108 protein-coding genes and 2 tRNA genes (2 of these 110 cut by a window edge) are annotated in these 115,343 nt (G+C 44.2%); 65 read left to right on the forward strand and 45 right to left on the reverse strand.

The window, feature by feature from the left end:
• Both CAG58_RS08090 and rnt read right to left on the reverse strand, forming a co-directional pair.
• On the reverse strand, nt 1–683 hold the 5' portion of the coding sequence (locus CAG58_RS08090) for a Na+/H+ antiporter family protein (RefSeq protein WP_161425715.1). 646 nt of this gene lie to the left of the window's left edge; 683 of the gene's 1,329 nt are visible here — the first part of the coding sequence; the start codon lies at nt 681–683; the stop codon falls past the left edge of the window.
• Nucleotides 684–694: 11 nt separating this feature from the next.
• Nucleotides 695–1,351 (reverse strand): ribonuclease T, encoded by a 657-nt coding sequence (gene rnt / locus CAG58_RS08095; RefSeq protein ID WP_161425716.1) that lies wholly within the window; start codon nt 1,349–1,351, stop codon nt 695–697.
• Nucleotides 1,352–1,556: 205 nt separating this feature from the next.
• Between rnt and motY the strand changes: the two genes are divergently transcribed.
• On the forward strand, nt 1,557–2,441 hold the full coding sequence (gene motY, locus CAG58_RS08100; protein ID WP_154168681.1) for a flagellar protein MotY: 885 nt from the start codon (nt 1,557–1,559) through the stop codon (nt 2,439–2,441).
• A gap of 105 nt (nt 2,442–2,546) precedes the next feature.
• Here the strand turns inward: motY and gloA are convergent, their stop codons facing one another.
• Genes gloA through rsxA form a run of 8 tightly spaced genes read right to left on the reverse strand, consistent with a single transcriptional unit; the run spans nt 2,547 to nt 9,399 of the window.
• The gene (gloA, locus tag CAG58_RS08105) at nt 2,547–2,963 is read right to left on the reverse strand and encodes a lactoylglutathione lyase (protein WP_072668601.1); all 417 of its coding nucleotides are present in this window, start codon (nt 2,961–2,963) and stop codon (nt 2,547–2,549) included.
• Between the two features lie 8 nt (nt 2,964–2,971).
• Nucleotides 2,972–3,613: an endonuclease III gene (nth, locus tag CAG58_RS08110; RefSeq protein WP_004395673.1), complete on the reverse strand. Its 642-nt coding sequence runs from the start codon at nt 3,611–3,613 to the stop codon at nt 2,972–2,974.
• Nucleotides 3,614–3,636: 23 nt separating this feature from the next.
• Nucleotides 3,637–4,329 (reverse strand): electron transport complex subunit E, encoded by a 693-nt coding sequence (locus CAG58_RS08115; protein WP_004395672.1) that lies wholly within the window; start codon nt 4,327–4,329, stop codon nt 3,637–3,639.
• Entirely contained in the window at nt 4,330–4,959 is a 630-nt protein-coding gene (gene rsxG / locus CAG58_RS08120) for an electron transport complex subunit RsxG (protein WP_161425717.1), read from the reverse strand. It lies immediately after the preceding gene.
• A gap of 8 nt (nt 4,960–4,967) precedes the next feature.
• Nucleotides 4,968–6,014, reverse strand: a complete 1,047-nt coding sequence (rsxD, locus tag CAG58_RS08125) for an electron transport complex subunit RsxD (protein WP_158138126.1) — start codon at nt 6,012–6,014, stop codon at nt 4,968–4,970.
• The gene (rsxC, locus tag CAG58_RS08130; protein WP_161439723.1) at nt 6,014–8,224 is read right to left on the reverse strand and encodes an electron transport complex subunit RsxC; all 2,211 of its coding nucleotides are present in this window, start codon (nt 8,222–8,224) and stop codon (nt 6,014–6,016) included. The genes rsxD and rsxC overlap by 1 nt, the downstream gene beginning before the upstream one ends.
• A gap of 8 nt (nt 8,225–8,232) precedes the next feature.
• A complete protein-coding gene (rsxB, locus tag CAG58_RS08135) occupies nt 8,233–8,820 on the reverse strand; it encodes an electron transport complex subunit RsxB (protein WP_004395668.1) in 588 nt (195 codons plus the stop codon).
• The gene (gene rsxA, locus CAG58_RS08140; protein WP_004395667.1) at nt 8,821–9,399 is read right to left on the reverse strand and encodes an electron transport complex subunit RsxA; all 579 of its coding nucleotides are present in this window, start codon (nt 9,397–9,399) and stop codon (nt 8,821–8,823) included.
• 300 nt (nt 9,400–9,699) lie between these two features.
• Between rsxA and CAG58_RS08145 the strand changes: the two genes are divergently transcribed.
• The 5 genes from CAG58_RS08145 (at nt 9,700) to CAG58_RS08165 (ending at nt 14,965) form a co-directional block, all read left to right on the forward strand.
• A complete protein-coding gene (locus CAG58_RS08145) occupies nt 9,700–10,059 on the forward strand; it encodes a hypothetical protein (RefSeq protein WP_161425719.1) in 360 nt (119 codons plus the stop codon).
• A 61-nt stretch (nt 10,060–10,120) separates the two neighbouring features.
• Nucleotides 10,121–12,232 carry a protein-disulfide reductase DsbD family protein gene (locus tag CAG58_RS08150; protein ID WP_161425720.1) on the forward strand — a complete coding sequence of 704 codons (2,112 nt, stop codon included), beginning with the start codon at nt 10,121–10,123 and terminating at the stop codon, nt 12,230–12,232.
• Complete coding sequence (locus CAG58_RS08155; RefSeq protein ID WP_161425721.1) at nt 12,229–12,732, forward strand: protein disulfide oxidoreductase; 504 nt, start codon at nt 12,229–12,231, stop codon at nt 12,730–12,732. The genes CAG58_RS08150 and CAG58_RS08155 overlap by 4 nt, the downstream gene beginning before the upstream one ends.
• 24 nt (nt 12,733–12,756) lie before the next feature.
• Nucleotides 12,757–13,473 (forward strand): DsbA family protein, encoded by a 717-nt coding sequence (locus CAG58_RS08160; protein WP_158144096.1) that lies wholly within the window; start codon nt 12,757–12,759, stop codon nt 13,471–13,473.
• A 253-nt stretch (nt 13,474–13,726) separates the two neighbouring features.
• Nucleotides 13,727–14,965, forward strand: a complete 1,239-nt coding sequence (locus CAG58_RS08165; RefSeq protein ID WP_202598231.1) for a dicarboxylate/amino acid:cation symporter — start codon at nt 13,727–13,729, stop codon at nt 14,963–14,965.
• Between the two features lie 102 nt (nt 14,966–15,067).
• On the opposite strand, the gene CAG58_RS08170 is transcribed toward CAG58_RS08165, so the two are convergent.
• A tRNA-Asn gene (locus CAG58_RS08170) sits at nt 15,068–15,143 on the reverse strand.
• 483 nt (nt 15,144–15,626) lie between these two features.
• Between CAG58_RS08170 and uvrB the strand changes: the two genes are divergently transcribed.
• From uvrB to CAG58_RS08195, 5 genes are all read left to right on the forward strand, one after another.
• A complete protein-coding gene (gene uvrB / locus CAG58_RS08175; protein WP_040904511.1) occupies nt 15,627–17,657 on the forward strand; it encodes an excinuclease ABC subunit UvrB in 2,031 nt (676 codons plus the stop codon).
• Nucleotides 17,658–17,800: 143 nt separating this feature from the next.
• Nucleotides 17,801–19,162, forward strand: a complete 1,362-nt coding sequence (gene luxO, locus CAG58_RS08180) for a quorum-sensing sigma-54 dependent transcriptional regulator LuxO (RefSeq protein ID WP_161426340.1) — start codon at nt 17,801–17,803, stop codon at nt 19,160–19,162.
• Between the two features lie 7 nt (nt 19,163–19,169).
• Nucleotides 19,170–19,517, forward strand: coding sequence for a quorum-sensing phosphorelay protein LuxU (gene luxU, locus CAG58_RS08185; protein WP_154168657.1), 348 nt, complete (start codon nt 19,170–19,172; stop codon nt 19,515–19,517).
• Between the two features lie 51 nt (nt 19,518–19,568).
• Nucleotides 19,569–20,522 carry a LysR substrate-binding domain-containing protein gene (locus CAG58_RS08190; protein WP_161426339.1) on the forward strand — a complete coding sequence of 318 codons (954 nt, stop codon included), beginning with the start codon at nt 19,569–19,571 and terminating at the stop codon, nt 20,520–20,522.
• 301 nt (nt 20,523–20,823) lie between these two features.
• Nucleotides 20,824–22,026 (forward strand): NupC/NupG family nucleoside CNT transporter, encoded by a 1,203-nt coding sequence (locus CAG58_RS08195; protein ID WP_154168655.1) that lies wholly within the window; start codon nt 20,824–20,826, stop codon nt 22,024–22,026.
• A gap of 91 nt (nt 22,027–22,117) precedes the next feature.
• Here CAG58_RS08195 and folD read toward each other — a convergent pair whose 3' ends face one another.
• Nucleotides 22,118–22,990 carry a bifunctional methylenetetrahydrofolate dehydrogenase/methenyltetrahydrofolate cyclohydrolase FolD gene (gene folD / locus CAG58_RS08200; RefSeq protein ID WP_154168653.1) on the reverse strand — a complete coding sequence of 291 codons (873 nt, stop codon included), beginning with the start codon at nt 22,988–22,990 and terminating at the stop codon, nt 22,118–22,120.
• A gap of 333 nt (nt 22,991–23,323) precedes the next feature.
• On the opposite strand from folD, the gene CAG58_RS08205 reads away from it, so the two are divergent.
• A tRNA-Arg gene (locus CAG58_RS08205) sits at nt 23,324–23,400 on the forward strand.
• A gap of 44 nt (nt 23,401–23,444) precedes the next feature.
• Here the strand turns inward: CAG58_RS08205 and CAG58_RS08210 are convergent.
• Nucleotides 23,445–25,001, reverse strand: a complete 1,557-nt coding sequence (locus CAG58_RS08210; protein ID WP_161426659.1) for a methyl-accepting chemotaxis protein — start codon at nt 24,999–25,001, stop codon at nt 23,445–23,447.
• Nucleotides 25,002–25,222: 221 nt separating this feature from the next.
• Between CAG58_RS08210 and CAG58_RS08215 the strand changes: the two genes are divergently transcribed.
• A complete protein-coding gene (locus CAG58_RS08215) occupies nt 25,223–26,008 on the forward strand; it encodes an EAL domain-containing protein (protein ID WP_161426658.1) in 786 nt (261 codons plus the stop codon).
• 228 nt (nt 26,009–26,236) lie between these two features.
• On the opposite strand, the gene CAG58_RS08220 is transcribed toward CAG58_RS08215, so the two are convergent.
• From CAG58_RS08220 to CAG58_RS08230, 3 genes are all read right to left on the reverse strand, one after another.
• Complete coding sequence (locus CAG58_RS08220) at nt 26,237–27,502, reverse strand: SLC13 family permease (protein ID WP_161426657.1); 1,266 nt, start codon at nt 27,500–27,502, stop codon at nt 26,237–26,239.
• Nucleotides 27,503–27,913: 411 nt separating this feature from the next.
• Nucleotides 27,914–28,345 carry an acyl-CoA thioesterase gene (locus CAG58_RS08225; protein WP_004395652.1) on the reverse strand — a complete coding sequence of 144 codons (432 nt, stop codon included), beginning with the start codon at nt 28,343–28,345 and terminating at the stop codon, nt 27,914–27,916.
• A gap of 185 nt (nt 28,346–28,530) precedes the next feature.
• Nucleotides 28,531–30,063: a bifunctional GNAT family N-acetyltransferase/carbon-nitrogen hydrolase family protein gene (locus tag CAG58_RS08230; RefSeq protein WP_161426656.1), complete on the reverse strand. Its 1,533-nt coding sequence runs from the start codon at nt 30,061–30,063 to the stop codon at nt 28,531–28,533.
• A gap of 267 nt (nt 30,064–30,330) precedes the next feature.
• Here CAG58_RS08230 and CAG58_RS08235 point away from each other — a divergent pair, with 267 nt between their 5' ends.
• Nucleotides 30,331–31,104 (forward strand): sugar transporter, encoded by a 774-nt coding sequence (locus CAG58_RS08235; RefSeq protein WP_161426655.1) that lies wholly within the window; start codon nt 30,331–30,333, stop codon nt 31,102–31,104.
• Between the two features lie 86 nt (nt 31,105–31,190).
• On the opposite strand, the gene CAG58_RS08240 is transcribed toward CAG58_RS08235, so the two are convergent.
• On the reverse strand, nt 31,191–32,558 hold the full coding sequence (locus tag CAG58_RS08240) for an L-serine ammonia-lyase (RefSeq protein ID WP_161426654.1): 1,368 nt from the start codon (nt 32,556–32,558) through the stop codon (nt 31,191–31,193).
• 338 nt (nt 32,559–32,896) lie between these two features.
• Between CAG58_RS08240 and CAG58_RS08245 the strand changes: the two genes are divergently transcribed.
• From CAG58_RS08245 to pyrF, 14 genes are all read left to right on the forward strand, one after another.
• On the forward strand, nt 32,897–34,366 hold the full coding sequence (locus CAG58_RS08245; RefSeq protein WP_161429627.1) for a protein adenylyltransferase SelO: 1,470 nt from the start codon (nt 32,897–32,899) through the stop codon (nt 34,364–34,366).
• 569 nt (nt 34,367–34,935) lie between these two features.
• Nucleotides 34,936–36,237, forward strand: a complete 1,302-nt coding sequence (gene tig / locus CAG58_RS08250; protein WP_154168638.1) for a trigger factor — start codon at nt 34,936–34,938, stop codon at nt 36,235–36,237.
• 109 nt (nt 36,238–36,346) lie between these two features.
• Nucleotides 36,347–36,973 (forward strand): ATP-dependent Clp endopeptidase proteolytic subunit ClpP, encoded by a 627-nt coding sequence (gene clpP, locus CAG58_RS08255; RefSeq protein WP_004395646.1) that lies wholly within the window; start codon nt 36,347–36,349, stop codon nt 36,971–36,973.
• A gap of 83 nt (nt 36,974–37,056) precedes the next feature.
• Entirely contained in the window at nt 37,057–38,337 is a 1,281-nt protein-coding gene (clpX, locus tag CAG58_RS08260; RefSeq protein WP_004395645.1) for an ATP-dependent protease ATP-binding subunit ClpX, read from the forward strand.
• 120 nt (nt 38,338–38,457) lie between these two features.
• On the forward strand, nt 38,458–40,809 hold the full coding sequence (gene lon, locus CAG58_RS08265; RefSeq protein WP_004395644.1) for an endopeptidase La: 2,352 nt from the start codon (nt 38,458–38,460) through the stop codon (nt 40,807–40,809).
• Between the two features lie 194 nt (nt 40,810–41,003).
• The gene (locus tag CAG58_RS08270; protein ID WP_004395643.1) at nt 41,004–41,276 is read left to right on the forward strand and encodes an HU family DNA-binding protein; all 273 of its coding nucleotides are present in this window, start codon (nt 41,004–41,006) and stop codon (nt 41,274–41,276) included.
• A 152-nt stretch (nt 41,277–41,428) separates the two neighbouring features.
• Entirely contained in the window at nt 41,429–43,288 is a 1,860-nt protein-coding gene (gene ppiD / locus CAG58_RS08275) for a peptidylprolyl isomerase (RefSeq protein WP_161425528.1), read from the forward strand.
• Between the two features lie 234 nt (nt 43,289–43,522).
• The gene (locus CAG58_RS08280) at nt 43,523–43,816 is read left to right on the forward strand and encodes a ComEA family DNA-binding protein (RefSeq protein WP_004395641.1); all 294 of its coding nucleotides are present in this window, start codon (nt 43,523–43,525) and stop codon (nt 43,814–43,816) included.
• 157 nt (nt 43,817–43,973) lie between these two features.
• Nucleotides 43,974–44,654 carry a (d)CMP kinase gene (gene cmk / locus CAG58_RS08285; RefSeq protein ID WP_161425527.1) on the forward strand — a complete coding sequence of 227 codons (681 nt, stop codon included), beginning with the start codon at nt 43,974–43,976 and terminating at the stop codon, nt 44,652–44,654.
• 104 nt (nt 44,655–44,758) lie between these two features.
• A complete protein-coding gene (rpsA, locus tag CAG58_RS08290; RefSeq protein WP_004395639.1) occupies nt 44,759–46,429 on the forward strand; it encodes a 30S ribosomal protein S1 in 1,671 nt (556 codons plus the stop codon).
• Between the two features lie 131 nt (nt 46,430–46,560).
• Complete coding sequence (gene ihfB / locus CAG58_RS08295) at nt 46,561–46,845, forward strand: integration host factor subunit beta (protein ID WP_004395638.1); 285 nt, start codon at nt 46,561–46,563, stop codon at nt 46,843–46,845.
• 158 nt (nt 46,846–47,003) lie between these two features.
• On the forward strand, nt 47,004–47,288 hold the full coding sequence (locus CAG58_RS08300) for a LapA family protein (RefSeq protein WP_004395637.1): 285 nt from the start codon (nt 47,004–47,006) through the stop codon (nt 47,286–47,288).
• A gap of 3 nt (nt 47,289–47,291) precedes the next feature.
• Nucleotides 47,292–48,461 carry a lipopolysaccharide assembly protein LapB gene (gene lapB / locus CAG58_RS08305; protein ID WP_004395636.1) on the forward strand — a complete coding sequence of 390 codons (1,170 nt, stop codon included), beginning with the start codon at nt 47,292–47,294 and terminating at the stop codon, nt 48,459–48,461.
• Nucleotides 48,462–48,566: 105 nt separating this feature from the next.
• On the forward strand, nt 48,567–49,268 hold the full coding sequence (pyrF, locus tag CAG58_RS08310) for an orotidine-5'-phosphate decarboxylase (protein WP_161425525.1): 702 nt from the start codon (nt 48,567–48,569) through the stop codon (nt 49,266–49,268).
• Between the two features lie 17 nt (nt 49,269–49,285).
• Here the strand turns inward: pyrF and miaE are convergent, their stop codons facing one another.
• Nucleotides 49,286–50,059, reverse strand: coding sequence for a tRNA isopentenyl-2-thiomethyl-A-37 hydroxylase MiaE (gene miaE, locus CAG58_RS08315; protein WP_202598232.1), 774 nt, complete (start codon nt 50,057–50,059; stop codon nt 49,286–49,288).
• A gap of 216 nt (nt 50,060–50,275) precedes the next feature.
• The gene (locus CAG58_RS08320; protein WP_040904878.1) at nt 50,276–51,040 is read right to left on the reverse strand and encodes a hypothetical protein; all 765 of its coding nucleotides are present in this window, start codon (nt 51,038–51,040) and stop codon (nt 50,276–50,278) included.
• Nucleotides 51,041–51,278: 238 nt separating this feature from the next.
• On the opposite strand from CAG58_RS08320, the gene CAG58_RS08325 reads away from it, so the two are divergent.
• Complete coding sequence (locus CAG58_RS08325) at nt 51,279–52,517, forward strand: methyltransferase (RefSeq protein WP_161425524.1); 1,239 nt, start codon at nt 51,279–51,281, stop codon at nt 52,515–52,517.
• Nucleotides 52,518–52,577: 60 nt separating this feature from the next.
• Here CAG58_RS08325 and ald read toward each other — a convergent pair whose 3' ends face one another.
• Complete coding sequence (gene ald, locus CAG58_RS08330; RefSeq protein ID WP_161425523.1) at nt 52,578–53,702, reverse strand: alanine dehydrogenase; 1,125 nt, start codon at nt 53,700–53,702, stop codon at nt 52,578–52,580.
• A 155-nt stretch (nt 53,703–53,857) separates the two neighbouring features.
• Here ald and lrp point away from each other — a divergent pair, with 155 nt between their 5' ends.
• Both lrp and CAG58_RS08340 read left to right on the forward strand, forming a co-directional pair.
• The gene (gene lrp / locus CAG58_RS08335) at nt 53,858–54,352 is read left to right on the forward strand and encodes a leucine-responsive transcriptional regulator Lrp (protein ID WP_115152709.1); all 495 of its coding nucleotides are present in this window, start codon (nt 53,858–53,860) and stop codon (nt 54,350–54,352) included.
• Nucleotides 54,353–54,534: 182 nt separating this feature from the next.
• A complete protein-coding gene (locus CAG58_RS08340; RefSeq protein ID WP_161425522.1) occupies nt 54,535–57,378 on the forward strand; it encodes a DNA translocase FtsK in 2,844 nt (947 codons plus the stop codon).
• 72 nt (nt 57,379–57,450) lie between these two features.
• Here CAG58_RS08340 and CAG58_RS08345 read toward each other — a convergent pair whose 3' ends face one another.
• The 8 genes from CAG58_RS08345 to cyoA are packed head-to-tail and all read right to left on the reverse strand — an operon-like array spanning nt 57,451 to nt 63,986.
• Nucleotides 57,451–57,978, reverse strand: a complete 528-nt coding sequence (locus CAG58_RS08345; RefSeq protein ID WP_337247256.1) for a hypothetical protein — start codon at nt 57,976–57,978, stop codon at nt 57,451–57,453.
• 18 nt (nt 57,979–57,996) lie between these two features.
• Entirely contained in the window at nt 57,997–58,533 is a 537-nt protein-coding gene (locus tag CAG58_RS08350; RefSeq protein WP_161425521.1) for a copper chaperone PCu(A)C, read from the reverse strand.
• 2 nt (nt 58,534–58,535) lie between these two features.
• A complete protein-coding gene (locus CAG58_RS08355) occupies nt 58,536–59,162 on the reverse strand; it encodes an SCO family protein (protein WP_161425520.1) in 627 nt (208 codons plus the stop codon).
• On the reverse strand, nt 59,159–60,076 hold the full coding sequence (cyoE, locus tag CAG58_RS08360) for a heme o synthase (protein WP_004395625.1): 918 nt from the start codon (nt 60,074–60,076) through the stop codon (nt 59,159–59,161). The genes CAG58_RS08355 and cyoE overlap by 4 nt, the downstream gene beginning before the upstream one ends.
• Nucleotides 60,077–60,088: 12 nt before the next feature.
• Complete coding sequence (cyoD, locus tag CAG58_RS08365; protein ID WP_004395624.1) at nt 60,089–60,427, reverse strand: cytochrome o ubiquinol oxidase subunit IV; 339 nt, start codon at nt 60,425–60,427, stop codon at nt 60,089–60,091.
• Entirely contained in the window at nt 60,427–61,035 is a 609-nt protein-coding gene (gene cyoC, locus CAG58_RS08370; RefSeq protein WP_158138158.1) for a cytochrome o ubiquinol oxidase subunit III, read from the reverse strand. Before cyoC ends, cyoD begins: the two co-directional genes overlap by 1 nt.
• A 16-nt stretch (nt 61,036–61,051) precedes the next feature.
• Nucleotides 61,052–63,112, reverse strand: a complete 2,061-nt coding sequence (cyoB, locus tag CAG58_RS08375; protein WP_115152710.1) for a cytochrome o ubiquinol oxidase subunit I — start codon at nt 63,110–63,112, stop codon at nt 61,052–61,054.
• Nucleotides 63,102–63,986, reverse strand: a complete 885-nt coding sequence (cyoA, locus tag CAG58_RS08380) for a ubiquinol oxidase subunit II (protein ID WP_158144077.1) — start codon at nt 63,984–63,986, stop codon at nt 63,102–63,104. Before cyoA ends, cyoB begins: the two co-directional genes overlap by 11 nt.
• Before the next feature lie 961 nt (nt 63,987–64,947).
• Here cyoA and CAG58_RS08385 point away from each other — a divergent pair.
• On the forward strand, nt 64,948–65,952 hold the full coding sequence (locus CAG58_RS08385) for a carbohydrate porin (RefSeq protein ID WP_161426297.1): 1,005 nt from the start codon (nt 64,948–64,950) through the stop codon (nt 65,950–65,952).
• A gap of 52 nt (nt 65,953–66,004) precedes the next feature.
• On the opposite strand, the gene dsbB is transcribed toward CAG58_RS08385, so the two are convergent.
• Nucleotides 66,005–66,523: a disulfide bond formation protein DsbB gene (gene dsbB / locus CAG58_RS08390; protein ID WP_161426298.1), complete on the reverse strand. Its 519-nt coding sequence runs from the start codon at nt 66,521–66,523 to the stop codon at nt 66,005–66,007.
• 97 nt (nt 66,524–66,620) lie between these two features.
• A complete protein-coding gene (nhaB, locus tag CAG58_RS08395; protein ID WP_158144075.1) occupies nt 66,621–68,207 on the reverse strand; it encodes a Na(+)/H(+) antiporter NhaB in 1,587 nt (528 codons plus the stop codon).
• 340 nt (nt 68,208–68,547) lie between these two features.
• Between nhaB and fadR the strand changes: the two genes are divergently transcribed.
• Entirely contained in the window at nt 68,548–69,387 is an 840-nt protein-coding gene (gene fadR, locus CAG58_RS08400) for a fatty acid metabolism transcriptional regulator FadR (RefSeq protein WP_158138165.1), read from the forward strand.
• Between the two features lie 124 nt (nt 69,388–69,511).
• Here fadR and CAG58_RS08405 read toward each other — a convergent pair whose 3' ends face one another.
• Nucleotides 69,512–70,672, reverse strand: a complete 1,161-nt coding sequence (locus tag CAG58_RS08405) for a DUF1887 family protein (protein WP_154168616.1) — start codon at nt 70,670–70,672, stop codon at nt 69,512–69,514.
• A gap of 270 nt (nt 70,673–70,942) precedes the next feature.
• Nucleotides 70,943–72,934 carry a methyl-accepting chemotaxis protein gene (locus CAG58_RS08410; protein ID WP_161426184.1) on the reverse strand — a complete coding sequence of 664 codons (1,992 nt, stop codon included), beginning with the start codon at nt 72,932–72,934 and terminating at the stop codon, nt 70,943–70,945.
• Between the two features lie 362 nt (nt 72,935–73,296).
• Between CAG58_RS08410 and hinT the strand changes: the two genes are divergently transcribed.
• The 7 genes from hinT (at nt 73,297) to CAG58_RS08445 (ending at nt 78,661) form a co-directional block, all read left to right on the forward strand.
• A complete protein-coding gene (gene hinT, locus CAG58_RS08415; protein WP_004395614.1) occupies nt 73,297–73,647 on the forward strand; it encodes a purine nucleoside phosphoramidase in 351 nt (116 codons plus the stop codon).
• A 29-nt stretch (nt 73,648–73,676) separates the two neighbouring features.
• Nucleotides 73,677–75,068 carry a hypothetical protein gene (locus CAG58_RS08420; RefSeq protein WP_161426183.1) on the forward strand — a complete coding sequence of 464 codons (1,392 nt, stop codon included), beginning with the start codon at nt 73,677–73,679 and terminating at the stop codon, nt 75,066–75,068.
• Nucleotides 75,068–75,457: a YcfL family protein gene (locus CAG58_RS08425; RefSeq protein ID WP_161426182.1), complete on the forward strand. Its 390-nt coding sequence runs from the start codon at nt 75,068–75,070 to the stop codon at nt 75,455–75,457. Before CAG58_RS08420 ends, CAG58_RS08425 begins: the two co-directional genes overlap by 1 nt.
• Before the next feature lie 26 nt (nt 75,458–75,483).
• The gene (gene lpoB / locus CAG58_RS08430) at nt 75,484–76,074 is read left to right on the forward strand and encodes a penicillin-binding protein activator LpoB (protein ID WP_161426181.1); all 591 of its coding nucleotides are present in this window, start codon (nt 75,484–75,486) and stop codon (nt 76,072–76,074) included.
• Nucleotides 76,075–76,096: 22 nt separating this feature from the next.
• Nucleotides 76,097–76,966 (forward strand): phosphotransferase, encoded by an 870-nt coding sequence (locus CAG58_RS08435; RefSeq protein WP_161426180.1) that lies wholly within the window; start codon nt 76,097–76,099, stop codon nt 76,964–76,966.
• 86 nt (nt 76,967–77,052) lie between these two features.
• A complete protein-coding gene (gene ycfP / locus CAG58_RS08440; protein WP_040904480.1) occupies nt 77,053–77,592 on the forward strand; it encodes an alpha/beta hydrolase YcfP in 540 nt (179 codons plus the stop codon).
• Between the two features lie 313 nt (nt 77,593–77,905).
• Nucleotides 77,906–78,661, forward strand: coding sequence for a DUF481 domain-containing protein (locus CAG58_RS08445; RefSeq protein WP_158144071.1), 756 nt, complete (start codon nt 77,906–77,908; stop codon nt 78,659–78,661).
• Nucleotides 78,662–78,749: 88 nt separating this feature from the next.
• On the opposite strand, the gene rne is transcribed toward CAG58_RS08445, so the two are convergent.
• Nucleotides 78,750–81,893, reverse strand: a complete 3,144-nt coding sequence (gene rne, locus CAG58_RS08450; protein ID WP_202598233.1) for a ribonuclease E — start codon at nt 81,891–81,893, stop codon at nt 78,750–78,752.
• Between the two features lie 610 nt (nt 81,894–82,503).
• On the opposite strand from rne, the gene rluC reads away from it, so the two are divergent.
• Nucleotides 82,504–83,451, forward strand: coding sequence for a 23S rRNA pseudouridine(955/2504/2580) synthase RluC (gene rluC / locus CAG58_RS08455; RefSeq protein ID WP_154168609.1), 948 nt, complete (start codon nt 82,504–82,506; stop codon nt 83,449–83,451).
• A 61-nt stretch (nt 83,452–83,512) separates the two neighbouring features.
• Here rluC and CAG58_RS08460 read toward each other — a convergent pair whose 3' ends face one another.
• Nucleotides 83,513–84,094: a Maf family protein gene (locus CAG58_RS08460; RefSeq protein WP_161425406.1), complete on the reverse strand. Its 582-nt coding sequence runs from the start codon at nt 84,092–84,094 to the stop codon at nt 83,513–83,515.
• Nucleotides 84,095–84,311: 217 nt separating this feature from the next.
• Here CAG58_RS08460 and yceD point away from each other — a divergent pair, with 217 nt between their 5' ends.
• From yceD to CAG58_RS08535, 15 genes are all read left to right on the forward strand, one after another.
• Nucleotides 84,312–84,836: a 23S rRNA accumulation protein YceD gene (gene yceD / locus CAG58_RS08465; protein ID WP_040904477.1), complete on the forward strand. Its 525-nt coding sequence runs from the start codon at nt 84,312–84,314 to the stop codon at nt 84,834–84,836.
• Nucleotides 84,837–84,867: 31 nt separating this feature from the next.
• The gene (gene rpmF, locus CAG58_RS08470; protein WP_004395602.1) at nt 84,868–85,038 is read left to right on the forward strand and encodes a 50S ribosomal protein L32; all 171 of its coding nucleotides are present in this window, start codon (nt 84,868–84,870) and stop codon (nt 85,036–85,038) included.
• A gap of 11 nt (nt 85,039–85,049) precedes the next feature.
• On the forward strand, nt 85,050–86,075 hold the full coding sequence (plsX, locus tag CAG58_RS08475) for a phosphate acyltransferase PlsX (RefSeq protein WP_161425405.1): 1,026 nt from the start codon (nt 85,050–85,052) through the stop codon (nt 86,073–86,075).
• A 5-nt stretch (nt 86,076–86,080) separates the two neighbouring features.
• The gene (locus CAG58_RS08480; RefSeq protein WP_004395600.1) at nt 86,081–87,031 is read left to right on the forward strand and encodes a beta-ketoacyl-ACP synthase III; all 951 of its coding nucleotides are present in this window, start codon (nt 86,081–86,083) and stop codon (nt 87,029–87,031) included.
• A 75-nt stretch (nt 87,032–87,106) separates the two neighbouring features.
• Entirely contained in the window at nt 87,107–88,030 is a 924-nt protein-coding gene (gene fabD, locus CAG58_RS08485; RefSeq protein ID WP_004395599.1) for an ACP S-malonyltransferase, read from the forward strand.
• Between the two features lie 26 nt (nt 88,031–88,056).
• Nucleotides 88,057–88,791: a 3-oxoacyl-ACP reductase FabG gene (gene fabG / locus CAG58_RS08490; protein WP_040904873.1), complete on the forward strand. Its 735-nt coding sequence runs from the start codon at nt 88,057–88,059 to the stop codon at nt 88,789–88,791.
• A gap of 233 nt (nt 88,792–89,024) precedes the next feature.
• Nucleotides 89,025–89,261, forward strand: a complete 237-nt coding sequence (gene acpP, locus CAG58_RS08495; RefSeq protein WP_000065130.1) for an acyl carrier protein — start codon at nt 89,025–89,027, stop codon at nt 89,259–89,261.
• Nucleotides 89,262–89,348: 87 nt separating this feature from the next.
• Nucleotides 89,349–90,593 carry a beta-ketoacyl-ACP synthase II gene (fabF, locus tag CAG58_RS08500; protein ID WP_161425404.1) on the forward strand — a complete coding sequence of 415 codons (1,245 nt, stop codon included), beginning with the start codon at nt 89,349–89,351 and terminating at the stop codon, nt 90,591–90,593.
• Nucleotides 90,594–90,671: 78 nt separating this feature from the next.
• Nucleotides 90,672–91,475, forward strand: a complete 804-nt coding sequence (gene pabC / locus CAG58_RS08505; protein WP_158144069.1) for an aminodeoxychorismate lyase — start codon at nt 90,672–90,674, stop codon at nt 91,473–91,475.
• Nucleotides 91,472–92,491: an endolytic transglycosylase MltG gene (mltG, locus tag CAG58_RS08510; RefSeq protein ID WP_161425403.1), complete on the forward strand. Its 1,020-nt coding sequence runs from the start codon at nt 91,472–91,474 to the stop codon at nt 92,489–92,491. The genes pabC and mltG overlap by 4 nt, the downstream gene beginning before the upstream one ends.
• Entirely contained in the window at nt 92,488–93,123 is a 636-nt protein-coding gene (gene tmk / locus CAG58_RS08515; protein WP_161425402.1) for a dTMP kinase, read from the forward strand. Before mltG ends, tmk begins: the two co-directional genes overlap by 4 nt.
• A 2-nt stretch (nt 93,124–93,125) precedes the next feature.
• On the forward strand, nt 93,126–94,091 hold the full coding sequence (holB, locus tag CAG58_RS08520) for a DNA polymerase III subunit delta' (RefSeq protein ID WP_110167924.1): 966 nt from the start codon (nt 93,126–93,128) through the stop codon (nt 94,089–94,091).
• Nucleotides 94,082–94,849, forward strand: coding sequence for a TatD family hydrolase (locus CAG58_RS08525; RefSeq protein WP_161425401.1), 768 nt, complete (start codon nt 94,082–94,084; stop codon nt 94,847–94,849). The genes holB and CAG58_RS08525 overlap by 10 nt, the downstream gene beginning before the upstream one ends.
• A 444-nt stretch (nt 94,850–95,293) precedes the next feature.
• Nucleotides 95,294–96,724, forward strand: a complete 1,431-nt coding sequence (gene ptsG, locus CAG58_RS08530) for a PTS glucose transporter subunit IIBC (RefSeq protein WP_004395584.1) — start codon at nt 95,294–95,296, stop codon at nt 96,722–96,724.
• Nucleotides 96,725–97,052: 328 nt separating this feature from the next.
• Nucleotides 97,053–97,457 (forward strand): hypothetical protein, encoded by a 405-nt coding sequence (locus CAG58_RS08535; RefSeq protein WP_004395583.1) that lies wholly within the window; start codon nt 97,053–97,055, stop codon nt 97,455–97,457.
• A 53-nt stretch (nt 97,458–97,510) separates the two neighbouring features.
• Here CAG58_RS08535 and CAG58_RS08540 read toward each other — a convergent pair whose 3' ends face one another.
• The 3 genes from CAG58_RS08540 to CAG58_RS08550 all read right to left on the reverse strand — a co-directional run bounded on the left by CAG58_RS08540 (nt 97,511) and on the right by CAG58_RS08550 (nt 100,305).
• A complete protein-coding gene (locus tag CAG58_RS08540; protein WP_110167920.1) occupies nt 97,511–97,612 on the reverse strand; it encodes a MetS family NSS transporter small subunit in 102 nt (33 codons plus the stop codon).
• Nucleotides 97,612–99,072 carry a sodium-dependent transporter gene (locus CAG58_RS08545; RefSeq protein WP_161425247.1) on the reverse strand — a complete coding sequence of 487 codons (1,461 nt, stop codon included), beginning with the start codon at nt 99,070–99,072 and terminating at the stop codon, nt 97,612–97,614. The genes CAG58_RS08540 and CAG58_RS08545 overlap by 1 nt, the downstream gene beginning before the upstream one ends.
• Nucleotides 99,073–99,702: 630 nt before the next feature.
• The gene (locus CAG58_RS08550) at nt 99,703–100,305 is read right to left on the reverse strand and encodes a porin family protein (RefSeq protein ID WP_110167918.1); all 603 of its coding nucleotides are present in this window, start codon (nt 100,303–100,305) and stop codon (nt 99,703–99,705) included.
• A gap of 217 nt (nt 100,306–100,522) precedes the next feature.
• Here CAG58_RS08550 and cydH point away from each other — a divergent pair, with 217 nt between their 5' ends.
• A complete protein-coding gene (gene cydH, locus CAG58_RS08555) occupies nt 100,523–100,612 on the forward strand; it encodes a cytochrome bd-I oxidase subunit CydH (protein ID WP_110167917.1) in 90 nt (29 codons plus the stop codon).
• A gap of 18 nt (nt 100,613–100,630) precedes the next feature.
• The gene (locus CAG58_RS08560) at nt 100,631–101,821 is read left to right on the forward strand and encodes a patatin-like phospholipase family protein (RefSeq protein ID WP_161425248.1); all 1,191 of its coding nucleotides are present in this window, start codon (nt 100,631–100,633) and stop codon (nt 101,819–101,821) included.
• Nucleotides 101,822–101,907: 86 nt separating this feature from the next.
• On the opposite strand, the gene pyk is transcribed toward CAG58_RS08560, so the two are convergent.
• A complete protein-coding gene (pyk, locus tag CAG58_RS08565; protein WP_004395579.1) occupies nt 101,908–103,353 on the reverse strand; it encodes a pyruvate kinase in 1,446 nt (481 codons plus the stop codon).
• A gap of 273 nt (nt 103,354–103,626) precedes the next feature.
• Here pyk and mlc point away from each other — a divergent pair, with 273 nt between their 5' ends.
• Both mlc and CAG58_RS08575 read left to right on the forward strand, forming a co-directional pair.
• A complete protein-coding gene (mlc, locus tag CAG58_RS08570) occupies nt 103,627–104,844 on the forward strand; it encodes a sugar metabolism global transcriptional regulator Mlc (protein ID WP_161425249.1) in 1,218 nt (405 codons plus the stop codon).
• A gap of 126 nt (nt 104,845–104,970) precedes the next feature.
• Entirely contained in the window at nt 104,971–105,912 is a 942-nt protein-coding gene (locus CAG58_RS08575) for a chemotaxis protein CheV (RefSeq protein WP_040904416.1), read from the forward strand.
• A 90-nt stretch (nt 105,913–106,002) separates the two neighbouring features.
• On the opposite strand, the gene CAG58_RS08580 is transcribed toward CAG58_RS08575, so the two are convergent.
• On the reverse strand, nt 106,003–106,743 hold the full coding sequence (locus CAG58_RS08580) for a YciK family oxidoreductase (RefSeq protein ID WP_161425250.1): 741 nt from the start codon (nt 106,741–106,743) through the stop codon (nt 106,003–106,005).
• A 135-nt stretch (nt 106,744–106,878) separates the two neighbouring features.
• Between CAG58_RS08580 and sohB the strand changes: the two genes are divergently transcribed.
• Nucleotides 106,879–107,940 (forward strand): protease SohB, encoded by a 1,062-nt coding sequence (gene sohB, locus CAG58_RS08585; RefSeq protein WP_161425251.1) that lies wholly within the window; start codon nt 106,879–106,881, stop codon nt 107,938–107,940.
• A 20-nt stretch (nt 107,941–107,960) separates the two neighbouring features.
• Here the strand turns inward: sohB and rrtA are convergent, their stop codons facing one another.
• A complete protein-coding gene (gene rrtA / locus CAG58_RS08590) occupies nt 107,961–108,530 on the reverse strand; it encodes a rhombosortase (protein ID WP_443084096.1) in 570 nt (189 codons plus the stop codon).
• A 3-nt stretch (nt 108,531–108,533) separates the two neighbouring features.
• Here rrtA and CAG58_RS08595 point away from each other — a divergent pair, with 3 nt between their 5' ends.
• On the forward strand, nt 108,534–109,145 hold the full coding sequence (locus tag CAG58_RS08595) for a tRNA-uridine aminocarboxypropyltransferase (RefSeq protein WP_004395573.1): 612 nt from the start codon (nt 108,534–108,536) through the stop codon (nt 109,143–109,145).
• An 11-nt stretch (nt 109,146–109,156) separates the two neighbouring features.
• On the opposite strand, the gene CAG58_RS08600 is transcribed toward CAG58_RS08595, so the two are convergent.
• The 4 genes from CAG58_RS08600 to soxR all read right to left on the reverse strand — a co-directional run bounded on the left by CAG58_RS08600 (nt 109,157) and on the right by soxR (nt 113,198).
• Nucleotides 109,157–110,482 carry an anti-phage deoxyguanosine triphosphatase gene (locus CAG58_RS08600; protein ID WP_110167911.1) on the reverse strand — a complete coding sequence of 442 codons (1,326 nt, stop codon included), beginning with the start codon at nt 110,480–110,482 and terminating at the stop codon, nt 109,157–109,159.
• A 96-nt stretch (nt 110,483–110,578) separates the two neighbouring features.
• Nucleotides 110,579–111,163: a 5'-deoxynucleotidase gene (yfbR, locus tag CAG58_RS08605; protein ID WP_161425253.1), complete on the reverse strand. Its 585-nt coding sequence runs from the start codon at nt 111,161–111,163 to the stop codon at nt 110,579–110,581.
• A 271-nt stretch (nt 111,164–111,434) separates the two neighbouring features.
• Nucleotides 111,435–112,457: a tryptophan--tRNA ligase gene (gene trpS, locus CAG58_RS08610; protein ID WP_161429625.1), complete on the reverse strand. Its 1,023-nt coding sequence runs from the start codon at nt 112,455–112,457 to the stop codon at nt 111,435–111,437.
• Between the two features lie 297 nt (nt 112,458–112,754).
• Nucleotides 112,755–113,198, reverse strand: coding sequence for a redox-sensitive transcriptional activator SoxR (gene soxR, locus CAG58_RS08615; RefSeq protein WP_161429624.1), 444 nt, complete (start codon nt 113,196–113,198; stop codon nt 112,755–112,757).
• 94 nt (nt 113,199–113,292) lie between these two features.
• Between soxR and CAG58_RS08620 the strand changes: the two genes are divergently transcribed.
• The 3 genes from CAG58_RS08620 to CAG58_RS08625 all read left to right on the forward strand — a co-directional run bounded on the left by CAG58_RS08620 (nt 113,293) and on the right by CAG58_RS08625 (nt 114,659).
• Nucleotides 113,293–113,592, forward strand: coding sequence for a RidA family protein (locus CAG58_RS08620; RefSeq protein ID WP_237665989.1), 300 nt, complete (start codon nt 113,293–113,295; stop codon nt 113,590–113,592).
• The gene (locus CAG58_RS16915) at nt 113,593–113,715 is read left to right on the forward strand and encodes a RidA family protein (RefSeq protein WP_237665990.1); all 123 of its coding nucleotides are present in this window, start codon (nt 113,593–113,595) and stop codon (nt 113,713–113,715) included.
• A gap of 62 nt (nt 113,716–113,777) precedes the next feature.
• A complete protein-coding gene (locus CAG58_RS08625) occupies nt 113,778–114,659 on the forward strand; it encodes a DMT family transporter (protein WP_161429622.1) in 882 nt (293 codons plus the stop codon).
• A 105-nt stretch (nt 114,660–114,764) separates the two neighbouring features.
• Here CAG58_RS08625 and accD read toward each other — a convergent pair whose 3' ends face one another.
• Nucleotides 114,765–115,343 carry the 3' portion of an acetyl-CoA carboxylase, carboxyltransferase subunit beta gene (gene accD / locus CAG58_RS08630; RefSeq protein WP_161425159.1) on the reverse strand. Its footprint extends 288 nt past the window's final position, so 579 of the gene's 867 nt are visible here — the last part of the coding sequence; its start codon lies beyond the right edge, outside the window; it ends in the stop codon at nt 114,765–114,767.

Raw genomic sequence — 115,343 nt, forward strand, 5'->3', positions numbered from 1 at the left:
GTGGTCAGTTCGGTTGCTTGATATTCACGTGGTTTACGGTAAGTAAAAAAGACCGCAATCAACAAACCGACCAGCATACCAAGGCCGGGGAGTAACATTGCTATGGGTACTTGACTGGCGGTAACGTTTTGTAGGCCATTATCATGCAGGTTTTTGAGTAAGATATTATTGAGGAAAATCCCCCCAAAACCGACCGGCAGGATCATGTATGGGGTAATTAAACCAAAAGTCAGCACACAGGCTATCATTCGGCGGTCGATCTTGAGACGAGCAAATACCGCCAATAAGGGCGGGATCAGGATCGGAATAAAAGCGATATGCACCGGGATCACGTTTTGCGACGACATCGCCATCAGCAGTAAAGCCACGAGCACGGCATACTTTAATCCCGTTGTCGCCGCATGATTTTGTTTACCATGGAGACGTTTAATCACGCTTTGGGCAAGGACATCAGTAATACCGGAGCGAGAAATTGCCACCGCGAAAGTGCCTAACATGGCATAGCTCAGAGCTATCGTCGCGCCGCCACCTAAACCACTTTCAAACGCAGCGACAGACTCATTTAAACTCATACCAGCAACAAGGCCACCGACCATCGCACTGAACGTGAGGGCGACGACCACATTAATGCGCATCAATGCTAAAATCAGCATGACGCACACAGATATAACAACAGGGTTCATAAATATCTCAATTAGTCAGTTGTGTTTGTTTGGGGAGCTAACGGCCAGCCACCCAGTGCTTTCCATTTATTAATAATTCCGCAAAATAGTGCTGCGGTTTGTTGAGTATCGTAAAGTGCGGAATGCGCTTCACGATTATCAAATTCCATCCCTGCGGCTTTGCAAGCCTTAGCTAACACAGTTTGTCCATAAGCTAACCCACTGAGTGCGGCAGTATCGAAAGTCGCGAAGGGGTGAAAAGGGACTCGTTTTAATTTACAACGTTCATTGGCTGCCATCACAAAACCGTGATCAAATGATGCGTTATGGGCAACGATGATCGCTCGGCTACAGTCTGCCGCCTTTTGTTCTTTACGCACCTGTTTATAAATTTCTTTTAGAGCATATTCTTCGGTGACTGCGCCTCGCAATACACTGAAGGGATCATGAATCCCATTAAATTCTAAAGCGGCTTTTTCAATATTTGCCCCTTCAAATGGCTCAATATGAAAATGAAGGGTTGAAGCAGGATGCAAATCTCCTTGTTCATCCATGCATAAGGTAATGGCGCAGATCTCAAGTAAGGCATCCGTTTGTGGATTAAATCCAGCGGTTTCAACATCAATAACTACTGGGAAATAGCCTCTAAAGCGTTTATTTAACGCAAATGCTTCATTAATAACAGTCATGTGAGCCTAAATTAAGTGACAAGAACAACATTATTACAGATTATCTGCTTGAGAAAAACCAAATCCCAGCAATAAAATCATCAAAAGCTTGTTGTTGTGGCGAGTTTTTTGCATGTTTTACGGACCCTTCACGCAGATTGCGTTATTTGCCTTCGTTGCGGCAAGTTATCGCCTTAGTGCTTATTATTGTGGTAAGAGACAGATTATGAATAAATGGCTAATGACAGGTCTTTATGTAGCAGGTTGTCTTGGCACTGTGAATGCATTCGCTTCTGGTAAGCAATACGTTGCCTCGCCACAGCAGTCTACTTGGCAAATGGTGGTCAATACACCATTAGAGTGCCAGTTAGTGCATCCCATTCCTAATTATGGCGATGCTGTTTTTACTTCTCATGCCAGCAAACAGATTAATCTTGATTTTGAACTAAAAATGCGCAGACCGATGGGTGAGACTCGTAACGTAAGTTTAGTCTCTATGCCGCCGAGGTGGCGTCCGGGCGAGCGTGCTGATCGCATCTCTAATATCCAGTTTTTTAAACAATTTGATGGTTATATTGGTGGTCAAACGGCTTGGGCACTCTTGAGTGAATTAGAACAAGGGCGTTATCCAACCTTTAGTTATCAAGATTGGCAAAGCCGTGATCAACGCATTGAAGTGATGCTCTCATCGGTACTGTTTCAGCCTCAGTACAACGTGTTTAGTGATTGTATCGCTAATCTTTTGCCATACAGTTTTGAAGATATCGCGTTCACTATTTTGCATTACGACCGAGGAAATAGCGTCGAGCTTAATAAAGCATCGCAGAAGCGTTTAGCACAAATCGCGGATTATATTCGATATAATCAAGATATAGATCTGGTATTAGTGGCGACTTACACCGATACCAGTGAAGGCCGCAATGAGAGTCAAAGTTTATCAGAGCGCCGTGCAGAATCGTTACAACGCTATTTTCGCACCTTAGGACTGCCAGAAGATCGTATTCAAGTTCAAGGTTATGGGCAACGTCGGCCGATTGCTGATAATGCATCGCCGATTGGACGAGATAAAAACCGCCGAGTGGTGATTTCGTTAGGGCGAACTCAGGTTTGATGGAACGCTGATAAAAACGCACAGACCGTCGTATTTCATCCCCTCAGAGACAACAAAACCGCTCACTAGAGCGGTTTTGTATATCGGCATTAAACGTTAAGCTGATTAGCCTTCAAGCCCAGCACTGGCTTGTTTGTTTTGGATCAGTTCAACCATATAACCATCCGGATCTTTAATAAAGGCGATATGTGTACTGCCACCTTTAACAGGACCGGGTTCACGGGTCACATTACCGCCTGCTGCTTTGATGGTGTCACAGGTTGTGTAGATATCATCGACACCAATCGCAATGTGTCCATAAGCGTTGCCCATCTCGTAGTCAGCGACTCCCCAGTTATAAGTGAGCTCGATGACCGCACCTTCAGATTCATCGCCATAACCTAAAAAGGCAAGGGTATATTTGTACTCGGTGTTTTCATTTTTACGCAGTAGTTTCATGCCCATGACTTGGGTATAAAATTCGATAGAACGATCTAAATCTCCAACACGTAGCATGGTATGAAGAATACGACTATTTGACATAATGACTCCTAGCTTTCTGGGTAGACTTTCTCTTTGTATTCACACAAGTCTTCAATAATGCAACTTCCGCAACGGGGTTTGCGTGCGATACAAGTATAACGACCATGAAGGATTAACCAATGGTGAACATCGACTTTGAATGCTTTGGGGACGACTTTAAGCAGTTTTTGCTCGACTTCATCGACATTCTTACCGATAGCAAACTTAGTCCGATTTGAGACGCGGAAAATATGCGTGTCAACGGCAATCGTTGGCCAACCAAAGGCGGTATTAAGAACCACGTTGGCGGTCTTTCGACCCACGCCGGGCAGTGACTCTAAAGCGGCTCGATCTTCTGGAATTTCGCCGCCGTACTGATCAAGCAGTATTCGGCAGGTCTTAATCACATTCTCGGCTTTAGAATTGAATAGTCCAATGGTTTTTATGTATTGCTTCACGCCATCGACACCTAAATCCCATATGGCTTGTGGGGTGTTGGCGACGGCGTAGAGTTTATCCGTGGCTTTATTGACACTCACATCGGTAGCTTGAGCCGATAGTAAAACGGCAATCAGCAGCTCAAATGGCGTATTCCAGTTGAGTTCAGTTTGTGGGTTAGGGTTGTTGGCTCTTAACCGCTCAAGGATTGCTAACCGCTTTGCGTTATTCATAATCAAATACCCAGTCAATCGAGTTATACATTGGTGACGCGCGCGCGCTCAATGGCCTGCTTTTCAGGCTTAGGTTGACGCTGAGCAATCTGCTTATCAATCACGTTTTTGGCGGCAATCAGAAAACCGACACCAATGAAAGCGCCTGGTGGTAGTAGTGCGAGTAGGAAACTATTGTCTAAATGCAGAAGATCGATACGCAGTATTGATGCCCAATCACCCAGTAGCAAATCAGCACCGTCGAATAAAGTACCATTACCCAGAATTTCTCGCAGAGCGCCTAAGACGACCAGAACGGCAGTCATGCCTAATCCCATCCAGAAGCCATCTTGAGCGGCAGGAAGCACTTGATTTTTTGAGGCGAATGCTTCGGCGCGACCAATAATGATGCAATTGGTGACAATCAAGGGAATAAAGATGCCTAAAGAGAGGTAAAGTCCGTAAGCATAGGCTTTCATTAGTAACTGCACACAAGTCACTAAAGCGGCAATGATCATTACAAAAATCGGGATCCGTACTTCTTTGGGAACATAATCGCGCACTAAAGAGACGGTCACATTCGAACCGACCAATACCAATAAGGTCGCTAGACCTAAACCAAGCGCGTTAGTGACGGTGGACGAGACGGCTAATAGCGGACACAGACCTAGCAACTGTACTAAAGCTGGGTTGTTATCCCATAAGCCATTTTTGATCAGTGTTTTATGGTCACTCATCTATTGTCCTCCACAGTTCAAGGGTTGATTAACGATCTGTTCGCGATGTAAATTCACATACTCGACCGTTTGTTTAACTGCTTTTACGACCGCTCTCGGCGTAATGGTCGCTCCGGTAAATTGATCAAATTGCCCACCATCTTTGCGTACTTGCCACTGTTTTTGATTGTCATCACTGACTTGACGGCCAGTAAAACTGAGTATCCAATCGCTGATCCGTAAATCAATTTTATCGCCAAGACCGGGGGTTTCTTGATGAGATAAAACACGTGTGCCGAGTATATTTCCTTGTTGATCAATACCAACAATGATTTTGATCGCTCCGCTATAGCCATCAGGTGCAATCGCCTCAATAGCCAATGCGGTGTGCTCTCCATTCAGAGTGGCCAGATAAACAGGCACGGCTTTTGAGCTACCGAGTAAGGGATCGCTTACTAGTGTGCATGCGGCTGACAGTTGATTATCATGCCATTCAGGTGGGATCACCTGATTTAACACTGATAATAATTGTGCAGTTTCTTGAGCTTTGATTTGGCTGGCGGTCAAATATTGGGTTAACGCGACGACACCAGTGGAAGCGCAAGCAAAGATAGCCAAAATTAACCCATTTTTACGGATGGCAGTAAACATAATGCTCCTTAATGCCCGTAAGTACGAGGTTTGGTGTAATAGTCGATTAAGGGGACACACATGTTGGCGAGTAATACCGCAAAGGCGACACCGTCAGGAAAGCCTCCCCAACTACGAATCATCACCACTAAACTCCCAATAAACAGGCCATAGATAATCCGGCCTTTATTGGTAGTAGAAGCGGTAACGGGATCGGTAGCAATAAAAAATGCCCCAAGCATCGTCGCCCCAGAAAGTAAATGAATAATCGGCGAAGCGGTCGTGCCCGGAGCCAGCAGCATCAACAGTAAACTAGAGACAATCACCCCAGAGAGAAAAGCGACCGGTATATGCCAATTAATCACCCGTAGCTTAATCAGTAATAAGCCGCCTGCTAGATAAGCGAGATTCACCCAATCCCAACCAATCCCCGCTAAACCACTGAATGGGGGTAAGGAAAGCGCTTGTGATAGTGTATTGCCAGCATGCAACGCCGTTTTTAAAGCATCCAATGGGGTCGCCATGGTCATGCCATCAATCCCTGTGCGGATCTGCTGTAGCGATAACCCATCTTGATTAAAGCCAGTAAAAATCAGTGATAAAGAATCAACAAACGACACGGATTCTGGGGCTAATTGATGTGGTGCCAACCAACTGGTCATTTGTACTGGAAATGAGATTAACAGGACAACATAAGCCACCATCGCTGGGTTAAATGGATTTTGACCGAGTCCGCCATACAAATGTTTACCGACCACAATGGCAAAAACTAAACCGATGATCACTATCCACCAAGGTGAGAGTGGGGGAATAGCAATAGCAAGCAACCAAGCGGTGACAAGGGCACTATAATCTCGTAAAGCTAAACGTGGTGAGCGTTTGCGCAGTAACATCACTATGGCTTCTAAACCTAAGGCAACGGTTATCGCCAGTATCAATTGGATTAATGTTCCCCAACCAAAAAAATAGCTTTGTGCAACCAATCCGGGCAGGGCACAAATCGCGACCCATTTCATCAACTCAGCGGTGCTGCGCTTGCTATGCGCGTGTGGCGAACTAGCAATAAAAAAGGCCACTATTTTTTCTCCTCAGCGTTATTGGCTTGGTGATTGGTTTGCAGGGCGGCTTTACGCGCTTTAGCGCGAGCAATAGCTGCGGCGACAGCGTCTTTTTTGTCATCATTGGGCGTAGAGGCTGTCGGTTTAGGCGCTGGGCTGGTTGCTGGAGACGAGTCAGCAGCAGAAGCCTCTTGCAGGGCGGCTTTACGCGCTTTAGCGCGAGCAATGGCTGCGGCAACGGCGTCTTTTTTGTCATCATTGGGCGCAGAGGCTATCGGTTTAGGCGCTGGGCTGGTTGCTGGAGACGAGTCATCAGTAGAAGCCTCTTGCAGGGCGGCTTTACGCGCTTTAGCGCGAGCAATGGCTGCGGCAACGGCGTCTTTTTTGTCATCATTGGGCGCAGAGGCTATCGGTTTAGGCGCTGGGCTGGTTGCTGGAGACGAGTCATCAGTAGAAGCCTCTTGCTGGGCGGCTTTACGTGCTTTAGCGCGAGCAATGGCTGCGGCGACGGTGTCTTTTTTATCATCATTGGGCGTAGACGCCGCAGGCGCAGGCGCAGGCGTTGGAGTCGAGGCTAAAGAGCCTTCTTCGACTGGCGACTCTACGGATTGTCTCGCTTCAGCTTGTTTGGCTTTCGCGCGGGCAATGGCAGCAGCAACCGCTGGTTTCACTGGTTTCTCATTACTATCCTCTTGCTGCTTTTGCGCTTTGACTCTCGCAATAGCGGCGGCGATCGCATCATCACTGCCACTATTTTGCATCTCTTTGCGGCGATCTTCGGCAGCTTGTTTAAAGCGCTGTTCTCGTTCGGCTTTATCACGCTCCATGCGGGCTTTTTTCTCTTCAAAGCGCTGCTTCGCACGCTCAGCCGCTTCGGCTTCACGTTTGCGGGTGCGAATTTCCGCTTTCGCTTGACGATAATATTGCACCAAAGGAATTTCACTTGGGCAAACATAAGCGCAAGCGCCACACTCAATGCAATCTTTTAGATTCAGCTCTTCGCATTTATCATATTCTTCAGCTTTGGCGTGCCATTGTAACTGCTGCGGGAGTAGCGACGCGGGGCAGGCGTCGGCACATAAACCACAGCGAATACAGGCCATTTCTGCTTGCGGTGCACTAATTTCTTTGCTGGTCGGCGCTAAGATGCAGTTGCTGGTTTTGGTAATTGGCACCTGAGCATGAGGTAGGGTAAAGCCCATCATCGGCCCGCCCATGATCAAACGCGGTAATTTTTTGTCGGCTTGGTAAGCAAACTTCTCTAGCAGATGCGCAACTGGCGTGCCGAGCAGCGTCCATACATTGGTTGGTTGTTTAAAGGTATTACCAGTTAAGGTAACCACACGTTGAATCAGGGGTTCGCCATCGATGACCGCACGTTTAATCGCATGTATTGAGCCGATATTTTGCATCATCAGACCAATATCCGCCGGAATGCCATTATTAGGCACCTCAAGGTTGGTCAAAATTTTGATCAACTGTTTTTCACCGCCAGAAGGATATTTAGTCGGGATCACTCGGATCAGCAAATCTTTTTCTTTTGCCGCTTGCTCTAATGCTTGGATGGCTTCTGGTTTGTTATCTTCAATGCCGATAATCGTCAGCTTAGGGCGCAATATATGCTCGACAATACTGATCCCTTGGATGATCTCGTCGGCATGGAAGCGCATCAGTGCATCATCGGCTGTAATGTAAGGCTCACATTCAGCCGCGTTAATGATCAATATTTCAGTACGTGATAGCCCAGTTTGAATTTTTTTTGCGGTTGGAAATCCCGCACCGCCCATTCCTGAAATGCCGGCGTTGCGGATGATTTCAATCAGTTGTTCGGCTGAATACTGAGTAAAATCGGTGATTGATTGGCGCTCTATCCACGATTCTTGACCATCTGGACGCAGCACAATGCACATTTCTGGCAATCCAGAAGGATGAGCGGTTGTGCGTGGTTCTATTGCGATGATTTCTCCAGACGTCGGCGCATGCACTGGCAGCATAAATGTTGTTGTATATTTGGTGAGCGCTTGACCTTTGAGCACCCGCTGCCCGACCTCAACCAGTAGATCGCCCGCTTTACCTATGTGCTGCTTTATTGGTAGAACAAGTTCATGAGCAATGGGAGCATGAGCGATAGCGGTTTGTGTTGATTGCTGTTTATTTTCAGGTGGATGAATGCCACCGGGGAAATCCCAAAGACGACCAGCTTGGATTTGTTCAATTAATGACAACATACCTATCCTTAATGCGCACTTTTTTGCGAATTAGACGCAGGTTCAACGATATTCACGACTGGGATAGCATTCATTTGCCATTTCCACGTTTCGGGAGTGGTCTCTAATGGGATCATCTCGATACAGTCAGTTGGGCAAGGGGCAACACACAAATCACAACCAGTACACTCGTCTTTTATTACGGTATGTAAGGCTTTGGTGCCTCCGACGATAGCATCGACAGGGCAAGCTTGGATGCACTTGGTACAGCCAATACACATATCTTCGTGAATAAAAGCAACGGTTTTGACCTTATTATCCAAATCATGGGCGGATTCTTGAACTTCAACACCCATTAAATCAGCTAACTTTTCAATCGTCGCTTGGCCACCTGGTGGGCATTTATTAATCGTATCACCATTGGCGATCGCTTCAGCATAAGGTCGACAGCCCGGATAGCCACATTGACCACATTGCGTTTGCGGTAAAATGGCATCGATTTGATCAACAATCGGATCGCCTTCGACTTTGAAGCGAACAGAAGCAAACCCCAAAATAGCCCCAAACACGGCAGCCAGTGCCGCCAGCGCAAGAATGGCGATCAGTAACGTACTCATTTATTTCACCAAACCGGTAAAGCCCATAAAGGCCAAAGACATTAAACCTGCGGTGATCATGGCAATGGAAGCACCTTTAAACGGAGCGGGAACATCGGCGACTTGAATGCGCTCACGCATCGCCGCAAAAAGAATTAGCACCAGAGAAAAGCCAACCGCTGCCCCAAAACCATAAATAATCGATTGGATAAAGTTATGATTTTCATTGATATTGAGCAGCGCTACGCCAAGCACTGCGCAGTTGGTGGTAATTAAGGGTAAGAAAATACCTAATAAACGGTATAAAGTGGGGCTGGTTTTATGAACGACCATCTCCGTAAACTGCACCACCACTGCAATCACCAAAATAAAACTCATGGTGCGCAAATACTCAATACCAAGTGGCGCGAGAATGTAACTTTCAACAAGATAGGCACATACAGAGGCAAGGGTTAGGACGAACGTCGTCGCTAACCCCATACCAATCGCAGTTTCGAGTTTTTTCGACACACCCATAAAAGGGCATAAGCCTAAGAATTTTACCAGTACAAAGTTGTTAACCAGAACAGTGCCGATTAACAGCAAAAAATAGTCGGTCATAGTGATCGTTGTCTTAAATTCCGAGCTGGGCATTATCCTGCTTTGCGCAGTCAATAACAACCGAGTAAAACAAAGGTTTTAGTATGTTGACTACAAAGTATACGTAATAATTGCGGTTAGAGAGTAAATCCTTTGATTGGCAACCTGATGCGAAGAGGAATTTGAAACATTAAGCTAAGATTGTGCTGAACTTTATTGATTGTGCTCGGTCATATTCGCCATAGGTTGTATCCCCTTCCTACCTGCAACTCCAAGTGGTTTGGGTAGAGTTTGTCGATTTACGTTACTCAGGATTGTTGATTGGATTATTTACGTCGCCCTCGTTACCGATTATTAGCCTTACTGTTGATCAGTTGGGTGATGGTGCTGTGTCTGGCGAAAAATAGCGGCGTGTTAAGTTTTTGCCCTGAGTCGTCCTCGGTGCTTGCTGAGCTGGTGTTGGCCGACAACGATACCTTGAGTGAGTCATGCCATTTAACAGAAAAACTGCTGAGTCATCATTTACAACAATTAGTGGAGCTATTTAGCCCATTATTGTGGTTAACGGTTGCGATCATCGTCAGTCAACGGCTGATGAGTCGTTTACCTTTTACCATTTTTCGCGAACCGAGAGTTCCCAAGCGGCGACCCCATCTTCAACTGTGTGTTTTCCATGAATAAAACCAGCATGTATTGGCATTAAAGCTACAAACCTGTTGGTGTTTATTAATAAGGAAAAACCATGTTCCCTGTATTTAGAATCTTCTTAACACGTTTAGTGCGTGTCTGTTTGTTATTAAGCTTATTTAGCTCGTTCTTGGCGCAGGCTGAAGTCGTTGCTACCGATTGGTTGACCGATGCTTATCATCCACCTGTTGCGGTACGTTTGGTGTTAACTGGCCAAAGCGATCCGCAAAGCGGAGAGGCTGCTGGTTATCTGGAGGTAAAGTTAGATAAGGGATGGAAAACCTATTGGCGATCTCCCGGAGAAGGCGGTGTTGCCCCAGAAATTGATTGGTCTGCATCTGAAAATGTGAGTGACTTTCAGTGGCATTGGCCGTTTCCTAGCCGTTTTTCGCTGCTCGGTATTGAAACGATCGGTTATCAAGATGATACGCTCTTTCCGATCACGCTTAAAATACAAGACTGGCAACAGCCAGTCCTGTTTAAGGCGCGCTTACGGCTCTCATCCTGTTCGACCGTTTGTGTGATCACTGACTATCCCGTTGAGCTGAGCTTTATTCCTGATCAGTTGATGCCTAGTAGTAATGAAGTGGCGCAATATGCACAGGCGATGAGTCGGGTACCGCAAAAAACGCAGCAATTATTGACATTAGGCGCTGTCTGGGATGAGGCTCAGCAACGTTTACAAATCACCGCACACAACCCACAAGGTTGGCAGCAGCCGGATCTCTTACTTGATGGTCAAAGTGATAAAGTCGCAGAAAGTAGCTTTACTCAACCACGAATTCAGGTTGATGGGCAAAACTTGACGGCGACATTTACTGTTTCTAGTTGGCTCGGTAAAGCGGATTTGAGTGGTGAATCCGTACAAGTTACTTTTGCTGATCAGTCGCTATTGGTTGAACAAACCGTGGCGATTGAATCTGGTCTGATTCAATCCACAACCTCAGGTTGGGGACTGGTGCTGATGTTTGCTAGTGCGTTACTGGGTGGTTTGATTTTAAATGTCATGCCGTGTGTGTTACCGGTATTAGGCATGAAGTTAACGTCAGTGTTGACCTTGGATAAACCACAGCGTCGTAGTGTCCGCTTGCAGTTTCTCACTTCGGCCGCAGGAATACTCAGTGCTTTTTGGTTGATAGCCATAGGATTATTGGCACTGAAATGGAGTGGTCAGGCAATAGGCTGGGGTATTCAATTTCAAAGTGCCAGCTTTATTGTCCTAATGCTGCTGATCACCACCTTATTTGGCGCCAATATGCTCGGCTTGTTCGAGTTACGTTTGCCAGTGAGTGCTTCGACATGGATGGCAACGCGCGGCTCCGATCAGCGTTATTTGGGTCATTATTTACAAGGCATGTTTGCAACCTTATTAGCAACGCCTTGTTCGGCGCCTTTTTTAGGCACGGCGGTCGCTTTCGCACTGGGCGCAGACACGCTCACCCTGTGGTTTATTTTTACCGGCTTGGGTATAGGTATGGCGCTACCTTGGTTATTGGTGGCACTGTTTCCTCAGCTTGCACTCCGGCTGCCGAAACCGGGTGCGTGGATGAACCGTATAAAAATCCTTTTTGGGTTGATGTTATTGGCTACCTCATTGTGGTTATTAACCCTACTCGCTGCCCATTGGCCGCTGTGGGCAATACTGCTTTATCTGTTATCTACTCTAGCACTGTGTGTTTGGCAAGGATGGAGACACTACGGCGCTCAGCGTATCGTTCTCTTCGTGCTCATTACCGTATTGTCTTTTGGCGCGGGTCTATGGCTGGCCAAACTCAGTACCACTCATGGACTCACTCAGCTTAGTGACGATTTACCCTGGCAGCCACTGGTAGCAGAGCAAATTACTCAGCATGTAGAGCAAGGTAAAGTGGTGTTGGTTGATATTACAGCTGACTGGTGCATTACTTGTAAGGTCAATAAAATGAACGTGTTATTACAAAATCCGGTGCATAAAGCTCTACAGCAAGAAGAGGTGGTTTTGATACGCGGCGATTGGACGCTGCCCAGTGAATCTGTCACTGCATTTTTACAAAGCCATGGCCGATTTGGCGTGCCGTTTAATGTAGTGTATGGCCCTCAAGCTCCACAAGGCATTGCTCTGCCTGTGTTATTAAGCGATCGTGCGGTGATGGATGCACTGCATGAAGCAAAAGGAGAAGCACGATGAAGAAAAAGCGCTTGTTACGTCTTGGACGTGAGTGGTTGATGGTTGGTTTGCTACTGATCGTCGTTTCTGTGGCTATCGATCAATGGCGTAGTCAACAGATGCCAGAGCGTAATCAATTCAGTTTACAGGCGGTGGATCTCCAAGGTCAGTCAATCGATATTCAAGTCATGAGTGCAGAGAAACCGATGGTGATCTATTTTTGGGCTAGTTGGTGCAATATATGTCGTTTTGTCACCCCAACAGTCAATTGGCTCAGTCAATACTACCCAACGTTAGGTATTGCGCTCTCTTCTGGTAGCGATGAGCAGATACGACGTTATTTGGCTTATCATGACATTGAATTTCCTCAGCTTAACGATCCTCGCAGTCAAATAGGACAGGATTGGCATATACGTTACACGCCAACAATCATGATAGTCCATCAAGGGCAAATTGAATTTATTACCAGCGGTTTAACAACCCCGTGGGGATTGTTGGCTCGTTTGTGGCTAGCAAGTTAGTCATTATTAAATAAAGGATAAAACATGAAAATTTACAGAATTGTGCTGATCGGCTTATTAGCCACCTTTTCACTGAGTAGTGCTGCTGCATTGACGGTAGAGCAAACCAAACAGTTGGCGGATATTGAACAAATTTTACAACGTAATCCGCAAGTGATTGACAATCTGCACAGCACGTTACGTATGTACGAGCAACAAGCCAATCGTTTTGAGCAGGTATTAAAGGATAATCAAGCCTATTTATACAACAACCCTGATCACCCGAGTTTTGGTGCTCAAGATCCTGAATTAACGCTGGTTTTTTTCACCGATTACAGCTGCCCGTGGTGTAAAAAACTCGATCCGGTATTGCATGAGTTGGTCAAACGTTACCCGGCGATCAAAGTGGTGAGTGTGCTGGTGCCGCTGAAAGAACTCGATAGTCCAGTTAATTCGGCCAGCTATGCATTAAACCTATGGCAGACGGATCAACAAAAATTTACTCAAGCAGATGAATTGTTGGTCAAAAAACCGGGCGCGCATAATCCACAGTCGTTACTGCAAGTGGCTCAAAAAACCGACACTAGCCAAGCGCTGAATGTACAGGAAAAAACGCAACAACAACTGGCGAAAAACTATCAGTTATTTAGTGAATTAGGGCTAAACGGTACGCCGGCGCTGTTAATTGGCCAGCAAATTATTCCCGGCTATCTACCGCTAGATAAGTTAGCGCCATTAATTCGTGAAAAACTTGCGAAATAATTTTTCACTATTCAAGTGGTTTTCTATTTGTTGAGGAAATGCAATAGGTGTCGATCTATTTTTTGTTTTTATTATGTAAGAATTTGCAAGTAGAAATGACATTTCCTTAACATTGCGCTCACGTTGACAGAACAAAAATTGACTTTAGGCCAATACCTCTCTGCTAATCTGCTGCTCACCTCGCTTTCCGCAGGAATAACATCTGCTACGACACGCAGCTAATTGAAGCTGTATACATGGAGTGATCATTGAGATGAATAGGTTAACGAGAGCTATTATTATTGCTATGTTGCTGGGGATTGCTACCGGACAAGGTATTCGTTGGTATACCCCTGTTCAGCCAGAAGAGTTTGCCAATAACATAACCCTAATCACGGATGTGTTTTTACGGCTGATCAACATGATTATTGCCCCTTTAGTGTTTACTACGTTAACGGTTGGTATTGCTAAAATGGGGGATACGACGACGGTTGGCCGTATAGGCATTAAAACTTTACTGTGGTTTATGATGGCGTCAATGATGTCATTAATTCTTGGCTTGGTGATGGTGACCATTCTATCTCCAGGTGTTGGCCTACATTTAGATATCCCTTCGAGCTCTTTGGTCAGTGGGGTTGATGCACAAGCACTGAGCTTCCGTGACTTTGTCATTCATGCCGTACCAAGAAGTGTGATTGAAGCCATGGCCAGTAATCAAATTCTGCAAATTGTGGTGTTTTCTCTATTTTTTGGTCTAGCTGCTGCCGCTATTGGTGCTCCAGCTTACCCAGTAATTGATATGCTAAAAAGTGTGTCAGAGATCATGCTGAAGGTAACCGCTTATGTGATGAACTTTGCTCCATTTGCTGTCTTTGCGGCAATCAGTGCCATGGTGGCTAAAGAGGGAATGGGGATTTTGAGTACCTATGGTACGTTCATGGGGCAATTTTATCTCTCACTCAGTATATTGTGGGGCGCATTATTGTTGATGGGAGCCTTGGTGCTTGGGCGACGCGTGTTTACTCTGTTTCGTATGATACGTGAGCCAATACTATTGGCATTTTCAACGGCAAGTTCAGAATCTGCCTATCCAAAAACGCTAGAAAGTTTAAGTGCTTTTGGTACTCCTAAGCGAATTTCTAGTTTTGTATTACCGATGGGCTACTCATTTAATCTTGATGGTTCGATGATGTACTGCACCTTTGCCGTCATGTTTATCGCCCAAGCTTATGGGATTGAGTTAACCATGGCACAACAGGTGACCATGTTACTTATTTTAATGGTCACGTCTAAAGGCATGGCAGGCGTGCCCCGCGCGTCATTGGTGGTGATTGCCGCCACGCTTCATCAATTTCACATCCCTGATGCGGGCATATTGTTACTGCTCGGCATTGATCACTTCCTAGATATGGGACGTTCAGCGACCAATGTATTGGGTAATGCGATTGCTGCTGGTGTCGTGGCGAAAAGTGAAGAGGGTAATGAAGCCCCGCTTGAAGAAAATGTGGCTTAACAGCTAGGTTAATCGAGTTATGTTGTTGCCTTCTCAGTTGTGAGAAATATAAATAGACTAAAAGCAAAAAAGACGTCCTAGGACGTCTTTTTTTCTGGAATTTGGCTCCCCCTGCGGGACTCGAACCTGCGACATACGGATTAACAGTCCGCCGTTCTACCAACTGAACTAAGGGGGAATAGTTTTGCGGCGAGAATACTACTTATCCGCTCTTTTTCTGTCAATATCTACCCCTTAAAAAATCATAGATATTTTTGATGATAGAGACTTTACTTTTCTGTACTCCTTATCAGGCATGCGTTGCATTTACTTATCCACCAATTTTGTGGATAAGTGTATAAGGGGATTTGTAAAATTAGCCTTAGTTCCAATTATTATCATACTCCCGCCAGTGTAATCGATTGCTTTTTATGGCTAGTATTTTGACTTTATAGGATTTTTTAGTTTTACCCACAGATTGTTCAGGTGTAGTTGTCAGATTCATGATTATTGCAGTGATGCGAGGTCGAGAGTCTTTTTGTGGATAAGTAATGGGATGTTTTTTGTACCAAAGGGATAATCGTTACGCGTTTTTAGTGTTAACCCCTAAACTACTTGCGAGTTTGCAGCGCTGACCGGACAATAGTCATTCAAAGCAATGAATGCAGCAGGATAATGGGTAATGAGCAAAACGTTTGAGCTGGTCTCTGAATACCAACCCTCTGGCGATCAGCCGGAGGCAATTGAACGATTATTGGCAGGCATTGATGCGGGATTGGCGCACCAAACCTTATTGGGAGTAACGGGATCGGGAAAAACCTTCACGTTAGCGAATGTGATAGCTCAAGCCCAACGCCCAACCATTTTATTAGCACCGAATAAAACATTAGCGGCCCAGCTTTATGGTGAGATGAAAAGTTTTTTTCCTCACAATGCGGTGGAGTATTTTGTCTCATACTATGATTACTATCAGCCGGAAGCGTATGTTCCAACTACCGATACCTTTATCGAAAAAGATGCCTCGGTTAACTCTCATATTGAACAGATGCGCCTATCGGCGACCAAAGCGCTTTTAGAGCGTAAAGATGCGATCATCGTCGCTTCGGTATCGGCAATTTATGGCTTGGGCGACCCCGATTCTTACCTAAAAATGATGTTGCATCTAAGACGCGGCGATGTGCTTAACCAACGTGACATGTTACGGCGCTTAGCGGAGTTGCAATACAGCCGTAATGATGTTGCTTTTGAGCGCGGTCAGTTTCGGGTTCGCGGTGAGGTGATTGATATTTTCCCAGCCGAATCGGAGCAAGAAGCGGTTCGGGTTGAAATGTTCGACGATGAAATTGAGTGCATCAGTCTGTTTGACCCATTAACGGGTGTCATTCGCCAGCGTGATTTGGCGCGTTTTACCGTTTACCCCAAAACCCACTATGTAACACCTCGCGAGCGGATTCTTGATGCGATTGAACAGATCAAACAAGAGTTACAACTTCGGCGTCAAACCCTGTTAGATAATAATAAGCTATTGGAAGAGCAGCGCATCTCACAACGGACACAATTTGATATCGAAATGATGAATGAACTGGGTTTTTGTTCAGGCATTGAAAACTATTCTCGATATTTAAGTGGTCGTAGCGCTGGTGAACCGCCACCGACCTTATTTGATTATTTGCCTCATGATGGTTTATTGGTAATTGATGAATCACACGTGACGGTGCCGCAAATTGGCGCGATGTATAAAGGTGACCGCTCACGCAAAGAAACCTTGGTTGAATTTGGCTTTCGTTTACCTTCAGCGTTGGATAACCGACCTTTAAAATTTGAAGAGTTTGAAGCCTTAGCGCCGCAAACGATTTTTGTATCTGCAACGCCGAGTGCCTATGAATTAGAGAAATCTGCAGGTGATGTGGTTGAGCAGGTCGTCCGGCCAACGGGGTTACTCGACCCTGAGATTGAAGTACGTCCCGTAGCCACTCAAGTCGATGACCTATTATCAGAAATACGCATTCGGGCCGCCAAAGAGGAACGAGTGCTCGTAACGACACTGACTAAGCGTATGGCGGAAGACTTGACCGAGTATTTACACGAGCATGGGGTAAAAGTGCGCTATTTACACTCGGATATTGATACCGTTGAACGGGTGGAGATTATTCGTGATTTACGACTAGGAGTGTTTGATGTCTTAGTTGGGATCAACTTATTACGCGAAGGTCTGGATATGCCTGAAGTATCCTTAGTCGCGATTTTAGATGCTGATAAAGAAGGTTTTTTACGTTCAGAGCGCTCATTGATCCAGACTATAGGTCGCGCTGCGCGTCATTTGCGTGGTAAGGCGATTTTGTACGGGGACAACATTACCAAGTCAATGCGTAAAGCGATTGATGAAACCGAGCGTCGCCGTGAGAAGCAGCAAGCGTATAACCAACAGCGGGGAATAGAACCTCAAGCGCTAAGACGCAGCATTAAAGATATTATGGAATTAGGCGATGCGACGAAGCCGAAACAGCAGAAAGCGAGCAAAGTTGTGCCACTTGCTAAGGTTGCCGAACCCGGTGCGAGTTATGACTTACTCACTCCCCAGCAGTTAGAAAAGCAGATCATGAAGCTCGAAGCTGAAATGTACAAACACGCACAAGATCTCGAATTTGAATTAGCGGCTCAAAAGCGCGATCAAATTACGCAATTACGTCAGCAGTTTATCGCTAATAGCTAGAGCATATAAGAGTTGCATACGAGATAATGGTAATAAGGAGTTTGCAAAATGCGACTCTTGATGCAACAATTAAGCAAAATGCAAAAATAAAATGGCTGGGTAGGCAATTGAGCGAAAATAACGTTAAAACCAAGTATCTGTTGATGGTTGAGGATACGGCTTCTGTGGCAGCATTGTACCGATCCTATCTGACTCCGCTAGAGATTGACATTAATATCGTCAGCACCGGGCGCGATGCGATAGAGAGCCTTAACCGACGAACGCCCGACTTAATCCTGTTAGACTTGCGTTTGCCTGATATGACAGGAATGGATGTGCTTGCCGCTGTAAAAAAACAATCTCCCGATGTGCCGATCATCTTTATGACCGCACATGGCTCGATCGATACAGCGGTCGAGGCGATGCGTCAAGGTGCACAAGACTTTCTGATTAAGCCGTGTGAGGCTGACCGGCTACGTGTTACCGTCAATAATGCAATGCGCAAAGCGAATAAGCTTAAAAACGAAAGTCACGATCCAAATAATCAAAACTACCAAGGTTTTATTGGCAGTAGCCAAACTATGCAGGCGGTATATCGCACGATTGATTCCGCAGCGAGCAGTAAAGCCAGCATTTTTATTACCGGTGAGAGTGGTACTGGTAAAGAAGTGTGCGCCGAAGCGATTCATGCCGCCAGTAAACGAGGCGACAAACCGTTTATCGCCATCAACTGTGCTGCGATTCCAAAAGACTTAATTGAAAGTGAACTGTTTGGTCACGTCAAAGGTGCCTTTACCGGAGCCGCCTCAGATAGACAAGGTGCTGCGGAGTTAGCTGATGGTGGAACGCTCTTTTTGGATGAGCTGTGCGAGATGGATCTTGATCTGCAAACCAAATTATTGCGTTTTATCCAGACTGGTACTTTTCAAAAAGTCGGCTCTTCTAAGCTACACAGTGTGGATGTGCGCTTTGTTTGTGCGACGAACCGTGATCCCTGGAAAGAAGTTCAACAAGGCCGTTTTCGCGAAGACTTATATTACCGTTTATACGTGATTCCATTACATTTACCGCCACTACGAGAACGGGGCGATGATGTGATTGAAATTGCTTATTCATTATTAGGTCACATGGCGAAAGAGGAAGGCAAAGGATTTGTTCGCCTCTCTTCAGAAGTGACAGAGCGTTTTAAGCATTATGAATGGCCAGGTAATGTGCGTCAGTTACAAAACGTACTGCGTAATGTCGTGGTATTGAATGATGGACAAGAAATTACCTTATCGATGCTGCCTCCGCCACTCAATGCGCCAAGAATGGCAGAGCCTACCTTTTTGTCTCAGGATGAGAAGGTGCTTTCTGTGCATGATATTTTTCCGTTATGGCTAACGGAAAAGCAAGCGATAGAAAAAGCCATTGAAGTGTGTGATGGCAATATTCCAAGAGCGGCGAGTTATTTAGATGTCAGTCCCTCAACGATTTATCGCAAACTGCAAACCTGGAATGAAAAAGAGCAGGAAAAGGAGCGTTAGAGACGTTATGCAGTGGATGAATACCGAAAAAATTGATGCATTGGCTCAAGAGATAGGCAAAGAGAATATTCCTATCTTAATGGATATTTTTTTAGGTGAACTTCGCCTTTATCATCAGCAGCTCACTCAAGGGGCTGATGGCGGCAATATGACTTACTTAATTGAAATTAGTCATGCTCTTAAAAGCAGTGCCGCCAGTTTTGGTGCCGATAAGCTGTGTGCTTTTGCGACACAAATCGATAGCAATGCTAAGCAGGGGATTGCTATGAATGAAGAAACAGAAACGGCTAAGATGCTAGAGATACTCAGCGAAACTACCCAGTGTTATGCTCAGTTACAAAGCGCGGTGCATTAACCGCTTCAAACCTGTCTTATAACAAGGCGCATTTTACTGGAAGGAAAATCAGTGTTAGCGGAACGAGCTGGGCAAATGGTGATTTTTGCTACTTTGGTGCAGCAAAAAGGCTTTACCGCTGCCGCCAAGCAATTGGGGGTATCGGTCTCTCATGTCAGTAAACAGTTGGCTTTACTTGAAGCGTCTTTGGGAATTAAGTTGGTACAACGTACAACGCGGAGTGTCACGATTACCGAAGCGGGGCAAGGTTTTTATCGGCATTGTGCCGAGTTACTTCGTTTGGTCGATGAGGCGCAAGCTGAAGTTGAAAGTCAGCGTGATGAAGTCGCTGGGCTGCTGCGTTTGGGTTTATCGCAATCTTTTGGAACTTTACATGTTTTACCTGCGCTAGAATCGTTGCGTCAACGTTATCCTGAGCTACAAGTCGAGGTCCACCTGTTTGATCATCGTGTTGACATGTTACAAGAGGGGCTCGATTTATGGATAACCAGCAATGAGCATATACCTCAGGGATACATTGCTCAGCGTCTAGCGGATAGCCGTTTTGTTGTGGTCGCCTCACCGGACTATTTACTGCACCATGGTACGCCGCATACTCCGGAAGCGTTATCAGAGCACAATTGTTTGATTTATCGAAGTTGGGATCGTGACTATACCCGTTGGTCTTTTGCAAAATTGGATCACAAGTTGACCATACAAGTTTCGGGTAACTACTCGGTTGATTTAGCGGAAGCGGTACGTGATGCTGCAGTGGCTGGATGGGGGGTAGCGTATCTAGCGACGTATCTGCTTAAAGATGAATTTCGTCACGGACAATTGATTCAATTATTGCCAGATTGGCACGCCAACCAAAATATGCCGTTTTATGCGGTTTATCCTAGCCGCCAGCATATGCCTAAGAAAACGTCGGCGGTGATCGACTTTATCAAAGACAAATTAGCGAGTCCTTGTTATTGGGACAGCCGCTTAGAGCCTTATGTGCGCTTCGCATCGACAGGATGCTAAGTCTGCCGCCTACTTAATGTTTCAATCTCCCCCTGTTTTCCTCGTCTGGCAACATTGGTCGTCTATGCATGAGTTTGTTCTTTTTTCTTAAGTGATTCTTTCCATGACTAGAAACATTATTTCCATATAGAAATAGTATCAAAAAGCAAACGTTTGTTTTGTTGAAATTCAATGGCTTAAATAGTCAGTGATCGCGTGGATTATTTTTGATCTACTCCGTTAACATTTGCTACTTGCGTATCTACTTTTGCGCTATAGAATGCCTCGCCTTGCATTATTAGTAACTTTTCGGATTGGATTTATGATCTCATTGCTTGGTGTGATAGCCATTTTAAGCGTTGCTTGGCTATTTTCTGCAGATAGAAAAAATATTCGACTTAGAACGGTCGGTTTGGCTTTTTTGTTGCAAGTAGGTTTCGCCCTGTTGGTGCTCTACGTGCCAGCAGGTAAAGATATACTCAATGGGGTGACAGGCGCCGTTGCTCATTTGATCGATTATGGCCAAGAAGGGATCAGCTTTATCTTTGGTGGGTTAGCCAGTGAGAAAGTAGGCTTTGTATTTGCCATTCATGTCCTTGGTATCATTATCTTTTTCTCTGCGTTAATTTCGGGGTTATACCATATTGGCTTGATGCCGAAAGTGATTAATTTGATTGGCGGAGCGCTACAAAAATTACTGGGTACTGGCCGAGCAGAATCGCTGTCAGCAACCGCCAATATTTTTGTGGGTATGATTGAAGCTCCCCTTGTGGTTAAGCCTTATTTAAAGCAGATGAGTGATTCACAGTTTTTTGCGGTGATGACTTGTGGTTTGGCATCGGTTGCCGGAGGCACCTTGGTCGGTTATGCGTCATTGGGCGTCAATTTGAACTATTTGATTGCCGCCGCGTTTATGTCTGCACCGGCTGGTTTACTAATGGCAAAAATGTTGTTTCCAGAAACGGAAACCTACCAACAAAAGGCCGAAATCGATATTGATATTCCAAAGGCAACCAATGTCGTCGAAGCGATGGCTGATGGGGCGATGTCTGGACTACGAATTGCGGTTGCGGTCGGCGCGACACTGCTGGCTTTTGTTAGCGTGATTGCCTTACTCAATGGTCTATTAGGCTGGGTAGGGGACGGGATCGGCATCACATTAAGTTTTGAGCTGATACTGGGGTATTTATTTGCACCAATAGCATGGTTATTGGGCATTCCATGGCATGAGGCGATTACCGCCGGATCGCTGATTGGTAATAAAATCGTCATCAATGAGTTTGTCGCTTTTATTCAATTCATCAACGTACAATCACAATTGAGTGAACATTCGCAAGCGATCATAACGTTTGCTTTATGTGGTTTTGCTAATATTTCGACGATGGCGGTCTTGATCGGTGGCTTGGGGAGTTTAGTACCAGAGCGGCGCAGTTTTATCTCTCAATATGGTTTTAGAGCGATTGGGGCTGGCGTTTTGGCTAATTTAATGAGCGCTGCATTGGCTGGTGTGATCTTATCACTATAAATATAAACGGGGCGAGAGAGATTATTACTCGCCCCGTTTTTGTCTCACATGTTACTTCTCATTGTTAATCAGAGATAATTAATGCGAGTGATTAAAGTTGCGTTTTATCTTGAGTATGGAACTGTTCGCACGCCATCATGGTGTTTTCAATTAAACTTGCTACCGTCATCGGGCCAACCCCACCAGGAACCGGAGTGATAAAACTGGCTCGTGTGCGTGCAACTTCAAAATCGATATCACCAATCAATTGTCCAGAAGCAAGACGGTTGATACCGACATCAATCACTACAGCTCCTTCTTTCACCCAAGATCCGGGAATAAAATTAGGCTTACCGACCGCGACGACTAAAATGTCTGCTTGACGAACATGGTGTTCAAGATCTTTAGTGAAACGATGGCAGGTTGTCGTTGTGCATCCCGCTAGCAGTAATTCCAGACTCATTGGACGCCCTACAATATTCGATGCACCAACGACAACGGCATGTTTACTCCGCAATTCGATATTGTAACGTTCTAATAAGGTAATGATCCCCTTAGGGGTGCAAGAGCGCAGTTTAGGGATACGCTGAGCTAAGCGACCGAGATTGTAAGGATGAAATCCATCGACATCTTTATCCGGTACAATTCGCTCTAATACTTGGGTCGTATCAATGCCAGCAGGTAGAGGAAGTTGAACAAGAATACCGTCAATAGTGTCGTCTTGATTCAACGTATCGATTAATGCTAAGAGCTCCGCTTCGCCCGTTGTTGCCGGTAGATCATAAGATTTCGAGACAAATCCGACTTCTTCACAGGCGCGGCGTTTACTGCCGACATAGACTTGCGAAGCCGGATCTTCGCCGACCAGAACAACCGCAAGTCCAGGAGCCCGTAGTCCCAAATCGGTGCGGGCTTTTACTCGTGCTGCGACTTCAGATCGCACCGTTTGCGAGATTAATTTTCCATCAATATATTGAGCCGTCATAACATTCCTTACTTACACTGCAAAGCACAAAATTTTGCGCGCATTGTGGCAGATGACAAGCAAAATATCCATAAGCAAACGTTTGCTATTTGATTTTTAATGTTTGTGCGGATTTTTCTGTTTCAAATTCGGTAAAGATGATCCGCTAAATAGTGATGAGTCATGCTATTTTAGTAAGACGTTATGTGGTTGGCTGACGACGACATCGTGAGTTATGTACTCGTTAACCCGTTTTAAAATAGTACTTTTGCTTTATATTTAGGCACTTGATAGAAAATAACGGTCAAAAGCGTTGATTTACGCGCTTGAACTCGTATAATCCTTTCCCGTAACGCGCCCTTAGCTCAGCTGGATAGAGCACCTGCCTTCTAAGCAGGTGGTCACAGGTTCGAATCCTGTAGGGCGTGCCATATTTTAAGCCCCAGTACTTGTACTGGGGCTTTTTGATCGGCGCTTATTTTTTGAAGCGCAGGACAAGTTCATGCAAATCGTCCGAGACCTTATCGACATCATTAATACAGTCATTCAACTGATTTGCACTCCGTTGGGTGGATGCCGCTAAGTTTGAAATATTGACGATTTGTTGATTAACGTCCTCTGCTACATGAGCTTGCTGCTCAACCGCAGTAGCAATTTGTGCTGACATATCAGCAATCTGTTCAACGGCCTGTGAAATACCTTCCAATACTTCACTACTTTTTAAGACGTATCCTAGTCCTTCTTCAGCATTTTGCACGCCTACTTTGGATACGTTTACTGCTTGCTGAGCTCGACCGGTCAGCTCAGAAATAATATTGTGGATATCTTGCGTTGATTGCTGAGTTCGAGTCGCTAATACGCGTACCTCATCAGCGACGACAGCAAAACCTCGTCCTTGCTCTCCAGCTCTTGCCGCTTCGATAGCCGCATTAAGTGCTAATAGATTTGTTTGTTCAGCAATATTTTCAATGATTTGGGCGACTTGAGCAATTTTTGTGGTCTGCTCAGAAACACTTTCAACAGAGTGACCAATCTGCTGCACCGTTTGTTTGAGCTTTTCAATTGAATCTCGAGTAATGTGGGCCGTTGTGACGCCGTTTTGAGTCAACGTATTGGCTGTTGATGCTTGCCCCGCCGTATTATTAACATGCTCGGAAACATCATTGATTGAAGTGCTCATTTGGTTCATCGCCGCAGCGACAGTCTCGGTTTCGGCTTGCTGGCGTATGATTTCTTTACGAGCGCTTTGAGTTAAGCTTTGCCCACGCTTCATGCCCGATGAAACGTCACTGGCCGCGTTTTCAATTCGCGCCAAAATGGTACTGAGATGAGCGGCTTGACTGTGGAGGGAGACTTTAATCGTTCCTAGATCGCCACTATCGTCTGTATAAGTGCTGACCGCTAACGGGTGACTAAATGAGTTTTTCAGTAGTGCGCTGAGTGATGCAAACATTTTCTTGCGTGAGTATGAGATCCAAGCCGAGAAGATAACAACACTCAATAGAAAAAAGCGCTCAGAGAGTTGAGAGTAACCGATATTCCATAAAACGATGGCGAACAAGAAAGCGATACTTAACAATAGATATTCAGGGTGCGCGAGCAAAGCTAGTGACTTTGTTGATTTTCCAGACTTAATTCGTTGATAAAACTTTTCTGCACGAGCAACTGCTTGTCTCTCTGGACAAGAACGGACAGACTCATAACCCACGACTTTTCCATTTTTAGTAATTGGAGTGGCATAAGCATCTACCCAATAGAAATCGCCGTTCTTACAACGGTTTTTCACCAACCCCATCCAAGGCTTTCCTGCTTTTAGATATTGCCACATTACCTCAAATGCTTCAGCGGGCATGTCGGGATGGCGTACGATATTATGCGGTTGACCAATCAGCTCGTTCTTGCTGAAACCACTGATGTCGACGAAGGCATCGTTACATTCCAAAATAATACCTTGGGTGTCGGTCACCGTAATTAATTTGGTTTTTGGGTCAAAGGTTTTTTCTTTATTGGTCGTTGGTTGGTTATTACGCATAACGATATCCTAAGCAAGGGGATGCAGTGAATCAAATCCTTTCCATTAATAAGAGTAATACAAATTTGATAATCGGCTATGGCGTAATAGGGTAAATCCACTTGCTTATTTAAAAATAGGATCAGAATCGGTTCGGTTTACTTTTAAAGAATCGCAGGTTTTGCTTGATTATTATGCTACTATTTTCTGGTGTATAAGTTTGTTTGATAAGGCTCGTAGTTATGACTTCTTGCTCTGATCCTGTTTCTCGTGTGAGTTGTGCTCACTGCCAATCTCATGATGGACTGGAATTTTCATTTACGATGGCTTTTCAGCCGATCATTGATGTTAAAAATCGGACGATTTTTGGCTATGAAGCATTAGTGAGAGGCGAGCAGGAGCAGTCTGCTTACTCAATAATTTCTCAAATTAATGAGCATAACCGTTATTTGTTTGATCAAACTTGCCGAGTAAAGGCGATTCAGCTCGCTAGCCAGTTAGGGTTAGATTCGATGTTGAGTATCAATTTTTTACCGAATGCGATTTATCAACCAGAGCGCTGTTTGCGGACAACGATAGAAGCTGCTCAACGCTATGATTTTCCTATCTCCCGGATTTTATTTGAATTTACTGAAGTTGAAAAATTTGAAGATACGACACACGTTAAACGAGTAGTGGAGTATTATAAATCGTTGGGCTTTTTAACCGCGATTGATGATTTCGGTTCTGGTTATTCTGGATTGAATCTCTTGGCTGATTTTCAAACCAATATCGTTAAATTAGACATGCAGTTAATTCGTGGTATTGATGTGGATCTGACCCGACAAAGTATAGTGCGTAATTGTTTAACGATGTTTAAAGATCTGAATATTACACCGTTGGCCGAAGGGGTTGAAACGCTAGCGGAGTTGGGCTGTTTAATCGCACTGGGCGTTCCATTAATTCAAGGTTATGTCTTTGCTAAACCTGGTTTTGAGTGTTTACCTAAACCGGATATTGACCACATATTGAATACCCTTCCTACTTGAAGCTGCAGCGATGTTGGCTACGTTCGTTCACCCCAATCACATAGTTTGCCTATGCTCATGGGGATTTACTCACTTGCCGCCTACCTGCAACTTCAACTCGTTTGGGTATAGTCTATAGCGGCGATGTATATCGAGCCTCCTCGGATAAAAACGCTAAGTAACAGGGTTACTTAGCGTTTTTTCTTATTATCTTATGCGATGTTTCAGCATGAGAGGAGTCTATTAGGTTTAGATAATGACAACAATCGCCAATAACACCAATAATCCCCCCAAAATAGAAGGGCGTTGGAAGCGGTTCGCCGCTTTTAGCTCTGAACCAGGGACAACGGGCACGGTGGTTGAAAGAGCAGCAACGGGACCCCCTGTTAAGAAGTACTGCATAACCGCACAACCACCAGCAGCAGCAGCAGCGGCGGCGAGTGGAGAAACATCGTATTTCAGAACAATGGTTAAAAATGGTAATACAATGGCCGCTGATGCTGCGTTTGATTGAGTGATCAAACCAGCAATCGCTGACACTAACAACATTACCACGATCGGTGCGTAGTTCAGCGCAGGATCAAACCAGTTGGCGACCATGTCCACAACACCAACATTACGAATGACAGTCGACATAAATAAAAAGCCGATAGTCGCAATGAGTGGGATAGCGACTCGTTGCACGCCTTCAAGCATCATTGATTCCGCTTGTCCTAGTGGTGTTTTGGCTAAAATGGCGACTAACAAAGCAGAGAACACGCCGACTAGAAACACTGGATAACCAATAGCAAAACCAATCACCAAGGCAATAAAAGGTAAAATAGCGATTAAAAAGCTTTTATCTTCATATTTATCTTTAATGTCTTGCAATATGGCATTGATTTGCTCTTGAGTATAAGTAATACCACTACGTTTTTGCTCAACGCGTAGACGCCAAAAGCTGATCGCAATAATTGATAAAGCGGTCACCGCACCAATGACGTTGATCATACCAAAGCCAATACCAGCAGTGGCGATGACAGCAAGTAGGGTTGGGTGAGTGAATCCACCAAAGTTACCTAAGTGACCGGCATGCGCTTGTAATCCTGCGACTTTATCTGGATTAACACCGAGTTCAATCGCGGCAGGACCAGTAATTACCGCCGTAATAGCGGGTTGGGTAAAGCCAGTCAGACCACCAATCACGCCAGCAGCGACGGTTCCTGCACTGGCAATGCCAGGGCCTCCTCCAAAGCGGCTACCCAACAAAATGATGCGTTGAATAATCACGTTGAGGAAGCCAGTTTTTTCCATGACACCAATAAAAAGTAATACACCCGCCATATCAGCAATCACGGGGTGTAAACTGCCGTTGACCATTTTCAAAACAGTAATATCCGCACCGCCGGTGACGGGGAAACCAGCCAGTAAAGCGGCCAATGTCGAGCCGATAATCGCGGTCATATACAGTGGCGTTCGACCACTGATCATTAATATCAGGGTAAGCCCGATAACTAATTGTGCAATAAGTAACATAGTACCTCTCTTAATTTAGTAATTGACGATCCCTTCTCACTTGCCGTTGCCGCGGTATTGAACGTATCAATGACACTTAATCATAATGTTACCAATCTTAAGGCCACGGATTCACTGACCACCGACTCGCTATCTCATGTTGTCTGGGCATCGACGATGTTGATGATGAACCATTTTGAGCAGAGAATATCACCACTTCAGAGTTAGATAATGAGTATAAAGTGTTATAAAAAGTAATTACCTAGTGTTTCAGTCTGTAAGATGAGGAAACTATACCGAATTAAAGGGGGTTAATGATGACAATGATCATGGTTGTTGCCGAAAAGAGACGGCCTTTCTCGGAGAAAGGCCGTTTTGTCTAATAGCTCTCAAAATCATCTTAAAGCGATGTCAGGGAGAAGGTGGTTGGAATCACGATGTTGCTTCAATCGTATTAATGGCGTGGATCAGTTTGTCGGATAGGTGAGCTTTTTGTCCGTTTTTGAAGTTAAACATGACTACGGTCGCCGAGCCTGTCGTGGTCACTTTGCCCATTTTTTTACTGACCGCTTGATATTCCATAGTAAAACGATCGCTTTGAATATCAACTACACGTGAACCAATCAGTAAGGTATCAGGAAAGGTGACCGGAATTTTGTAACGGCATTGGGTTTCACTTAGCACTGGGCCGATACCTGTACTTTGCGTTTCTTCCATCAGGGCAACTTGTTTGAAATAGTCGATACGCGCGGTTTCAAAATAACGAAAGTAAACCACATTGTTGACATGCTGTAGCGCATCCATTTCTCCCCAAGCCACAGGGATTTCAGTAATAACCGGAAAATCAGCGAGTAAATGTTCCATAAAAGTCAGTTCCTATGTGCGTGTGACAGGGTATTCTAACGTGAACGGAATGAATGATGGTGAGTTTGGTAACATTAATTTAACGTTTTGAGGGGTGAGTAGCAAAGTTAAAGACAACCTACGGTGAATAATTTCATTTTTAACAGTAGGTTGTCTTGAGTGCGTGTCATTTTGTTAAGAGAAGGTTAGTTTTTGGGGTGAGTAAATCCACCGTACAGATCCATACGACGGTGGCGTATATTAGTCACTGAGCCTTCAGTATTGAGCTGCTTCAGTTTATCGAGATCAACATCGGCAAAAATGATCATTTCGGTGTTAGGACTTGCTTCAGTGATCGTTGCATCGTGTGGGAAAAAAACATCGGACGGTGAAAATACAGCCGATTGCGCGTATTGAATATCGACATTATCAACCCGTGGCAGGTTACCGACGCTTCCCCCGATAGCCACATAACACTCATTTTCAATCGCTCTGGCTTGTGAGCAAAGCCGCACACGTTGATAGCCATTTTTGGTATCTGTCCAAAATGGCACAAAAATAATCTGCACATCTTGCTCTGCTAGCATCCTTCCTAGTTCTGGAAATTCACTATCATAACAAATTAAAATCCCCACTCGTCCGGCATCGGTTTCAAATACGCGGACTTGATTGCCTCCATCAATTACCCAGTCACGTTTTTCATGGGGAGTAATGTGTATTTTGTATTGTTCGTCGATAGAACCATCACGATGCAGCAAATACGCTACGTTATACAATTGACCATTTTCTAACACTGGCATGCTGCCAGCAATAATATTGATGTTGTAAGTGACGGCCAGCTTTGAGAAATGATGTTTGATTTGTTCACTAAAAGAAGCAAGAAAACGAATCGCTTCGACGCTGTTTTGTTCACGTTTTAATCCCATCAGTGGCGCATTAAAAAACTCCGGGAACAGGGCAAAGTCGGCTTGATATTTGGCTAATGAATCAATGAAAAACTCAGCTTGATCGAGCAAATCCTCTACGCCATCAACGGCGCGCATTTGCCACTGGATGATACCAATACGAACCAGCGTTTTTTCAACGTCGTGTACCGACTGAATATCTGCCTCATAGAAAAAATTATCCCATTCTAATAATGTTGCGTAGCCTTTTGAGTGGTCATCTTCTGGGAGATAATGGCGCATGATACGCTTAACATCAAAATCGTTCGCTAATTGAAAAGAGAGGATCGGGTCGTGTAACTCACGGCGTTTTACTTTTTCAATATAGTCAGCAACGGGCATTTGATCGGCGTGTTGAGCATAGCCTGGTATACGTCCACCCGCTAAAATCGCCTTAAGATTATTACTGCGGCATAACTCTTTTCTCGCCGCGTACAACCGTCGCCCTAAACGTAAACCACGATAATCAGGATGGACAAACACATCCAAGCCATAGAGAGCATCACCGCTGGTTTTATGCTGAATGACATTATGTTCACTGATAATGTCAGTGTAGACATGCGGTAGAGAGAATCGGTTGTAATCGACTTTGATGGTGAGAGCGGCACCGATGATTTTACCATCGTCTTCGATACAAATCTGACCATCGGGAAATTGATGAATGAGATCCATGATCGTCATTCGTGGCCAAGCTCCCCCAACATCGTGGAAAACGAGATCCATCAGTGCGGCTAACTCAGGATAATCGTTCTTTTCAATCACACGCAGAGTTAAGCGTGGCGCGATATTACTCATACTTTATGAACTCCTTTTTTAACCATACTGGCTAATTTATTGGCGCGATTCAAGGTTAAAGATAGTGAGCTATCTATTCGTTACCGCATTAGGTGGTGTCGATAGGGTTAATTTTATAACAGAAATGTCATTAACTTGTCGCACAACCTGGATGCTTGTCACGCGATTGCCGCTGAAAAAATAGTCACCATGGTCCATAGTACTAGCTTATTTTTCGTCAACCGATAGATGACATTTATCGGTTTACTATACATTGAGGTAACACTCATGAAGTCCTGTCCATTACCGCTTTTATATACTTTAGTCAGCGCGGCTCAGCTGATTAAACGTCAATGGCGGAAATTTTTATGGCTCTCTTGGCCACACTTAGTGATCACTCAGTTAGGGGGATGGCTTCTTTCCAATCCGTTTTTCTCTGAGCAAATGCCTTTGGTGTTCCTAACGGGAGTAGTAATGATTGGTGTGACGGCTTGGGTTACCGTCAGAATGCACAGAGCTATTTTACTCGATCATTCATTCGAGATGAAGAATCCACAACCCGTCTCTGGGCTAAGAGAATTGAGAGTCATCGGTTATTGGTTATTGCTATTTTCGGGATTATTGGTACTTATTTTTCTATTCACTTTCTCAGTCATGATTCTATTTGAACTCTCTTTCTTTGGTTTAGCGTTGCTGTTTTTGCTATTGGCTGTACCGGTTATTTGGTTATTTTCTCGCTGCCTATTAGTGATCCCTGCGGTATCGATCGACGATGAACCACGCGGGCTCATTACCGCATGGCGTTTGTCTCAGCCTTATCAGATATCGCTGTTTTTGCTCGTTGGTGTGTTACCACTAGGGGTTGGGTTCGTGGTGTATCAGTCAGCCCAATGGCATCAAAGTGTCAGTTTTTCATTGTTGGTGAATATATTGGGTTATGCATTTTGGATCTACGAGCTATGTCTATTGTCGCTCAGTTATCGATGGATTAAACAGCGTAAACAGATCGATAACATGCTTGATACCTCGTCAAATAAACCGTCTTTACTGATTAAAGAATAATGTTGGTATGGGTAGAAGCGTCATTCATATAGATAAGAGCCATCCTTGGTTCGCATCTGCATCTATCTATCGTGTCAGGGTAAGCATTATTCGCAAGGGGGGGCTAAGTGAATTAACGCTAAACCTCCCAACGCCGTTTCACGATATTTTTTATTCATGTCTTTCCCTGTTTGGAACATGGTTTCAATCACTTTATCTAAAGAGATTAAGCATTTACTTGTGCGTTTCAGTGCCATGCGAGAGGCATTAATCGCTTTAACGGCGCCCATCGCATTACGTTCAATACAAGGAACTTGCACTAAGCCACCAATTGGGTCACATGTCATTCCTAGTGAATGCTCCATAGCAATTTCTGCTGCCATACAAATTTGCTCATTACTGCCGCCACGTAATGACGTTAATCCTGCCGCCGCCATGGAAGAGGATACGCCTATTTCTCCTTGGCAACCGACTTCGGCTCCTGAAATGGAGGCATTCATTTTATATAGCATACCAATTGCCCCCGCGACGGCGAGAAAATCTTTAATTTGTTTAAGATCCAAAGGGCGAATAAAGCGATGATAGTACATCAGTACAGCGGGAATAACTCCGGCTGCGCCATTGGTTGGGGAAGTGACGACCTGACCTCCAGCCGCATTTTCTTCACTGACAGCAAAAGCAAATAAGTTAATCCAATCCATGACTTCTAATGGATCTTGTTCTGTGGACGCATTGGCTTCGAGTTTTTTCAAGAGCGCAGGTGCTCGGCGAGTCACATTAAGTCCGCCTTCTAAAATGCCTTCGGTTTCAAACCCTCGTTCCATGCAAGAGGACATCACTTGCCAAATCTGTTCTGATTTTCGATCGATCTCTTGCCCATCACGCAAAGCAAGTTCATTGCGAAGAACGAGACCGGCGAGACTAAGTCCATTACGTTGCGCTTTGTTGAGCAAGTCATCGGCACAGGTAAAAGGAAATTCAACGTTAATGGGTGAAGCGGCGTGACCGTGTTCAAGTTGCGCAGCGGTAGCAATAAATCCACCACCAATTGAGTAGTAAGTTTCAAAAGCGACAAGGCGATGTTGCTGATCAAACGCGCTAAACGTTAGGCCATTTTCATGTAAAGGTAAGCTCTGTGGATGAAAAAGGAGATCATCTTGATGAGAAAAAGGGATGCTTTTTTTACCTGCTAAATTTAACGTAGCGGTTTGTTGAATGGTGTGTAAATCTATCTTCGCTTGTGTGATATTAATAGTATCTGGCTGATTACCGAGTAGTCCGAGCAATACCGCGCGATCGGTATGGTGACCTTTTCCGGTCAATGCTAATGAGCCATACAAATCAATCTGGATTCTGGTCACCAGCGATATATCCTCAATCAAGGATAAAAATTGAAAGCCAGCGATCATCGGTCCGTTGGTATGAGAGCTGGATGGCCCAACACCAACTTTAAAAATATCAAATATCGACAACATAATGTTTCCCTTATTGGTGTAATGCACTCGGCTACGTTTAGTGAGTATATACCCTTCCAACTTGAAGCTGCAGCGGTGTGAGCGGCGTTTGTTTATCTCTATCACATCGTGTCTATGTTCATCGGGCTTCACTCACTTGCCACCTCGCTGCGACTCCTCGTTATTCGGGGATAGCGCTCTTTTTCTTGTCATACTGAAAGCGACGCTGCGTTCAGCGCAAGGTTGTTTTGATGAGTGTTATTCATCGAAAACCGAGTGTGCAGAGGATAATATAAAACCTAGTATTTTACTCAAGTATTTGCTATTTTTCGCAAAATACCACCAAAAGAGCAGCATTGATGTCTATCTGGCAAACCACGACACTGACCAATCGTTACCATGCGTTACCCAAGGTTTTTTATCGAGAAGTAATGCCTCAACCGCTCGATAATCCAAAATGGATAGCATGGAATGCGGAATTCGCTACTCAGTTCGGTTTACCCGATCAACCCGATCAAGAACTGCTTGTTTGTTTCTCTGGACTACAGATGCCGGAGAGTTTTAAACCATTGGCAATGAAATACGCGGGTCATCAATTCGGGGTTTATAATCCAGATTTAGGCGATGGGCGAGGTGTGCTATTAGCCGAAATAACCAGTCTCTCAGGGGAAGTCTTTGATCTGCATTTAAAAGGTGCTGGACTTACCCCTTATTCACGGATGGGGGATGGGCGTGCGGTCTTACGTTCGACAATCCGTGAGTATTTATGTAGCGAGGCGATGGCGGGATTAGGCATTGCCACCACTCGAGCGCTGGGGATGATGGTTAGTGATACGCTAGTCTATCGTGAGCAAGCAGAAAAAGGCGCTTTATTAGTCAGAATGAGCCAAAGCCACGTGCGTTTTGGTCACTTTGAGCATTTTTTTTATACTAATCAAATCAATGAGCTACGTTTATTGGCCGATAAGGTTATCGAGTGGCATTATCCGCAATGTCTGCAAGCGGGTAACCCTTATGCTGATTGGTTTGCACAGGTTGTTGAGCGAACCGCAAACATGATTGCTCAATGGCAAGCGGTCGGTTTCGCTCATGGGGTGATGAATACAGATAATATGTCTATTCTTGGACAAACGTTTGATTATGGTCCTTTTGGGTTTTTAGATGATTATGACCCAAGTTTTATTTGTAACCACTCGGATTATCAAGGCCGTTATGCGTTTAATCAGCAACCAAGAATAGGTTTATGGAATCTGTCTGCTTTAGCACACGCTTTATCACCACTTATTGACCGCGGAGATTTAGAACAAGCCTTGAGCCGTTATGAACCGCTACTTAATCAATATTTTAGCGAGCTAATGCGTCAGAAACTAGGCTTATTGACCCAGCAGCCTGGGGACAGTGAGTTATTCGACCAGCTATTTACGTTACTCGCGAAACATCGAGTCGACTACACGCGTTTTATGCGTCAGTTATCGTGTTTAGATCATGCTGATGAACAAAGCGTTATCGATCTCGTTGCTGATAGAGACGCTGGTCAGCGGTGGCTAGAGCATTATCTGCAGCGTTGTCAGCAAGAGAAAGACGCTCAAGGCCATTTAGTCTCGGTCTCTCAACGTTGTGCCACGATGCGTAAGCATAATCCGAAATACATTTTACGAAATTACTTGGCACAGATCGCAATTGAACGCGCTGAGCAGGGGGACTATCGTGAACTGGAGCGGTTAACCAACGTATTAGGTGACCCTTTTTCTGAACAAGTCGAGAACGAGCATTATGCTCAATTGCCGCCAGATTGGGGAAAGACGCTGTCGATAAGCTGCTCTTCTTAGCTTATGTTCTCTTGCGCCTCGAGGTTACTATCGGTCTTTTTTAAGTAGGACCTTCATCCTATTCTCATCTCGACGATGTCTTGGTGACTATAGACTCGTCATTACGGTGGGACCGTCGAGTGTCGAATTTTTTAAAGTATAAAAGTAAGAGCAAGATCTCTTTTTATCGATTTGGATAAAAAAAGACCTCGATTCTCTTGAAAAAGCCTTTATTGTCCCCATTTCGATTACAGCGTGTTGAAACGAGGTGATGGATTTTTTAGCACTTAGGCGAGTTTTTATCAGATTGACGGGTTCCGGCTTGGGGTTTAACTCGACAGCAAAAGCTTGGGTCGGTAGAATGTCGCGTCTAAATTTTTGTCCTGAGACTAATCAGAGATACCTTTATTCGGCGCAAATCGGCAAAGATATCACTCATTAGTCCGGCGTGAAGGTGAGTTAACTGGATACGCCGATGCTCAATGTTTTATCGCTAAGTGTTCAATCGAGCACCACACAAGGATGCAGCCAGTCAACGTATTGGCTCATGATGCTCAGTAATACTGAGCCAGTTTTGAGGTTTATAAATAATGCAAGTTACTGTTGAAACGCTAGAAGGCCTAGAGCGCCGTCTCAATATTACTGTTCCAGCTGCAAACATCGAAGATGCGGTGACAGCGGAACTACGCAACATCGCGAAAAACCGTCGTTTTGATGGTTTCCGTAAAGGCAAAGTGCCAATGAAGATGGTTGCTAAGATGTACGGCAAAGCAGTACGTCAAGATATGCTTGGTGAAGTGATGCAGCGTCACTTTATCGAAGCTATCGTAAAAGAAAAAATCAACCCAGCGGGCGCACCAACGTTTGCTCCTGTTTCAATGGAAGAAGGCCAAGATTTGGTATTCACCGCTACTTTTGAAGTTTATCCAGAAGTTGAGTTGAAAGGTTTAGAAAACATTACGGTAGAAAAACCAGCAGCAGAAGTGACCGACGCCGACGTCGCTGAAATGCTAGAAACGCTTCGTAAGCAGCAAGCGACTTGGGTAGAAGTGGATGAAGCGGCTGAAGAAGGTAAGCGTGTTTCTATCGACTTCATCGGTTCGATTGACGGTGAAGAGTTTGAAGGCGGCAAAGCGGAAAACTTCCCACTAGAAATGGGCGCAGGTCGTATGATCCCTGGTTTTGAAGACGGTATTGCTGGAAAAACCAAAGGCATGGAATTTGAAATCGACGTGACTTTCCCAGAAGATTACCATGCGGAAAATCTAAAAGGTAAAGCGGCTAAGTTTGCTATCAAAGTAAACAAAGTTGAAGCTCGTGAGCTCCCAGAATTGAACGATGAATTTGTTGCTAAATTTGGCGTTGCAGACGGTGGTCTTGAAGGTCTTAAAGCTGAAGTTCGCAAAAACATGGAACGTGAGCTAAAGCAAGCGATCAAAACACGCGTTAAAGAGCAAGCGATTGAAGGCTTAGTAAAAGAGAACGAACTACTGGTTCCTTCTGCTTTGGTTGACCAAGAAATCAACGTACTACGTCAGCAAGCAGCCCAACGTTTTGGTGGTAACACTGAAGCGGCTAACCAACTTCCACGTGAGTTATTTGAAGAACAAGCGAAACGCCGTGTTGTTGTTGGCCTACTACTTGGTGAAGTGATCCGTACTCAAGAGCTGAAAGCGGATGAAGAGAAAGTAAAAGCGATCATCGAAGAGATGGCCACCGCTTATGAAGATCCAAGTGAAGTGATTGCTTACTACCAGCAAAATGAGCAAATGATGAACAACATGCGCAATGTAGCTCTAGAAGAGCAAGCGATTGATGCCATCATTGCCAAAGCACAAGTAACGGAAAAAACCGTTAGCTTTAATGAGCTAATGAACCCAGAAGCGGCTTAATTTTAGTCGGTGATCAGCAAGAAGGGTTGACGAAACCTCGACTCTTCTGCTAACAATGGTCCGTGTGATGCCCATCATTCGGGCCATTTATTTTAGGGATATTAAGACTATGAGCTACCAAGAAAAAAATGCAATGTCGCCAATTATTGACGCGCTAGTACCCATGGTGGTGGAACAAACTTCTCGTGGTGAGCGCTCATACGACATCTATTCTCGCTTATTGAAAGACCGTGTTATTTTCCTAACGGGTCAAGTAGAAGATCACATGGCAAATCTTGTCGTGGCTCAACTGCTTTTCTTAGAATCTGAAAATCCAGATAAAGATATTTTTCTATACATCAACTCACCCGGTGGCAGCGTAACCGCAGGTATGTCGATTTATGACACGATGCAGTTTATTAAACCGAATGTAAGTACCCTGTGTGTTGGACAAGCTTGCTCTATGGGCGCTTTTTTATTGGCAGGTGGTGCTCCTGGCAAACGTTACGTTCTGCCTAACTCACGTGTCATGATTCACCAACCACTCGGTGGATTCCAAGGGCAGGCATCGGATATTCAGATCCATGCACAAGAAATTTTGAGCATCAAGAATAAATTAAATACGCTACTTGCAGAGCATACCGGACAGCCACTAGATGTCATTGAACGTGATACTGACCGAGATAACTTTATGTCAGCGCAGCAAGCAGTCGATTACGGTATTGTTGATGCGATACTTACCCATCGCGGTGAATAACAATCGTAATAATTGATTAACGCAATTTGGGGTAAATTGTTATACACTCAAATTATCAAGAGTAAAGGCTAAGAGGTTAGCGAATGACAGATAAAAGCAAAGAGGGTAGTAGCAGTAAGCTACTGTACTGCTCTTTCTGTGGCAAAAGCCAGCACGAAGTTCGCAAGCTAATCGCAGGTCCTTCAGTCTACATTTGTGATGAATGTGTCGATCTTTGTAACGATATTATTCGTGAAGAGATCAAAGATGTTTTACCGAAGAAAGAGTCGTCGGCGTTACCAACACCGCGTGAAATTCGTGAACATCTTGATGACTATGTGATTGGCCAAGAACACGCGAAAAAAGTGCTCGCTGTTGCGGTATATAACCACTATAAGCGTTTACGTAACGGTGATACGACCAGTGATGGTGTGGAACTCGGTAAAAGTAATATTTTGCTGATCGGTCCAACCGGTAGCGGTAAAACACTGTTGGCAGAAACGTTAGCTCGCTTTTTGGATGTGCCATTTACTATGGCCGATGCTACGACCCTGACGGAAGCGGGTTATGTGGGCGAAGATGTTGAAAACATCATCCAAAAATTGCTACAGAAATGCGATTACGACGTTGCAAAAGCGGAGCGCGGAATCGTGTATATTGATGAAATCGATAAGATTTCACGCAAAGCAGAAAATCCGTCGATCACTCGAGATGTCTCTGGTGAAGGTGTTCAACAAGCACTGCTTAAATTGGTTGAAGGTACCGTTGCTTCTGTTCCGCCACAAGGTGGACGTAAGCATCCTCAGCAAGAGTTTTTGCAGGTTGATACCTCCAAAATCCTCTTCATTTGTGGTGGTGCTTTCTCTGGTTTGGATAAGGTGATTGAGCAACGCGTTGCTAAAGGCACTGGGATTGGTTTTGGTGCTGAAGTTCGTTCAAAAGACAACAGTAAGTCATTGAGTGAATTATTCACCCAAGTTGAGCCAGAAGATTTGGTTAAATACGGTCTGATTCCTGAGTTTATTGGTCGTTTACCAGTGACCGCAACGTTGACGGAGTTGGATGAAAAAGCGTTAATTCAAATCTTGTGTGAGCCTAAAAACGCGCTGACTAAACAGTACGCTGCTCTTTTCGAGTTAGAGAAAGCAGAACTTGAATTTCGTGAAGATGCCTTGCGTGCTATCGCTGCTAAAGCGATGAAACGCAAAACAGGAGCACGTGGTTTACGTTCAATTCTCGAAAATGTCCTGTTAGAAACCATGTACGAGCTCCCTTCAATGGCAGACGTTGAAAAAGTCGTGATTGACGAATCCGTCATTAATGGTGAGTCAGAGCCGCTACTTATTTATTCTGGAAATGAGAGTCAGGCAGCAGGCGCTGAGTAAAAAGTGTTCAACCATTTTTAAAAGGAGGTAGTGATACCTCCTTTTTTTAATTCCGTCATTGAATCCAGTCAGTTAGGCCCCATATACTCCGATATACATAAAAGCGGAAGAGAGAATAATATGAACTTGGAACGTTCCGAGCGTATCGAGATCCCAGTACTACCTCTGCGCGATGTGGTGGTATACCCACATATGGTCATTCCTCTGTTTGTTGGCCGTGAAAAATCCATCCAATGCTTAGAAGCGGCGATGGATAACAACAAACAAGTGCTCTTGGTTGCTCAAAAACAAGCTGAAACCGATGAGCCGAAAGTTTCCGATCTATTTGCAGTAGGAACGGTAGCGACCATTCTTCAACTATTAAAACTGCCAGACGGTACGGTCAAGGTTTTGGTTGAAGGCCAGCAGCGCGCGAAAATTAATCAATTTCATGAGGGTGATTTCTTTTCAGCAGAGGCGGAATATCTGCTGACACCAGAGTTGGATGAAAAAGAACAAGAAGTGATTGTTCGCAGTGCGATCAATCAATTTGAAGGCTTTATCAAACTGAATAAGAAAATCCCACCTGAAGTACTTACTTCACTGAATGGGATTGATGAAGCCGCTCGCTTAGCTGATACCATCGCCGCTCACATGCCTTTAAAATTGGTGGATAAGCAAAAAGTATTAGAGATTTTAGACATTTCTGAGCGTTTAGAATTTTTAATGGGGCAAATGGAGTCGGAAATCGATCTGTTACAAGTTGAGAAGCGTATTCGCACTCGAGTGAAAAAACAGATGGAGAAATCTCAGCGTGAGTATTATTTGAATGAGCAAATGAAAGCTATTCAAAAAGAGCTCGGTGAGATGGACGACACGCCTGATGAATTCGAGACTCTGCAAAAGAAAATCGATGATTCAAAAATGCCCAAAGAAGCTCGCGATAAAACTCAGCAAGAGCTACACAAACTCAAAATGATGTCACCGATGTCAGCAGAAGCAACCGTGGTGCGTAGCTACATCGATTGGATGGTCAGCGTGCCTTGGACGAAGCGTTCGAAGGTTAAAAAAGATCTCGCGAAAGCGGAAGAAATCCTTAACGCTGATCATTACGGTTTGAAACGAGTTAAAGAGCGCATCTTAGAGTATCTTGCGGTGCAAACTCGGATCAATAAACTCAAAGGCCCTATCCTATGTTTGGTTGGACCTCCAGGGGTTGGTAAAACGTCATTAGGTCGTTCTATTGCATCAGCAACGGGTCGCCAGTATGTGCGTATGGCATTAGGTGGGGTACGTGATGAGGCGGAGATTCGTGGTCACCGTCGGACTTACATTGGCTCACTGCCTGGAAAATTAATTCAGAAAATGGCTAAGGTTGGGGTAAAAAACCCACTTTTCCTGTTGGACGAAATTGATAAAATGTCTTCAGACATGCGTGGCGATCCTGCTTCAGCGCTGTTAGAAGTTTTGGACCCAGAACAGAACAATTCGTTTAACGACCATTACTTGGAAGTGGATTACGATTTATCTGATGTGATGTTCGTTGCGACATCAAACTCGATGAATATTCCAGGGCCACTGCTGGATCGTATGGAAGTGATTCGCTTGTCTGGTTATACCGAAGATGAGAAGCTCAATATTGCTAAGCGCCATTTGGTGAATAAGCAGATTGAGCGTAATGGACTAAAGCCCAGCGAAATCATCATCGAAGATTCAGCGATCACTGGCATTATTCGCTATTACACGCGTGAAGCTGGTGTGCGTGGACTGGAACGCGAAATTTCGAAAATTTGTCGTAAAGCGGTGAAGAAGATCCTGCTCAATGCCTCAGTGAAAACGGTAACGGTCAACCAAGAAAACTTAAAAGAGTTTTTAGGGGTACAGCGTTTTGATTACGGTAAAGCCGATGATAGTAATCGAATTGGTCAAGTAACGGGGTTAGCGTGGACAGAAGTTGGTGGTGACTTACTGACGATTGAGACTCAATCGATGCCAGGTAAAGGTAAGTTAACCCAAACGGGTTCACTTGGCGATGTGATGCAAGAGTCTATTCAGGCCGCCATGACCGTCGTTCGTTCTCGTGCTGATAAATTAGGCATCAATAGCGATTTTTACGAGAAAAAAGACATCCATGTCCACGTTCCTGAAGGCGCAACTCCGAAGGATGGGCCAAGCGCCGGTATTGCAATGTGTACGGCACTGGTATCAAGCTTAACGGGTAACCCTGTTAAAGCTGAAGTCGCAATGACGGGAGAAATCACGTTACGTGGTGAAGTGCTCCCTATCGGTGGCTTAAAAGAGAAGTTGTTAGCAGCGCATCGTGGCGGTATAAAAATGGTCTTAATTCCAAAAGACAATGAACGTGATTTGGAAGAGATCCCAGATAATGTCATCGCAGATTTACAAGTGATCCCTGTCCAGTGGATCGATGAAGTCTTGCAGCTTGCCTTAGAAAATGACCCAGCTGGGGTTAGTTTTGCTGTTGTAAAATAGTGATGTGTAGCAAAAATAACTAAAAGATTACGCTGATAGGTCGAAAAAGGCTTGTCAGCGTTTTTTTTGGGAGCTAACGTTACCAACTATGGCTTAAGCCCTGTTGTAATAAGGCATTAAGCCTGTTTTTAATCTTAATGGAACGAAATCGGCACCGAACAAAACAATAACTTGGTGACCAAAGGGGAATTACAGTGAATAAGACACAACTAGTAGAAAAAATCGCAGAAAATGCGGATATTTCCAAAGCATCCGCAGGTCGCGCACTGGATGCATTTATCGAAGCAGTGACCGATACACTTCAATCTGGTGATCAAGTAGCGTTAGTAGGTTTTGGTACTTTCTCTGTCCGCTCACGCGCAGCTCGTACTGGCCGTAACCCTAAAACGGGTGAAGAGATCCAAATTGCTGAAGCTAAAGTACCCGCGTTTAAGGCTGGCAAAGCTTTAAAAGACGCTTGTAACTAATACAGGGTGTTTTTTGCCGTTTTAACGCAAAAATAATTCGAACCTTTTGAAATTATGCGCATCCTACTGATGCGCATTTCTTTTTCTGATATTATCGCGCTATTCAATTTTGGCTGAAGCATTTAGCTTCAAACCCGGAGAGCAGTACAACTATGATGGAACGATTACGCGAAGGCGTGAACAGCATCGCGGTGAAAATTATCCTAGGACTCATCATCCTATCGTTTATCTTTGCAGGCGTGGGTAACTATATCGTTGGCGGCGGCAATAATGCAGCGGCCAAAGTCGGCAAGACAGAGATCAGTCGTGGGGAATTTGAACAGGCGTATCAAAATGAACGTAATCGCATGCAGTCACAACTTGGCGATTACTTTTCTACATTACTAGCAGACCCAACTTATGTCGCTTCACTACGACGCTCAGTGCTTGATAGCATGATCAATGATATTTTAATTGAGCAGCATGCACAGTCGCTCGGTTTACGTGTAAGTGATAATCAAGTTCGTCAAGCCATTATTGCCATGCCAGAGTTCCAGTCGGCAGGTCAATTTGATCAAAATATCTATCAATCTGCTCTGCGTCGTGCAGGGTTTACCCCCGATGCTTTTGCCGAGTATATGCGTCGTAGTCTGGTCCGTGATCAACTGGTTGCGGCTTTACAGACCAGCGAGTTTACTTTACCCGGTGAAGTCGAAGGGTTGAGTGCGTTAGTGGCTCAAGCTAGAGATGTGCGAACCATCACGCTACCGACCACTGATTTCGCAAAAGAGGTTCAGCTAACAGATCAAGAGATTGAGCAGTATTATCAACAAAATGATGATCGATATACTCGTCCGGAACAGATGAGAATTTCTTATATCGAGTTGTCAGCGCAGCAGTTGAAACAAGCCATCACCATTACGGATGAGCAGACCAAAGCATTCTATGATGCGCATCAAGATAAATATGCTTCTAAAGAACAGCGTAAAGTCAGCCACATCATGATCCAAGGTGATGATCAACAAGCAGCTCAGGCGATTTTAGATCAATTACACAATGGGGCGGACTTTGCTCAATTGGCGAAAGAGAAATCACAAGACATTGGTAGTTCCCAAGAGGGTGGTGAGCTAGGTTGGATTGAACGTGATACGATGGATGCGGCTTTTGAAAGTGCGGCTTTTGCTCTTCAACAAGTCGGTGAAATTAGCGGGCTGGTAAAATCGGATTTCGGCTACCACATCATTAAACTTGATGAACTTAAGGCTCCAGTGATTAAGCCTTATGAGCAAGTTGCTGCTGAGATAAAAGCAGAGTTACAAGATCAGCAAGCGGTTGATCGGTTTTATCAACTACAAACTGAGCTAGAGCGTATTGCTTTTGAGTCACCAGACTCGTTAGATGAAGCCGCTAAGGCAATTGGCGCAGACATTCAACGTACGGATTTTATTTCAGTCGCAGAATTGCCTGCTACATTGAGTGCTCCAGCGGTTATACAAGCGCTGCGACAGCCAGAAGTCAAAGAAGATCAACTGAACTCGGATGCAATTGAAATTGCCCCTGAGCATGTTGTGGTTGTCCGTGTTGAGCAAACTCGTCCAGAAATTATTTTACCGTTGGCCGAGGTTCGTGAGCAAATCGTTGCGACGTTATCGCGTTTAAAAGCGGAACAGCAAGCATTGCAATTGGCAAACGATTTAGTCACGGCTTTAAACGCTGGCGATAATAGTTTATTAGACGACCATCAATTAGCCTTTAGTGAGGTTCAGCGTATGGATAGAAGTTCTCCATTGGCTGAAATCGTCTTCTCTATGCCGAAGCCAGAAGGCGAGCATCATGTTTATGCACATGGCAAAGATGCACAAGGCAACGTTGTTGTTATCGCTTTAGCTGCTGTGACGACTGAGGCTGACCCACAATTGAATCAGCAAATTGGCGCTCAGTTATCTCGCATTGGACTACAACAGAATGTTGAGGGTATTTTGGGTGTATTGCGTCAAAATACGAAAATCCAATATTATGGTTTAGAGCAATAACGGCCTGTTGTGTAAATAACATGTTTGTCATTTTGGGCTGCATTTGCAGCCCATTTTATTTTCTTGTTTTGTTCAAATAGTCGATGTGACTAATCCTTTATTATCGTCTTGTCTACCCCTGTGCTATGAGAAAATACAACGTTGTTGCTCACCAAGATCCAGCGTGTTCGACCGGTGATTCTTGTTCATCTGGTGGTGTAGGGATGCGATAAACACTTAAACAAGGAAGGAACAATGGTTAAGAATTATTTACTTGCCCTGCTGTTGGGCTTAAGCCTGCCTGTTAGCCAAGCGATGAGCGAAGAAACGGTCAGCGTTAATCAGGGCTTTGAGATCACAGTGAATGTTAATACCGCCTCGGCAGAAGAGATCGCGACTTTGTTACAAGGCATTGGCTTGCAAAAAGCTCAGGCGATTGTTGAATATCGTGAGATAAATGGTCAGTTTTTAACAAAAGAAGATCTAACTAAAGTGAAGGGAATCGGGCCAGCAATCGTGGCAAGAAACGATAAACGTATTTTACTGTAATGTGAACCACCCGCGAACAAGAAACTCAGGCTTAGCCCTGAGTTTTTTTATGAGGGGGACTCCTCGTCTGAAACTCGCATCTTATTGCCAGTTCAGTATATAATTCATCGTTGACCAATCACGCGATGAGTCGTGAACTAAACGAATGGAGTAAAGCATGTCCTTGCAAACAACGGTAATTACCGTGGATGGACCTAGTGGCGCTGGTAAAGGCACACTGTGTATGTTGTTGGCGAAAAAGCTCGGTTTTCAACTGTTAGATTCGGGCGCAATCTATCGCGTACTTGCCTTAGCCGCGATTCATCATGGCGTTGACCCTGACTCTGAAGAGGCATTAGTTCCTCTAGCCACACACCTTGATGTTGAGTTCATTGCTGAAGGCGACTTGGTTAAAGTAATTTTAGAAGGTGAAGACGTTTCTAAGGCCTTGCGTAAAGAAGAAACGGGTATGGCCGCTTCAAAAATTGCTGCCTTGCCTCGTGTCCGTGAGGCGTTATTGCGTAGACAGCGTGCGTTCGAGCAAGGTAAAGGCTTAGTGGCCGATGGGCGAGATATGGGAACCGTGGTCTTTCCTGAAGCTGCGGTAAAAATTTTCCTTGATGCAAGTGCAGAAGAGCGTGCGCGTAGACGCTATAAGCAGTTGCAACTGAAGGGCCTTGATGTTAAATTTGACGCCCTTTTAAGCGAAATTCAAGAACGTGACGATAGAGATCGTAATCGTTCAGTGGCGCCACTGCGTCCAGCGGAAGGTTCGCTATTATTAGATTCAACGACTTTGTCTATCGACGATGTTGTGGCTCAAGCATTACAATACATCGAATCGAAGTTAGCGGAATAAACCACGTTAGCTAAGAACGTTGGTCGCAAGGATGATGACTGGCGATTTTAACAACCCCATGCGGTAGGATACCCGTGGACGTTTAATTATTGAAGATTAAATACATGACTGAATCTTTTGCTCAACTCTTTGAAGAGTTTCTAAACGAAACCCAATTTCAACAAGGTACTATCGTTAAAGGTACTGTAGTTGCGATTGAAAATGGCTATGTACTTGTTGATGCAGGCCTTAAGTCTGAGTCTGCTATTCCAGCAGAACAGTTCAAAAACGCTGCGGGCGAACTAGAAGTAGAAGTTGGTTCAGAAGTTGACGTAGCACTTGACGCTGTTGAAGACGGTTTCGGTGAAACTCAACTTTCTCGTGAGAAAGCTAAGCGTCACGAAGCTTGGATCGTTCTTGAGAAAGCTTACGAAGAAGCTGAAACGGTTATCGGTATCATCAATGGTAAAGTTAAAGGTGGCTTCACTGTTGAATTGAACGGTATTCGTGCATTCCTTCCAGGCTCTCTAGTTGACGTACGTCCTATTCGTGACACTGCTCACCTAGAAAACAAAGAGCTAGAGTTCAAAGTTATCAAGCTAGACCAGAAGCGTAACAACGTTGTTGTTTCTCGTCGTGCTGTTATCGAATCAGAAAGCAGTGTTGAGCGTGACGAACTTCTTGAAACTCTACAAGAAGGTACTGAAGTTAAAGGTATCGTTAAGAACCTTACTGATTACGGTGCATTCGTTGATCTTGGCGGTGTTGATGGTCTACTACATATCACTGATATGGCGTGGAAACGTGTTAAGCACCCATCAGAGATCGTTAACGTTGGTGACGAAATCCTAGTTAAAGTTCTTAAGTTTGACCGTGACCGCACTCGTGTATCACTAGGTCTAAAACAGCTAGGCGAAGATCCATGGGTAGCTATCGCTAAGCGTTACCCAGAAGGTCACCGACTAACTGGTCGTGTTACTAACCTAACAGATTACGGCTGCTTCGTAGAAATCGAAGAAGGCGTTGAAGGTCTAGTACACGTTTCAGAAATGGATTGGACTAACAAGAACATCCACCCATCTAAAGTTGTTAATGTTGGCGACGAAGTAGATGTGATGGTTCTTGATATCGATGAAGAGCGTCGTCGTATTTCTCTAGGTCTAAAACAGTGTAAAGCTAACCCTTGGCAGTCATTCGCTGAAGCGCAAGCTAAAGGCGACAAAGTAACTGGTAAGATCAAGTCTATCACTGATTTCGGTATCTTTATCGGTCTTGACGGTGGTATCGATGGTCTTGTTCACCTATCTGACATCTCTTGGAATGTTCCTGGAGAAGAAGCGGTACGTGATTACAAGAAAGGCGATGAGATCTCAGCAGTTGTTCTAGCAGTAGATGCAGAGCGTGAGCGCATCTCTCTAGGCGTTAAGCAAATGGAAAATGACCCATTCAATGCTTACGTTGCAGACAACAAGAAAGGCACTCTAGTTAACGGTACAGTAACAGCCGTTGATGCTAAAGGCGCAACGATCACTCTTGAAGATGGCGTAGAAGGTTATATCCGCGCTTCTGAAATTGCTCGTGACCGCATTGAAGATGCCTCTCTTCTTCTAAGCGTTGGTGATAAAGTTGAAGCGAAATTTACTGGTGTTGACCGTAAAAACCGCGTAATCAACCTATCTATCAAAGCGAAAGATGAAGCTGATGAGCAAGAAGCAATGGCAACTATCAACAAGCAAGATGAAGCTGCTTTTGGTAATGCAATGGCTGATGCTTTCAAAGCTGCTAAAGGCGAATAAGTTAAATTCGTAAATAGAAAGGAACCTGCATAGGTTCCTTTTTTTTGCCTTTTCTCTACAAAATTAAGCAAGTGTTTGTTGGAACTGCTATTACTGACTATAATCAAGGTAAAAACTCAATGAGGGAAACTATGACTAAGTCTGAATTGATAGAAAGGCTGTGTGCAGTACAAACGCATCTGTCAGCCAAAGAAATTGAAGATGCCGTAAAAGATGTTCTTGAACACATGTCCAAAACGTTAGAAGACGGAGAGAGAATCGAAATTCGTGGTTTCGGCAGTTTCTCTTTACACTATCGTGAGCCTCGCATTGGACGTAATCCAAAGACTGGCGAAAAAGTAGAGTTAGAGGGAAAATATGTACCTCACTTTAAGCCGGGTAAAGAACTACGTGAGCGGGTTAACCAGAACATTTAGTAATACGACAAGTACACCAGCGGCATGCTTTTTCAGTATGCCGCTTTTTTGTGTCTCAAAAGTCACTGGATTATTAGATTGAGCATGGTTTGTCAGACGAATTTACTGCATAATCAGCAAGCGAATTGGTGAATATGAACCTAAATAGGATAGGTATTATGAAAATAATAAAAATTATCGTGTTATTGGCCTTATTTCTTATCGCGTTAGCGTTAGGTGCTCAAAATCAAGCGATCGTGACGTTTAATTATCTGCTTGCCCAAGGTGAGTTTCACTTATCAACGTTATTGGGCGGCGTGTTTGTGACCGGTTTTTTAGTGGCTTGGATTTTATTTGGTGGTTTGTATCTTAAAGCGAAGCTTGAGATACGTAAGCTTAATCGTAAAATAGCCAAGCAAGTCGTGCCGCAAACGCCAATCAAGCCAAAAGCTAATCTGGAATAATTAATGTTAGAACTTCTCTTCTTGCTCTTGCCCATTGCTGCCGCTTACGGATGGTATATGGGCAATCGTAGCGCCCAGCAAGACAAGCAGAAGCACTCTCACCAAATCTCCCGCCAATACGTTACGGGGTTAAACTTATTACTTTCTGATCAATCTGATAAAGCCGTTGACCATTTTATTGAACTGCTTCAAGTTGATAATGAAACGATTGATACTCATCTCGCGTTAGGTAATCTGTTTCGTTCCCGTGGTGAAGTCGATCGCGCCATTCGCATCCACCAGAATCTTATTTCTCGATCAGGTTTAACGATTGATCAAAAAAATCTCGCACTGCAACAGCTTGCTAAAGACTATATGGTGGCAGGTTTTCTCGATCGCGCAGAAAAAATATTTGAACAATTGATCGATGAACCGGAGCACCGAGAATCCGCTTTGCAACAATTAACGGCGATTTACCAACAAACACGCGAATGGCATAAAGCGATTGAGTGTGCACAGGCGTTAGTGAAGTTGGGGCGCAAGCGGATGAAAAATAGTATCGCTCATTTTTGGTGTGAGTTAGCAATGCTAGAGCAATCTGACGGGCAAGATAATAAAGCGATGCAGTTTTTTAAACGTGCATTGCATGAAGATCCTAAATGTGTCCGCGCCAGTATTTCGCTGGGTAAGCTGTGTCTCGCGAATCAGCAATATCAGCAGACGATCAGTCATTTAGAGCGTGTCTTAAGCCAAGATATTGACTTCATTGGTGAAGTGTTACCAACCTTGGCTGAATGTTATCATCACCTTGGTCAAGAAGATGCTCTGGTTGAGTTTTTGCGCCAATGTATTGATAACAATGCCGGAGTTTCTGCGGAGTTAATGCTTGCGCAGTTGGTCGCTCAACATGATGGTGTGGCAAGTGCTCAGGAGCTGTTAACTCGTCAATTAGTTAAAAACCCGACCATGAAAGGTTTTTATCGCTTAATTGGTTATCACATCGCAGAAGCGGAAGAAGGCAGAGCGAAAGCCAGCCTTTCTACCTTACAAAAATTGGTTGGAGAACAGCTAAAAGCCAAACCTCACTATCGCTGTCGTCATTGCGGATTCTCGACTCACTCGCTGTATTGGCATTGCCCCTCTTGTAAGGGGTGGGGGACAATTAAGCCGATCCGTGGTTTAGATGGTGAGTAATTCCCTCATGTATGTTTAACCAGAAATAGACCGAGCATCCATCGGTATGTATTGAATGGAACAAAGGTTAAGTATCAAAACGATAGGTCATTATTAGGAGTAAAAATGAACGACCAAAAAGTCATTGTTGCCTTGGATTATGAAAAACGAGCAGAGGCGCTTGCCTTCGTCGATAAGATTGACCCATCGAGCTGTCGATTAAAAGTGGGTAAGGAAATGTTTACCCTATTTGGCCCGGAGTTGATACGTGAATTGCATCGCCGTGACTTCTCTGTCTTTCTTGACTTAAAGTTTCATGATATTCCGAATACTTGTGCGAAAGCGGTTCGCGCTGCAGCAGAGCTTGGCGTATGGATGGTAAATGTCCATGCTAGTGGCGGTGAGCGAATGATGGTGGCCGCTCGTGAAATACTCGAACCTTATGGTAACGAGCGTCCGTTACTGATAGCGGTGACCGTATTAACCAGTATGGAGCAGGTCGATTTGGCAGGGATAGGGATTAACCTTGCGCCAGAGCAGCATGTACTACGTTTAGCGACCTTAACTAAAAATGCTGGCTTAGATGGCGTGGTCTGCTCTGCTCAAGAAGCCTCTGCATTAAAACAGCATTTAGGCTCATCGTTTAAGTTGGTTACACCGGGGATTCGTCCGGTTGGAGTTGATGTTGGTGACCAAAAACGGATTATGACGCCGATTCAAGCCCTAGAAGCGGGCTCGGACTATTTAGTGATTGGACGGCCTATCACTCAAGCTAATCATCCCGCTCAAGTCTTAGCTGAGATTAATGCCTCACTGATGGCTGTTTAGCATTGAGAGTGCGCCAATTAAATTGGCGCACCGCTATGAAATTTAAAATCATCATCTTGGCTCTGGATGAGCTCAGCTTCAATAGCAGCAAAATAGTCGATACGTTGACGGATATCGTTTTCTGCAATGTGTTCAGCTAATGCTAGATAATCTTGATAGTGCCGAGCCTCAGAACGCAATAATGAGAGATAGAATCGTCCAATTTCTTCCGGTAAGTGAGGGGCTAACTTAGCAAATCGTTCGCAAGATCGAGCTTCGATAAACGCACCGATGATCAATTTATCAATCAATGCATCCGGTTCGAAGGTTTTAACATGCTTAAGCATGCCTTTGGCATAACGACTCGCATTGATTGGCTGATACTCTAACTCTTGGCGTTCAATAATTTCTGCTACTTGATAAAAATGATGCAACTCTTCTTTGATCAATAAAACCATTTTCTCAATCATCGCTTCGCCATAGGCACAGTCACTTCTCGCGTGAATCGATTTCGACAACTGACTGGTTCCTTTGAGAGAAAGCAAATCGCCTTGGCATTGATAAGCAAAACGTTCATAGGGTTGAATTAAGGCTGTCAATTGCTGAGCGGCTTCATCGGTTAGCACATAGCGTTTGAGTAAAAAAATGGCGCTTTGCGCCGCCTTCAGCTCACACAATAAATGATCTCGTAAAATAACGTTTAAATTCTCAGGTCGTTTAGCTTGAACTATCCAAGAGTCGGGCGTTGGGCAGAGTAGGAATTGCTCAATTGGAGCGAGTAAGGGTTGAATGGCGGTCTGTATCATGGTCATTAAAAAGTATCGGCTTAAGCTATCATTTGGATCAGTAGTGATAGGATGAACTTGACGTGGAGCCCCAATCATACCATTAGTCGATATTCATGGGGAACAATGGTAACGTCCTATACGGTCACTTGTCTCGGGATAAAAGACGGTAAATGGTGAACTGTCGTCTGTCTGGCATTTGATGATGGAGGATGGCTATGGGAAAAGTATCGAGTTGTCCCTTTACCACTTTTTCTTCTCACCAAATAATGCTTCCATATCACTGTTGCGCTCTTTGTCTTCCATTTGTTGGACATCAGCAGCACTTTTAGTTTGACGGCGTTGTTCAATGTCATCATGCATGGTTTGTAGTTTTTCTCTTGCTTGAGTCGAATAGCTGTCGTTTTTGGTATTCAGAACATCAATCCCTTTGCGGAGAAGTTGCAGTGCGGTACCTGGTTGCCCACGAACAATCGAATCGTTGGCACGCTTAATCACGTTTTCAATATTAATTCGAATTTGAATGGTTTCAAGCCGAGCGTTTTCTGCGACGAAGGCTTGGGTATCAAAACGACCTTTGTTGTGTTCACTGCGTACCGTATCTCGGAGTCGTTTAACCAGTTTGAGCATGACAATGGCTTGCTTATCGCTACTTGGAACTTTAAATGGCGTACTTTCTCCACCGGGATGGTTTTCTTTTAGGTGTTTAATTTGTGCCTGCATATTTTCGACGCGCTGTGCCAATTGCTTATTTTTGGGATCTAAATCAAGCATGTTTTGCAGAGCATCAAGAATTCGGTTATTTAAACAAACCAGCAAATCTTTACTAAATGGCATATGATGCGCATTACCGATTAAATCTTCAGTGGCATCAATAATGGTTAGATAACGTGCAGATTCTTGTTTCTTGGCCGTTTCTATTTTCAATCGATACTGCAACATAATGTTGTAGCCTAAGATCAAAACCAGAAGCACGACTCCGAGAGCGATAAGTAAACCTATATTCATAAAATCCGTATCTTTTTTAGAGCCCGATAATAAAGGATACACTATCCTACCTGTATCGACATCACCAACAAATAGACAATCTTAATTATTTATGTGTTAAGCATAAAAAAGTGTAACCGAGCCGTCATTTTAGATGAGGATAGGCGATCTATTGACAGTATAGTACGGTTTTTTGCCAATGGTCTTCTTTCTTCCTCGTTAACTTGACCCTAAAATAGTGCTTTAGTTAGGGGGCATAATGCAGACACTTTTTACTCAGCTCGATACATTTCTTTCTCAAACCGCGTTGTTTTGGCGTTTTGAGCCCTTTCATCATAGTGTGGATGATACTGATCATTGGCATGGGGTTAACTCTGAACTGGATCGTTGGCTTAACTCGCTCTCTCCACAGCAAATAGCTCAACTGAAACAGCAACCGGATGTTTTGCTTTGCCATCTATCAATATATATTGAAGGACTTGCTGAGATCATTGCCAGTACTCACGATTTTCTTGTAAAGCAGCCATTACTCACGGTATTGCCTACTGACGAGAATACGCAAAAGCTTCATTCGCTCTATACGGGTATTCCTGGACGAAAAATTGAACAAATCAAGCGATTGGGACAACAGTTGATCGCTCGGCATCAAGGTCAATCATGGTTAGAGTGGTGTGCAGGTAAAGGGTATCTGGGGCGTTTTTTAGCCACTTATTCTGATAGTCCAGTGCTCAGTTTTGAATATCAAGAGGCCTTATGTTTACAAGGACAAGCTGAAGCGGATAAGCGCCAATTAGCGATGATGTTTGTGCAAGGCGATGCTTTTAAACCGAGTAGCCAAAAGTTGTTTAAACCCTGTCAACATGCGGTGGCTTTGCACGCTTGTGGTGATTTACATGTGCGCTTAATGCAATACGCTGCGCAAGCTTCGGTGTCTGCAGTGAGTGTTGCGCCTTGTTGTTATCATCTTATCGAAGTGGATCACTATCAACCATTATCGAGTTTAGGTCAGCAGTCTGGGTTGAATCTCACTCGCCAAGAGTTACGTATTCCTGTTCAAGAGACGGTTACTGGAGGTGAGCGAGTGAAACGTCACCGTCAACAAGAGATGAGTTATCGCTTAGGCTGGGATGAGTTACTTAAAGCGGAATTAGGCTTAATAGACTATCAACCGACACCAAGCATTAAAAAATCACAGCTTTCTGAAGGCTTTAAAGCATTTTGTCTTTGGGCAGCAGAACAAAAAGGCTTTTTGTTGGCGTTAGATAAGATTAATTTTGCGAACTATGAACAGCAAGGGTTAGCCCGTTATTGGCGTATGGAAAAATTGAGCCTTGTTCAACAAGGCTTTAGACGCTTATTAGAAATGTGGCTCGTTTGTGATAAGGCGCTGTTCTTAGAAGAGCAAGGTTATCAAGTGTCAGTCAGTGAATTTTGTCCGCGAGAGGTAACACCAAGAAACTTGCTCATTCATGCCAAGCAGGCTTCTTTACTGGGGTAAAGCGGGTCGTATCAGTCGACACTATCGTTACGTGCAGCCAGTTTTAGCGTCGACTTAAACTCAATGCGTAGATTTTAGCGCCTCTATCGCGTTGATATAAGGTAAATTAAAGCTGTCTGCGACTTCTTTACAAGTTACTTGTCCTTTGAGGATGTTCAGTCCCGCCAATAATCCTTTATCCTCGAGCAACGCTCGTTGATAACCCAGATTGGCAAGTTTTACAATGTAGGGAAGGGTAGCGTTATTGAGAGCAAAAGTGGAGGTTCGCGCCACGGCTCCCGGCATATTTGCGACACAGTAGTGAACCACATCATGCACGACATAACTAGGTTGATCGTGGGTTGTGGGATGAGAAGTCGCGAAGCATCCCCCCTGATCGATAGCGACATCAACAACCACCGATCCGGGTTTCATGCGTTTAATATGTTGTTCATTGACCAATTTTGGTGCGCTGGCTCCAGGGATCAACACCGCCCCAATCACTAGATCGGCGTGAATAATTTGTTGTTCAATGACGTCAGCGGTGGAGTAGAGCAGTGTTGCTCGACCTTGGAACTCTTCATCTAATTTGCGTAAGGTTTCTAGATTACGGTCGAGTAGAGTGACATTCGCACGTAAGCCAATGGCGATTCTTGCGGCACTCGCGCCGACTACTCCACCCCCCAATATCAATACATTGGCTGGCGCAACACCGGGCACGCCACCGAGGAGAATTCCCATTCCTTTGTGAGATTTTTCCAACATACGAGCTCCGGCTTGAATGGACATTCTGCCAGCCACCTCAGACATTGGTGCTAGTAGTGGTAATCGACCCATACTATCTGTTACAGTTTCATAGGCAATACAGACAGCATTACTCTTGATAAGTGCTTCAGTTTGTGGAAAATCTGGAGCAAGATGCAAATAGGCAAATAAAATTTGCCCTTCTTTGAGCATAGCGCGTTCTGTGGCTTGAGGTTCTTTGACCTTAACGAGCATTTTGGCTTGCGAGTATACGTTTGCTGCATTAGGAACAATGGATGCCCCTGCAGCGATATAATCATCGTCTGAAAAGCCGATACCGGATCCTGCTTCGGTTTCGACAATCACTTGGTGGCCATGTAAAGTAAGCTCTCTTACACTGGCGGGTATCATTCCCACGCGATATTCGTGGTTTTTGATCTCTTTAGGTACACCAATAATCATTCTAACTCCTTACATGAATCATTCATGTTGGGTTTTTGTTGGGATTTTGTGTCGAGTTTATGACTAGTATAGTTGTGCGTATATAAAGTTTGATGCTGAATATGAAGAAGTTGTAATATATTTTTTTGCAAGGAAGTAATAAGGTGGAATAAAAAATGGCAGACAACTATAAAAGGCCCTCCAAGGATCTTGACCGTATTGATCGCAATATCTTAAATGAGTTGCAAAAAGATGGTCGTATTTCGAATGTAGAATTATCCAAACGGGTTGGTCTCTCGCCAACCCCTTGTTTGGAGCGGGTAAGACGACTTGAGCGTCAAGGATACATTACAGGGTATACTGCCCTGTTAAATCCCCAGTATCTTGATGCCTCACTGCTCGTGTTTGTGGAGATTACCCTTAATCGGGGGGCACCAGATGTTTTTGAACAATTTAATGTTGCTGTGCAAAAACTCGATGACATCCAAGAGTGTCATCTCGTTTCTGGGGATTTCGATTATTTATTGAAAACACGAGTATCCGATATGGGAGCCTACCGTAAACTATTGGGTGATACCTTGTTGCGGTTACCTGGCGTTAACGATACGCGCACCTACGTGGTCATGGAAGAAGTGAAACAAACCAATCAACTGGTGATAAAAACTCGTTAAGCTTGATGATGTGAATAAGAGACTTCTTACCGCATTCTGACGTTGATACATTGGGTTTTTAACCGTGATATGGTTAAATCTACCAACAGTCTGAGCGGCCATCGCCGCTCAGACTGTTTTCTCCTCTCCAATATGGGTTATAGTATTTTTTATACTGGCCATTATCATAGTCAAGTTGGTATATGTTCAAACACAGTAACAATAAAGTTGAAACGATCATCAAAACCTCTGAGCAGTTGCCTCCCTCACGTTTAAATGGCAAGCAGCGTTTAAAAGAGTGTGGGCTTATCTTGGCGGTTCTCTGCTCCGTGTTACTGGCGGTAGCTTTACTGACCTTTCACCCAGCGGATCCTTCTTGGTCACAAACCGCGTGGGGTTCTGACATTCAAAATGCTGGTGGTATCGTTGGCGCTTGGGTTGCTGACACACTCTTTTTTGTTTTTGGCTCGCTGGCTTATCTCTTGCCGATTATTTTTACTGTCACGGCATGGATAACGTTACGCCGTCGTGAGGAGCAAGAAAGTATTGATTTGATGCTGTGGGGGACTCGTTTACTTGGCTTAGTTATTTTGATCCTCACCAGTTGTGGGTTAGCTGATATCAATTTTGATGATATTTGGTATTTTTCGTCCGGTGGGGTGATTGGTGATGTTCTCACTAGCTTAGCATTACCGACCCTGAACTTACTTGGTACGACCTTAGTGCTGCTCTTTTTATGGGGAGCGGGGCTAACGTTATTAACCGGAATCTCTTGGTTAACGATTGTCGAGTGGCTCGGCAGTAACGGTATCCGAGGCGGTCAGTGGTTGATTAACCGTGTCCGTGGTGACAAAGACGAGCTTATCCAGCCACAGAGTGTTGATCTTGAGCCGATGTCTCCCGATGTCGCGCCTGACAATACCTCATCCGTCAATTCGATCTCTGAGCGTATTTTGGAGACGAATAATAAGATTGTTGAACGCCAGTCAACAACGACAGAGCAAGCACCGCGACGCTTCAATATTCATATTCCGGATAACCAAAATACAGAGAAACCGGAGCGGAAAGTCTCGCTTAATGCGACGATAGAAGAGTTAGAACAGCAAGCTCGTCAATACGACGACTTTGCTGAAGAACCGGATTTCACTCCCCCTGTTCAAGAAAATCCTGTTCAGCCAGTCGAATCGATAGGATCGGTGACGCTGAGCGAAGCGAACGTGGATGATGAACCTGTATTTAATCCTCAAACGTTAGAGGAAACGGAATGGGACGATCCCATGACTCAACCTGCGATATCTCGCTTAGATGTTGTTGAAGACGAGTCATCGTCGCCCACATTAAGCCACTCGCCATCATCGGAGCCGAGACTGACTGCTGATCATGAGCAGAATATTGAGATGAGTGATGACGACGATGAGAGTATTGACGATGAGTCATTGCCATTGGATGCTGATGTTCAGGCATTTCAAAGCATGGTGTCTGATGCGCAAGCCAATATGGCGGCGACCCAAAATCCATTTTTGATGCAGCAAAATGTCAATTTGCCCAAACCTGCTGAGCCAATGCCCACTTTAGAGCTGCTGTATCATCCTGAGAAACGTGAAAACTTCATAGATCGCGTAGCGTTAGAAGAGATTGCCCGTTTAGTAGAATCAAAATTGGCTGATTATAAAATTCAAGCTCAAGTGGTGGGGATTTTTCCTGGGCCGGTGATTACGCGTTTTGAATTGGATTTAGCGCCTGGAGTCAAGGTCAGCCGAATATCGAGTTTATCGATGGATTTAGCGCGCTCCTTATCGGCGATGGCGGTACGAGTCGTAGAAGTTATTCCTGGTAAGCCTTATGTTGGCTTAGAGTTACCGAATATGAGTCGACAAACGGTGTACTTGTCGGATGTCGTCAGTAGTGCGCAATTTAAAGAGGCGAAGTCACCAACGACCATGGTTCTTGGGCAAGATATTGCTGGTGAAGCCGTGGTTGTCGATTTATCAAAAATGCCACACGTGTTAGTGGCAGGAACCACAGGTTCCGGTAAATCGGTTGGGGTTAACGTGATGATCCTCAGTATGCTTTACAAATCGACGCCAGAAGATGTTCGATTTATCATGATTGACCCTAAAATGCTCGAATTATCGGTATATGAAGGCATCCCACATTTATTGTCTGAGGTTGTCACCGATATGAAAGATGCGTCCAATGCATTGCGTTGGTGTGTCGGCGAAATGGAGCGTCGTTATAAATTAATGTCAGTATTGGGCGTGCGTAACATCAAAGGGTTTAACGATAAACTCAAAATGGCAGCGGAGGCTGGTCATCCGATTCACGATCCACTTTGGAAAGAAGGGGATAGCATGGATACCGCTCCCCCGCGTTTGGAAAAGCTGCCCTATATTGTTGTCGTCGTCGATGAGTTTGCAGACTTAATGATGGTGGTTGGTAAAAAAGTAGAAGAGTTGATCGCGCGCTTGGCGCAAAAAGCCCGAGCGGCGGGTATACATCTTATTCTTGCTACTCAACGCCCTTCAGTGGATGTGATCACCGGCTTAATTAAAGCAAATATTCCAACTCGCGTGGCGTTTACCGTATCAACCAAAACGGATTCTCGAACTATTCTTGATCAAAGTGGCGCAGAGTCATTACTGGGAATGGGGGATATGCTCTATCTCCCTCCGGGGTCGAGCCATACTATTCGCGTTCATGGAGCGTTTGCGTCTGATGATGATGTCCATGCGGTGGTCAATAACTGGAAAGCTCGCGGTAAGCCTAACTATATCAGTGATATTATCGCTGGTGATCAAGGGCCAGAGTCGCTGCTGCCAGGTGAGAAAATGGACGATGATGAGGAAATGGACCCGCTATTCGATCAAGTTGTTGAACACGTTGTAGAAACTCGCCGAGGTTCGGTCTCTGGTGTCCAACGTCGGTTTAAAATTGGCTACAATCGTGCGGCAAGAATCGTTGAGCAGCTTGAGGCGCAAGGTATTGTCAGTGCACCAGGCCATAATGGTAATCGTGAAGTGCTAGCGCCTTCCTCTAACCGAGAGTAGCCTTTAAAACTAATCTATACATAAAAAGGCCCTGTGTTCAACAGGGCCTTTTTTCATCATTAAACGCGTAGGTTATTGGCTAGCTGGTTTTATCACTTGATAGCGAGTTGTAACTAAGCAAACGGCGGGGCTTTGATCGGTCAGAAAAGCTTGTTTACCAGCGATACGATCGCTAGTAAGAACCATAGTTTCTTGATTCAGTTTACCTTGAAATGTCCACTTACTGAACGCTTCGTGCCTTGCGTCCGCACAATTGGTTTGTAACAAGTAACTTTCGATCGCCGTTGCCTGACATTGGCCCGCGGCATTTTCTACGGCATGAAAAGTGATATGGCTCGCTCTGTCTCGATAATCGGTGACCGTGAAGGCATGAAACAACTGATCATGGCTAATAGGGGTTATCTGCTCTAGCATGCGGTGTGGATTGAGTTTCAGTACTTCTGCCGCAAACTCAGTGAGCATGCTCTCGCAGGGCAGTGCTTGCTGCTCGGCAATAATATCCATTGAGGTTGTGGGTCTTGTCGGAGACTCAGCCATGACATAGCAAGATATAGTGCTGGTGAGCGCAATCAAAGACAGTTTTTTCGCGGAGGTAAGCACTTTTTTCTCCCGAGGTGATTAATGGGCGTGAGCGTGGTTGTTACTCATATCCAGCACCGGTAGCTCAACAGGATAAACATTTTGCGCATCATCGATCAATTCGACAACGATAGTTTGTCCAGCGACGAAGGGCGTTGCAATATCCATAAACATAATATGATAGCCACCCGGAGTAAGATCAAACTGACCATGAGCCGGCACCGTGATGCTCTCGACTTGACGCATCGACATACGGCTGTTTTCCATCACCATATGATGTAACTCAGTATGTGTTGCGGCATCGCTACGTGCAGCGACGAAAACAATATCAGAGTCAGACTGGTTGACCAATGAGAGGTATCCAGCACTGACTTTGGTTCCAGGAATCGTGGCTTTAGCTTTAGGCTCTGCAATCGATAAGCCTTTACCGATAGCAATCAGTTGCTCATCTTGTAAAGAATGATGAGCATGATGATGGCTAGAGGCGGCATCGCTTTCAGCCGTGAAATGACGAACGATGGTTGCTAACACGAGTAGCAAAATGACTCCAATAAGGAGTTGGACAATACGATTCATGATTAACCTTGTTTAGTTTCTTGGTAGCGTTGTAATGTGCGTTCGATACGGGCAGCCAGTTCTGTCGGCGTTGTGCTGTAGCTCATCGACGTAACAAACTGTCCATTAGGGGCGATAACAAAGAATCGGGAGACATGATCAACGGTGTAGCTCAATGCGGAATTTTGCATATTAACCATGTCATAATAGACACCATATTGGTTTGTGATTTTATTAATGTCTTCTGCACTGCCAGTTGCGCCTTTAATTCTGGGATCAAAATGCTGCGCAAATTGATGCAATGATGTCAGATCATCGCGCGAGGGGTCGACACTGATAAACAAGCCTTGTACCTCATCACCGACCTCGGCAGGTAGCATGCGAAAAGCCGCCGACATGACGCCCATTGACGCTGGACAGACCTCGGCACAGCTCAGATAACCAAAGTAAAGTACCACTACTTTCCCTTGATAATCATCCAAATTAATGTCACCCAGTGCGGTATGAAGACTAAAGTTACCACCGATTTGATTGGGTTGTACTGGTCGCTCCCCGATGGGGACGGTTGAATATTTAACATACAAACTAATAACAATGGCGATCAAAATCGCCCCAGTTATTAAGGTGTATTTAATCGCTTTTGAACTCATGACGATAGGCCTTCTAAACTGAACGTTGGCAGTGCCGCTTGAATATCGTTATGTACTGCTACATGAGCGAAATCAACTGAAATCAATAAGCAGAACAACATGATACAAGCAATAGATAACAACATTAATTGTTTGCCCCACTGCTCGGTCGGCATCTTTTGAAAGCCAACCTTGGCGATATATAACCAATAAAGGCTAATCAATCCCATACCTAGAGCGAACCAGCTTCCCGCATATCCATGGTAAGTGAGTGCCCAACATGCCACAGCAAAGGCAATAATATAACCAATGATATGGTAGCGAGCCTTAGCGATACCTTCTTGAATAGGAAGAACAGGAATGTTAGCCGCTTTATAATCATTAAATCGATAAATGGCAATCGCATAAGAGTGGGGGATTTGCCAAATACAGAACGTTAAAAATAAAATAGCGCCACCAATATCAAGTTGATGAGTGACGGCAAAGTAACCAATGACAGGAGGACAAGCACCAGATAAACCACCAATTAAAGTACCATGCACAGAATGGCGTTTATAATAGAGGCTGTAAAAGCCGACATAAACGACAAAACCCAGTACACCGAAGCCAAAGGCAAGTTTTGAGGTGAAAAAATACAAAATGGCAAAGCCAGCAAGCCCAAGTAAGCAAGCTTGCATCAGCGCGTGTGAAACGGGAACGATTTTTTGTACCAGTTCACGGTTACGTGTACGCTGCATTTTTGCATCTATGTCTATGTCAATATAGTTATTAAAGACACAGCCAGAGGCTACGACCAAACTGGTGCCAAGGCAAACAGCAATAAAAAGTTGCCAGTCAATCTGGCCTTGTGAGGCCAGAAAGAAACCACCCGCCGCGGCAACGAGGTTGCCGCGGATGATGCCTGGTTTAGTAAGTTGTAAATAGTGCTTGAACATCATTACTTCCAGTTAGTGTCCCATCAGCATATTGTGGTTAAGATGCTGCATGATCCACATAGAGCCGACTAAGACGATAGCGACAATTACCACAGAAAAGACGGCGGTAATCACATTCCAAGCTTGCTCTGATGAGGTGTTCATATGTAGAAAGAACACAAGTTGTACTAGGATCTGAGCCACGGCACAGATCAGAATAACCACAACTTTGGTGGTTGGCGAGCCAATGTCTGCCATCACCATCGCAAATGGGATTAACGTCAGGAGTACCGAATACAAGAAACCCAGTAAGTACTCTTTCACGCTACCATGCGCTTGACCACCATGGGTCTGTTCATAAGAGTGTTCCATTACATTACCCCCATTAAGTACACTACGCTGAATACACAGATCCAGATAATATCTAAGAAGTGCCAGAACAAGCTGAGTAGTGCTAAGCGAGTCTTATTCGCTGTGGTGAAACCATCACGTTTAAAATGGAAGAATAAGACGATCATCCAAATTAAACCGGCAAAGACGTGCAGACCGTGAGTCGCCACCAATGCGTAGAAAGATGACCAATAGGCACTGGTGCTAAAAGTAGCCCCAGCGAGGCTAAGATGATGGAACTCATAGAGCTCCATGATCAAGAAGCCAAAGCCTAGCGCGAAAGTAATGCCTAGCCAAGTCGCCATGCCTTTCATATCATGGGCATTTTGCTTTAGCATTGCCATACCGAAGGTTAAGCTACTTAGCAATAGTAAAGCCGTTGTGCCAGCAACAAACCAAAGGTCAAACAGAGCGCTTGGTTCAACCATTCCAGCAAAGCTGTTAGAAAAAACCGCAAAAACAGCGAACAGGGTACCGAACAATAAACAGTCACTTAGGATATAAACCCAAAAGCCAAAGAGATCGTCACCGGCGGTATCATGATGATCATGATCATCATGTAAGTCATTAGTTTGAGTATGTGTGCTCATTATTACTCCTCAATCCTCATACCGTTTGTTTAGAGCCAGAAAGCTCTGGTTGAGAGTTGAAATGCGGGTGGTCTTGATAAACGCGCTCTAGATGCGGAGTTTCAATCGCTTCAACCTCCGATACTGGAACATAGTAATCTTTGTTGCGGTCGAAGCTGTAAGCAATCCACGCCCCAATCATACCAACGAAGCCAACAATCACCATCCACCAGATATGCCAAACAAAAGCAAATCCAAATACCAATGAGAAAGCACTGATTACGACGCCAGCCCAAGTATTTTTTGGCATATGGATCTGTTTGTAACGCTCAGGTTTCACGTATGCCATACCATGTTCTTTACGGTAGTGATGCTCATCACGATCGTGAATTTTTGGCAATGTCGCAAAGTTATAGAATGGTGGTGGTGACGAGGTCGCCCACTCAAGAGTGCGGCCATTCCATGGGTCACCTGTGGTATCTAAGTTATCTTTGCGATCACGGATACTGATGAAGATTTGCCATACTTGCGCAGCCACGCCAAGAGCGACGAGACCAACACCCGCAGCAGCAATCCACAATAGCGGTGCCCATTCTGGGTTTTCTATGCTCGATAAGCGACGAGTCATGCCGTTAAAGCCCAATACATAGACAGGCATAAAGGCAACAAAGAAGCCGACACTCCATAGGACACAAGAGATCTTGCCCCATTTTTCGTTGAGCTTAAAGCCGGTTGCTTTTGGGAACCAGTAGGTTAAACCTGCAAAGTAGCCGAACAGTGCACCACCAATAATCACGTTATGGAAGTGGGCAATAACGAATAAGCTATTGTGTAGGACAAAGTTAGCCGCAGGAACGGCCAGCATAACCCCTGTCATACCACCGATAGTGAAGGTGATAAGGAATGAGAAAGTCCACCACATACTGGCTGAGAACTCGACCCGTCCTTTGTACATGGTAAACAGCCAGTTGAATATTTTCACCCCGGTTGGAATGGAAATAATCATGGTCGCAATACCAAAGAAGGCATTGACGCTCGCCCCCGCCCCCATGGTGAAGAAATGGTGTAACCAAACTACGAAAGAGAGCAGCATGATTACGGCGGTAGCAAGAACTAACGATGTATAACCGAAAAGACGTTTGCGTGAGAACGTCGCCACCACTTCTGAGAAAATACCAAATGCAGGTAAAATCAAGATATAAACTTCAGGGTGACCCCAAGCCCAAATCAAGTTTACGTACATCATTGGGTTACCACCCATGTCACTTGTAAAGAAGTGAGTACCGATATAACGGTCAAGGGTGAGTAGGGTAATAGTGACGGTTAGAATCGGGAATGCCACGACAATTAAGGCGTTGGCGCAGAGCGATGTCCAAGTAAATACCGGCATCTGCATGAGTTTCATTCCAGGCGCTCGCATGCGCAATATCGTCGCGATGAAGTTAACCCCAGTTAACAAGGTACCTATCCCGGATATCTGCAGCGCCCACAGCCAGTAATCGACCCCGACCCAAGGGTTATATTCACTCCCTGAAAGAGGAGGATAAGCCAACCAACCCGTTGCTGCAAACTCACCGACAAACAATGAGATATTGACAAGAATTGCCCCTGCCACGAATAACCAAAAACTCAAAGAGTTAAGGAAAGGGAAGGCGACATCTCGAGCCCCGATTTGCAGCGGAACAATGATATTCATTAAGCCGACGATAAAGGGCATCGCAACAAAGAAAATCATGATCACGCCGTGAGCGGTAAAGACTTGGTCGTAATGCTCTGGTGGAAGGTATCCAAGACCGACGCTCTCTGCCGCTTGATGCGAACGCATCATGACAGCATCAGCAAATCCACGAAACATCATCACACCTGCGACGATGATGTACATCAGACCTATCTTCTTATGGTCGACAGAGGTAAACCATTCGTGCCATAAGTAAGCCCATTTTTTTGCGTAAGTGATATAACCGAGCAGTGCTAAACCGCCGAGAACAACCGCAAGCATGACGGGTAAAATAACCGGGTCATGATACGGGATAACGTCCCAGTTCAGTTTACCGAAGACTGCATTCGGCTCGGCATGAACATCGCCTTTATAAGCCATTTTGGACTCCTGAATATTTCTCAATGATGTCTTTAAATTGCAGTGGATTAACCGTAGAGAAGTAGGTAATCGGGTGCTGAGTTCGAATCTGCTCGTGGGAATTATCCACTAGCGCTTGATAGCTATAGTCATCAAGCACGTTGCCTGAACTTTTTACTTGGTTAACCCATTGCTCAAATTGCTCATCAGTGACGGCATGAGCTTTAAAATGCATATTGGAAAAACCTAATCCACTGTAGTTCGCTGACATGCCACGATAAACACCTTCTTCAGAAGCCATTAAACTCAAACGGTTTTCCATCCCTGCCATCGCATAGATTTGACTACCTAATTGAGGGATAAAGAAAGAGTTCATTGTTGTATCTGAAGTCACCAGAAATTGCACTGGGCGATCAACGGGAAATGAAATTTCGTTGATGGTGGCGATTCCTTTCTCTGGGTAGATGAATAGCCATTTCCAGTTCATCGCGACGACCTGAATAGTCAACGGTGGCTTATCTGACTCTATTGCTTGCCTCGGATCGAGTGAAAAAGCAGTAAGATAAGTGATGCGGCCCAACGCGAGAATAATCAAACATGGAATCGCCCAAACGACGATTTCAATCTTCGTTGAGTGTTCCCACTTGGGTTTGTACTCAGCCTTAGTGTTGCTATGACGGTACTTGTAAGGAAAGTAAATCGCCATGAACAAGACCGGGATAATGATAATTGCCATGAGTAGCACGGAGGTAATGATCAGTGATTTTTGCGCTTCACCAATCGGTCCTTTGGGATCAAACAACACCATATCAGTGCTGAAGATAGCGCCAATAAGACCTAAAACCGCAACCCCTAACAATATCAAAGTAACTTTAATGTTACTTTTGGTTTTCATTTTTCCTCCCAGGAAACCATAGAGTCTTATGTAATGGATAAATAAACGTCAAAACTAAGTCAGTGATGAGGGATTATCTATCAACTAGTTTGCTTCGGCACATTATTCTAAAGAAAACAAAGCAGTCTGCAACACATTATACACGTATGTTACAACTAAGTAGCCATTTGGCATTCTACGTCACAACAAAGCTACCGAGTTCACTGCAGTTTTTCATTTTGTCAACAAAGAAAAGTGCTAAAACGATTAATTCGCTGTCAGTTAAGCTCGTTTACGGATACTGAGAGTGGTTCGATCATTGGCATATTTATATTTGTTTTTCGCATTGACATGGCGCGCTATTTTTATGACTGCTAGAGGAAGGTTTGCCATGACCAATTCGGCAAGTCGACCGTAACAGGCCCAATGATGGTGAGGCTTGATTGACGATAAGCTAAATCATGTCGAGGTGAAAGCAAGATTATTTTCAGACCAAGAGAAGGGAGCTATTATTTAACCTCTAACGATATCATGCACACATAAGTAATATCATTCTCGTCTCCGCCATTCATCATTTTATCCATGCCTATGCCCACATATTTTATCAAGCCAATAACATTCTTGGGTTTAATTAATTTTTTCAGTAAAAAAATTAACATTAAAAATCATGCCAGTAATTAATTTCGTATCCAAATTAATTTAATAAGCGTGACGAAACGGAAATAATTCATAATTTATTAATTGGGAACGGTTTTCATTGTGATCAGATTCATGGTTTCTATCTATTTGGTGAATGTACACTCAGCTCGTCAGCGGCACGAAGGGATTCTCATGCACAGTGGTCACTGACCTCGGACTTCAAAACGATAACCACATGAAAACGATGTACCCCCTAATCGCACACTTGGGGTCTGGGTAAAGCTAAGGACAGCACTAAACTAATAAAATCAACACAATGACCTTAAGGTCAATGGAGATAATAATGAAATTTAATACCTTTGGTAAACTTTCGCTTGCTTCTGTTTTGGTCTCTGCTGCACTGGCTGCAAATGCAGGGATCAGCGTTGAAAATGAACAGGGTTTATTTACGATTGGCGGTGATGTTGAGTATGATCTTAACTTCGTCGATAAAGACAGAAACAATCAAGGTACTCAAGACTTTAGTCAAAGTGGCCGTATTTTGGTGCAGATCGCAGCAGAACGTGAAGTCGCGAATGATCACTATTTAAGAGTTCAAGTTCAGCCGCTACTAAAATCCAGCGGTGATGTGGATCTGGATGATGCTTTCTTCGCTATTGGTCGCCAAGCCGATTGGGAATTAAAAATTGGTCGCTTTGAAGGATTTGATATGTTCCCTGTTGGCCAAGATACGATGCTCGATTTTGCTCGTACTAGTGCCGCTGGCGATGTTATTGAACCTTACCGTATGAAAGACGCTCGTGGTCGTGGTGACTATGGTCAAGTGAGCTATGCAAAATCGATCGATAGTCTCTACTTTGAATTAGGCTCGCTGTTTAAGCAAAATGATGGCGCTGACAAAAACGCAGTTTTTGTTCGCCCTGTGGTCGCTTTCCAAGCTACAGATAACTTACGTTTTGCTGCAGCATTAGAAGCAAACTTAACGGCAGATAAAGCCGATGCGGCTAATGATTATCTTGGTTACGGTGCAACGGTTAACTACTCAGTACAAGACTTTAGTCTGGATTTGAGTTACGCCTACCGTGATTTTGATGTCACTGGTACTGAAAAAGATACTTCCATTGGTGCAGTGATTCAGTATAAGCGCTTTGGTTTAGGCCATATCTATTCACAAGCAGATACTGGCAGCAAAGAGAAAATGAATACGACTTGGGCATCTTATGAAATTGCTAACGTAATGGATGTACAAGATTTCTCTATCTACTTGGGTTCTTACTTCTCGAAAGTTGACAACGCTGCCGATGATCAAGATGTAGGTGTTCGCGTTCGTTTCAAATACTTCTTTTAAGTAATTAATTGCACTGCTGATTTTGCCCACCACATCATGGTGGGCATTTTTATCATTTCTGTTTTACAAACTGTACGGCCACCATCACGCTCAGCGCGAGTAAATTACCTGCAAAAATTACCACCAACCATTGCGGCATCGATAGATTGAATAATTGCCAAGAGATTTCGCTACAATCGCCATACGCTTCAAACATCCACGGCATCCATTGATTAAGAGGTGCCCAACTTGGAAAAGTAACAAACAGATCGCAAGTATTGAATGGAGATGGGTTCAGTTGATAATCGACATGTTGGAGTGAAAGGCTTAGGCCTTGATAAGCGCTGTAACCCCAACCGGCAAAACCAAGCCATCGCAACAGAGCGCGTTGGGGGTTAATTAAGCCAATACCTGCGGCACCGACAATGCCGAGCATAGCGATACGTTCATAAATACACATCACGCAAGGAGCAAGCAGCATGACATGCTGGAAGTAAAGTGCGCAAAGTTCAAAAAAAATCACTAAGCCAAGCAGTAAAGCCCATGATAGACGAGAGCGGGAAAAGCGTTGAAGTTGAAAGATAAAGTTCACATGACTGTCCTTGCTAAATTAACATGACGACGAAATAGTCATTTCGTCGTCGATTAGAGCTTTTTAGCTTGGATTGGTTTCTTATTCAATACAATTTTTAATGGCTGCTGAGCATGGCTCCCGCTTTGAGGCTATGATGGGTTATCCAGCCAAGATCATAAAAATACCCAGTCATCGGTTCTAGGAAGACGATCACACCGACTAATCCCACTAAGGTCATGACAATGGTATAGGGTAGCGCCATAAACACCATGCGTCCATACGACAAGCGAATTAATGGCGCTAGCGCTGAAGTGAGTAAAAATAAGAAAGCGGCTTGGCCATTAGGCGTTGCTACAGAGGGGAGGTTGGTCCCGGTATTTATTGCCACTGCAAGAAGATCGAATTGATCTCTTGAGATAATGCCGTGTGTTAACGCCGCTTGAACCTCGCTAATGTAGACCGTACCGACAAATACGTTATCAGAAACCATCGATAGCAAGCCATTAGCAACATAAAACAGAGCCAGTTGACTGCCCTTATCATCAATATGCAGCACCGCATCGATAATAGGTGTAAACAGTTGTTGATCGATGATCACGGCGACAATCGAGAAAAAAACCGCCAGTAACGCGGTAAAGGGCAGCGCTTCTTCAAAAGCTTTACCCATCGCATGTTCTTCAACGATGCCAGAAAAGCTGGTGGCGAGAATGATCACTGATAAACCGATCAGACCAACCGCAGCAAGGTGTAAAGCTAAGCCAATAATCAGCCAAACGGCAATCAAGGCCTGAACCCAAAGTTTGGCAATATCTTGTTTTGTTCGGTTGCGGCGAGCTTGGCTATCAAAGTCCATGAGTATTTGTCGTACATTGATAGGCAGTGGAGCGCCATAACCAAATATCTGAAATTTTTCTATCACCACACAAGTTAAAATACCGCAAAGCAACACAGGAATAGTAATGGGGGCCATACGGATGAAAAATTCACCAAAAAGCCAACCCGCGTGATCGGCAATGATAAGATTCTGCGGCTCACCAACCATGGTCATCACGCCCCCTAAAGCGGTACCGACGCCTGCGTGCATTAATAGTGAGCGTAGAAAAGCGCGATAGTCTTCTAAGTCATTACGAGTCAGTTCAGAGATTTGCTCATCGTGAGTATGATCGTGCGTAGCGAGAATGGGCTGCCCAGAAGCCACTTTATGATAAATGGCATAGAATCCGACTGCGACACTGATGATCACGGCGATGACGGTTAACGCATCAAGGAAAGCGGAAAGGAATGCGGCAGTTAGACAAAAGGCGACAGATAACAGTATTTTGGAGCGGATGCCGAGTAAGATTTTGGTGAAAATGAACAGGAGCAAGTTCTTCATAAAGTAGATCCCTGCGACCATAAACATCAATAAAAGTAGAACTTCAATGTTGGCGACTAACTCGTGTTTGACCTGTTCTGGACTGGTCATGCCTATCGCAATCGCTTCAATCGCCAGTAATCCACCGGGCTGGAGAGGATAACACTTCAGCGCCATAGCTAAAGTGAAAATGAATTCCGCGACTAACAACCATCCGGCAACAAAAGGATCGATGAAAAAGAAGACGATAGGATTGATAATAAGGAAGGTAATAATGGCAACTTTGTACCAATCAGGCGCTTTGCCTAAAAAGTTTTTAATAAAGGCACTTCCGAGTGACATCGGCATGGTTATTTCTCTCAGTTAGTTAGCGACCTTGATGACATGAGATGAGCCGCAGCTCTGCTACTGGCTTCCTCAGTCGTTGAGGATAGAGACGGATAAGAGTAGAGGATGAGGATTGGAGAGTAAATATAGTAGCACGGCTTTTAACGCTTTGTTTTTGGTAAGTTACATTGAAAAAATCGTAGTTATATGACGAGACTAATAAAACCTTGCTAAAAGATAGAGTAATTACTCCAACAAAAAGCTCACATAACTTTACTGAGGGTTTGTTTCCGCTGAATGACAACTGGTGGTATGATGAGTACTATTCGACGCAAATCAACAGACACTGGATAAGTAGTTAATGGTTATCAAGGCAAAAAGCCCAGCGGGTTTTGCAGAAAAATACATCATCGAAAGCATTTGGAATGGCCGCTTTGCTCCTGGGTCAATTTTACCCGCAGAACGTGAATTATCAGAACTTATCGGCGTTACTCGAACCACTTTACGTGAAGTATTACAGCGTCTGGCTCGTGATGGATGGTTAACCATTCAACATGGCAAGCCGACCAAAGTGAATCAATTTATGGAAACCTCAGGTTTGCATATATTAGACACCTTGATGACATTGGATGCCGAAAATGCCACCAGTATCGTTGAGGATCTGTTAGCGGCACGGACTAATATCAGCCCAATCTTTATGCGTTACGCATTTAAAAACAATCAAGAGAGCTCGGCAAGAACGATCAGTAATGTGATTGAGTGCAGTGAAGCACTGCTGAATGCTGAAAGTTGGGATGCGTTTATCGCTTCTTCACCTTATGCCGAAAAAATCAAACAGCATATCAAAGAAGATGGTGAGAAAGATGAAGAAAAACGTCAAGATGCCCTGATCGCTAAAACGTTCAACTTCTATGATTACATGCTTTTTCAACGTTTAGCTTTCCACTCGGGCAACCAAATTTATGGCTTGATCTTTAATGGGGTTAAGAAGCTCTATGACCGTGTTGGTAGCTACTATTTTTCTAATCCTGAGGCTCGTCAACTGGCCCTTGCGTTTTATCATCAGTTGCTGGATGTGTGTCAGACCGAAAATTTTGAGCAATTGCCTCATGTGATCCGCCACTATGGTATTGCTAGTGCGCAGATTTGGAATCAAATGAAGATGACGTTGCCATCGAACTTTACCGAGGATGATCACTAGCTATTAGCTATCCTTTTCCTCGTTCAATCGTTCATGACGCGCTATTGAACGAGGAATGCTTATCTTGCTGAGCGCTGATGAACCTGATGGTTCACTTGAATCTCACGCTTGTTGGTCGTAAAGATTATACCGCCTCTCCACCTCCTGCTGCTTTAAACCAATGAGTAAGATGAGTTTTCAGATCTTTTAACTCATCGGGTCCAATCAGGGCCAAGCCTAGATCCTCTGCTCGAGTTATATCATTGTGGCGGAGTGGACGAAAACTCACCAACATTGCTCTCGCTTGTAAGCCACCAAGTAAATCACGCAAAGATTCAAGCTTATAGAGGGTGTCATCGCCATCGTCGCGCATGCCTTTCGTCTTGCATTCAATGATGTGCAGTTTGTTGTTGACTACGGTGGCGACGTCCAGCTCATTACGAACCTCTCGCTCACCAAGCTGACGATAGACTTGTACATTAAGAGAGCAGTCTTGAATGGTCGGTAGATCGTGTTGGATCTGTTTTACTGTACTATGGACTAAGGTTTCTAACCATTCGCCATTGGCAAAGCGGCGTGCATCTTCATTGACAAAGGTCAGTATCCCTTGTTGATAAGTGGCAATTCCACTGTCAACCAAATCATCGAGCAATAAATTTAACTCTCGATAGCCTTGCTGCTTTTCTGATAATTCAACCTCTAAACGTTGCTCTTTTCGGCACGTGGTCGCCAGATAGTTGAGCGTAGCCAGACCGGGACCGAGTTCCAGTGCGTGACTTGCCCAACGCTGTCCTAGAGCGTGGAGTTTGAGATCGAGCTGAGGCGATAAATGGTATTCACTGAACTCACCCCGAGCGCCAAAGATAGTCAGATAATCGGCAATGGTGATGTTATCTTGCAGCTGTGTGTCGCCAGCATCCTCTGGATAGAGCCAGCAAAGTCTGTCGCTGCTGGGTTCAACGACAAAAATAGGCCAATGATGAGTACGAAATACCTCATACACACTCAGTAAGCGATGACGAAGGCCACAGCTGGCATTCAATTTCACCTCTTCTTTACGATTTTTGAGTTTTTCTGCCAGTTGTCGAATTGCGGCTTTTATTTTGGCTATCTCAGCGCCAGCAGGTATTTCAAAAAACTCTGATGTGATCTTACGCCGATCCAGAACGGTACTTAAGCGAGAAAACAGACTGCGCTGAGAGTCGTCACCAATAAACACAATGTGCCGACTGATGGTCCGATTGTCGAGTAGGGGGGTGACTAAACGCACGGGGTCTTGGTCAATAATGCCAACATGAACGGCCATAGATAATCCTCATGTGTGGCTTGCAAAGTGGAGAGGGGAAATAGGAAGTGTGCAAGCCTTTGTGTTGATATAACGGTGAGGCCGTGAAAAAACAACCAGAAGAGCGAATAAAAGTACCAGAGCAGCGCAGTTTTGACACAGAGCTAACCCAATGCTGGAGAACAATACGCTTAGCTGGGGGGATGAGTAAGCGCCCCATTCACAAGCTGTATCTATGATCATGGGGCTGGGTGTGGTTCCTGAAAACTCAGGGCATAATGATTGGATAAATTACAAGGTGAAACGGTGTACTAATTGCCCTTGTTGCTCGGCGAGACGAGTTAAATTTGCACTGGTTTGGGCGATTTCACTCATCGCTTGATAGCTTTGATCGGCAATATGATTAATGTCTTCAATACTGCGAGCCATTGAACTAGTGGTTTCACTCTGTTCGAGTGCCGCTTGGGAAATATGGGTACTCATTTGGCTAATCTCGATGATCAGAGCTTGGATCTCCTCCATGGCACTATTGGCCGTTGAAGCTTTTTCGACCGATTGATCCATCTCTTGCATGCAGCTCTCTATCACTTTACTAGCCGTATTTGAGCTAGATTGTAAGTTACTGATCATGGTTTCGATTTCAGACGTCGATTGCGTAGTACGCTGCGCTAATACACGCACTTCATCTGCGACAACCGCAAAGCCTCGTCCTTGTTCTCCTGCGCGTGCCGCTTCGATAGCCGCATTTAGTGCGAGCAGATTCGTTTGCTCGGCGATATTGCGAATTACATCCAAAATCGAGCCAATTTTACTGCTCATTTTGTGCAGTTCACTGACGGCACTGACGGAATCGGTCAGGCGCGATTCAAGTTGATTGATAGTGGTGATGTTGTCATTCATGATCCGTCGTCCAGATTCTGACGCGCTTTCTACTTGTTGGACCATATGCAAAGAGTTTTGCGCATTATTCGCCACTTCTTGTACCGAATGAGCCATTTCGGTCATTGCTGTCGCAACATTCGCGGTTTGCTCACGTTGGCTATTGAGTTTATTTTGCGCATGTTGTGATGTTGATTGGTTAGTATTCGCGGTCAGGGTGAGATCATCGGATGCGGTGTTCAGCTTCATTAGAATATCATGCAGATTATCGGCTAAAGAGTTAATGTGCGAACTCACTCGAGCAAATTCATTATGATGGCGAACTTCAATACGTTTGGTCATGTCGCCTTGGGTTAAACTTTCTAAGGTGGTGAGTATGTGCTTAAGGGGGCTTCTTACACTATGAGCAATATGATAGCCAATCCCCGCTGCTAATAGAGTGACCAATAAACCGATCGCAATCGCTCGATAGACGCTAGAATCATACACTTCTCCCGCATCATACAACGCGTGATTTAAATCTTGCGTTGCTGCTTGGTTAAAGGAATCTAAAATAACCATTGCGTTATCGACATCCTTCGCTAGGTTGGCAATATTATCATACAGAGCGTAGCGGGCTTGTAGATACTCATTATGTTGATCAAGCACGCCACCTTTATGACCTACATCTAGAGTGAACTGTTGAATAGATTCACTAAAATTTCGGTTAAGTTCAGGTAATTGAGCTGCTAGGCCTCTGAATGCATCATTGAGTTGAGAGACTGCCCGCCGATTTCTGGCGAGAGATTTATCGACAAACTCTCGATCTGAACTTGCCAGGGCATCAGAGGTGATTAGCTCGGCATCCCTTAGGCGCATAAAATAACCATTCGCCATCATCTTTATCGATACGCTGGTTTGTTGATCAACCAGTTCCCTCATACCAACACTGAGTGATGAATGCAGGCGTTGAAAGTCACGAGTCGATTGCTGCACTTTAGCCTGCGCATCAAACATCGCTTGATAGTTGGTCATCGCTAAATAGGCTTCATTGAAGTAGCGTTGTTCTAGTTCTCGTAAAGCGCTGATCCGCTCTTCGAGTACCGAATGTTGAGCGCTCGCTGCGGCTAGTTTATCAATCAAGAGCTGGAATTCACTTTGTGCTTGAGTAAATTCCTGACGGCGTTGATTCATCAGCTCAACATTTTGGGTGGTCAAAAAATCTTTAAACGATTTATCAGCAGAAAGGAGCTGGACACTGGTTTGATTAGATAACGAGACCAGTGGTAATACCGAACTCGTTACACCTTCGAAATTTTGGTGGATCTGACGCATGCTGTCCATCATGATGGTCACGGTAATGGCGAACATGATAATGATCAGGGTAAAGCCTGCGTACATTCGTCGAATAACAGAACCTTGCATATTTCTCTCCATGAAGTACTTTGTAGCAAAATGACTCAACAAGATTCATTCCATTTAAGATTGTACTCTTCGTCAGACTCGCAGCCCCTTAGTATGATTGAACGTTGTCAATCGGGTGACGTTTCTAGTGTTTGACGTGCAACAATAAATGGTGTGAATGGCAGTCATAAAAAATTAACAAATTAGTCAGTATTGTATTGATAATGACACACGCATTTCATGATCCGGGCAGCAAAACGTCGGTTGCGTAAGTAGTTGAAAGCCATTCTGTTAAGTGGGCCGTGTTTTGTATTGAGCTTTATCGTCCCTTGTCGCATACTCAACGGAAACGATTTTATTCATCCCTATTAATGGAGTATGTCATGGCTGAAGAAACCCTATTTAGCAAAATCATCCGTAAAGAAATCCCTGCTGATATTCTTTATCAAGACGAACTGGTTACCGCATTTCGCGATATTAATCCACGCGCACCAAGCCATATTTTAATTATCCCTAACCGATTGATTGCGACTGTGAATGATGTGACCGATGAGGATGAATTAGCCTTAGGACGTCTTTTTACCGTGGCTAAAAAAATAGCTAAGCAAGAAGGAATTGCAGCCGATGGCTATCGTCTGATCGTCAACTGTAATGCCCACGGTGGTCAAGAGGTTTACCATATTCACATGCATTTGGTTGGTGGCCGACCTTTAGGTCCGCTGTTGATGAGTTGATACTGGCTTTGCGGGGGAGAAAACACCGAGTGAACGTTTATCTGCTGCGCAGCGGTTTACTTTCGGTCTGCGTATTACTGAGCGCTTGTGCTAGTTTTACCGCTGGTAACTTATTTAGCCATTACAGTGCGCAAAATGCTCGGTTACATCAGACCGTAAAAGAGGGCGATTATGCTCAAGCTAGTGCAACGTTATCGGATTATGTCGCTGGTGATATTTTAGATAATCTCGAAAAAGGACGGGTTTATTTACTTGCTGAGCAATTTGAACAGAGTCGTTCGGCATTCGCCTTATCTGATGCGGCTGTTCAACGTCAGCAAGATCAAGCCGTTATTTCATTAAGTGCGACGGCAAGCAGTGCTGGTGCATTGGCTATCAATGATAACTTGCAAGAATATACGCCTGCTGATTATGAGCTCGGTTTTTTACACCTTTATTTGGGCTTGAACTACCTGCATAGTAATCAATTAGAAAGTGCATTGGTTGAAATGCGTCGCGCGAATCAGGTACAAGAGCAAGCTCGTAAAAACCGTCAAGCGCAATTAGAAAAAGCACAGAAAGAGTTACGAGCAAGCGGTATTACTCCCAATATTGGCAGTATTTTAGCGCAATACCCGGATGCAGGAGAGACACTACAAGCAGTACAGAGTGGTTATCTGTTGTACGTGTCGGCGTTGTTGTATGAAGCCGCTGATGACCTAAACAGCGCTTATGTTGATTATCGGCGAGCATTAGCGGTGGTGCCATCCAATCGTGCCGTGATTGATGGTACGATGCGGGTCGCGAAGCGTTTAGGTATGAATGAGCATTTATCTCAACTGACGCAACGCTATGGTGAAAGAACAGCGCTGCATGCTCAGCAAGGTCAAGTGATTATTATTGAGGAGCAGGGGGTTGTTGATGCGAGACAGAATTGGCGTTTGACACTCCCTCTCTCGGATCGGCGGGGGAATACGGTATTATACTCTTTGGCATTACCTTATTATCCAACAGCCGCACCGACGCGTTTTTCTCCACTATTCTTAAATCAACAAGTGTTACCAAGTGATTTACTGACCGATGTTAATTTGATGGCAAGGCATGACCTCTCCGAACGTATGCCGAGTATGGTGGTTCGTCAAGCTTTGCGGGTGGTTGCCAAAGATCAAATCCGTAAAGAGAGTACACAGGGTGATGGGGTGAGTAGCCTTTTGCTGAATGTGTTTAATACGTTAACGGAGCAACCGGACACTCGAAGTTGGATAACTTTGCCCGGTCGTGTTTATGCGACGCATCATAGCGTAAAATCAGGTGAGCAAACTCTGACTTCTGATGGTCTAAGCTATACCTTTAATGTGCCAGAAGGCGGTACGACTTTGGTGTGGGTTTCTCGGCAAGGAAGTAAAGCCACCATCTGGCACCGACAACTAGGAAGGTTATGATGAAAACAATCATTGTAAGTGTATTGGCGCTCTTTTTTCTAACGGCTTGTGCCAGTAATACCGCCGGTATGCGAGTTGATGGTATGAGTCAACGGGTGCTATTTGCTGATAATGTGCTGGCGGGAAGAGTAAAAATAGAAGAGATTAAAACCGTTCAAGCTCATGGTCATACTCGAGGCGTAGTACAAGTACTCAGTCGTTATCGCGGTGATCAACATCTTCAATATCGTTTTTATTGGTATGATGATAATGGGCTTGAAGTTAATCCACAGCCGGGAACTTGGCAGGCACTGATGTTACGTGGCGGTGAACAACGCACCATGTCAGAAGTGTCAGTTAATCCGCAAGGAACGCAGTTTCGATTACAAATCCGTGAGTTAAATAATTAATTGATCAGATGAATTGAGGAAACAACATGAGAAAGAGTGTAATTGCACTGCTTGGTGTCGCGGTTTTATTGGGCGGATGTTCGAACCGAGTCAGTTATGGTGATGCACAAGCGGTGGAAACAGTAACTGTCGACTTTGGTTCTACGGATTTACAAAAAATCGCGGCAGAGATGGTCGATAGCATGATGATGTCGGGCTCCGTAGCAGCGATCACCCGCGATGCACGTCCTATCATCTTTGTGGAACGGATTAAGAATAAAACCAGTGAGCATATTGATACTGAATCGATCACTGACACTATTAGTACCAAAATGCTCAATTCAGGTAAATTCCGGTTTGTCGATATGGATCGTGTTGAAGCGGTACGTAAGCAACTGAATTTCCAAAATACCGATGAGTTGGTTGACCAACGTTCCGCGATTCAATTTGGACAAATGGTCGGTGCGCAATACATGCTGTACGGTAACTTATCAAGCATTGTTAAAAGTGCCGGTAATGATAAAGATGTCTATTACAAAATGACCATGCGCTTAATGGACTTGAGAACGGGTTTGATTGAGTGGGCTGATGAAACAGAAATACGTAAACAGCAGTCTAGAAGCTTATTTGGTTGGTAAGTATACAGTAATGAGGTGAGTGATGGCGAAAATGTCGTGGCGTGAAGCATGTCGACTGGATACGACGTTAGCGTCATTAACTCACTTTTTTCCTTCTCCTCCAGAATATGCACAAACCCTAGTCGGTGGTCTAACCAATCGCTGTTGGCGGATTGAACACTCTGCTGATGAGCACTATGTGTGGCGGCCCGTTACCACAATCACTAAAGCGTTCGCTATTTCTCGTTTTCAAGAATATCAAATTCTAAAAGCGATAGAGCAAACACAGCTCGGACCTAAAGCCATCATCATTAATGATCAAGGATTATTGGTTGAATGGGTAGCGGGTAAAGCGTTGATGGAAGGCTTGCCCGGTGACTCATTAATTCCGTTGCTCGCCAAGATCCATCAAACCTCGGTAACTCGTCTACCCGTAGCCCCTTTTAATTACACCGCACGTGTCGATCACTATTGGTTGCAGCTATCCGATAAATTGAAGAGTGCCGAGTATGAAGCCCTCTATCATCAATGGCGATCAGCACCGAGTTGCTCGTCAATACCTGCGAGTTTGTGTCATTTCGATTTTGCTGGTTACAACATTATTCAAACCCATATAGGCTACCGAGTGATCGATTGGGAGTACGCCACTCTTGCTGATCCTCGTTTGGATCTTGCTTTGATGATTGAAGCGACTGAGCTGCCATTATTGGAATCTGTATTTCGTTATTGCCACTATCGTCAGATCGATCAGGTTGATGAATGGATTGCTGGTGTAAAAATGTGGCAACCTCGCTGCCAATTGATGGCGATGTTGTGGTATTTACTCGCATTTCAGCTTTGGGGCGATGACTCTTATTTGCAGCAAGCGGTTAAATTACAACAAACGTTAGCGGTTTTTTCTCAGCAAGCTTGAGTTGAAGTCATGAATAATGCAGTAGATAACATTTTAATCCCTAGCTTTCGTGGTAGATTAAACATTCAAAGCAGTGGGGGAAGCGTATGATTATTTATTTACATGGATTTGATTCAACCAGTCCGGGCAATCACGAGAAAATTTTACAACTGCAATTTATTGATGATGATGTGCACTTTATCAGCTATAGCACACAACATCCTAAGCATGATATGCAGCATTTACTAAAAGAAGTGCATCGCGCGATTGAACGTTCAGATGATCCCCATCCACTGATTTGCGGTGTTGGATTAGGCGGATATTGGGCTGAGCGAATAGGTTTTCTGTGTGGTATTAAGCAAGTAATGTTTAACCCCAACTTGCACCCAGAACGCAATATGCAAGGAAAAATTGACAGGCCAGAAGAGTATGAAGATATTGCCACGAAATGTGTTGAGCAATATCGCATGAAAAATAAAGGCCGCTGCCTAGTTTTCTTATCACGACAGGATGCAGTTTTAGATAACCAGCAAACGGAACAGCAGTTACAAGCCTATTATTCAATTGTATGGGATGAAGAGCAACCACACAAATTCAAAAAAATCTCTCAGCATTTACAGGCTATCAAAGCGTTCAAAAACGCTTAATGATTCTCGATGAACCTTGATTTCAGCAGCCAAAAACGCTTAATGATTCTCGATGAACCTTGATTTCAGCAGCCAGTTATATGGCTGCTTTTTTATGTAATCAATTTTGATGGTGATCTGAAATTATCCTTCATACGCTCAAGAGATAGCGACAGAGCAGCGTATTTACCATCAAGAGAATGACGCATGTAAAACAATAATGATCTATGTTAAGTCGATGAATATAGAAAGATTTTAACATAATTCTTACTTAGGTATTCAATAGGTTTGTTAGAGTGACCGTTTATTTCGATTAATGAACGGATAAACGCTGATGATGAAACACACGATTCCATTTTCATTGAGTACACTCTGGATCGGATTATTGACTTCTAGTTTTGCTGTAGCAGACGTTACCGATACAAAAAGCCCATGGAGTGGTGATGCTAAGCTTGGGTTTATTTATTCTAAAAATAGTGCATCAACACTTTCGGTAAACTCAGGTGCGCTGGTTAAATATCAACAGGAGCAATGGCGACAGCAGTTAGCATTAGCGACCTTTTATTCCTATAAATCTGACAGTAATGATGATGGTACGAACAAGTATCGTCTTATTTACGATATTAAACATGATATCAGCCGGCACTTATTCGTATTTGGTAATAGTAAGTATGAGCATGATCAGTATGCGACCTATCGTCATCAAGCTTTAGCAGTTGGAGGACTTGGGGCGACATTACTGGATACAGAAACTACTAAAGTGGATCTAGGTTTAGGTCCAGGTTTTCGTCATTCGGTACGTCAGCCTTCTTCGACGGTGCAGGGTTCACGTAGTGATAATGAATGGATTGCGAATGCATTTGTACAAGCGCAAAGTGCGATTAGCCAAAATTTAGCGATTGGTGCGTCAGCGCGAGTCGATTATGGTGATAGCAATACAACGACGAGCATAAAAGGCTCATTATCCAATAAATTGGCTGAACGTTTAGCTTTGGTTTTTGATACGGAGTACATCAATAACAGCACGGTTGCTAAAGGAAAGAGCCGCGATGAAATTTATAGTACGCTTAGTTTAAGCTATGCTTTTTAGTTTGTCACAGAGATTGATTGACGAGTGGTTAGTTAACTAATAAAAAAGGCGTCCTTAATAAGGACGCCTTTTTAATCGGTATAACGAGTTAGAAAGACTGAGGTTTGGTCATGCCTGCCGCTGCTTGTGTACGTGCAGCTTGGCTACCAGCACCTTGAGGCTGATAACGTTGGTCACGGACTGGAGCTGCCACGACATTGATCTCTTTTAAGTCTGCTGAACCCGGGGCTTTTGCCATTGGAGCAAACGCATAACCTTGTTTGCGAGCATGATTGGTTAACGTAGGGGCGTTAATGACAATCGGTGCTTCTTCAGGTAATAAGTCATCGGTTTCAACAATCACAGGTTCAATATCCGTATCGCTGATCACCAATGGCTCTTGTAGATCTTCAACGGTCTCATTTTGTGTCTCTGATTGTGGAGCACACTGTTCTATGCTCTCAACAGAGGTCTCTATTGACTCGCTAGCGACAATAATCTGCACTTCTGCATCAGGCGTTGCTTCACTTGTTATAGGCTGCTCAACAACGCTTTGCTGACTATCGACGGTCGTGACTAGCGCATCTTGTGATACAACGTCTGTTTCAGTACGACGAATGATCACTTTACCCATGGCCATTTCTGGGAAAGCAAATCCACCGAGCACGACAGTTGGTGTCACTGGCGAAGCCTCAGTATTGACATCAACAGACGGTTGATGGGTCGTTACCTCTGTTGGCGTTACTACTGCTTGATGCTGTTGTCCATGTGGTTTAGCAAGGTCATAACGCGGCATGACTTTACCCATTGCCATTTCAGGCGATGCCACTCCTCCTTTACGTAAGCGGAAAGGGTTTGGACGGCGATCACGACCACGACGGCGACGTTGTCCACTGGCACGTAAGTGGCGAGGTGAACGGCGATTACGGCGTTGTTTCTGTTCGTCTTGATCTTGAGCATCAGCATGACTGGTTTGCTCTTGGTCGACTGGGCTTTCAATAGCTGCTAATGGTGTGGTGTCAACCAGTGTTGGTGTTGCTTGTTCCGCATCAGGCGCTAACACTATCGGCTCATCAACGACAGGATTTGAAGTTTGTTGATCCTTAACGCGAATCGACTTCTCCAACTTACGACGTTGACGGCGTTCTTTCACAACCGCTGGTTTTACTTCTTGAATGTCTGGCGTGATGGCTTTGTCGGCACGAGGGGATGGAACGGCCTCTTTTTGTGCTTCTTCAGCCAGTTGACGACCTTGCTCTTGAAGTTTGAGCGATTGGTTGTTGTCTCGTTGTGGTTTATTACGACGAGGCTGCTCAGGACGCTCTTGGGTAGGTTTGCGATCTTGTTGTTTACGTGGCGCAGGTGTTGCTGATTCTTTGTCTGCCTTTTCAACCACGTCATCCGCTTTGCGTTTATTGTGCTTATCACGCGGATTACGGCGACGTTCATTACGCTCACGACGAGGTTGTGCGGGTTTCGTTTCTATTTGAGCGGGCACAACGGGTTCTTTCACTTCTTCAGACGTTGAGCTGAATAGCGTTGATAGTGCTTTAAAGAAACGGCTGACCAGTGTCGGCTGCTTTTCTGTTACTGGTTCTGCTGGCGCTGTTTCTACTTGAACCCTCGGTGCTGGTGCATTTTGGGCTGGAGAAGCAAAACCTTTCAGTACTGGCTCTTCAATACGCTTAGGTTTAATTTCAGCGTCAGTCAGTTCTTTCCCTTCGGCTTCTCTCATTGCTTCCAGTTTATTTGGGATCAAGTAAGAGAGAATCTCTTGTTCTTCGCCTTCACGAATACGTAGCACTTCAAAATGTGGCGTTTCCATATCCGAGTTAGGGACAATGGTGATTTTCACTTCTTGATTACGTTCAATATGGTTAATCGAGCGGCGCTTTTCATTCAGCAAATAAGACGCGATTGAAACAGGTACCACAGCAAGAACTTGAACCGTATTGTCTTTCAGTGCTTCTTCTTCGATAAGGCGCAGTACAGATAATGCCAGTGATTCATTGTCACGAATAACCCCAGTGCCTGAGCAGCGAGGACAAATGTGATGACTGGCTTCTGCTAGAGAAGGACTTAAACGTTGACGAGACATTTCCAACAAACCAAAGCGAGAGATACGCCCGATTTGTACGCGAGCGCGATCTAAACGCACGGCTTCACGTAAACGGTTTTCAACTTCACGTTGATGGCGAACTGGCGTCATATCGATAAAGTCGATCACCACTAGGCCGCCTAAGTCGCGAAGACGCAATTGACGAGCAATTTCATCCGCAGCTTCTAAGTTGGTATTTAAGGCAGTCTCTTCGATATCACTGCCTTTGGTTGCACGAGCCGAGTTGATATCGATCGACGTTAAGGCTTCGGTTGGGTCAATAACAATCGAACCACCAGAAGGCAGGCGAACTTCACGTTGGAAGGCCGATTCAATTTGGCTTTCAATCTGGAAGTGACTGAATAGCGGAACCTCACCGTCGTATTTCTTTACGCGACTGGCAAAGTCTGGGCGAATAAGACGGATATGCTCAAGCGCTCGTTCGTAAATGGTATTGCTATCAATGAGGATTTCGCCAATATCACGACGTAAATAGTCACGGATCGCACGAACAATGACGTTACTCTCTTGGTGAATGAGAAAAGGCGCTGGGTTGGACTCAGAGGCTTGCTTAATGGCACTCCAATGATTGAGTAGAACATTCAGATCCCACTCCAGTTCTTCAGCACTTTTTCCGACTCCCGCAGTACGGACGATAAGTCCCATACCTTGTGGTAAGACCAAGGTGCTTAATGCTGTTTTTAGATCGGTACGCTCATCGCCTTCGATACGGCGAGAAATTCCGCCAGCACGAGGGTTGTTGGGCATAAGAACTAAATAACTTCCGGCTAATGAAATAAAGGTGGTTAAGGCTGCGCCTTTACTGCCACGCTCTTCTTTCTCAACTTGAACAATTACTTCTTGGCCTTCACGCAGCACTTCTTTAATGCTTGGACGACCTTGGTAAGTGTAACCTTCAGGAAAATAATCGCGGGAAATTTCTTTAAGAGGGAGGAAACCGTGTCTTTCTGCACCATAGTCAACGAATGCAGCTTCGAGACTAGGTTCAATACGAGTGATACGGCCTTTGTAGATATTGGCTTTTTTGGATTCATGTCCAGGACTTTCAATATCTAAATCAAACAGTCGCTGGCCATCAACCAAAGCGACACGCAACTCTTCTTTTTGAGTTGCGTTAATTAACATTCTTTTCATTTAAAATCTCGTTATCTTTTCTTTGTTTTGATTATTATTCTTGTTGTTGTATTTCGTTTTCACGGTGCCAGATCCCATGGCTTATTGATTACAGCCTCCCGGCTGGAGGGGATGCTCTGAGGGCACTTCAGTTATCACAAGCATACGTTTGCTTGTGAACCGCGCGGTGGCGGTAGGTACTCAACATGAAAAGGCGAGGAGTAGAACAACAAGAAAACCGCTATCAATCGTGTCTTACGCCATATGCTGCACATCAATAGTCAGAGAACTACTCACATTTTTGCAAGGAATAAAAGGCTAAACAACATGCCAAACCTTTCATACTTTGCAGCTGTGAACTATAGCAGTGACTGCTAAACTCAGCAATCGGCATTGTAAGAAACTCCTTATTTTTTTAACGGTCTGTACAAAAAGATCACAGTTCGCGAGGTCTACGTCACGAAAAACGTCAATAACTTTGTGATTCTTTGATTCACTGTCATAGGTGTTTCAAGGTGTAACGAAGATTTGCTGTTATTTTCGCCAGTTTGAAGAGGCATTTATCGTAAACGTAGTTTTTTCCTGTGAAGAAAAAGGTGATTTTCCGCCAATTAAGGTTAAAATGGCGGTTATGAGCGAAATTAAAACCCAAGTCCAGTTCGTCGATATCGATGAAGATATGGCTGGTCAACGCATTGATAATTTTTTGCGTAACCAATTAAAAAATATTCCTAAGAGCGTGGTTTATCGAATCTTGCGCAAAGGAGAAGTGCGAGTTAATAAAAAGCGCGTTAAGGCTGAGTATAAACTGGCCGCAGGCGATAGCATCCGTATTCCTCCGGTGACGATGGAGGTCAATGACTCAGAACCGGCCGCACCCAGTATCAAGCTTAATCGCGTTGCTGAACTAGAAGCGTGTATCGTCTATGAAGACGATCATCTTTTGATTCTCAATAAACCTTCTGGAACGGCAGTACATGGTGGTAGTGGTTTAAAATTTGGTGCAATTGAAGCTTTGCGAGCATTGCGTCCACAGGCACGTTTTTTAGAACTCGTCCATCGTATTGACCGAGACACGTCTGGTATTCTATTGGTCGCTAAGAAGCGCTCGGCCTTACGTCATTTACAAGCGCAATTTCGTGAGAAAACGGTACAAAAATACTATTTTGCATTGGTGATGGGGCGTTGGCCTGCGAATGTTAAAGTGGTCAATGCACCATTATTAAAAAATGAGGTTAATAGTATTGTTCGGGTAAACCCTAATGGTAAACCATCAGAAACTCGTTTTAGAGTGCTCGAACAGTTTGCCCAGGCAACTTTGCTTCAAGCAAGCCCGATTACAGGGCGAACGCACCAGATACGTGTACACACTCAATATACGGGTCATCCCATCGCTTGGGATGACCGATATGGTGATCGCCGATTTGACGCCTACGTGAGTCAATTTTCCATTAATCGACTGTTTTTACATGCTGCCAATATTCAATTTATGCATCCCGCAACAGGAGACAAAATGGATATCAGTGCACCATTGGACGCGTCCTTAGAACGTGCATTAGGACAAATGCGCCAAGCTTGATGGTTTTTTGGGGATGAATCTCGCCTCGGTGTGTATTGTCGTGGTGAGATTCGTTCGATGATTAAATCACTCTAATCTGTTCACTTTCTAAGAGTTTAATTAGCTTAATCAGTGGCAAACCGATTAATGAATTGGGATCATCCCCCTCCAAACGTTCAAAGAGAGCAATGCCCAGTCCTTCGCTTTTAAAGCTCCCAGCGCAGTAGAAAGGCTGCTCTTTATCGACATATCGAGCCACCATATCTGGTGTCAGCGTACGAAAGTGTACTTTAAAAGTATCGATAGTGACTTGCGTTTGTTCGGTTTGAGTATTGTGTAGCGCGAGAGCAGTGTAAAAAGTGATGGTTTGACCACTTTGTTGCAGTAACTGATGAATCGCTGTCTCTCGGTTGTATGGTTTTCCAATGATTTGACCATTGATAACACATACTTGATCTGAACCAATCACTAGACTTGGTGATGATAGCTGGCAAGAGCGCGCTTTGTTGGTCGCTAAGCGCATCACCAGCTGTTCTGGTGTCTCGTCAGTCAACGGTGTCTCATCACAATCAGGACTAGCGGTAACAAAAGGAATAGCCAGTTTTTCTAGTAATTGTTGTCGATAAGGTGAGGTTGAAGCCAAAACTAGTTGGTAATTTTGCATTTTGATTTACAATTGTCTTCAGTGTATGAGTAGCATACCGGAAACTGGCAGATCGTCTCAAGTAAAGTGAGCGATATGGTACACCTTACGACGGATTAATCCTGTATTTATCATACAATAGTAACGTGCTTCTTAAGCCAATAGCGAAATAAGGCATAGCAACTTTTTTGCCTTTTTCTTTGACTAAAACAATTTTGGAAGATAATATTCGCGCCCTATGCAAAAGGTAAAAATACCGCGAACGATTGACCCGGCAAAAGCCGCTCAAAAACGATTGGATTATGATGGTATCATTCAAGCCAGTCTTTTAAAGCGCTTAGAAGAGTCAGTTGATGGCGTAAAACGCGACGCACAAGTCTCATTGTCATTTGGGATGGATGAACAGCAACTGGTTGTTATCTCTGGTAAAGCTAACATCGAAGTTGATTTAGAGTGTCAGCGCTGTAATCAAGCATTTGCACATGAATGCACCATTGAGTTTACTTATACTCCTTACTACAGTGAGCAAAGTGAGCAAGATGCACCGGATGAGTACGATTTGGTAGATCCTAACGAGTACGGTGAGATTGATTTGATTCAGTTAGTTGAAGACGAGTTCATTCTTGGTTTACCCCAAGTAGCGATGCACGATGAAGCGGATTGTAGCGTTAACTCAGACAATTTGGTGTTTGGTGAGATCCCCGACGAAGTGTTGGATGATAAGCCGAATCCATTCGATGTTTTAAAAAGTTTGAAGAAGTAAATCTTCAATCCATAACACAGGAGTAGGGTCAATGGCCGTACAAAAGAGCAAGAAATCACGTTCAATGCGTGGTATGCGTCGTTCACATGATGCGCTAACTTCAGCTGCACTATCTGTAGATGCAACTTCAGGTGAAACTCACCTACGTCACAATGTAACCGCTGAAGGCTACTACCGTGGCAAAAAGGTTATCAACAAGTAAGGTTGTGACCTTTGCAAAATCTAACCGTTGCACTTGATGCAATGGGCGGGGATTTTGGTCCTCGCGTTACAGTGCCTGCCGCCGTGCAGGCACTGTCGCATTTCCCAGAGCTAAAAGTGATATTAGTGGGTGATCATAGCGCGATCACTCAGCAATTATCTTTACTAGGTTACCAACCCGATCCTCGTTTGAGTATTGTGCACAGTGATCGAGTGATCGCTAACTCAGAAAAACCCTCACTAGCATTACGCCATAGCCATGACAGTTCAATGGGTTTGGCTATCGATCTGGTCGCTCAACAACAGGCGGATGCTTGTGTCAGTGCTGGTAACACCGGCGCGCTGATGGCACTCTCACGTTTTCGATTAAAGCTTCTCCCTGGGATTGATCGTCCGGCATTAGTAACCGCTTTACCCACGATATCGGGTGGTAAAACGTGGTTATTGGATCTTGGTGCGAATGTCTCTAGTGATGCTGATTCCCTGTTTCAATTTGCAGTGATGGGATCGGCATTGGCTGAGCAACATTTACAACGTTCCCCCCGCGTGGCGATTTTAAATATTGGCGCGGAAGAGATAAAAGGTAATGATCTGGTTAAGCGTTGTGCACAGCTGCTAAAGCAAACTCAAGCGGTGAATTTTATTGGCTATATTGAAGGGAATCAGTTATTGATGGATGCCGCCGACGTTGTGGTGTGTGATGGATTTGTCGGTAATGTTTGTTTAAAAACCTGTGAAGGGACTGCACAACTCTTTATTGATAAGTTAAAAAATCTCTTTTTAGCCTCATCCATAAAGGGTTGGATTGCCCGAAAAGTGTTTTCTGAACTGTTTTATGAATTAAAAACCTTGAACCCCGACCAGTATAACGGCGCAAGTTTGCTAGGATTACGCGGCATAGTCATTAAAAGTCATGGAAGTGCCGATGTATCCGCAGTCGTCAATGCGATAGGTGAAGCGGTTCATGAAGTGAAACGACAAGTCCCCAGCCGCATAAGCGATCGTTTGGAAGCGGTTTTACTCGAGAGGCATTATTAGTCTTCATGTATAGCAAAATTTTAGGTACTGGCAGCTACTTGCCATCTCAAGTGCGTACTAACGCAGATTTAGAGAAAATGGTAGATACCAATGATGAGTGGATTGTGACCCGGACGGGGATTCGTGAGCGTCGAATTGCCGCTGATAATGAAACCGTCGCCGATATGGCATTTTATGCTGCTGAAAAAGCCATCGAAATGGCGCAAATTGATAAGAATGAGATTGATCTGATTATTGTTGCCACGACGAGCGGCAGTCATACTTTTCCCTCTTCTGCTTGTCAGGTTCAAGCTAAGCTCGGGATTAAAGGTTGTCCAGCTTTTGATTTGGCTGCAGCATGCTCTGGTTTTGTGTATGCATTGTCGGTTGCTGATCAACACATTAAATCAGGCATGTGTAAAAAAGTATTGGTGATTGGTGCGGATGCATTATCGAAAACGTGCGATCCAACCGACCGCTCAACCATTATTTTATTTGGTGATGCGGCAGGAGCGGTGGTGGTTGGCGCTAGTCAAGAGCCCGGTATCTTATCGACTCATATCTATGCCGATGGTGAGTTTGGTGAGTTACTCAGTCTTGAAGTGCCTGAGCGTGGCGGTAATGTTGATAAGTGGCTGCATATGGCCGGTAACGAAGTGTTTAAAGTCGCCGTGACTCAATTATCAAAATTAGTCAAAGATACTTTAGCAGCGAATAATTTGCATAAGTCGCAATTAGATTGGCTGGTGCCGCATCAAGCCAATTATCGGATTATTTCTGCTACTGCAAAGAAACTTTCTATGTCATTAGATCAAGTTGTGATGACGTTAGATCGCCACGGTAATACTTCAGCTGCAACGGTACCAACCGCATTAGATGAAGCGGTGCGCGATGGACGCATTCAACGTGGCCAGTTATTGCTGTTAGAAGCGTTTGGTGGTGGTTTTACTTGGGGCTCTGCCTTGGTTAAATTCTGATTGCTCCCCAATCACTTATTTGACGTTGAAGAGTCACTTGACTCTTTATCCATTTTATTAGGTTAAGGAAAAAACATGAGCAAGTTTGCTATTGTATTCCCAGGCCAAGGTTCACAAGCAATCGGTATGCTTGCGGAGCTTGGTGAACAGTATGATGTTGTAAAACAGACGTTTAGCCAAGCTTCTGAAGTATTAGGTTATGACTTATGGGCATTAGTTCAACAAGGCCCAGCAGAAGATCTTAACCAAACTCATCGTACGCAACCCGCTATCCTTGCTGCATCGGTTGCTATTTGGCGTGTGTGGCAGTCATTGAACTTGCCTCAACCTGAAGTCTTAGCAGGACACAGTTTAGGTGAATACTCTGCGTTAGTATGCTCGGGGGTGATTGATTTTCAGCAGGCGATCAGCTTAGTTGAATTACGTGGTCGATTAATGCAAGAGGCCGTACCTGCTGGCACGGGAGCAATGTATGCGATCATTGGTCTTGATGATGAGGCGATTGCCAACGCGTGCCAACAAGCCGCTCAAGGTCAAATTGTTTCTCCGGTAAACTTTAACTCCCCAGGTCAGGTCGTGATTGCTGGGCAGAAAGAGGCTGTTGAACGTGCTGGTGTACTGTGCAAAGAATCGGGTGCCAAGCGAGCATTACCCTTGCCAGTGTCAGTGCCATCGCATTGTGCATTAATGAAACCCGCCGCAGAAAAATTAGCCATTGCGCTCGCTGGACTTCAGTTTAATAGCCCATCAATTCCGGTCATTAATAACGTTGATGTGCTGGCTGAAACGGATCCTGCAAAAATTAAAGATGCCCTTGTGCGTCAGCTTTATAATCCGGTACGTTGGACAGAAGCGGTACAAAGCATGAGTGACCAAGGGATTGAAAAACTTATTGAAGTTGGTCCAGGTAAAGTGTTAACTGGATTAACCAAACGCATAGTGAAAACACTGGATGCGGTAGCCGTAAACGATAGCGCTTCATTCGAAGCTGTGCAATAAAGTAGGAATCAAACATGAATGAATTCATGAGCCTTGAAGGTAAAGTCGCTCTAGTCACGGGAGCAAGTCGTGGGATTGGCCGCTCAATCGCAGAAGTGCTTGTCGCACGCGGTGCAACCGTGATTGGAACAGCAACCAGCGATAGTGGTGCAGATGCAATTAGTACTTATCTAGGCGAGAAGGGTAAAGGGTTTGCTTTGAATGTGACTGACCCTGCATCGATCGAATCGGTACTCAAAGCGATCAATGAACAGTTTGGCAGCATCGACATTTTAGTGAATAATGCCGGTATCACACGTGATAACCTATTGATGCGTATGAAAGACGAAGAGTGGATGGATATCTTAGATACCAACTTAACGTCGATTTTCCGCTTATCGAAAGCGGTATTACGTGGCATGATGAAAAAACGCCATGGTCGAATCATTAATGTTGGTTCGGTTGTTGGTACCATGGGTAATGCTGGACAAACTAACTATGCAGCGGCAAAAGCGGGCGTAATTGGCTTTACCAAGTCGATGGCACGTGAAGTTGCATCCCGTGGTGTGACTGTGAACACAGTTGCACCAGGTTTTATCGCCACAGATATGACAAAAGCGCTGAATGATGAGCAACGTGCTGCTACACTAGCGCAAGTTCCAGCGGGTCGTCTGGGTGAACCTCATGAAATTGCTTCTGCAGTGGCTTTTTTAGCGTCCAATGAAGCAGCTTACATTACGGGTGAGACTCTGCACGTCAACGGCGGAATGTACATGGTTTAATGCCAAGTGTTTGGAGAAGTTAAGCGACAGTCGTCAATAAATGCTGACTTTTCTTAACAGTTGGTTTTTAGGTGCGCAACATTTGTGCATGATTTATGTCAAAAATGGTGTGAATTTCGGTTAAAATCGGTAAATTTGTGGTTTGACCAGCAAGGTCCCCCTTGCAACTTTCACTAGTTCGAATAAACTACGGAATCATCGCATTAGGCGAAATCTGTAAAGGAAAAGAAAACATGAGCAACATTGAAGAACGCGTAAAGAAAATCATCGTTGAACAGCTAGGTGTAGACGAAGCAGAAGTAAAAAATGAATCTTCTTTCGTTGAAGATCTAGGTGCAGATTCTCTAGACACTGTTGAATTAGTTATGGCTCTTGAAGAGGAATTTGATACTGAGATTCCTGATGAAGAAGCAGAGAAAATCACTACTGTTCAAGCTGCGATTGATTACGTGACCAGCAACGCTCAGTAATGTTCTCCCCAGGCGGCCCTCTGGCCGCCTGAGTTTTTTAGTCATCTATCCCTCTCATAGAATGTTTCTATCCCGGAGAATATGATCGTGTCCAAGCGTCGTGTCGTTGTCACTGGCATGGGTATGTTGTCACCAGTAGGCAACACTGTAGAATCTTCTTGGAAAGCCCTGCTAGCTGGTCAAAGTGGTATTGTTAATATTGAGCACTTTGATACTACAAATTTCTCAACTCGTTTCGCAGGTCTAGTCAAAGACTTTAATTGCGAAGAGTATATGTCTAAAAAAGATGCCAGAAAAATGGATCTTTTTATCCAATATGGCATTGCTGCGGGTATTCAAGCTCTAGACGATTCCGGTCTGCAAATTACGCAAGCTAATGCGCCACGTGTTGGTGTCGCCATTGGTTCGGGAATTGGTGGTCTTGAGTTAATTGAATCTGGCCATCAGGCATTAATCGAAAAAGGTCCACGTAAGGTTAGCCCATTTTTCGTTCCCTCAACCATTGTTAACATGGTTGCAGGTAACCTTTCTATTATGCGTGGTTTACGTGGTCCAAATCTTGCAATTTCAACCGCTTGTACCACTGGCTTGCACAATATTGGTCATGCCGCACGGATGATTGCTTACGGTGATGCCGATGCCATGGTTGCGGGTGGTGCAGAAAAAGCCTCCACACCTTTAGGTATGGCTGGTTTTGGTGCTGCCAAAGCGTTATCCACTCGCAATGATGAACCACAAAAAGCTTCACGCCCTTGGGATAAAGATCGTGATGGTTTTGTATTGGGTGATGGTGCTGGTGTGATTGTGCTTGAAGAGTATGAACACGCTAAAGCTCGTGGTGCTAAAATTTATGCTGAGTTGGTCGGTTTTGGTATGTCAGGTGATGCTTATCACATGACTTCACCAAGTGAAGACGGTTCTGGTGGCGCTCTAGCGATGGAAGCCGCGATGCGTGATGCTGGAGTCACAGGGACTCAAATTGGTTATGTTAATGCTCACGGAACGTCAACGCCGGCCGGTGATGTCGCGGAAGTAAAAGGCATCAAACGAGCATTAGGTGAAGAAGGCGCTAAACAAGTATTAGTCTCTTCAACCAAATCAATGACGGGTCACTTGCTCGGTGCAGCAGGTTCTGTTGAAGCGATCATTACCATCATGTCGTTGGTTGACCAAATTGTTCCACCAACCATTAACCTTGATAACCCAGAAGAAGGGTTAGAGATAGACTTAGTGCCCCATACGGCGCGTAAAGTATCAGGTATGGATTATGCGGTATGCAACTCGTTTGGCTTCGGTGGTACCAACGGTTCACTGATTTTTAAACGCGTATAATTAATCTATCTGATTGAGTTTGAGTTTAAACGGCTTGGTGCTTTGCATTAGGCCGTTTATTTTTTCAGGGAGTCAAGCATGATTGGGCAAAATGGATTCAACGAGCCCCTAATTACCGCCAGTGATCGTTCTTTCCAATATGGCGATGGCTGCTTTAGCACTCTATTGATTAAACAAGGTAAAATTCAGCTCTGGGATTATCATCAAGAGCGAATGGAGGCTTGCTTACAGCGCTTGGCGATTCCATCTCCTGATTGGTTGAAAATAGAACTTGCGTTGAATCAAGCGGCGATAGGTAAGCCACTGGCGGGAATGAAACTGCATATTAGCCGTGGCGAAGGAGGACGAGGTTATAGTCCAAGCCAACAACATTCATCAAGAATTACATTGAGTCACTTTGATTTTCCAGCTCATTATCATCAATGGCAACGTCAAGGGATCAGATTAGGCGTCTGTGAGCAGCGCATGGGACTCAACCCATTGCTGGCGGGACATAAACATAATAACCGCTTAGAGCAAGTTTTACTGCGTGGTGAAATGGATCGTGCAGGGTATGACGATGGCGTTTGTTTGGATCTTAATCATCATATCGTTGAAACAACGATGGCAAATTTGTTCTGGGTGAAAAATGGCACCTTATATACGCCGAGTCTTGATAATGCTGGTGTTGCTGGTGTCGCGCGGCGGATGATTTTACAATCGGCAACATCATTCGGGTTGACCGTGGAAATTGGTCAGTTTCCAATGGAGCATTTAATTGCTGCTGATGAGGTTTTTATTTCTAATGCCATCATTGAAGTCGCGCCTGTCATCGGTATTGCACATCATTTGTATACCATCGGCCGTTATGTACGATATTTTCAGGAGAGTTTTAATTCGTGATTAAAAAATTACTGGCCTTAATTTTAGTCATCATTGTTTTTGCTACTGCAAGCTACTTTTATGCGGTTAAAAAGACCAATGATTACCTCGCGCAGCCGTTATTGATCACTGAACCGCAGTTGATCACTATTCATGGTGGGACGAGTTTAAACAGAGCGTTGGCGTTAATGACCGATCAAGCTTGGTTAGTTGATGATCCTTTGGCCTCGAAGTTATTACGTCGTTTCTACCCTGAATTAACGCCGATTAGAGCGGGAACGTATCAATTACAGCCCGGGTTATCGCTACAAGATAGTTTAGCGTTATTGGTTTCTGGGCGAGAATTTCAGTTTTCGATCACCTTTATTGAAGGAAGCCGTTTTTCTGAATGGCGTGCTAGCTTAGCGCAAAATCCTAACTTACAGCAAACGCTGACTGAGCATTCAGAGGCAGACATCGCCCAATTATTAGGCATCGATAATGCAAAATTAGAAGGCTTATTTTTGGCGGAAACCTACCATTTTACTAAAGGGGAGAAGGATATTGATATCCTTCGTCGAGCGCATCGTAAGCTCAATCGTCTGCTTGAGCATGAATGGGAGCATCGTCAGCCTGATTTGCCATTGAAAACTCCTTACGAAGCCCTTATTTTGGCGTCAATTATTGAAAAAGAAACGGCGATCGATACGGAGCGGGAGCGAGTCTCTTCGGTGTTTATTAATCGATTAAACAAGCGAATGCGTTTACAAACGGACCCTACGGTTATTTATGGAATGGGTGATCGTTATCAAGGGCGGATTCGCCGTGCTGATTTGCGTGAAGCGACAGAATATAATACTTACGTGATCAATGGACTCCCTCCGACGCCGATCGCGATGGCTGGCCCCGCTTCGATTAAGGCCGCTTTAAATCCGGAACAGAGTGATTACCTTTATTTTGTGGCCAGTGGTCATGGTGATCACGTGTTTTCAAAAACATTAGCAGAACATAATCGCGCGGTTCGCGCCTATTTACAAGTGATCAGAAGTCGACAATGAACGCAAAATTTATCGTAGTAGAAGGGCTAGAAGGCGCAGGAAAAAGCACGGCTATTCAGGTTGTGATCGATACGTTACAAGCTTTTGGTATTGAGTCGATTACCCAGACTCGTGAGCCCGGTGGCACGGTATTGGCTGAAAAAATGCGTGCTTTAGTCAAAGAAGATCACCCTGGTGAAGTTTTACAAGATGTGACGGAAGTGCTGCTAATGTACGCCGCACGGGTACAACTTGTGGAAAACGTCATTAAACCTGCATTGGCGGCAGGATGCTGGGTCGTGGGCGATCGCCATGACATGTCTTCGCAAGCTTATCAAGGCGGCGGACGGCAGATTAGCCCTGCGACGATGCAGCAGCTTAAGCAGTTAGCGTTAGGGGCGTTTAGCCCAGATTTTACTTTATACTTAGATATCGACCCGCGAGTCGGATTAGAGCGAGCTCGTGGGCGAGGGGAGTTGGATCGTATTGAGAGAATGGACTTGAGTTTTTTTGAACGTACACGACAGCGTTATCTAGAACTGGCTAAGGACAATCCATCAGTCACGATTATTAACGCGCAGCAAACCTTACAAGAGGTGACACAAGATATTCAGCAAGCGTTATTAAACTGGTTAAATCAACATAAAGGTTAATGATGAACGCAGTATATCCTTGGTTAAGCGAGGCATGGGAGCGTTGGAAACAACAGCTTGAGCATCAGCGCTTTGCTTCAGCAACCTTAATCAATGCCCCACACGGAGTAGGCGCAGAGCAGTTGATTGAGAAATTCTCGCAGGCATTAATGTGTACTACACAGCGTAGTGAGCCCTGTGGATTTTGTCATGGCTGTGAGTTAATGCTATCGGCCACGCATCCGGATTATCATCTTGTTCGTCCTGAAAAAGAGGGCAAGTCGATTACGGTTGAGCAAATTCGTATAGCGAATCGATTAGCACAAGAGTCTTCACAGCTCTCAGGCTTTCGGTTGATCGTGATTGAGCCTGCCGAAGCAATGAATGAATCAGCAGCGAATGCTTTACTGAAAACGCTTGAAGAGCCCGCAGAAAAATGTGTTTTCATTTTACTGACTCATCAAGTGAGCCGTTTACTGGCGACAATCGTCAGTCGTTGCCAACAAATTATTATTCCAGAACCGCAGCCACAAGCCGTTATGCCGTGGTTAACCGAACAGTGTCAACAATCGATTCCTGCTTTTGCTGCTCATATTCATGGTAATGCTCCATTACTGACTCGAGCGTTTATTTTACAAGGTGAACTCCAAAATTATTTGGCGATTGAGCAGCAATTTGTTCAGGCATTACAAGGCGACATTTCGGCATTATTAAATTGTGCGAAAACGATCAGTGGCCAGCCTCTCAGTGGACTACGTTGGCTTTGGTATCTCTTGACTGACGCCCAAAAAACCGCTTTTGGGGTATGGCAGCCTTACTTTACTCCGCAAAGTCAGTGGCTTGCTCAAGCTCGTTCTTTGTCTTTATTACAACAACAAACGGATTCATTGGCGCAGTTGATCAATCAATTACAGGGATTTAGTGGGTTAAATAGTGAACTTTTAATTGCTGATTGGTTATTTAAATTTAATGAGGAAACATGTTTGTAGATTCACATTGTCATCTTGATAAACTGAACTATCAAGATTTACACCAAGATATCAGCGATGTTCTTGCTAAAGCCGAACGGGCTAAAGTGACACAATTACTTTCTGTGGGTGTGACGTTAGACTCATTTCCCAATATGTTAGCGATGATTACTCCCTTCGATAATATTCATGCTTCTTGTGGTGTTCATCCTCTCGACGTGCAAAGTGATTTTGATCTAGAGCGTTTTCACACTTATGCCCGTCACCCTAAAGTGGTTGCGATTGGTGAAACTGGGCTCGATTATCACTATCAGCCAGAAATGGCGGAATTACAACAACAGCGTTTTATTCAGCATATTGATACTGCTGTTGAACTCAATAAGCCATTGATTATTCATACTCGTCAAGCGCGAGAAGATACTTTAGCTATACTCAAAGCACATCACGCAGAGCGTTGTGGCGGGGTTATACACTGTTTTACTGAAGATTGGGCTTTTGCGCAGGCAGCAATGGATTTAGGCTTCTATATTTCGATTTCTGGGATCGTTACGTTTCGCCAAGCAACAGAGCTCAAAGCCGTGGTAAAGGCACTGCCATTAGATAGGTTGTTGATTGAAACCGATTCGCCTTATTTAGCGCCAGTACCTCATCGAGGTAAAGAGAATCAGCCGACTTATGTGGTTGAGGTTGCGGCTTATATTGCTCAACTTAAAGGGCTTTCTTTGGGCGAAGTTGCAGAAAAAACCAGCAAAAACTTCCAAGATCTTTTTTTGCGATGAAAATCAAAATTTATAGGTGTAAGACGCCTGGAATGGCTGTTTTACGTGCTTTACTTCAAATTATCATCAAGAATTAGCCTTGTTTACTTAATGTGTTGAATATTTAGTCTAAACTAATCAATTGGTAATTTTGTTACTAAAAATAACAACCTCATTAATTTAATTTACCAAGTAAAATTAATTGATGGAAAATTATTATTAATATAAACAATAGGATAGAATGCTTCTGTTGCCTTGTCGACAAGTGATGGCTGTGTGATCTGTCTATTACTTTGAAACTAAATTTCTTTACGAACTGGAAAGTTTGAGGGGCATCAAGATATATTTAGAGGCGGAAAATATAATACATTTGTGGTTACATTTTCATTGGGTGCTAACATTTAGGCTACGGGGGTGTGCCGTTGGAACCCGAAAAATTCTAATAACTTAATCAGGAGCATAAACATGTTAAAGAACGCTTTTGCTAACCTGCAAAAAGTAGGTAAAGCACTGATGCTTCCAGTATCAGTCTTACCTGTTGCAGGTATTTTGCTTGGTGTTGGGGCGGCAAACTTTAGTTGGCTGCCAGAAGTCGTATCCCATTTAATGGAACAAGCTGGTGGCTCGGTATTTGGTCAAATGGCACTCTTGTTTGCCGTTGGTGTCGCCCTAGGCTTTACCAATAACGATGGTGTATCAGGACTTTCTGCTATTGTCGGCTATGGCATCATGGTTGCGACCTTGAACGTTATGGCAGAGGTAATGGGTGTTGATGGCATCGAAACAGGCGTACTTGGCGGTATTCTTGCGGGTGGTGTTGCAGCGTGGTCGTTCAATCGTTTCTATAAAATTCAGCTACCAGAATATCTCGGATTCTTTGCGGGTAAACGTGCGGTACCTATTATTACCGGTTTCTTGTCGATTGCTCTAGGTATTCTCTTATCGGTAATTTGGCCTCCGATTGGTGGCGTTATTGCTTCTTTCTCTGATTGGGCTGCGCATCAAAACCCAGTCACTGCATTTGGTATTTACGGTATTGTTGAGCGTGCACTGATTCCATTTGGTTTACACCATATCTGGAACGTACCTTTCTTCTACGAAGCAGGTTCTTGTGTGACTAACTCCGGTCAACCAGCAACAGGTATTATGACTTGTTTCTTGACTGCGAATGATGTGACTCGCGAAGCGGGTAATGGTTTTGGTCAGTTAGCGGGTGGTTACCTATTTAAAATGTTTGGTCTTCCTGCAGCGGCTTTTGCGATTGCGCATTGTGCTAAACCTGAGAACCGTGCAAAAATCATGGGTATCATGGCTTCTGCGGCATTAACTTCTTTCCTAACCGGTATTACTGAGCCAATTGAATTCTCTTTCCTATTCATTGCTCCTGTACTTTACGCGGTTCACGCGGTACTTGCTGGCTTGGCGTATGTCCTAACCAACTCGCTAGGCATTGTTCATGGCCACACGTTCTCTAACGGCTTTATTGACTTTGTTGTTCAATCTCCTCGTGCAGAAAACATGTTGCTACTGGTAGGCTTAGGTATTGCTTATGCTGTGCTTTACTATGTGGTATTTACGTTTGTTATTCGTACCTTGAATCTGAAAACACCGGGCCGTGAAGATGAATCCGCTGATGCGAATACTTCAACAGGGTCAGAGTTAGCAGGTGAATTAGTAGCGGCATTTGGTGGTAAAGAAAATATCACTAACTTAGATGCTTGTATTACTCGCCTACGCGTATCGGTTGCAGAGACAGAGTTGGTTGATCAAGCGAAACTAAAACAACTCGGTGCTGCTGGCGTTGTTGTGGTGTCTGGTGGTGTACAAGCTATTTTTGGTACTAAATCAGATAACTTAAAAACAGAAATGGATGAGTGGATTCGCAACCACGGTTAATTCTCATTCTTTCTTCCCCTATAAATAAGGAGACTTCGGTCTCCTTTTTATCGGTTTGCTGAAAGCGCTCATTATCAATGATGTTTTAGCCTCTACCTATACTCTATCTTAACCTATCTTTACCTCTTTGCTGACATTGCTCAGTACACTCCTCGTTAGACTGCCGTTATTTCCTTTGATTTTATTTTGCACTTGGTTGGATTATGCGTGTCATGTTTATTCTTTCTTCTGACGGAGCCGACTTTGCTGCAATTGGACATCATTGGGGAGTTTATTTCTCAATCTTAGACATTTGAGTAAATACCAGACGATATAGGATAAGTGACTTATGAAAAAAATAGCTGCAGTGGCGATGTTATTCAGCGTACCAGTAAGTGTTTATGCTCAACAAGAGCCGAGTTTAAAAGTAGGTATGGCCGTAGATCAACAGTTGAGTGCAGTCATTGAGGTTGATGAGCAATATCGTTTTATTCTTGGTAATGAAGGTGCCGCTTTTGATTATTTGATGCGCCGTGGCAATTTTGATCGAGCTGACGTTCCTTTGGATTGGTACGTTGGGATTGGTGCTTGGGGAGAATGGGATGGTGATTTTGGTCCGCGCGTACCATTAGGGGTTAACTGGCCAATTAACAGTAATATTGATGTCTATGGTCAAGTTCATCCAGAGTTAAACCTCCATTCAGGCATCAATTTGCAACTGGGCGCGGCGCTAGGGGTTACTTATCGCTTCTAAAATCAATAAGGCCACGGCAGATTAGCTGCTCGTGGCCTTAAATTAAGAGGAGATTACTCTTCTTGTTTCGCCATGGCTTTTTTAATGCAGATGGCTGCACCGCCCCAAGTGAGTCCGAGACCGATAATCATCATGATAATTGCACCTGTAGTCATTAGTTTGCTTCCTTGCGATTAGTTAGATTAACGATGGCACCTAGCGCCAGTAACGCGATAATAATGGTCCAGCCTAGGGTCAGATCATAGCCGCCATACCCTTCAGTGAGCAGTGCACGTAATTTAGTTACGACAATGATCGCCAAAACGACTGGGGAGACAAAGCGCAAACAAATATCAAACCATACTCCAATCGCAAAATCAGAAATGGAGTTAACATATTTACGCACGTCGGAAATTTTCAGCAACCAAGTCATGAGAATGAGTTCAACTAGGCAACTCGCCATAATGCCGACATTGTTCGCAAAGTGGTCGACTAAATCGAGCAACAGTAAACCGCCATTGGTCGCAAATGCCATAGAAATAATAAAGCCTGAGCCGATAACGATATTAGCTGCTTTTTTTCGACTCCAACCCAGTTTGTCAATCACCGCGGAGGTGACGGCTTCTAAGATCGAGATGTGTGAGCTTAGTCCAGCGACCACTAACGCTAAGAAAAATAGCGGGCCTAGAATGTAAGGGATCGGAAGTAGGTTAATAGCTGCAGGGATAGTGACAAAAGCTAAACCAACGCCAGCAGAAACAACTTCAGTCAGCGGTTTGCCTTGTTCTTGAGCCATGTAACCAAGAACTGAGAAAATCATGATACCAGCGAGAATTGAAAAACCGCAGTTGATCAAGACGGTCATAAAAGCATTATTGGTGATGTCAGATTTCTGTGGTAGGTAGCTTGAATAGGCCAGCATAATCGCAAAGCCAATACTGAGCGTAAAGAAGATTTGCCCATAAGCGGCTGCCCAGACTTTAACATCCCAAATCTTACTAAAATCAGGCTCAAACATATAGTTGACGCCATCTAATGCACCTGGTAAGAAAATCATGCGTGCAATCAGCAGCAGTACCATGATAAACAACACCGGCATCATGACTTTAGAAGCACGTTCAATACCAGATTTAACTCCGCCAACGATAGCCGCATAAGTTATTGCCCAAGCAATCGCCATCGTAAAAGCAATTTTCCACTGAATTGATCCAAGGTTAGTCGGCGAGTTATCACCCAGACCTAAGTACTCGCTAAAGAAAAAGCTATTGGTATCCGTTCCCCAACTTTGGGTAAATGACATGCCGAAGTAGGAGATTGCCCAGCCAATCACGGCTACATAGTACACCCCAATGGTTGCCGCGATACCCACTTGAAACCAACCAAGCCATTCAAATTTTGTGTTAATTTTGGCAAGAGTCGTTGGTGCAGAGCCGCGATGTTTTTGACCCATACTGAATTCAAGGATCATAAAAGGAATGCCGGCTGTTAGCATGGCAAATAGATAAGGGATGAAAAAAGCGCCCCCTCCATTCTCATAAGCCATGTAGGGAAAACGCCAAATGTTACCTAGGCCAATCGCAGAACCTACTGCGGCTAAAATGAATCCGGTACGGGATCCCCATTGTTCTCGCTTCATTTATTTCTCCTTAATCATTCCCTGAGGTATGAAGCCTCATTAGACCTTGTTTACTCATTCATTGAGATGTGGAAGCAAGCCTTCCCGTTACCGCTCACTTTTGCCAGAGTAGACTGCCGAAAAGATCATCGTATGAGTATAGGTCTAATTGTTAAAATATTGTTCCATCATCCATGAATGTGTAAAAACGTAGATTTACCTGTGGTCTATGTGGTTATTTATTGGAATTTTATGCTGTTATTGTCGATGTGTGTTTGCGTAATCTGAAATAATCAGCTGCGCATTAATTGAGAGACTACAGAGAACTTTTAAAAATGGCAATACAATGTAAACGGTTTGTTGTTAGTGATAGATGGCGGTATTCAAGTTATTAAAGCACAAATCTAGAGATATATTTGTGCTTTTGGTCGTTAACTGAATCAATTCGCTCTATTGAACGTCATTATCCATTGATAAAACTGTATTTAACAACAGAGTGCTTGACTAAAAAATCACCAGTTAGTGGTCGGTACTTCTAGTAACGATTGATCTTGTAAGGTTAAATTTGGTTGGAGATAAATGGCTTCATAGCTATGATTCGCAATCAGGGAGACGATAAAGCGTTTTCCATACTAACCAGCGATGAATAGCTTAAAAACGTAAGCTGAGCCCTAGATTAAAAGCAAATTGATTCATCCAGTTGGAGCGAAAGCCAATCACACAGCCATTATTTTGCTCAAGTTGACAAATAGCACTGGTATCGTTGTCAACCATAGTGCCAAGCCATCTGAAATGCGATGTAATGGTGAGGTTTGAGGCAATCTTGTAGTCTATACCTGCAAACACGCTGGACGAGAAGCCATATTTATTATTAACCCAGTCAACATCAGCGTATGAGCCACCCAGTCCTACACCAATAAACGCAGAACTTTTGGATTCTAGAGGGTAATAAATACTACTTTGGAAGTGCAGATAATGCATGGTGGCTTGATTATCGATTTGTTCAACTTGTGATGATTGATGGCTATAGAAAAAACCGATGCGTCCGGTTTGAAAGGAGGTTTCGATGGCTAATGCGATATTTTCCGATGGTTTTATGTCGTAGTGACGTTGCTGCTGATCTTCCACTTTGCCACCCAAGGTATAGCCAAAGTAAGGCGTCACATACAGTTCACTTTTTACTGGGAAGGCGAGTAAGCTCAATAGTAGGGGTAGCATAAACTGGGGGTAGAATAGCAATCCATGATGTCGCATTGTGATACTCCTTAAGTACAATTATCTATCCTACTACAGGATAGGATAGTGAGTGAAGACTCTCACTGATCCGATAACTAAGAGTAAAAGCTTTGTTTGCTGCTCGTTCTGCGAGGATAAATGTGATAATCACTTGATATTTGTGTGGAAAAAAACGACAGTATAAAGGATTAGTGTATGCTTATGTTGTCATTCAGTGATTCTCAAGGAGAGGTGTATGGAACGCGATCTTAAACACGCATTAATGATTACCGCGGCAATATTTGCTGTTCTTATCGGATATGGTTTAATTACTATCGCCAATTAAAAGCTAGAGGTTCTGCTTATGGTGAACAGTGGAACAGTCTCAGGGCTAGAATCGAGAGTCGACACTGTTCGGCTCTCGAAGTTTCTGACTGGTAAAAATAGCTTAGTCGCCCAAGGTGGAGGGCAGCGGGGGATTTTTACTGCAGGTGTATTAGATGCTTTTATGCTGTCTAATTTTGACCCGTTTGATGAATTTTATGGTACGTCAGCGGGCGCGTTAAATCTTTGTTCCTATCTATGTCGTCAGCACGGTTTAGGTAAAACTTTCATTCTTGAGCTAACCACCGATCCGCAATTTTTTCATTTATTCAGTTATATTCGACGTAAACAATACATGAATTTAGACTGGGCGCTCGATAAAATCAGCGATTATCCTTATCGTTTAGATTTGGACATGGGGCGACATGTCTTGGGCCAGCGCCAAGCTTTTGCTGCGGTGACGGAGGCTCAGTCATTAACCGATGCTTATTTTCCGATGTTGGGTGACGATTGGCGAGAAGTGCTTATCGCTACCTGCGCGATTCCAGGCTTATATACTCAAGAGGTCTCATTAGGTCAACATTGCTATATTGATGGTGGAGTGTCAGCATCCATCGCCGTTCAACAGGCTTGGCGTCAAGAAGCACGTTTTATCACGGTCATTCGGACTGAAACGTTAGAGGAAGAAGACCAACAAAATGCATTAGCAGAGCAAGAGTCTGATTCTCAGGTTAAATGGTTACGTGAATCGGTGAATCATATCCAGCAACATTGGCAAAATAAAATGTTGCAGTGGAAGCAAGATTGGAGTGGTTTTCTTCAACAACAAATCGCCAAGGCGCAACAGCTCAAGAAAGAGCAAAAACATCTCGATGTGTTAAATGGTGGACGTTGGTTGTTTGGTGCCGACAATATTTATCGGTTAAGCCATCTGTTAGGGAATAAATTTGATGCGGGGCTCGCAGATATGTTGATGGTCCATTATCAAACCTATTCATTGACCAGTGACTTTCTTCATACACCACCAGATGATGCATTTATTTTACAAATTGTGCCAAGTGAGCCACTGAAATCAAGTTCCTTACTCAGTAGTCAGGAAGCGTTGCTTTATGACTACGAGTTAGGTCTACAAGCTGGCTACCTATTTATTGAAACCTTTGAACAGGCTAAGCGACTCGTGACTCAGCGTCCTAATCCTCCTGTCATTGATCCTTTTTATGGCGATCAATAGGAGGAGAGTGATTTATTGGTATTCTTTTTCCCATATAAAACTCAATGTCATTCGGGTAGGTACGTTCCCTGTACCTACCGCTCAGATTAAAATACCGGCAAGATCCGCATACAGTTGGTGGTTCCTTCTACATCCATAATATCACCTTGAGTAATGATCACCAGATCGCCAAACTCGAGGAGCTTTTTGTCTTTTAGGGCTTGTAGGGCGGCTTGAGCCACCTCCGCTCCCTGACCATGGTTGCTATCAAAATAGAATGGCGTTACCCCTCGATAGAGCGCACAACGGTTCAGAGCATGCTCATTACGAGACATGGCGAAGATAGGTAATATCGAGTTAAGGCGTGAGGTCATTAGCGCAGTTCGCCCTGACTCCGTTAACGTGACCATCGCTGTTACTCCTTCAAGATGGTTGGCGGCATAAATGGTCGACATTGCTATTGTTTCTTCTTCGGTTTGGAAAGCGCGATCGATACGATAATTTTGTTGGCTGGCTTCAATCATTTTTTCTGCGCCGACACAGACTTCGGCCATGGCTTTGACGGTCTCTACTGGGTATTTACCAGCGGCGGTCTCTCCTGAAAGCATGACTGCGTCAGTGCCATCAAGTACGGCATTGGCGACGTCCATCACTTCTGCTCGGGTTGGCATTGGATTGGTGATCATCGACTCCATCATTTGAGTTGCGGTTATCACGATGCGATTGAGCTCTTTAGAACGACGAATCAGTTTCTTTTGCACCGCGATTAACTCAGGATCACCAATTTCGACACCAAGGTCGCCTCGCGCAACCATAATGACATCAGAGGCGCGAATAATATCATCGATATTTTCATCACAAGATACCGTCTCTGCACGCTCAACTTTGGCCACTAATCTTGCATTCAGTCCTGCTTCGCGAGCCAAACGCCGAGCATAATCCATATCTTTCCCATTGCGTGGAAAAGAGATCGCTAAATAATCGACGCCAATGTCAGCTGCCAGCACAATATCTCGCTTATCTTTTTCTGTTAAGGCTTCAGCAGAAAGGCCACCGCCTTTTTTATTAATGCCTTTATTATTGGATAATGGTCCGCCGATAAGAACGGTAGTGTGGATTTTACTTCCTTCTACAGCGGTGACTTGCAACTGAACTCTGCCATCGTCGAGTAATAAAATATCTTCTGCCACAACGTCATTTGGCAAAGCTTTGTAATCAATGCCGACGGTGTGCTGTGTGCCTTCACCGAGTCCGAGTTCTGCATCTAAAATGAAACTGTCGCCTTCATTGAGAAAAACCTTGTCTTCTTTGAAGGTCGATACTCGAATTTTAGGACCTTGCAGGTCGCCTAATATCGCTACGTGTCGACCTAATCGTTGAGCAATTTCGCGAACTTTTTCCGCTCGTAAACGGTGATCATCTGCCGATCCATGGGAAAAATTCATTCTGACTACATTCACCCCACAGCGAATAATCGTTTCTAACACACTACCTTGATCCGTCGATGGACCTAGTGTAGCGACAATTTTTGTTCTTCTTAACGCTGCGGTCATATTTTTCTCCTTGAAAGTCCGGCTAATAAGCGCAACCTATTGGATCTCAGTATAGACCTAAGTCTCTAAAAATAGAGGGTTTAGAAAAAAAATGACGATTTCTCGATCCAACACCCATCTTGGGTCTTTTGGTGGTGAAATCTGTGGTTTTGGGGTTAAAAACACAAACTCAAATTTATATGCGTGATGGCTGTCACGGCTATACATCAAGTTGCTTCACAATTAGTTCGCAAAGTAAAAAAATTGGCAGGTTATTGAAATCTGGAGTGCACCATGTATATGGCTCAACCAGGCCATATTGATCATATTAAACAGGTCAATGCTGGTCGTGTATATAAATTGATAGATCAAAAAGGCCCTATATCGCGCATTGACCTTTCTAAAGAGAGTGAATTAGCTCCGGCAAGTATTACTAAAATTACTCGCGAATTAATTGATGCCCACTTGATCCATGAAACGACGGTTCAAGAAGCGATCAGTCGTGGCAGACCTGCCGTTGGTCTGCAAACCAATAATCAAGGCTGGCAATTTCTTTCCATGCGCTTGGGACGAGGCTATCTGACGATTGCGTTGCATGAGTTGGGTGGTGAGGTATTGATTGACACCAAAATTGATATTCATGAAATCGATCAAGATGATGTTTTGGCGCGATTATTATTTGAAATAGAAGAGTTTTTTCAAACCTACGCCGCCCAATTAGATCGGGTGACAAGCATTGCGATTACTCTGCCGGGTTTAGTCAATTCACAGCAGGGCATGGTATTACAAATGCCCCATTATAATGTGAAAAACTTGGCGTTAGGTCCTGAGATTTATAAAGCTACTGGGTTGCCGGTATTTGTTGCGAATGATACTCGAGCTTGGGCCTTGGCAGAAAAATTATTCGGTCACTCTCAAGATGTCGATAATTCGATATTGATTTCTATTCACCACGGATTAGGGGCCGGGATTATCGTTGATGGGCGATTATTACAAGGTCGTTATGGCAATATTGGTGAGCTTGGGCACATTCAAATTGATCCTCAAGGTAAACGTTGTCATTGCGGCAATATTGGCTGTCTTGAAACGGTGGCGAGCTCGCAAGCGATTCGCGATCAGGTGTCGTTACGAATTGCTCAAGGAGAACCGTCGTCATTAGCCGAACAAGAGACGATTTCGATTGAGGACGTTTGCTTGGCGGCTGCCAATGGTGATCCGCTCGCCGTAGACGTGATTGAGCAACTCGGACGTTATTTAGGCGCTGCGATTGCGATAGTGATCAATTTGTTTAACCCTGACAAAGTGTTAATTGGTGGGGTGATGAATCAAGCAAAAACGGTGTTGTATCCTGCGATTCAGCGCTGTATTGAAGAGCAAAGCCTTCCTGCCTATCACCAACATCTGCAGTTGGTTGAATCCCGTTTTTATAAACAAGCCACAATGCCAGGAGCGGCTTTAATCAAGCAAGCGCTCTACGATGGTTTATTATTAATGAAAGTGGTTGAAGGATAATTTTTCTTCGTTTTTTTTGCACGACAGTTTACATTGTTCGCCTAAATTAATGATCTACCCAAGTGCCTCACAGAAATTTAGGTATATACTGTAAACGATGGTGCTTTTCTATTAGCGGGATTTTCTATGTCGAGTATCTTAAATACGGTCGATCAGCGTACCAATTTGGTGGGAGAGAACCGCCTAGAACTGTTGCTGTTTAGTTTAAATAGTCGACAGATTTTTGCGATCAACGTATTTAAGGTACGTGAAGTAATCAAGGTACCGCCAACGACTAAAATGCCCGGTTCTCATCCGAACATTATGGGGGTTGCTTCTCTACGAGGTGTTGCGGTTCCGATCATTGATCTTCGTCGAGCGATTGGTTTTCCTGAAACCAAGCTGGACAATCAAGAGCACAACTTAATCATTACCGAATACAACCGTACCGTGCAGGGTTTTTTGGTTGGTCAGGTACGCAATATCATTAATACCGCATGGACCGAGATTCAGCCACCACCAAAGTCGGTTGGGCGTTCAAACTACCTGACCGCGATTACGCACATTAAAGAGCAAAATCAAAACCATATTGTTGAAGTGATTGACGTAGAAAAAGTGCTCGCTGAAATTATCGACTATGATGTATCGATTTCTGAACATGTGTTAGATCATGACATATTAGGTGAAATGGTTGGGCGTAACATTTTGATTGTTGACGACTCTTCCACCGCCCGTAAGCAAATTAAAGATACTTTATCTCAACTTGGCTTAAATATTATCGAGTGTTGGGATGGTTTAGAAGCCTTGAAGCTACTAAAATCATGGTGTGATGAAGGTAAAGATATCAATCAAGAGCTGTTGATGATGATCACCGATGCCGAAATGCCAGAAATGGATGGTTATAAGCTTACTTATGAAGTGCGTAACGACCCGCGCATGGCGAGTTTGTACATTACGCTGAATACCTCACTCAGTGGTAGCTTTAATGAGGCGATGGTACAAAAGGTCGGTTGTGATAAATTCATCTCTAAATTCCAGCCTGATTTACTGGTGCAAGCGGTACAAGACCGATTACGTGATACCTTGTGATCAGCGCATAATGAATGACTAAAAACCCCGTCGTTGATATCGAATTAGCGACGGGGTTTCTATTTTCCGAATGAATGTGTTTGAAGTAGATTATTTCGGTTGTGCGTCAATACATTGGCCATGCACGTGTTGGCTCTCTCTGGCCATTAAATAGAGATAAAGCGGCATGATCTCTTGCGGTGTTTTCAAGCGGTTAGCATCTTCTTGTGGATACGCCTTGGCGCGCATGGCGGTGCGTGTTCCACCAGGATTAATCGCGTTGACTCGTAATGGGGTATCACGTAGCTCATCGGCGAGGATCTGCATCATCCCTTCAGTAGCAAATTTTGAAATAGAATAGCTGGCCCAACCTGAACGGCCACTGTGACCCACCGTCGAACTGGTAAATACGATTCGACCTTGTGGCGAGCGCTTAATCAAAGGTAAAGCGGCTTGAGTAAGCAATAATTGAGCTTTGACATTGACTTGCATCACCTGATCATAAGTGTGTTCGGTAATCGCTTCAAAGGGGCTGATTTCGCCTAATAACCCAGCGCTATGCAATAAACCATCCAGTTGACCACATAGCTGCTCTATATCGTGGATCAAGGTTTGGTAATCGTATCTGCTGGCCTTTTGCATATCTAAGGCGATCACTCGGGCTTCAGGGTATCCAGCACTAACAATTTCAGCGTAGGTTTGTTGCAGTTTTTCTGTGCTGCGGCCGAGCAAAATGACCGTTGCGCCATGAGCTGCATAAGTGAGAGCCGCTTGTTTGCCGATACCATCACTGGCACCGGTGACTAAAATAACCTTATCTTGTAAAGCATCAACAGCAACAGAGTAATTCACGTCAGATTCCTTTTGGTTATAATCTCGAATCTAATCCAACTTTGGCAGTTCAACCGTCCGAGATGAGGTTTTACTTTAAGTCTTTGTGACAAGGTGGTTACAATACACCAATTCGTATTAAAGAGGATGAGCACTTTGGAATTTTTATTAGATTACGGGCTGTTTCTAGCTAAGATTGTCACTGTGTTGGTGGCGTTAGTCGTGATCTTGGTGATGATAAAATCGGGTAGTGGTAAATCAGGCGCCAATAAAGGCGAGCTAGAAATCACCGACTTAACCGAGCAACATAAAGCAACCGTAGAGCGTTTAGAATCTTATCTGCATGATGAAGCGTTTTTGAAAGCACGCGATAAAGCAGAGAAGAAAACGGAAAAAGAACAGAAAAAAGCCAAGCAAAAAGCACTCAAACAGGCAGAGAAAGAGGGTGAGCTAGACTCTAAACGCGAGCCGCATCTATTCGTGCTCGATTTTCATGGCAGTATTGACGCCAAAGAAGTCAGTTCATTACGTGAAGAAGTGACCGCAATTTTGGCCGTGGCTCAACCAGGCGATGAAGTGCTGGTTCGGTTAGAAACCGGTGGTGGCATGGTACATGGTTATGGACTGGCCTCATCACAGCTTGATCGCCTCAAAGCCGCTCAGCTTCCTTTGACGATTTCCGTCGATAAAGTGGCTGCCAGTGGCGGTTATATGATGGCGTGTATCGCCGATAAAATTGTTGCTGCGCCGTTCGCAATTGTCGGTTCAATCGGAGTTATCGCTCAAATCCCTAATTTTCATAAATTACTTAAACGCAATGATATTGAATTTGAACAGCTTACTGCTGGCGAATACAAACGAACTTTGACGATGTTTGGTGAAAACACCGATAAAGCCCGTGAGAAATTTAAGCAAGAGCTGGAAGAAACCCATGGTTTGTTTAAAGACTTTATCCGTGACCACCGCCCAGCACTTGATCTAGACAAAGTTGCCACTGGTGAGCATTGGTTTGGCAGTCAAGCTAAAGCATTAGGCTTAGTGGATGAGATTGCCACGTCAGATGATTTGATCGTCAACGCATGCAAAGAAAAGATCGTTCTTGCGGTGCGTTATGTGCGTAAGAAAAAACTCGCCGATAAGCTCGCCGGAACGGCCAGTCAAGCAGCGGATGCGGTACTGCTGAAATTGCTCAGCCGTGGGCAGCGTCCTTTGATGTAATATAAAGAGAACTTGGTTTTCTAATCCGCGCCGCGACTTAAGTTGCGGCGTTTTTTTATCAGCAGAAACTGAATCAAACCTAACGTCAGTCCACCTAGGGTGCCTGCTAAATGGGCTTCGGTGGCGACTCGGGCTTGAATCAATTCAGCGGTCATCATGGATGCCCCGAACCACTGCTCCCAAGCGACTTTAGCGATGACGCCAAGCACTAGCCATAAGCTACTGCGGCGGCCATGTAACCACTCTAGTAGAGCAAAGTAAGCAAATAAACCGTGCAGTACGCCAGACAGGCCAACATACAGTGTCATGTCGCTAAAAAAAATACTTATCCCGACCGATAAACTCAGCATACTTAAGGCGAAGAATAATGACTTAATGCTAGGCATAAATAAAAAGACGATAACCCAGAGACCGGCGAGGTTCATCCCTAAATGGGCAAAGTTGGTATGGGTGAAATTTCCTGTTAGGATCCGCCACCACTGTCCCTGCTCAATCGACGTTAGTTGCCAAGCGCTGAGCTCGGAAAAAGGCGGGAATTGCAAGCCCAAACAGGCTAAGCTCAGCAAAATTAACCCTAGGTAGATATTCACGCTATGTCTCGATATTGTTCTCAATGTGGTAAAGCTCATAAAGTTTGTTTTTGTTCAGCTATCGTGCGGTTAGAGTCAGCCATTGAGCTTATCATACTCCAGCACCCAACTGAGCAGAATCGCCCACTTGGGACGGCGCGCATTTTAGCGTTATCGCTCCCTAACAGCCGTTTATTGATCGGCGAGGATTTCACGACACACCCCGAGCTTAATCGTCTATTGGCTGAGGAAGAGGTGCAGCATATGGTGCTGTATCCTAGCCAGCAATCTATCTGCGCTTCGAGTAAGCCATGGTCTGGTCGGCCTCACAAACTGCGGGTCATTTTACTCGATGGCACTTGGAAGAAAGCGTATAAAATGTGGCAGCTATCGACCAATTTACATCCGCTACCTTGTTTGCATTTGCCCACGGATCTCGAAGGTAATTACCGGATTCGTAAAGCGCCCAGTGAAAATAGCTTATCGACCGTTGAAGCGGGTTACCACCTATTGCAGTTGGCGCAACCAGAGCAGGATTATTCACCACTACTGACGGTGTTTTCACAGATGATCGATACCCAGATTCAGCACATGCCGCCAGAGATTTTTGCTAAGCACTATCTTCAAGATCAATAAAAACGCCGAACTCACAAGCTATGGGCGGAAAACAGCTCTTGATGCATCCGTTGTGCATAGCCGTCGGTCATGGCGGCAATATAGTCACAAATCACCCGCATCCCACCACCGAGGTGCTGCTCTGCGCTTTGCCATTTTTCTTGTGTTCCATGAGGCAATAAACGTTCAGGGTCGGCGGCCAGCGCTTCAAATAAATCCATAATAATTTGTTGGCCTTTATATTCAAAACGCTGAACTTGTGGCACTTGAATGACATATTGGCTGACAAATGACTTTAAGACTTCCAACGCATCGGCCATCGCTGGCTGTAGATAAGCATTAAACGCCAGCAATGGGCTTGCAAATGGATGATCGACCGGATGAATGCTGATACTGGTTAATAGCGCGTTGACCATGCCGCCTATCGCATCTTTACGAATATGATGCTGGCCGGAAAAGAGCATGTCAGTGAGCGTATGAGCATGCTCTGCAAACCAAGCGTCGCCACTGTTAAGCAGTGGGATTTCCGCTGCTTGCTGCCACTGCGCTTTGGTGACTAAACCAAGCACAATCGCATCTTCTAAATCATGCACTCCGTAAGCAATGTCATCGGCAAGCTCCATAATCGAGCAATCTATCGATTTAAAACGGGTTTTCTTATGCTGATAAGGGGCGCTGACTTGGTCGCGCATTTCACTCAGTTGTTGCCTATCTTGTTCACTCAGCGGTGAGAGAACCCACTCAAACCCTATCTGATCACCGTCATAAATGCCCTTAGCCGGAGACCAAGCTTTGGCTTTTAGTTGTCGCTGGTGGGGCACGGCTTCAGGAATTTTCTCAGCGCGAGTCTGACTTAATAGTGCGGGATATTTTAATAGCCCAAGCAGAGTACGACGTGACAGATTCATCCCATGATGCTCTGTATAAGGCTCTAAACTGGTGACAATCCGAAACGTCTGCGCATTGCCTTCAAACCCACCATGCTCACGCATCATATAATTGAGCGCCACTTCACCGCCATGCCCATAAGGCGGATGGCCAATATCGTGAGCAAGGCATAACGCATCAATCAAACTGTCAGAAGGTAACAGACTACGAAATTCCGGTTGTTTAAGTTTCAGCTGAGCCACAATACCAGTACCAATTTGCGCGGCTTCTAAAGAATGGGTTAAACGCGTGCGGTGAAAATCATTTAAGTAGGTGCCATGAACTTGAGTTTTGGCTTGTAAACGCCGAAAAGCCGCCGAGTGGAGGATCCGCGCTCGGTCGCGCTGAAAAGGGCTGCGATGATCATCACGGCGAATCTTATGTTCATCATCATTACGCGCGTGCCATTCTGCTGGAAGGGTGATCTGCATACTGAGCGACTCCTAAAGGATGTTTATAAAACTGATACCCTTTCTACCTGCAACTCCAAGTTGTTTGGGTACATAAGTTGTTTAGCTATAGGTAGATTAGCTTATTTCGTCGAGTGTTAATTCAAAGCTTGGAGCAAAAGTTTGCAGAAAGTAGACCATTTCTGGGGTCTGACGCTCTTTTAGGGTGACATCCAAGCGTTTTTTGGCGAGGGCGTATTCATGGTTGCCTGCACTCAGTTCTTCCAAACATTTAAGGTACGCGCACAAACTGTCGGCTTGTTTGACGATGGCGGCATCTTCACTGTGCGCCGCTTCAGTGAGTAAAAAAGGCTTGAAATCGTCTTGAAACTCTTCCGGTAACATGGCTAGTAGACGCTGTTCAGCGGCGGCTTCGATTTTTTTATACTCTTTAGCAATATCAGGGTTAAAGTATTTAACGGGTGTGGGCAAATCGCCCGTTAACACTTCACTACTGTCGTGATACATGGCCAATAACGCGATACGCTCAGGGTTGAGCTGCCCAGCAAATTTTTTGTTTTTTATCACAGCCAGCGCGTGAGCAACAAACGCGACTTGCAGGCTGTGTTCAGAAACGTTTTCTTTAGAGATAGAACGCATCAGCGGCCAGCGTTGAATTAATTTCATCCGTGCGAGGTGAGCAAAAAAGTGGCTCTCTTTCATAGCAATAGACATCCTTGCTTAATGGGATTGATGGATCTCGTCAACTGAGTATAACGTTATCTCTCTATGACTTGAAGTTACCACTTTGCCGCGACAAACTTGCAGCGGCAGTGAGTAGAGTGACATTCGTTCACCAGGGTAACGTGTTTTTATGTTTATGGTGATATGAGAGCCATTGATGGCTCTCACCAAAGGTTAGCCTAGCGCGGCGTAAAAGTTTGCTCGATAGATTGGTCATATCACAGGATGCATAGATAAAACGTTAAGTTATTCAGAAAATATTTAGTCCAAAGATATCTTTTACAATAAAAAGTACTTTTTCCGTCTTTTCTCTAGATACTTGGCTACCTTTCGCCAATATATCAATTAATTGAGCTTTATCACTTAAAAATTCAGCTCTTCTTGTCCTTATTGGTCTGAGCATATCTTGTAAACATTCCTCTAATACTTTTTTTGTCGTGCCATCTCCGAGCCCACCACGTTGATAATGATCTTTTAGCTGGTTGATATAGTTTTGATCGGGGTGAAACGCATCGAGGTACGTAAATACAATATTGCCTTTAATAGTACCAGGATCTTGGATTCTGAGGTGGTTAGGGTCGGTATACATAGATTTCACTGCTGCGGAGATCTCTTTTTCAGTCGCGCCAAGATTAATGGTATTTCCCATTGTTTTAGACATCTTATTTTTACCATCTGTGCTAGGTAAACGTGATGCATTGCTTAACAAGGGCCTACACTCGTTCAAAACGATTCGTCCTGCTAATAAATTAATCTTTCTAACGATCTCATTAGTTTGTTCAAGCATTGGCAACTGGTCATCCCCAACTGGAACCAATGTTGCGTTAAAGCCAGTAATATCAGCTGCTTGAGATATAGGGTAGGTTAAAAAGCCTGCAGGAATTGATCGTTCAAAGCCTTTGCTTTGTATTTCACTTTTGACCGTTGGGTTTCTCTCTAATCGACTGATTGTCACAAGATTGCTGTAGTACATAGTCAATTCAGCAAGAGCAGGAAGTTGTGATTGAAGGCAAATTGTCGTTTTACAGGGGTCGATACCAACGGCAAGATAATCCGCGACAACATTCAGAATATTAGATGATACTTTGTTCGGATTGTGAGCATTGTCTGTAAGACCTTGCATATCAGCAACAAGAACAGTTTGCTCGTGAATATCTTGTAAAGCGACCCGTTGTTTTAAAGAGCCGACATAATGCCCCAAGTGCAATGGGCCAGTAGCTCTATCGCCAGTTAAAATTACTTCCGATTTTTCAGTGTATTGAGTTGTATTCATTGATAGATCTCCTAGTAAAAATAGATTGCTACTGGAGATACAAGAGAAATTACAGTCTTAGCTACCTTCCAGCAGCTTAAGAATGTAAAAATTCCGTGCCGCTCTAAATAGAGCGCCACCAGAAAAATAATGATGAAGGTTTGGAAATGTTTTTCATTTTTGCAACTTATCAACAATTCTTTTGAAAATCAACTTTATAGAGAAGCGATTTCTTATTGATAAACTTAGCTAAAACACAGTTATCAGAGAGGGAAATTGAAACGCTTTAATAAACATAGTGGGCTACCTAATGTATGATCAAATAATGCTCTGCGCTCCTTGTCTTTGCTGATTCAGGTTGTCTTCTGGATTAATTAGGTGACATTTCTTCATACTCAAGCAGCCACACCCGATACATCCTGAAAGATTGTCTTTTAATGATTGGATTTTTGCTATTTTATGGTCGAGGTCTTGCTGCCATTTATTTGCAACTCTCTCCCAATCTTGCTTTGTGGCCGCTTGATTCATTGGTAAGGTGCTTAACTCTTTTGCTATTTCTTCTAATGTAAACCCTACAGATTGAGCGACTTGAACGAGTGCAATTCTACGTAGCATCGAAGGTAAATAACGGCGTTGATTACCATTGGTTCGAAAGGAAGCAATTAAACCTTTAGCTTCATAAAAACGTAAAGCCGATGCGGCTACACCACTACGTTCGGCTAGTCGTCCAATAGTTAGATAATCATTTCTGCTCACAGTCATTTCAACTTTTGTTAAATTATCGCTTTACTTCAAGTTAACTTGAGCTTTTATACTCCTGCTTACTTTTGAATTCAACGTATAAAAGGTCATTGTTATGCTAAAACTAAAGCCAGTCTTCCATAATCCACCAGAGATTTTTAATCCAACACCATTTGGTTTTTGTCATACAGTAAAGGCACCAAGCAAAGGAGAGCTAGTTTACATTTCGGGCCAAAGTGGTGGTGAAGGTATTGAACATAAGCTTAGTAGTGATTTTCGTTATCAGGCTTGCACTTTATTATCAAACCTAGAAATTGCACTTACTTCCCATGAGCTTAGTTTTGATGATGTTCTAAAGATCACTGTTCTTATCGTTGATCATGATAGTGAAAAGCTGAATATTTGGAGTAAATAGATGCAAAAACGCTGGTCGTCAGATACGTTGCCCGCAAGTACTTTAATTCCAGTACCTAAGTTAGCCCTTGATGGTATGTTAATTGAGGTTGATGCCATTGCATTTAAGTCAGCTCGACTGTAGCACTATATTCAAGATCACTTTTTTGACACTAGCAAGCTTATTAAATGCATTGGTATTTTATTATGTTTAAAAACTACTTAACTCTACTCGCCATTGGGCTGATTTGGGGATCACAATTTATTTTTCAAGAGAATGCATTAGAGGCATTCAATCCAGTATGGATAGGTACATTGCGTGCAATATTCGGTGTAATCACCTTGTTTATTATCTGCCGGGTCATGCGAATTAGTGGTGATAGTAAACAGTGGCGACTTTATACTGTTATTGGTTTACTTGAAGCAACGATTCCTTTCATTCTTATACCTTTTGCTCAAAAAGAGTTGAGCAGTTCAGTAACAGCGATATTAATGGGTACACTGCCTTTTTATACACTGCTTCTTGCTCCTGTGTTTATAAAGAATGCAAGGATCAGTAAAGGCAATCTGCTAAGTGTCATCGTTGGGTTTAGTGGTTTAGTTGTCCTTTTTTACCCAGATTTAATGTCAACATCTTCAAGACTTAGTCTCATTAGCGTCATTGCAGTATTATTTGCTGCGGTATGCTTTGCTGTTGCCTTGCTCCTACTTAACCGAGTTAAAGAAGAACATCCACTAATAGTGGCAAGAAATGTTCTTTTTATGGCGAGTATTCAATTAATTATAATTTCTCTTACCACAACGATGACATTGACACAAAAACCGCCCTCTCTGAGTGCCTTTGCTGCTGTCATCTATCTTGGTGTCATGTGTGCGGGAGTGGTTTATTACCTTTATATGATGAGTATCAAGAACGCAGGCGCTGTTTTTACTTCGATGACCAATTATCTTGTGCCCGTAGTAGGTGTATTAATCTCTGCGCTGATCGCTAATGATACTATCCAGACTACATCATGGCTGGCTCTTGGGATTATTTTATCGGCTCTTCTAATGAACCAAATGGCTGTAAAGTATGGACAGAAAGCGTAGTCGAAGTGATTAAGGACAGAAGACATAGATCATAATCAGAGAGGTAGACTGAGCGCTAATAATGAACCATGACAATGTAGCTCTTATATAATTAAAACCCTATTGTTATTGATCCACAGCTATTGTCGTCTTGGTCATCTTTGCAATTAAGCTGCCGACTCTTTGGCGCATATCACGTCTATCGACAATCATATCTAGAGCGCCATGTGCTAAGAGAAACTCACTTTGCTGAAAATTTTCGGGTAATTTTTCGCGAACGGTTTGCTCTATCACTCGGCGCCCAGCAAACCCGATTCTTGCTTTTGGTTCGCCAATATTAATATCACCTAGCATCGCTAAGCTTGCAGAGACACCACCATAAGTTTGATCGGTTAGGACAGAGATATAGGGTAATTTAGCCATGACTAGTTGTCTGAGAGCCGCGCTGGTTTTGGCCATTTGCATCAAAGCGGTGAGTGACTCTTGCATTCGAGCGCCACCACAAGCAGAAAAACACACCAATCCACACTGGTTATCAATCGCTGTGTCAACTGCCCGCACGAAACGTGCTCCCACCACAGAGCCCATTGAGCCAGCCATAAAAGAGAATTCGAAGGCACAGGCAACAATAGGTAAACCCATTAGTTTCCCTTTCATTACCACTAGTGCATCTTTTTCTCCGGTATTTTTCTGAGCGAGAGCAAG

This window comes from Vibrio sp. V31_P5A7T61, from assembly GCF_009904895.1.
Classification (GTDB): Bacteria; Pseudomonadota; Gammaproteobacteria; order Enterobacterales; family Vibrionaceae; genus Vibrio; species Vibrio metschnikovii.

Coding starts and splice junctions, on each gene's coding strand:
- rnt (WP_161425716.1), bottom strand. CDS start 1,351: ATGACTGTTATTAATGAAGCATTTGCGTTAAATAAACGCTTTAGAGGC.
- motY (WP_154168681.1), top strand. CDS start 1,557: ATGAATAAATGGCTAATGACAGGTCTTTATGTAGCAGGTTGTCTTGGC.
- gloA (WP_072668601.1), bottom strand. CDS start 2,963: ATGTCAAATAGTCGTATTCTTCATACCATGCTACGTGTTGGAGATTTA.
- nth (WP_004395673.1), bottom strand. CDS start 3,613: ATGAATAACGCAAAGCGGTTAGCAATCCTTGAGCGGTTAAGAGCCAAC.
- CAG58_RS08115 (WP_004395672.1), bottom strand. CDS start 4,329: ATGAGTGACCATAAAACACTGATCAAAAATGGCTTATGGGATAACAAC.
- rsxG (WP_161425717.1), bottom strand. CDS start 4,959: ATGTTTACTGCCATCCGTAAAAATGGGTTAATTTTGGCTATCTTTGCT.
- rsxC (WP_161439723.1), bottom strand. CDS start 8,224: ATGTTGTCATTAATTGAACAAATCCAAGCTGGTCGTCTTTGGGATTTC.
- rsxB (WP_004395668.1), bottom strand. CDS start 8,820: ATGAGTACGTTACTGATCGCCATTCTTGCGCTGGCGGCACTGGCTGCC.
- rsxA (WP_004395667.1), bottom strand. CDS start 9,399: ATGACCGACTATTTTTTGCTGTTAATCGGCACTGTTCTGGTTAACAAC.
- CAG58_RS08150 (WP_161425720.1), top strand. CDS start 10,121: ATGTTCCCTGTATTTAGAATCTTCTTAACACGTTTAGTGCGTGTCTGT.
- CAG58_RS08155 (WP_161425721.1), top strand. CDS start 12,229: ATGAAGAAAAAGCGCTTGTTACGTCTTGGACGTGAGTGGTTGATGGTT.
- CAG58_RS08160 (WP_158144096.1), top strand. CDS start 12,757: ATGAAAATTTACAGAATTGTGCTGATCGGCTTATTAGCCACCTTTTCA.
- CAG58_RS08165 (WP_202598231.1), top strand. CDS start 13,727: ATGAATAGGTTAACGAGAGCTATTATTATTGCTATGTTGCTGGGGATT.
- uvrB (WP_040904511.1), top strand. CDS start 15,627: ATGAGCAAAACGTTTGAGCTGGTCTCTGAATACCAACCCTCTGGCGAT.
- luxO (WP_161426340.1), top strand. CDS start 17,801: ATGGTTGAGGATACGGCTTCTGTGGCAGCATTGTACCGATCCTATCTG.
- luxU (WP_154168657.1), top strand. CDS start 19,170: ATGCAGTGGATGAATACCGAAAAAATTGATGCATTGGCTCAAGAGATA.
- CAG58_RS08195 (WP_154168655.1), top strand. CDS start 20,824: ATGATCTCATTGCTTGGTGTGATAGCCATTTTAAGCGTTGCTTGGCTA.
- folD (WP_154168653.1), bottom strand. CDS start 22,990: ATGACGGCTCAATATATTGATGGAAAATTAATCTCGCAAACGGTGCGA.
- CAG58_RS08210 (WP_161426659.1), bottom strand. CDS start 25,001: ATGCGTAATAACCAACCAACGACCAATAAAGAAAAAACCTTTGACCCA.
- CAG58_RS08215 (WP_161426658.1), top strand. CDS start 25,223: ATGACTTCTTGCTCTGATCCTGTTTCTCGTGTGAGTTGTGCTCACTGC.
- CAG58_RS08220 (WP_161426657.1), bottom strand. CDS start 27,502: ATGTTACTTATTGCACAATTAGTTATCGGGCTTACCCTGATATTAATG.
- CAG58_RS08225 (WP_004395652.1), bottom strand. CDS start 28,345: ATGGAACATTTACTCGCTGATTTTCCGGTTATTACTGAAATCCCTGTG.
- CAG58_RS08230 (WP_161426656.1), bottom strand. CDS start 30,063: ATGAGTAATATCGCGCCACGCTTAACTCTGCGTGTGATTGAAAAGAAC.
- CAG58_RS08235 (WP_161426655.1), top strand. CDS start 30,331: ATGAAGTCCTGTCCATTACCGCTTTTATATACTTTAGTCAGCGCGGCT.
- CAG58_RS08240 (WP_161426654.1), bottom strand. CDS start 32,558: ATGTTGTCGATATTTGATATTTTTAAAGTTGGTGTTGGGCCATCCAGC.
- CAG58_RS08245 (WP_161429627.1), top strand. CDS start 32,897: ATGTCTATCTGGCAAACCACGACACTGACCAATCGTTACCATGCGTTA.
- tig (WP_154168638.1), top strand. CDS start 34,936: ATGCAAGTTACTGTTGAAACGCTAGAAGGCCTAGAGCGCCGTCTCAAT.
- clpP (WP_004395646.1), top strand. CDS start 36,347: ATGAGCTACCAAGAAAAAAATGCAATGTCGCCAATTATTGACGCGCTA.
- clpX (WP_004395645.1), top strand. CDS start 37,057: ATGACAGATAAAAGCAAAGAGGGTAGTAGCAGTAAGCTACTGTACTGC.
- lon (WP_004395644.1), top strand. CDS start 38,458: ATGAACTTGGAACGTTCCGAGCGTATCGAGATCCCAGTACTACCTCTG.
- ppiD (WP_161425528.1), top strand. CDS start 41,429: ATGATGGAACGATTACGCGAAGGCGTGAACAGCATCGCGGTGAAAATT.
- CAG58_RS08280 (WP_004395641.1), top strand. CDS start 43,523: ATGGTTAAGAATTATTTACTTGCCCTGCTGTTGGGCTTAAGCCTGCCT.
- cmk (WP_161425527.1), top strand. CDS start 43,974: ATGTCCTTGCAAACAACGGTAATTACCGTGGATGGACCTAGTGGCGCT.
- rpsA (WP_004395639.1), top strand. CDS start 44,759: ATGACTGAATCTTTTGCTCAACTCTTTGAAGAGTTTCTAAACGAAACC.
- ihfB (WP_004395638.1), top strand. CDS start 46,561: ATGACTAAGTCTGAATTGATAGAAAGGCTGTGTGCAGTACAAACGCAT.
- CAG58_RS08300 (WP_004395637.1), top strand. CDS start 47,004: ATGAAAATAATAAAAATTATCGTGTTATTGGCCTTATTTCTTATCGCG.
- lapB (WP_004395636.1), top strand. CDS start 47,292: ATGTTAGAACTTCTCTTCTTGCTCTTGCCCATTGCTGCCGCTTACGGA.
- pyrF (WP_161425525.1), top strand. CDS start 48,567: ATGAACGACCAAAAAGTCATTGTTGCCTTGGATTATGAAAAACGAGCA.
- miaE (WP_202598232.1), bottom strand. CDS start 50,059: ATGACCATGATACAGACCGCCATTCAACCCTTACTCGCTCCAATTGAG.
- CAG58_RS08320 (WP_040904878.1), bottom strand. CDS start 51,040: ATGAATATAGGTTTACTTATCGCTCTCGGAGTCGTGCTTCTGGTTTTG.
- CAG58_RS08325 (WP_161425524.1), top strand. CDS start 51,279: ATGCAGACACTTTTTACTCAGCTCGATACATTTCTTTCTCAAACCGCG.
- ald (WP_161425523.1), bottom strand. CDS start 53,702: ATGATTATTGGTGTACCTAAAGAGATCAAAAACCACGAATATCGCGTG.
- lrp (WP_115152709.1), top strand. CDS start 53,858: ATGGCAGACAACTATAAAAGGCCCTCCAAGGATCTTGACCGTATTGAT.
- CAG58_RS08340 (WP_161425522.1), top strand. CDS start 54,535: ATGTTCAAACACAGTAACAATAAAGTTGAAACGATCATCAAAACCTCT.
- CAG58_RS08350 (WP_161425521.1), bottom strand. CDS start 58,533: ATGAATCGTATTGTCCAACTCCTTATTGGAGTCATTTTGCTACTCGTG.
- CAG58_RS08355 (WP_161425520.1), bottom strand. CDS start 59,162: ATGAGTTCAAAAGCGATTAAATACACCTTAATAACTGGGGCGATTTTG.
- cyoE (WP_004395625.1), bottom strand. CDS start 60,076: ATGTTCAAGCACTATTTACAACTTACTAAACCAGGCATCATCCGCGGC.
- cyoD (WP_004395624.1), bottom strand. CDS start 60,427: ATGGAACACTCTTATGAACAGACCCATGGTGGTCAAGCGCATGGTAGC.
- cyoC (WP_158138158.1), bottom strand. CDS start 61,035: ATGAGCACACATACTCAAACTAATGACTTACATGATGATCATGATCAT.
- cyoB (WP_115152710.1), bottom strand. CDS start 63,112: ATGGCTTATAAAGGCGATGTTCATGCCGAGCCGAATGCAGTCTTCGGT.
- cyoA (WP_158144077.1), bottom strand. CDS start 63,986: ATGAAAACCAAAAGTAACATTAAAGTTACTTTGATATTGTTAGGGGTT.
- CAG58_RS08385 (WP_161426297.1), top strand. CDS start 64,948: ATGAAATTTAATACCTTTGGTAAACTTTCGCTTGCTTCTGTTTTGGTC.
- nhaB (WP_158144075.1), bottom strand. CDS start 68,207: ATGCCGATGTCACTCGGAAGTGCCTTTATTAAAAACTTTTTAGGCAAA.
- fadR (WP_158138165.1), top strand. CDS start 68,548: ATGGTTATCAAGGCAAAAAGCCCAGCGGGTTTTGCAGAAAAATACATC.
- CAG58_RS08405 (WP_154168616.1), bottom strand. CDS start 70,672: ATGGCCGTTCATGTTGGCATTATTGACCAAGACCCCGTGCGTTTAGTC.
- CAG58_RS08410 (WP_161426184.1), bottom strand. CDS start 72,934: ATGCAAGGTTCTGTTATTCGACGAATGTACGCAGGCTTTACCCTGATC.
- hinT (WP_004395614.1), top strand. CDS start 73,297: ATGGCTGAAGAAACCCTATTTAGCAAAATCATCCGTAAAGAAATCCCT.
- CAG58_RS08425 (WP_161426182.1), top strand. CDS start 75,068: ATGAAAACAATCATTGTAAGTGTATTGGCGCTCTTTTTTCTAACGGCT.
- lpoB (WP_161426181.1), top strand. CDS start 75,484: ATGAGAAAGAGTGTAATTGCACTGCTTGGTGTCGCGGTTTTATTGGGC.
- CAG58_RS08435 (WP_161426180.1), top strand. CDS start 76,097: ATGGCGAAAATGTCGTGGCGTGAAGCATGTCGACTGGATACGACGTTA.
- ycfP (WP_040904480.1), top strand. CDS start 77,053: ATGATTATTTATTTACATGGATTTGATTCAACCAGTCCGGGCAATCAC.
- CAG58_RS08445 (WP_158144071.1), top strand. CDS start 77,906: ATGATGAAACACACGATTCCATTTTCATTGAGTACACTCTGGATCGGA.
- rne (WP_202598233.1), bottom strand. CDS start 81,893: ATGAAAAGAATGTTAATTAACGCAACTCAAAAAGAAGAGTTGCGTGTC.
- rluC (WP_154168609.1), top strand. CDS start 82,504: ATGAGCGAAATTAAAACCCAAGTCCAGTTCGTCGATATCGATGAAGAT.
- CAG58_RS08460 (WP_161425406.1), bottom strand. CDS start 84,094: ATGCAAAATTACCAACTAGTTTTGGCTTCAACCTCACCTTATCGACAA.
- yceD (WP_040904477.1), top strand. CDS start 84,312: ATGCAAAAGGTAAAAATACCGCGAACGATTGACCCGGCAAAAGCCGCT.
- rpmF (WP_004395602.1), top strand. CDS start 84,868: ATGGCCGTACAAAAGAGCAAGAAATCACGTTCAATGCGTGGTATGCGT.
- CAG58_RS08480 (WP_004395600.1), top strand. CDS start 86,081: ATGTATAGCAAAATTTTAGGTACTGGCAGCTACTTGCCATCTCAAGTG.
- fabD (WP_004395599.1), top strand. CDS start 87,107: ATGAGCAAGTTTGCTATTGTATTCCCAGGCCAAGGTTCACAAGCAATC.
- fabG (WP_040904873.1), top strand. CDS start 88,057: ATGAGCCTTGAAGGTAAAGTCGCTCTAGTCACGGGAGCAAGTCGTGGG.
- acpP (WP_000065130.1), top strand. CDS start 89,025: ATGAGCAACATTGAAGAACGCGTAAAGAAAATCATCGTTGAACAGCTA.
- pabC (WP_158144069.1), top strand. CDS start 90,672: ATGATTGGGCAAAATGGATTCAACGAGCCCCTAATTACCGCCAGTGAT.
- tmk (WP_161425402.1), top strand. CDS start 92,488: ATGAACGCAAAATTTATCGTAGTAGAAGGGCTAGAAGGCGCAGGAAAA.
- holB (WP_110167924.1), top strand. CDS start 93,126: ATGAACGCAGTATATCCTTGGTTAAGCGAGGCATGGGAGCGTTGGAAA.
- CAG58_RS08525 (WP_161425401.1), top strand. CDS start 94,082: ATGTTTGTAGATTCACATTGTCATCTTGATAAACTGAACTATCAAGAT.
- ptsG (WP_004395584.1), top strand. CDS start 95,294: ATGTTAAAGAACGCTTTTGCTAACCTGCAAAAAGTAGGTAAAGCACTG.
- CAG58_RS08535 (WP_004395583.1), top strand. CDS start 97,053: ATGAAAAAAATAGCTGCAGTGGCGATGTTATTCAGCGTACCAGTAAGT.
- CAG58_RS08540 (WP_110167920.1), bottom strand. CDS start 97,612: ATGACTACAGGTGCAATTATCATGATGATTATCGGTCTCGGACTCACT.
- CAG58_RS08545 (WP_161425247.1), bottom strand. CDS start 99,072: ATGAAGCGAGAACAATGGGGATCCCGTACCGGATTCATTTTAGCCGCA.
- CAG58_RS08550 (WP_110167918.1), bottom strand. CDS start 100,305: ATGCGACATCATGGATTGCTATTCTACCCCCAGTTTATGCTACCCCTA.
- cydH (WP_110167917.1), top strand. CDS start 100,523: ATGGAACGCGATCTTAAACACGCATTAATGATTACCGCGGCAATATTT.
- CAG58_RS08560 (WP_161425248.1), top strand. CDS start 100,631: ATGGTGAACAGTGGAACAGTCTCAGGGCTAGAATCGAGAGTCGACACT.
- pyk (WP_004395579.1), bottom strand. CDS start 103,353: ATGACCGCAGCGTTAAGAAGAACAAAAATTGTCGCTACACTAGGTCCA.
- mlc (WP_161425249.1), top strand. CDS start 103,627: ATGTATATGGCTCAACCAGGCCATATTGATCATATTAAACAGGTCAAT.
- CAG58_RS08575 (WP_040904416.1), top strand. CDS start 104,971: ATGTCGAGTATCTTAAATACGGTCGATCAGCGTACCAATTTGGTGGGA.
- CAG58_RS08595 (WP_004395573.1), top strand. CDS start 108,534: ATGTCTCGATATTGTTCTCAATGTGGTAAAGCTCATAAAGTTTGTTTT.
- CAG58_RS08600 (WP_110167911.1), bottom strand. CDS start 110,482: ATGCAGATCACCCTTCCAGCAGAATGGCACGCGCGTAATGATGATGAA.
- yfbR (WP_161425253.1), bottom strand. CDS start 111,163: ATGAAAGAGAGCCACTTTTTTGCTCACCTCGCACGGATGAAATTAATT.
- trpS (WP_161429625.1), bottom strand. CDS start 112,457: ATGAATACAACTCAATACACTGAAAAATCGGAAGTAATTTTAACTGGC.
- soxR (WP_161429624.1), bottom strand. CDS start 113,198: ATGACTGTGAGCAGAAATGATTATCTAACTATTGGACGACTAGCCGAA.
- CAG58_RS08620 (WP_237665989.1), top strand. CDS start 113,293: ATGCTAAAACTAAAGCCAGTCTTCCATAATCCACCAGAGATTTTTAAT.
- CAG58_RS16915 (WP_237665990.1), top strand. CDS start 113,593: ATGCAAAAACGCTGGTCGTCAGATACGTTGCCCGCAAGTACTTTAATT.
- CAG58_RS08625 (WP_161429622.1), top strand. CDS start 113,778: ATGTTTAAAAACTACTTAACTCTACTCGCCATTGGGCTGATTTGGGGA.